This window comes from Sporomusa malonica (assembly GCF_900176355.1).
GTDB classification, from domain to species: Bacteria; Bacillota; Negativicutes; order Sporomusales; family Sporomusaceae; genus Sporomusa; species Sporomusa malonica.
Window position 1 is genome coordinate 1 of sequence record NZ_FWXI01000009.1, and the last position, 115,343, is coordinate 115,343.

At 45.0% G+C, this 115,343-nt stretch carries 100 protein-coding genes and 5 tRNA genes (1 of these 105 running past the window's edge); 14 read left to right on the forward strand and 91 right to left on the reverse strand.

Translation table 11 applies throughout. The annotated features are described in order from the left end of the window. A partial coding sequence (locus B9A22_RS11690) for an IS3 family transposase (RefSeq protein WP_217805942.1) occupies positions 1–311 on the forward strand: 311 nt, incomplete at its 5' end. A gap of 206 nt (positions 312–517) precedes the next feature. Here B9A22_RS11690 and B9A22_RS11695 read toward each other — a convergent pair. From B9A22_RS11695 to B9A22_RS11795, 21 genes are all read right to left on the reverse strand, one after another. Then, positions 518–1,366, reverse strand: a complete 849-nt coding sequence (locus B9A22_RS11695) for a UbiA-like polyprenyltransferase (protein ID WP_084575915.1) — start codon at positions 1,364–1,366, stop codon at positions 518–520. Continuing rightward, a complete protein-coding gene (locus B9A22_RS11700; RefSeq protein ID WP_084575916.1) occupies positions 1,359–2,819 on the reverse strand; it encodes a menaquinone biosynthesis decarboxylase in 1,461 nt (486 codons plus the stop codon). Before B9A22_RS11700 ends, B9A22_RS11695 begins: the two co-directional genes overlap by 8 nt. Positions 2,820–2,850: 31 nt before the next feature. Beyond that, positions 2,851–3,684 carry a twin-arginine translocase subunit TatC gene (gene tatC / locus B9A22_RS11705; RefSeq protein ID WP_084575917.1) on the reverse strand — a complete coding sequence of 278 codons (834 nt, stop codon included), beginning with the start codon at positions 3,682–3,684 and terminating at the stop codon, positions 2,851–2,853. Between the two features lie 9 nt (positions 3,685–3,693). Beyond that, on the reverse strand, positions 3,694–3,903 hold the full coding sequence (locus B9A22_RS11710; protein WP_084575918.1) for a Sec-independent protein translocase subunit TatA/TatB: 210 nt from the start codon (positions 3,901–3,903) through the stop codon (positions 3,694–3,696). A 114-nt stretch (positions 3,904–4,017) separates the two neighbouring features. Further along, entirely contained in the window at positions 4,018–4,803 is a 786-nt protein-coding gene (locus B9A22_RS11715; protein WP_084575919.1) for a FadR/GntR family transcriptional regulator, read from the reverse strand. Positions 4,804–4,823: 20 nt separating this feature from the next. Continuing rightward, positions 4,824–5,798: a polyprenyl synthetase family protein gene (locus tag B9A22_RS11720; RefSeq protein WP_245823965.1), complete on the reverse strand. Its 975-nt coding sequence runs from the start codon at positions 5,796–5,798 to the stop codon at positions 4,824–4,826. Positions 5,799–5,878: 80 nt separating this feature from the next. Beyond that, entirely contained in the window at positions 5,879–6,127 is a 249-nt protein-coding gene (locus tag B9A22_RS11725) for a 4Fe-4S binding protein (RefSeq protein ID WP_084575920.1), read from the reverse strand. Between the two features lie 12 nt (positions 6,128–6,139). Continuing rightward, on the reverse strand, positions 6,140–6,856 hold the full coding sequence (locus B9A22_RS11730; RefSeq protein ID WP_084575921.1) for a 2-oxoacid:ferredoxin oxidoreductase subunit gamma family protein: 717 nt from the start codon (positions 6,854–6,856) through the stop codon (positions 6,140–6,142). A 4-nt stretch (positions 6,857–6,860) separates the two neighbouring features. Next, positions 6,861–7,631 (reverse strand): thiamine pyrophosphate-dependent enzyme, encoded by a 771-nt coding sequence (locus B9A22_RS11735; protein ID WP_084575922.1) that lies wholly within the window; start codon positions 7,629–7,631, stop codon positions 6,861–6,863. A gap of 20 nt (positions 7,632–7,651) precedes the next feature. Beyond that, a complete protein-coding gene (locus B9A22_RS11740; protein ID WP_084575923.1) occupies positions 7,652–8,728 on the reverse strand; it encodes a ferredoxin oxidoreductase in 1,077 nt (358 codons plus the stop codon). Positions 8,729–8,993: 265 nt separating this feature from the next. Then, positions 8,994–10,622 carry an L-lactate permease gene (locus tag B9A22_RS11745; protein WP_084575924.1) on the reverse strand — a complete coding sequence of 543 codons (1,629 nt, stop codon included), beginning with the start codon at positions 10,620–10,622 and terminating at the stop codon, positions 8,994–8,996. Between the two features lie 354 nt (positions 10,623–10,976). Next, entirely contained in the window at positions 10,977–11,885 is a 909-nt protein-coding gene (locus B9A22_RS11750) for a phosphate butyryltransferase (protein ID WP_084575925.1), read from the reverse strand. Beyond that, on the reverse strand, positions 11,882–12,376 hold the full coding sequence (ahbB, locus tag B9A22_RS11755; RefSeq protein WP_084575926.1) for a siroheme decarboxylase subunit beta: 495 nt from the start codon (positions 12,374–12,376) through the stop codon (positions 11,882–11,884). The genes B9A22_RS11750 and ahbB overlap by 4 nt, the downstream gene beginning before the upstream one ends. A gap of 8 nt (positions 12,377–12,384) precedes the next feature. Beyond that, the gene (gene ahbA, locus B9A22_RS11760) at positions 12,385–12,834 is read right to left on the reverse strand and encodes a siroheme decarboxylase subunit alpha (protein WP_084575927.1); all 450 of its coding nucleotides are present in this window, start codon (positions 12,832–12,834) and stop codon (positions 12,385–12,387) included. A 78-nt stretch (positions 12,835–12,912) separates the two neighbouring features. After that, on the reverse strand, positions 12,913–13,551 hold the full coding sequence (gene yihA / locus B9A22_RS11765; protein WP_084575928.1) for a ribosome biogenesis GTP-binding protein YihA/YsxC: 639 nt from the start codon (positions 13,549–13,551) through the stop codon (positions 12,913–12,915). Then, complete coding sequence (gene lon / locus B9A22_RS11770; protein ID WP_084575929.1) at positions 13,551–15,866, reverse strand: endopeptidase La; 2,316 nt, start codon at positions 15,864–15,866, stop codon at positions 13,551–13,553. Before lon ends, yihA begins: the two co-directional genes overlap by 1 nt. Positions 15,867–16,014: 148 nt before the next feature. Then, positions 16,015–17,709: an ATP-dependent protease LonB gene (gene lonB, locus B9A22_RS11775; protein WP_084575930.1), complete on the reverse strand. Its 1,695-nt coding sequence runs from the start codon at positions 17,707–17,709 to the stop codon at positions 16,015–16,017. A gap of 147 nt (positions 17,710–17,856) precedes the next feature. After that, positions 17,857–19,119 (reverse strand): ATP-dependent Clp protease ATP-binding subunit ClpX, encoded by a 1,263-nt coding sequence (gene clpX, locus B9A22_RS11780; protein WP_084575931.1) that lies wholly within the window; start codon positions 19,117–19,119, stop codon positions 17,857–17,859. Positions 19,120–19,131: 12 nt separating this feature from the next. After that, complete coding sequence (gene clpP / locus B9A22_RS11785) at positions 19,132–19,737, reverse strand: ATP-dependent Clp endopeptidase proteolytic subunit ClpP (RefSeq protein WP_084575932.1); 606 nt, start codon at positions 19,735–19,737, stop codon at positions 19,132–19,134. 27 nt (positions 19,738–19,764) lie between these two features. Continuing rightward, on the reverse strand, positions 19,765–21,051 hold the full coding sequence (gene tig, locus B9A22_RS11790; RefSeq protein ID WP_084575933.1) for a trigger factor: 1,287 nt from the start codon (positions 21,049–21,051) through the stop codon (positions 19,765–19,767). 243 nt (positions 21,052–21,294) lie between these two features. After that, positions 21,295–21,369, reverse strand: a tRNA-Gly gene (locus B9A22_RS11795). 155 nt (positions 21,370–21,524) lie between these two features. Between B9A22_RS11795 and B9A22_RS11800 the strand changes: the two genes are divergently transcribed. Then, positions 21,525–22,766, forward strand: coding sequence for a radical SAM protein (locus B9A22_RS11800; RefSeq protein WP_084575934.1), 1,242 nt, complete (start codon positions 21,525–21,527; stop codon positions 22,764–22,766). Between the two features lie 180 nt (positions 22,767–22,946). On the opposite strand, the gene B9A22_RS25415 is transcribed toward B9A22_RS11800, so the two are convergent. Together B9A22_RS25415 and B9A22_RS11810 are read right to left on the reverse strand one after the other, a co-directional pair. Beyond that, positions 22,947–23,180: a hypothetical protein gene (locus B9A22_RS25415; RefSeq protein ID WP_176215494.1), complete on the reverse strand. Its 234-nt coding sequence runs from the start codon at positions 23,178–23,180 to the stop codon at positions 22,947–22,949. Between the two features lie 58 nt (positions 23,181–23,238). After that, the gene (locus B9A22_RS11810) at positions 23,239–23,817 is read right to left on the reverse strand and encodes a DUF2238 domain-containing protein (protein ID WP_084575936.1); all 579 of its coding nucleotides are present in this window, start codon (positions 23,815–23,817) and stop codon (positions 23,239–23,241) included. Positions 23,818–24,016: 199 nt separating this feature from the next. Here B9A22_RS11810 and B9A22_RS11815 point away from each other — a divergent pair, with 199 nt between their 5' ends. Beyond that, a complete protein-coding gene (locus B9A22_RS11815; RefSeq protein ID WP_084575937.1) occupies positions 24,017–24,271 on the forward strand; it encodes a hypothetical protein in 255 nt (84 codons plus the stop codon). Between the two features lie 204 nt (positions 24,272–24,475). Here B9A22_RS11815 and B9A22_RS11820 read toward each other — a convergent pair. From B9A22_RS11820 to citD, 30 genes are all read right to left on the reverse strand, one after another. Continuing rightward, positions 24,476–24,560, reverse strand: a tRNA-Leu gene (locus B9A22_RS11820). A 156-nt stretch (positions 24,561–24,716) separates the two neighbouring features. Continuing rightward, positions 24,717–24,792, reverse strand: a tRNA-Lys gene (locus B9A22_RS11825). 119 nt (positions 24,793–24,911) lie between these two features. Next, positions 24,912–24,987 (reverse strand) — tRNA-Gln (locus tag B9A22_RS11830). Positions 24,988–25,003: 16 nt separating this feature from the next. Further along, positions 25,004–25,079 (reverse strand) — tRNA-His (locus B9A22_RS11835). Positions 25,080–25,273: 194 nt separating this feature from the next. Next, positions 25,274–27,778, reverse strand: coding sequence for an ATP-dependent helicase HrpB (gene hrpB / locus B9A22_RS11840; protein ID WP_084575938.1), 2,505 nt, complete (start codon positions 27,776–27,778; stop codon positions 25,274–25,276). 110 nt (positions 27,779–27,888) lie between these two features. Next, positions 27,889–28,548 carry a hypothetical protein gene (locus tag B9A22_RS11845; protein WP_084575939.1) on the reverse strand — a complete coding sequence of 220 codons (660 nt, stop codon included), beginning with the start codon at positions 28,546–28,548 and terminating at the stop codon, positions 27,889–27,891. Positions 28,549–28,709: 161 nt separating this feature from the next. Then, a complete protein-coding gene (gene mglC / locus B9A22_RS11850; RefSeq protein ID WP_217805943.1) occupies positions 28,710–29,723 on the reverse strand; it encodes a galactose/methyl galactoside ABC transporter permease MglC in 1,014 nt (337 codons plus the stop codon). A gap of 17 nt (positions 29,724–29,740) precedes the next feature. Further along, on the reverse strand, positions 29,741–31,258 hold the full coding sequence (locus B9A22_RS11855) for a sugar ABC transporter ATP-binding protein (RefSeq protein ID WP_084575941.1): 1,518 nt from the start codon (positions 31,256–31,258) through the stop codon (positions 29,741–29,743). An 89-nt stretch (positions 31,259–31,347) separates the two neighbouring features. Further along, positions 31,348–32,382, reverse strand: a complete 1,035-nt coding sequence (locus B9A22_RS11860; protein WP_217805944.1) for a galactose ABC transporter substrate-binding protein — start codon at positions 32,380–32,382, stop codon at positions 31,348–31,350. Between the two features lie 291 nt (positions 32,383–32,673). Further along, the gene (locus tag B9A22_RS11865; protein WP_245823966.1) at positions 32,674–33,858 is read right to left on the reverse strand and encodes an ROK family transcriptional regulator; all 1,185 of its coding nucleotides are present in this window, start codon (positions 33,856–33,858) and stop codon (positions 32,674–32,676) included. 8 nt (positions 33,859–33,866) lie between these two features. Continuing rightward, the gene (gene galE, locus B9A22_RS11870) at positions 33,867–34,853 is read right to left on the reverse strand and encodes a UDP-glucose 4-epimerase GalE (RefSeq protein ID WP_084575943.1); all 987 of its coding nucleotides are present in this window, start codon (positions 34,851–34,853) and stop codon (positions 33,867–33,869) included. After that, complete coding sequence (locus tag B9A22_RS11875) at positions 34,850–35,791, reverse strand: aldose epimerase family protein (protein ID WP_084575944.1); 942 nt, start codon at positions 35,789–35,791, stop codon at positions 34,850–34,852. The genes galE and B9A22_RS11875 overlap by 4 nt, the downstream gene beginning before the upstream one ends. A 2-nt stretch (positions 35,792–35,793) precedes the next feature. Further along, positions 35,794–36,954: a galactokinase gene (locus B9A22_RS11880; protein WP_084576076.1), complete on the reverse strand. Its 1,161-nt coding sequence runs from the start codon at positions 36,952–36,954 to the stop codon at positions 35,794–35,796. A 2-nt stretch (positions 36,955–36,956) separates the two neighbouring features. Next, positions 36,957–37,952, reverse strand: a complete 996-nt coding sequence (galT, locus tag B9A22_RS11885; protein WP_084575945.1) for a galactose-1-phosphate uridylyltransferase — start codon at positions 37,950–37,952, stop codon at positions 36,957–36,959. 154 nt (positions 37,953–38,106) lie between these two features. Next, positions 38,107–39,381 carry an ATP-binding protein gene (locus B9A22_RS11890; protein ID WP_084575946.1) on the reverse strand — a complete coding sequence of 425 codons (1,275 nt, stop codon included), beginning with the start codon at positions 39,379–39,381 and terminating at the stop codon, positions 38,107–38,109. Positions 39,382–39,412: 31 nt separating this feature from the next. Further along, positions 39,413–41,080: a biosynthetic-type acetolactate synthase large subunit gene (gene ilvB / locus B9A22_RS11895; protein ID WP_084575947.1), complete on the reverse strand. Its 1,668-nt coding sequence runs from the start codon at positions 41,078–41,080 to the stop codon at positions 39,413–39,415. 6 nt (positions 41,081–41,086) lie between these two features. Then, the gene (locus tag B9A22_RS11900) at positions 41,087–41,329 is read right to left on the reverse strand and encodes an acetolactate synthase small subunit (RefSeq protein ID WP_084575948.1); all 243 of its coding nucleotides are present in this window, start codon (positions 41,327–41,329) and stop codon (positions 41,087–41,089) included. 415 nt (positions 41,330–41,744) lie between these two features. Then, positions 41,745–42,464, reverse strand: a complete 720-nt coding sequence (locus B9A22_RS11905; RefSeq protein ID WP_084575949.1) for a class II aldolase/adducin family protein — start codon at positions 42,462–42,464, stop codon at positions 41,745–41,747. Between the two features lie 11 nt (positions 42,465–42,475). After that, the gene (locus B9A22_RS11910; RefSeq protein ID WP_084575950.1) at positions 42,476–42,943 is read right to left on the reverse strand and encodes a pyridoxamine 5'-phosphate oxidase family protein; all 468 of its coding nucleotides are present in this window, start codon (positions 42,941–42,943) and stop codon (positions 42,476–42,478) included. A 93-nt stretch (positions 42,944–43,036) separates the two neighbouring features. Beyond that, entirely contained in the window at positions 43,037–43,855 is an 819-nt protein-coding gene (mutM, locus tag B9A22_RS11915; protein ID WP_084575951.1) for a bifunctional DNA-formamidopyrimidine glycosylase/DNA-(apurinic or apyrimidinic site) lyase, read from the reverse strand. A 14-nt stretch (positions 43,856–43,869) separates the two neighbouring features. Then, positions 43,870–44,925 (reverse strand): GNAT family N-acetyltransferase, encoded by a 1,056-nt coding sequence (locus B9A22_RS11920; protein ID WP_084575952.1) that lies wholly within the window; start codon positions 44,923–44,925, stop codon positions 43,870–43,872. Between the two features lie 320 nt (positions 44,926–45,245). Further along, a complete protein-coding gene (locus tag B9A22_RS11925; protein ID WP_084575953.1) occupies positions 45,246–46,106 on the reverse strand; it encodes a YitT family protein in 861 nt (286 codons plus the stop codon). Between the two features lie 50 nt (positions 46,107–46,156). Next, a complete protein-coding gene (locus B9A22_RS11930; protein ID WP_084575954.1) occupies positions 46,157–47,776 on the reverse strand; it encodes an ABC-F family ATP-binding cassette domain-containing protein in 1,620 nt (539 codons plus the stop codon). Positions 47,777–47,867: 91 nt separating this feature from the next. Continuing rightward, positions 47,868–48,668: a zinc transporter ZupT gene (zupT, locus tag B9A22_RS11935; RefSeq protein ID WP_084575955.1), complete on the reverse strand. Its 801-nt coding sequence runs from the start codon at positions 48,666–48,668 to the stop codon at positions 47,868–47,870. Between the two features lie 3 nt (positions 48,669–48,671). Next, positions 48,672–49,589, reverse strand: coding sequence for a sensor domain-containing diguanylate cyclase (locus B9A22_RS11940; protein ID WP_084575956.1), 918 nt, complete (start codon positions 49,587–49,589; stop codon positions 48,672–48,674). A 145-nt stretch (positions 49,590–49,734) separates the two neighbouring features. Next, entirely contained in the window at positions 49,735–51,084 is a 1,350-nt protein-coding gene (locus B9A22_RS11945) for a pyruvate carboxylase subunit B (protein WP_084575957.1), read from the reverse strand. Positions 51,085–51,105: 21 nt separating this feature from the next. Further along, entirely contained in the window at positions 51,106–52,500 is a 1,395-nt protein-coding gene (citX, locus tag B9A22_RS11950) for a citrate lyase holo-[acyl-carrier protein] synthase (protein ID WP_084575958.1), read from the reverse strand. A 74-nt stretch (positions 52,501–52,574) separates the two neighbouring features. Next, positions 52,575–54,113, reverse strand: coding sequence for a citrate lyase subunit alpha (gene citF, locus B9A22_RS11955; protein ID WP_084575959.1), 1,539 nt, complete (start codon positions 54,111–54,113; stop codon positions 52,575–52,577). A gap of 16 nt (positions 54,114–54,129) precedes the next feature. Continuing rightward, a complete protein-coding gene (locus tag B9A22_RS11960) occupies positions 54,130–55,002 on the reverse strand; it encodes an aldolase/citrate lyase family protein (protein WP_084575960.1) in 873 nt (290 codons plus the stop codon). A 12-nt stretch (positions 55,003–55,014) separates the two neighbouring features. Then, the gene (citD, locus tag B9A22_RS11965) at positions 55,015–55,287 is read right to left on the reverse strand and encodes a citrate lyase acyl carrier protein (RefSeq protein WP_084575961.1); all 273 of its coding nucleotides are present in this window, start codon (positions 55,285–55,287) and stop codon (positions 55,015–55,017) included. Positions 55,288–55,483: 196 nt separating this feature from the next. Between citD and B9A22_RS11970 the strand changes: the two genes are divergently transcribed. From B9A22_RS11970 to B9A22_RS11980, 3 genes are all read left to right on the forward strand, one after another. Further along, on the forward strand, positions 55,484–56,362 hold the full coding sequence (locus B9A22_RS11970) for a LysR family transcriptional regulator (protein ID WP_084575962.1): 879 nt from the start codon (positions 55,484–55,486) through the stop codon (positions 56,360–56,362). 258 nt (positions 56,363–56,620) lie between these two features. Further along, on the forward strand, positions 56,621–57,919 hold the full coding sequence (locus tag B9A22_RS11975; protein ID WP_084575963.1) for a CitMHS family transporter: 1,299 nt from the start codon (positions 56,621–56,623) through the stop codon (positions 57,917–57,919). Between the two features lie 152 nt (positions 57,920–58,071). Next, positions 58,072–59,088 (forward strand): AbrB family transcriptional regulator, encoded by a 1,017-nt coding sequence (locus B9A22_RS11980; protein ID WP_245823967.1) that lies wholly within the window; start codon positions 58,072–58,074, stop codon positions 59,086–59,088. 2 nt (positions 59,089–59,090) lie between these two features. Here B9A22_RS11980 and B9A22_RS11985 read toward each other — a convergent pair whose 3' ends face one another. Then, the gene (locus B9A22_RS11985) at positions 59,091–59,306 is read right to left on the reverse strand and encodes a hypothetical protein (RefSeq protein ID WP_084575965.1); all 216 of its coding nucleotides are present in this window, start codon (positions 59,304–59,306) and stop codon (positions 59,091–59,093) included. A 175-nt stretch (positions 59,307–59,481) separates the two neighbouring features. Between B9A22_RS11985 and B9A22_RS11990 the strand changes: the two genes are divergently transcribed. Continuing rightward, complete coding sequence (locus B9A22_RS11990) at positions 59,482–59,760, forward strand: hypothetical protein (RefSeq protein WP_084575966.1); 279 nt, start codon at positions 59,482–59,484, stop codon at positions 59,758–59,760. Between the two features lie 8 nt (positions 59,761–59,768). After that, positions 59,769–60,212 (forward strand): hypothetical protein, encoded by a 444-nt coding sequence (locus B9A22_RS11995; RefSeq protein WP_084575967.1) that lies wholly within the window; start codon positions 59,769–59,771, stop codon positions 60,210–60,212. A gap of 47 nt (positions 60,213–60,259) precedes the next feature. Here the strand turns inward: B9A22_RS11995 and pap are convergent, their stop codons facing one another. Continuing rightward, positions 60,260–61,765 (reverse strand): polyphosphate:AMP phosphotransferase, encoded by a 1,506-nt coding sequence (gene pap / locus B9A22_RS12000; protein WP_084575968.1) that lies wholly within the window; start codon positions 61,763–61,765, stop codon positions 60,260–60,262. A 183-nt stretch (positions 61,766–61,948) separates the two neighbouring features. Continuing rightward, positions 61,949–62,311 (reverse strand): PepSY-associated TM helix domain-containing protein, encoded by a 363-nt coding sequence (locus B9A22_RS12005; RefSeq protein WP_084575969.1) that lies wholly within the window; start codon positions 62,309–62,311, stop codon positions 61,949–61,951. Between the two features lie 239 nt (positions 62,312–62,550). On the opposite strand from B9A22_RS12005, the gene B9A22_RS12010 reads away from it, so the two are divergent. Both B9A22_RS12010 and B9A22_RS24970 read left to right on the forward strand, forming a co-directional pair. After that, the gene (locus B9A22_RS12010; protein ID WP_084575970.1) at positions 62,551–63,225 is read left to right on the forward strand and encodes a response regulator transcription factor; all 675 of its coding nucleotides are present in this window, start codon (positions 62,551–62,553) and stop codon (positions 63,223–63,225) included. After that, positions 63,215–64,510: a sensor histidine kinase gene (locus B9A22_RS24970; protein ID WP_139796233.1), complete on the forward strand. Its 1,296-nt coding sequence runs from the start codon at positions 63,215–63,217 to the stop codon at positions 64,508–64,510. The genes B9A22_RS12010 and B9A22_RS24970 overlap by 11 nt, the downstream gene beginning before the upstream one ends. Positions 64,511–64,582: 72 nt before the next feature. On the opposite strand, the gene B9A22_RS12020 is transcribed toward B9A22_RS24970, so the two are convergent. From B9A22_RS12020 to rarD, 13 genes are all read right to left on the reverse strand, one after another. Further along, a complete protein-coding gene (locus B9A22_RS12020) occupies positions 64,583–67,750 on the reverse strand; it encodes an efflux RND transporter permease subunit (protein ID WP_084575971.1) in 3,168 nt (1,055 codons plus the stop codon). An 11-nt stretch (positions 67,751–67,761) separates the two neighbouring features. Next, the gene (locus B9A22_RS12025; RefSeq protein WP_084575972.1) at positions 67,762–68,901 is read right to left on the reverse strand and encodes an efflux RND transporter periplasmic adaptor subunit; all 1,140 of its coding nucleotides are present in this window, start codon (positions 68,899–68,901) and stop codon (positions 67,762–67,764) included. Continuing rightward, on the reverse strand, positions 68,898–69,506 hold the full coding sequence (locus B9A22_RS12030) for a TetR/AcrR family transcriptional regulator (RefSeq protein WP_084575973.1): 609 nt from the start codon (positions 69,504–69,506) through the stop codon (positions 68,898–68,900). The genes B9A22_RS12025 and B9A22_RS12030 overlap by 4 nt, the downstream gene beginning before the upstream one ends. Positions 69,507–69,657: 151 nt before the next feature. Then, positions 69,658–70,695, reverse strand: coding sequence for a glycosyltransferase family 9 protein (locus B9A22_RS12035; protein WP_084575974.1), 1,038 nt, complete (start codon positions 70,693–70,695; stop codon positions 69,658–69,660). Positions 70,696–70,734: 39 nt separating this feature from the next. Next, positions 70,735–72,921, reverse strand: a complete 2,187-nt coding sequence (locus tag B9A22_RS12040; RefSeq protein ID WP_084575975.1) for a DNA topoisomerase III — start codon at positions 72,919–72,921, stop codon at positions 70,735–70,737. Positions 72,922–73,032: 111 nt separating this feature from the next. Further along, positions 73,033–74,166 (reverse strand): trans-sulfuration enzyme family protein, encoded by a 1,134-nt coding sequence (locus B9A22_RS12045; RefSeq protein ID WP_084575976.1) that lies wholly within the window; start codon positions 74,164–74,166, stop codon positions 73,033–73,035. A gap of 20 nt (positions 74,167–74,186) precedes the next feature. Then, complete coding sequence (locus B9A22_RS12050) at positions 74,187–74,930, reverse strand: ABC transporter ATP-binding protein (RefSeq protein WP_217805945.1); 744 nt, start codon at positions 74,928–74,930, stop codon at positions 74,187–74,189. Then, positions 74,881–75,660 (reverse strand): ABC transporter ATP-binding protein, encoded by a 780-nt coding sequence (locus B9A22_RS12055; RefSeq protein WP_084575978.1) that lies wholly within the window; start codon positions 75,658–75,660, stop codon positions 74,881–74,883. Before B9A22_RS12055 ends, B9A22_RS12050 begins: the two co-directional genes overlap by 50 nt. Continuing rightward, a complete protein-coding gene (locus B9A22_RS12060) occupies positions 75,660–76,520 on the reverse strand; it encodes a branched-chain amino acid ABC transporter permease (protein WP_084575979.1) in 861 nt (286 codons plus the stop codon). Before B9A22_RS12060 ends, B9A22_RS12055 begins: the two co-directional genes overlap by 1 nt. A 6-nt stretch (positions 76,521–76,526) precedes the next feature. Beyond that, entirely contained in the window at positions 76,527–77,399 is an 873-nt protein-coding gene (locus B9A22_RS12065; protein WP_084575980.1) for a branched-chain amino acid ABC transporter permease, read from the reverse strand. Between the two features lie 71 nt (positions 77,400–77,470). Next, positions 77,471–78,628 (reverse strand): ABC transporter substrate-binding protein, encoded by a 1,158-nt coding sequence (locus B9A22_RS12070; RefSeq protein WP_084575981.1) that lies wholly within the window; start codon positions 78,626–78,628, stop codon positions 77,471–77,473. A 224-nt stretch (positions 78,629–78,852) separates the two neighbouring features. Further along, entirely contained in the window at positions 78,853–79,161 is a 309-nt protein-coding gene (locus tag B9A22_RS12075; protein ID WP_084575982.1) for a 2Fe-2S ferredoxin, read from the reverse strand. Between the two features lie 215 nt (positions 79,162–79,376). Beyond that, the gene (rarD, locus tag B9A22_RS12080) at positions 79,377–80,315 is read right to left on the reverse strand and encodes an EamA family transporter RarD (RefSeq protein ID WP_084575983.1); all 939 of its coding nucleotides are present in this window, start codon (positions 80,313–80,315) and stop codon (positions 79,377–79,379) included. Positions 80,316–80,571: 256 nt separating this feature from the next. Between rarD and uxaC the strand changes: the two genes are divergently transcribed. Then, a complete protein-coding gene (uxaC, locus tag B9A22_RS12085; RefSeq protein WP_084575984.1) occupies positions 80,572–81,978 on the forward strand; it encodes a glucuronate isomerase in 1,407 nt (468 codons plus the stop codon). An 88-nt stretch (positions 81,979–82,066) separates the two neighbouring features. On the opposite strand, the gene B9A22_RS12090 is transcribed toward uxaC, so the two are convergent. The 16 genes from B9A22_RS12090 to B9A22_RS12165 form a co-directional block, all read right to left on the reverse strand. Continuing rightward, positions 82,067–82,732, reverse strand: a complete 666-nt coding sequence (locus B9A22_RS12090) for an Mpv17/PMP22 family protein (RefSeq protein WP_084575985.1) — start codon at positions 82,730–82,732, stop codon at positions 82,067–82,069. Positions 82,733–82,743: 11 nt separating this feature from the next. Next, complete coding sequence (locus tag B9A22_RS12095; protein ID WP_084575986.1) at positions 82,744–83,274, reverse strand: 2-oxoacid:ferredoxin oxidoreductase subunit gamma family protein; 531 nt, start codon at positions 83,272–83,274, stop codon at positions 82,744–82,746. Continuing rightward, the gene (locus tag B9A22_RS12100) at positions 83,271–84,023 is read right to left on the reverse strand and encodes a thiamine pyrophosphate-dependent enzyme (RefSeq protein ID WP_084575987.1); all 753 of its coding nucleotides are present in this window, start codon (positions 84,021–84,023) and stop codon (positions 83,271–83,273) included. The genes B9A22_RS12095 and B9A22_RS12100 overlap by 4 nt, the downstream gene beginning before the upstream one ends. A 2-nt stretch (positions 84,024–84,025) precedes the next feature. Beyond that, positions 84,026–85,096: a 3-methyl-2-oxobutanoate dehydrogenase subunit VorB gene (gene vorB, locus B9A22_RS12105; protein WP_084575988.1), complete on the reverse strand. Its 1,071-nt coding sequence runs from the start codon at positions 85,094–85,096 to the stop codon at positions 84,026–84,028. A gap of 17 nt (positions 85,097–85,113) precedes the next feature. Further along, entirely contained in the window at positions 85,114–85,314 is a 201-nt protein-coding gene (locus B9A22_RS12110; protein ID WP_245823972.1) for a 4Fe-4S binding protein, read from the reverse strand. Positions 85,315–85,550: 236 nt separating this feature from the next. Then, positions 85,551–86,177, reverse strand: coding sequence for a cyclodeaminase/cyclohydrolase family protein (locus tag B9A22_RS12115; RefSeq protein WP_084575990.1), 627 nt, complete (start codon positions 86,175–86,177; stop codon positions 85,551–85,553). Between the two features lie 19 nt (positions 86,178–86,196). Next, the gene (gene ftcD, locus B9A22_RS12120; protein WP_084575991.1) at positions 86,197–87,090 is read right to left on the reverse strand and encodes a glutamate formimidoyltransferase; all 894 of its coding nucleotides are present in this window, start codon (positions 87,088–87,090) and stop codon (positions 86,197–86,199) included. A gap of 24 nt (positions 87,091–87,114) precedes the next feature. Next, entirely contained in the window at positions 87,115–88,353 is a 1,239-nt protein-coding gene (gltS, locus tag B9A22_RS12125) for a sodium/glutamate symporter (RefSeq protein WP_084575992.1), read from the reverse strand. 238 nt (positions 88,354–88,591) lie between these two features. Further along, positions 88,592–89,956 carry a sigma-54-dependent transcriptional regulator gene (locus B9A22_RS12130; RefSeq protein ID WP_084575993.1) on the reverse strand — a complete coding sequence of 455 codons (1,365 nt, stop codon included), beginning with the start codon at positions 89,954–89,956 and terminating at the stop codon, positions 88,592–88,594. Then, positions 89,949–91,556 (reverse strand): transporter substrate-binding domain-containing protein, encoded by a 1,608-nt coding sequence (locus tag B9A22_RS12135; protein WP_084575994.1) that lies wholly within the window; start codon positions 91,554–91,556, stop codon positions 89,949–89,951. The genes B9A22_RS12130 and B9A22_RS12135 overlap by 8 nt, the downstream gene beginning before the upstream one ends. Positions 91,557–91,731: 175 nt before the next feature. Then, on the reverse strand, positions 91,732–94,014 hold the full coding sequence (locus B9A22_RS12140) for a xanthine dehydrogenase family protein molybdopterin-binding subunit (RefSeq protein WP_084575995.1): 2,283 nt from the start codon (positions 94,012–94,014) through the stop codon (positions 91,732–91,734). Positions 94,015–94,041: 27 nt separating this feature from the next. Beyond that, positions 94,042–94,890 (reverse strand): FAD binding domain-containing protein, encoded by an 849-nt coding sequence (locus B9A22_RS12145; RefSeq protein ID WP_084575996.1) that lies wholly within the window; start codon positions 94,888–94,890, stop codon positions 94,042–94,044. Next, entirely contained in the window at positions 94,887–95,363 is a 477-nt protein-coding gene (locus B9A22_RS12150) for a (2Fe-2S)-binding protein (RefSeq protein ID WP_084575997.1), read from the reverse strand. Before B9A22_RS12150 ends, B9A22_RS12145 begins: the two co-directional genes overlap by 4 nt. A 153-nt stretch (positions 95,364–95,516) precedes the next feature. Next, positions 95,517–97,121 (reverse strand): BCCT family transporter, encoded by a 1,605-nt coding sequence (locus B9A22_RS12155; RefSeq protein WP_084575998.1) that lies wholly within the window; start codon positions 97,119–97,121, stop codon positions 95,517–95,519. 149 nt (positions 97,122–97,270) lie between these two features. After that, the gene (locus B9A22_RS12160; RefSeq protein ID WP_217805946.1) at positions 97,271–98,788 is read right to left on the reverse strand and encodes an HAL/PAL/TAL family ammonia-lyase; all 1,518 of its coding nucleotides are present in this window, start codon (positions 98,786–98,788) and stop codon (positions 97,271–97,273) included. A gap of 110 nt (positions 98,789–98,898) precedes the next feature. Beyond that, on the reverse strand, positions 98,899–99,735 hold the full coding sequence (locus B9A22_RS12165) for a methyl-accepting chemotaxis protein (protein WP_176215495.1): 837 nt from the start codon (positions 99,733–99,735) through the stop codon (positions 98,899–98,901). Positions 99,736–100,156: 421 nt separating this feature from the next. Here B9A22_RS12165 and B9A22_RS12170 point away from each other — a divergent pair, with 421 nt between their 5' ends. Continuing rightward, positions 100,157–101,542 carry a sigma-54 interaction domain-containing protein gene (locus B9A22_RS12170; protein WP_084576001.1) on the forward strand — a complete coding sequence of 462 codons (1,386 nt, stop codon included), beginning with the start codon at positions 100,157–100,159 and terminating at the stop codon, positions 101,540–101,542. A gap of 84 nt (positions 101,543–101,626) precedes the next feature. On the opposite strand, the gene B9A22_RS12175 is transcribed toward B9A22_RS12170, so the two are convergent. The 5 genes from B9A22_RS12175 to B9A22_RS12195 form a co-directional block, all read right to left on the reverse strand. Beyond that, positions 101,627–102,253, reverse strand: coding sequence for a cyclodeaminase/cyclohydrolase family protein (locus B9A22_RS12175; protein WP_084576002.1), 627 nt, complete (start codon positions 102,251–102,253; stop codon positions 101,627–101,629). A 17-nt stretch (positions 102,254–102,270) separates the two neighbouring features. Beyond that, a complete protein-coding gene (gene ftcD / locus B9A22_RS12180) occupies positions 102,271–103,161 on the reverse strand; it encodes a glutamate formimidoyltransferase (RefSeq protein WP_084576003.1) in 891 nt (296 codons plus the stop codon). Between the two features lie 16 nt (positions 103,162–103,177). Next, entirely contained in the window at positions 103,178–104,443 is a 1,266-nt protein-coding gene (gene hutI, locus B9A22_RS12185) for an imidazolonepropionase (protein ID WP_084576004.1), read from the reverse strand. 112 nt (positions 104,444–104,555) lie between these two features. Beyond that, positions 104,556–106,586 (reverse strand): urocanate hydratase, encoded by a 2,031-nt coding sequence (locus tag B9A22_RS12190; RefSeq protein ID WP_084576005.1) that lies wholly within the window; start codon positions 106,584–106,586, stop codon positions 104,556–104,558. A 162-nt stretch (positions 106,587–106,748) separates the two neighbouring features. Then, a complete protein-coding gene (locus B9A22_RS12195; RefSeq protein WP_176215496.1) occupies positions 106,749–109,841 on the reverse strand; it encodes an ATP-binding protein in 3,093 nt (1,030 codons plus the stop codon). A 159-nt stretch (positions 109,842–110,000) separates the two neighbouring features. On the opposite strand from B9A22_RS12195, the gene B9A22_RS12200 reads away from it, so the two are divergent. After that, positions 110,001–110,621, forward strand: coding sequence for a HutD/Ves family protein (locus tag B9A22_RS12200; RefSeq protein ID WP_084576007.1), 621 nt, complete (start codon positions 110,001–110,003; stop codon positions 110,619–110,621). Positions 110,622–110,696: 75 nt separating this feature from the next. Here B9A22_RS12200 and nifJ read toward each other — a convergent pair whose 3' ends face one another. After that, positions 110,697–114,242, reverse strand: coding sequence for a pyruvate:ferredoxin (flavodoxin) oxidoreductase (nifJ, locus tag B9A22_RS12205; RefSeq protein ID WP_084576008.1), 3,546 nt, complete (start codon positions 114,240–114,242; stop codon positions 110,697–110,699). Positions 114,243–114,982: 740 nt separating this feature from the next. Here nifJ and B9A22_RS12210 point away from each other — a divergent pair. Then, positions 114,983–115,343 carry the 5' portion of a metal-dependent transcriptional regulator gene (locus tag B9A22_RS12210; RefSeq protein ID WP_084576009.1) on the forward strand. It continues 65 nt past the right edge of the window, so 361 of the gene's 426 nt are visible here — the first part of the coding sequence; the start codon lies at positions 114,983–114,985; the stop codon falls past the right edge of the window.

Sequence of the window (115,343 nt, forward strand, 5' to 3'; positions counted from 1 at the left end):
CAATCCCTGGAGCTACACCTATGCTGCATAGCGATCGCGGCTTTCAATATACCTCATTACGCTTTAAAAAGCGGATTACTTCGAACGGGCTAACTCAAAGTATGTCTCGGGTCGGTAAATGCATTGATAATGGACCAATGGAAGGGTTTTGGGGCACATTAAAATGCGAGAAATACTATCTCCATAAATATCATACATTTGAAGACCTAAAAAATGCGATTGAGCAATATATCTATTTTTATAACTACGAACGTCTACAAAAAAAATTAAACAGTCTTAGTCCGATGGAGTTTCGGACCAAGACTGCTTAAACTTTTCTTTTTTGCTCTGTCTACTTGACAGGGGGCACTTCAAAAAGACAGAGAGGTTTATATTGTTTATTAGTCCCTATATCAATGACATAAAGAAAATACGGCTTGCGCCGAGCCTTTGGCGACAGCGGAAGTCGATGTTGCCCTTATCCAGACGGAAAGTTATACTTTCTTACAGGAAAATTAAAAACTGATGGTTACTCCAGCTAAAAAAATAATCCAATAACTGTAAATATAAATAGCAAAAGGCTCACTAAGCCATTACGCATAAAGTAACGCTGGGTTACCTTACTTAGATCAGCGGCGCTGACAATTGAATGCTGATATGTAAGAACAATGGCAGCCAGTGCGACTCCTACATAATAGATGATGTGCAAATTTAAGAGCAAGCCGACAGTGATAAAACCAGTAATGCTGATTACATGCATCAGTTTCGATAATACAAGCGCCTGACTTACACCAAAACGCACAGGCATCGAGTTTAAACCATTAGCCTTATCGAAGCTTACATCCTGGCAGCCATAAATAACATCAAAGGCGGCAATCCACACTCCTACTGATAATCCTAAAATGAGGATAGCAGGCGGCACATCTCCTCTCACACCTACCCAGGCACCGACAGGCGCAACTGATAATGCTAATCCTAAGACCAGATGACAAGTCCAGGAGAAGCGTTTCATATAAGGATATACCACGAGAGGAAGCAAAGCCAGTGGCCAAAGCTTCAAACATAGCGGCTGAAGCTGAGCCGTCGCCAGTAAAAACAACAATAAGCTTATGATAATGAGGATAATAGCTTCCCACGGTTTAACTGCCCCAGTAACCATGGGCCTGTTGGTAAAACGAGGATGCAGCCGATCATACTTTAAGTCGATAAAATTATTAAGCGCCAAAGCAGCGCTGCGTGCTCCAATCATGGCTACGGTAATCCATAAGAGATCATGGCCGCTAGGAAAACCGCCAGCAGCTAAAAACGCACCCATATAGGCAAACGGTAAGGCAAAAACCGAGTGGGACAAAGCAATATTATCAAGGTGGGCTTTTAGCTTACTCAAGTCCTAGATCCTTCCACTTGGCATCAACCATTTGTTTTATATCTTCTGACATAGTGATTTCCTCTGGCCATTCGCGAGTTTGTCCCTCTTCCCGCCATGACTTGGTCGCATCAATCCCCACCTTAGTTCCCCAATTAGGCATTGGCGAGGAATGATCAAGCACATCAAGCGGCCCATCCACCATGACTATATCGCGCCTAGCGTCAATGTTATTGAATACCCGCCACCAAACCTCATTCATATCCTGAACATTAACGTGTGCATCCACAACAATAATCATCTTGGTAAACATCATTTGCCCCATGCCCCATATAGCATGCATTACTTTTTTAGCATGTTGAGGATAGCTTTTTTTAATTGAAACTACCGCACAGTTATGGAATACACCTTCAAGAGGCAGGTTAATGTCCACAATCTCGGGTAGCTGGGTCTGCAGTACCGGTAGAAAAATGCGCTCTGTGGCTTTGGCTAGAAAGCAGTCCTCCATTGGTGGTTTACCGACAATGGTTGCAGGATAAATGGGTTTTTTGCGGTGAGTAATGCAGGTTATATGGAAAACAGGATAGTTATCAGCCAGCGAGTAATAACCGGTATGGTCGCCAAATGGTCCTTCGACCTTAAGCTCATCCATGTTCACATAGCCTTCAAGCACAATTTCAGAACCTGCCGGCACTTCAATATCAACGGTTTCACATTTGACCATTTCTACCGACTTTTTCCGCAAGAAACCGGCAAAAACCATTTCATCAATATCACGTGGCAATGGCGCAGTAGCCGAATAGGTTATCGCAGGATCGCCACCAATAGCGACCGCCACTTCGATCTTATCTTTTCCTAGTTCCCGATGAGCCCGATAATTCTCGGCACCGTTTTTATGAATATGCCAGTGCATACCTGTGGTCTGATTATCAAATACCTGCAGCCGGTACATTCCAACATTGCGCTTGCCATTCTGCGGGTTTTTAGTAAAGACTAGTGGTAGTGTAATAAACCGGCCAGCATCCCCTGGCCAACATTTTAAAATAGGGAACTTGTCCAAAGAAGGCTTATCCTTGATAATTACCTCTTTACAAGGGGCATTTTTAACGTATTTCGGGAAATTAATGGCCCGTTTGGCGGATGGAATAATTTTAAACAACTCTAGCTTATTCTGCAGCGAAATATATGGCAATTTCAGAATTTGTCGTATTTCCTGGGCAATATCATCAATCTGATCTACACCAAGCGCCAAGGCCATTCGTTCCATGCTGCCAAAGGCGTTCATAAGAACAGGCATATCATACCCTTTTACATTCTCAAATAACAGGGCCACATTCTTATCTCCCTGCATTTTCGAAACCCGGTCGGTAATCTCAGTAATTTCAAGTTCACAGTCGACAGGTTGGCTGATGCGTTTAAGCCAGCCGCGCGACTCTAGCGCCGCGATAAATTCCCGCAGGTCGTTATAGGCCAAAGTTTAAATGCTCCTTTCAAGCAAGTGGTCTCTATTTCCTAAGTATGTATTTTACAATTAAAATGCTTATTTCATAAAGAACAATCATAGGTACTGCCACCATAGTCTGGGAAAAAACATCAGGCGTAGGCGAAATCACAGCTCCGATTACAAAAGACAGCACCAAAACCATTTTTCGCTTTGCCGCCAGGAATGACGAACCAATAATTCCAACTTTAGCCATAACTAAAATAAATAGCGGCAATTCAAAAATAAATCCAAAAGGCAACAAAAAGGAGATGACAAAAGATAAGTATTGGCTAATGGAAAACATCGGCTGGAGATTGTCGGTTGCAAATCCCATAAAAAATTTGATCCCTGCTGGCAAAACGAGATAATATGAAAATACCAATCCAACAAAAAATAAAATAATGGAGGCAGGCACTAGAAAAATCCCTGCTGTTCGCTCGTTGTTAGTCATTGCCGGCATAATGAACGACCATAACTGATACATGACTACCGGAAGCGCCAATAGGAACCCGGCAAAAAAAGAAACTTTTAGATAGGTAAAAAAAGCTTCAGCCGGATTCATATAATATAATTTTCCTGCCGGTGCTGTGATCAGTCCAGAAATCTCGGCAGCATAAAAATAACAGATAAGACTCCCAACACCAATAGCAGCAATCATCACGATTATACGTCGGCGAAGCTCCTCAAGATGTCCAATCAAGGACATGGCACCCTGGGGTTGCTGTTCCTCTACAGACTCTTCAGGTTCTTCCGGGGCATCTTCTCGGATGACTTTATCACTATATATTACGCCTGGATTTTCTTGGGTCTCCTGGTCTGCTTGCTTCTTGGTTTCAGCTTGCGTGTATTCTGGCATCTAACAACCTCACTTTTTCTCGTCAGGCTGCTTGCTGTCGGGTTTGGCCTCAACTTTTACCGGCTCGTCCTTGGGATTGACAATATCGGTGCTGGCCCGGCGGAATTCTTGAATTCCTTTGCCAATGGCTTTGCCAACTTCAGGCAGTTTTCCTGGACCAAAAACTACAAGTGCAATGACCAGTATTAAAACTAACTCCGGCATACTGAAACTAAACATAATTACCATCCCCTTTGCATGTTTACACACATATATTATACCTGTCAGACCACAAAAACACAATGCTGTAAAATAATAGCAAAATACGGCTGCCTTAGTATGTCCAAGAGACACTTACGAAGGAAAGCCGTAATCTTCATTTGGGATTTGCAATATGTCTTTGTCTCCCTGCCTCTTGTTAAACGAATGTATTTTGCCTGTTTTAATTTTAATTAGCACATCTTCGACCAAATTCAGGTGTTCTTGCATTTTTCGTTTGGCCAAACGCGGGTTATGGGCAGCTATTGCTTCATATATTTCATAGTGGGATTGATGTAACAGGGTTGGCATATTTTCAATCAAGAATAACTTTTGACGAGATGTACGAAAAGTTTTTGTCAGCAAATCTGAAATGGCATTCATCAACCTAATTAGAACTGGGTTGTTGGCGGCTTTTGCAATTGAAAAATGGAAGGCTGCATCCCCCAGGTCTCCTATACCGCCAGCACGTACTTCTTCTAACATGCTGACAAGTGCCTGTTTTATATTCTCAAGATCTGTAGGTGTCGCCCGCATTGCCGCCAAGGCAGCCGCCTCTATCTCGAGAATTTTCCGTACTTCCAGCAACTGCACAATATCATCAATTTCAATTTGTAAAAAAAATGATAAGGGTTCAATCATACCTTCGTAAGAAACCTGTCTGACAAAACTACCTTCGCCTGGACGAATAGTGATGATTCCCATAATCTCAAGTGCGCTGAAAGCTTCACGAACCGATGCACGGCTAACATTCAGTTTGTCAGCAAGTTCACGCTCAGAAAGCAGCTTATCGCCAGGATGTAACTTACCATCAACGATAAGCTTTTTAATTTGCCCGATAATCTCTTCATAAACCTTTTTGGTTTTAACTGGCTTAAACATGGCGCCTCCGACAGGTAATGCTAGTATTTTCGCAGTCCTACAAAATCGGCTACCGCCAATAATGACTCTCTCACAGTGCTGTTAAGTGCTAACGGTAAAACATTACGAGCATGCTGTAAATAGCTGTTCACCTGCCCATAACTATATTCTACCGCTTCTGTTGCATGGACTATTTCCAGCCCGCGTTTGACGTCATTGTCAGACATAGCCTGTTTTACAACAATGCCTCTGAGTTCATCACGGTAAGGGCTATTTTTCAGTGCGTAGAGAACCGGCAAGGTAACTATCCCTTGCCGCAGATCGTTACCGACTGGTTTGCCTAACTGCTCGGCCGAGGCTGTGAAATCTAAAATATCGTCAGTAATTTGAAATGCCATACCAATCGCATAACCGTATTCCCTGATTTGAGCAACGTCGTGTTCATCCATTTGCCCAGATAATGCACCGAGCTCGCAGCTAGCAGCGATAAAATCAGCTGTCTTCTGCGCCACTCTCAGACGGTAGTCAGCTTCATCCTGGTCTGGATTGAAGGATTCTTTAAGCTGAACTATTTCGCCTTCACACATAGTACAGATCACATCAGTCAAAATTTTCAGCCTGTTTTTCTCAGTCCCCAGGGTTACTGCAGAAAATGCTTTGGCAAACAGGTAGTCACCTGTCAATACTGAGCTGTGATTGCCCCATCGGGCATTGGCTGTTGGCCGGCCGCGCCGAGTTGCGGCATTATCGATAACATCATCATGGACTAATGTGGCCATATGGATAAGTTCAATAGCCACTGCCATCGGCAAAAGCTCAGCCTGGTTAGGGGTCCCCCCCCTGGCACAGAGCAGATATAAGGCGGGCCGTAAGCGTTTACCGCCCGCCTGTACCAGGTGTACGCTAATATCGTTAACCAAATCTACCGGCGATTGTATTATAGAATACAGTTCCTTTTCGATAGCCACTAGGTCTTCTTGAATTATGCCAAATATATTGTTTGGAAATTTGCTCACTCAATAATCACCTACAAGGACAAAGTCTGTTTCTATAATACACCATTATGCCGGCAGTAGTCTACATTATTGGTAGCCTTTTACTTATTTTTTTCCACGCGGATTGCGCAGTCTGGACAGATCATCTGACAAATACCGCATACGATACACTTTTCCATATCAGCTTCGACACGCGGCGTGCCATATACACCCAGATCTTCCGACCAGGTAATACACTTTACCGGACATTTTTCTATACATAACCCACAGCCTTTGCATAAGCTAGGGAAAACAGCCCAGAAGCCTTTTTCGCCATCATATTTTGCAGATTCCCAATTAACTTTAGCCATTTCTTCCCCTCCTTACATTGCGCTCTTAATGAGTTGATAGCCGCGTTCGAGAGCCTTGAAGTTCATATCGCGAAGCTCAGGATTTTGTTTGAACTTGTCACCGAGCTTAGTCTCTAAGGCCTTCTTGATGCTGTCCATGGGCAGGACTTCGGTTGCTGCGATGACTGCCCCGAGAATGATAATATTAAATACACGCGGGTGTAGTTCATTTTTCGCAATATCATTTGCAGGGATGGCAACAACTTTTTTTACCTCGGGAAGATTGGCAGGATCTACGCCTGGGCCAGGTTTAGTAAACGAACAGGTCTTAGGCTCGCCGGCAATCAAGTCCTGAGGCAAATCAGCGTTTGGATGATCTGCGGTTGGGCAAGGTGGAGTTACGTCAAAATACTGCAGCCCAATAATATTGTCCTTTACTTCGCCTTCTTGGATAAGCGAATTATCGTAGATATATACAGTATCTTTCCCAGCATACATTTTAGTCCTGTCAACAGCACGCGGACTTACAGGGATAAGAATGTCGGCTTTTTGAAACTTAGGAGCACCAATTTCGCCATCACTGACTTGTACAAAAGCGATTGAAACGCCACCGCGCTGCTCAACACCGAAGTTAGGAATGTATAATGCGTTTTTACCTTCTTCGTTAGCGGCCTCGGCCAAAATTTCAGCAATTGACTGAACGCCTTGGCCGCCTTCGCCAGCTATAGCTATTTTTACGACTTTTGCCATCGTTTTAGCCCTCCTTCGCTTGCGGCGTGCGGAGCTCGCCGACTTTAAAGTATTGAGCCATATCTTTTTCGATAAATTCCCAGGTTTGTTTGGCGTTAGTACGCCAGTTAGTCGGGCAACCAGCCAAGCACTCTACGAACGAAATGCCCTTGCCATCAATCTGGTTTTGCAGCGCCTTCTTAATAAAGCCTTTAAGCTGACGAGGATTGGCAACAGTACCGCGGGCAACATAAGAACCCTCCGGAGCCACGGCAGCGACCATTTCAGGGCCCTTAGTCGGATAGCCGGCCTGTTCCACATCGCGTCCGTAAGGAGTAGTTTCTGTCTTCATGCCAGGCAGAGTAGTCGGAGCCATTTGACCGCCAGTCATGCCATAATTACAGTTGTTGCACAGGATAATGGTAATCTTCTCACCGCGAACAGCTGCGTTAAACAGATGCTGAGAACCGATAGCATAGCCACCACCATCGCCCATATAGGCAACACCGATAATGTCGGTATTAGCACGTTTCATACCCGTTATTACCGGGGTAGTACGCCCATGGTGGGTCTGTACAGTATCCACGTTAAAGAAATCCCAAGCTAAAAGCGAGCAGCCAATATCACAGCCAAAAACCATTTTATCTTTAATACCCAGCTCGTCAATGGCCTCACCGAGACATTTCAGGATAATACCATGACCGCAGCCGGGACAATACTTATGCGCTTTTGTTTCTTCATTCCAGCAGGCAGGCATAGCTGGTTGAAGAACATTATTTTCCTTTAGTTCTTGCATGTTAGTCTTCCCTCCTATGCTTACAGTTTGTTGTATTCTTCAACAATTTCTTCGGTGGTAATACCAACGCCCGGGCGCAGCATTGGAACAATTTCAATGCTGCTGCCGTAGATTTCAGCTTGAATAAGTCTCAGAAGTTGGCCATAGGCTGATTCAGCTACCAATAACTTTTTAGCACCTTTCATTGCCTCAAGAAGCTGCTTGCCAGGGAAGGGGCGCACTGTAATCGGACGGAAGTAACCTACTTTCTTGCCTTCAGCCCGCAGTTGGTTATAGGCAGTTAGTGCAGCGCGGGATACAATACCGTGAGTCACGAAGATAACTTCGGCATCTTCGCAGCCCTTAGCATCCCACTCAACGACTTCTTCTGCCATCTTCTCCCAGTCACGTTGATGATTCATTACCACTTCATATAATTCGTCTTCTGTATTATAGGTGTTGCGGATATGCTTAATTTCGCGGTCTGGTTTGTCAGTATCCCCAAGTATAGGCTCTGGTTTAACCAGCTTCATACCTTTTTCGTCTGGATCGTAAATAGTTAACGGCTCACGCATTTTTGCTTGATAGCCATCACCCAGCACAAATGCAGGGAAGCGATATGTCCAGGCAGAGTTAAAGGCTTTAATCGTGTAGTCAAACAATTCCTGATGAGTGGCAGTAGAGTATACAATACGATGACCTTCACCGTTGCCGCCAAAAGTTGTTAGGGTAGTTTCTTGCTGAGCATAAATAACTGTCGCTGTTGAGGGACCGCCCCGCTGCTGGATAATGTAAACAATAGGCAGCCTCATCATTTCCGCCATACCAGCCGATTCCTGCATTAAAACATTTCCAGGGCCTGCAGTCGCAGTAAATGCCTTCCTGCCAGAAATTACGCCTCCAAGAGTGGTGAAGCCAGCAGAGATTTCATCTTCAGTCTGAAGGAAGCGTTTGCCGTACTTAGGAGCAAGCCTTGTCCAATAGTGCATAATCTCATTTTGCGGTGTGATAGGATAGCCATACATAATATCGGCTTTAGCTGCTACCGCAGCCCAGGCACACACCTCGTTGCCTGTCATAAATACTCTTTGTTCACCTTTCAGTGAAACTTCGGCCATAAGAGCACCTCCTGAAATATGTAGCCTTGTTTACTATCAGCCGTACAGCTGAGTGTTACTCAGGCTCATAGCCTGACTATTATCCATGCGTCGCGCCCCCATGGATAATAGTCAACCTACGAGCAATATCGTTGGATAAAAATGTAAGGTTTTATATAATGATATGAGGTGGGGATAAATTCCCCACCTTCATATCATACCCAGTATATAGCTTTTCTATATACTGAAAAGCTCTTGCTGTTTTTTAATAAAATACAGCTATTTACTAAGGAATCATCCAAGTTAATACATACGCCTGAGCATATGTCATCAATCCAACGATAACCGCTAAAACCAGTGAGTGCATTACGGTAAAATTGAACAGATCGCCCTCTTTACCAACCAAACCTGTAGCAGCAGTTGCTACAGCAATACTCTGCGGCGAAATCATTTTACCAGTAACACCACCTGATGAGTTAGCAGCAACGGCCAGAACCGGATCCATGCCAACTTGTTGGGCAGTAACGGCTTGCAAGTTACCAAACAATGCGTTTGCCGAAGTATCCGAGCCTGTCAGGAAAACACCCAACCAGCCAAGGAAGGCCGAGAAGAACGGGAAGAAACTACCAGTACCTGCCAAGAACAGGCCCAAAGTAGAGCTCATACCAGAGTAGTTCATAACATAGGCAAGACCAAGTACACAAGGAATAGTGATAAGCGGTTTAGTCAACTGTCCAAAGGTTTTAGTAAAGATGCTGAAGAAGCGACCAGGACCAACACCGAGAATAGCTGCTGAAATAACGCTGGCAATAAACAAGGCAGTACCAGCTGCACTCAGCCAGTTAATCTTGTACAAAGCAGCCATAGCTGTTGATTTTTTAGCAATAGGAGCAACCTGCATAACAACTTTATCCAGACCAGGAACTAAAATCTTGATGGTAACAGTATCAATTACAGCTTGTACCGGCTTTAAGCCCCAGAGAATAACCATTACAGTGAGGATGATAAACGGCGACCAAGCTTTAATGATGGTTCCAAATGAGTACACGGGAAGTTTAGTTGCAGAAGCTGCAGCCTTTTCATCGGCAAACCGCCATATTTTGGCAGGTTTCCAGATTTTCAGGAATACTGTTAATGATACAATGGCCGCTAGTGAAGAAAGAATGTCGGGAAGTTCTGGGCCGAGGAAGTTAGAGGAAAACCATTGTATAGATGCAAATGAAATCCCGGCTACGAGACAGGCAGGCAATACTTCCATAGCAGATTTCCAGCCAGACATAAGCACAACCAGCCAAATTGGGATAATTACCGAGAGAAATGGTAATTGGCGGCCAACCATGGCACTAATTTTCATAGTGTCAAGACCAGTTACCTGACCGGCTACAATAATAGGAATACCAATGCCACCGAACGCAACAGGTGCAGTATTAGCAATTAAGCAAAGTCCTGCAGCATACAGCGGATTGAATCCAAGGCCAACCAGCATACCTGCGGAAATAGCAACAGGTGTACCGAAACCAGCAGCACCTTCGAGGAAAGCGCCGAAAGCGAAAGCGATGAGCAGTGCTTGCAGACGACGGTCGTCTGTAATTGAAGCAATTGAGTTTTTGATTATTTCAAACTGACCGGTCTCAACGGTCATATTGTAAATGAAGATTGCTGTAATAACGATCCAGAAGATGGGGAATATCCCATACAGCGCACCCATACCGGTCGCGGTAAGCGCTGTTGCAACAGGCATTTTATATACCAGTATTGCTACAAGCACTGCCGAAGTTACAGCGGCTGCGCCTGCAATTTGACCAGGTGTCCGGCGTATGGCAAGCAGATAGAAGATGATAATCATCGGAATTGCTGCCATGAATGCCGATAAAGCTAAATTTCCCATTGGGTCATATATTTGCGTCCACGTCATGAATTTACACCCCTTTTTTTTAGCTTTACAGCTTTCTCTTTAATTACTTCTGTTAAATAGTTTGCCGGTTAACTGCGGATCTAATTCACCTCTCTTTCAATATATAGTTTCCAAAAACTACATATTTTTTTGTTTACACCCCCACCACGCGACCATGTCCAGTATATTCTAAATTATCTAAAAAAATTACCGGCCTTATGGACTGGTGGTCTGACCATCTTACCTCTGATCATATTCTACTTGCAATGACAAAATCCTGCTTTATAATGCAAATATTTATAACTTTTTATCAAATTGTTTATTTTCATAATAATTGATGAAGGGCAGCACTTCCAGTGCTGCCCCTTTGTATTACTAACCAAACAATGCTCCTAGACCTATTGACATAATTTTCGCTTCATATGTGTCGGCCCGCGAGGTTACTACCACAGGTTTAGCCGCTCCCAGAACTAAGCCTGCAATTTTTCCCTTGGCGATATAGACTAATGATTTGCCTAACATATTGCCTGCTTCAATATTAGGTGTAACTAAGATATCTGCCATTCCAGCCACCGGACTTATGATGCCTTTGTGTTTAGCAGCCTCCAAATTGATGGCATTATCAAGTGCCAATGGTCCGTCAACAATAGCACCTTTAATCTGACCACGGTCAGTCATTTTGGCCAAAGCAGCCGCTTCAATCGTTGATGGCATATCAGGATTAACCACCTCGACAGCAGCTAAGATAGCTACCTTGGCTGGGCTGATTCCAAGCACGCTGGCCAATTGCACACTGTTTTGAATGATATCGGCTTTTTGTTGTAATGTAGGCGCAATATTCATTCCGCCATCAGTGATCATGATCAGCCGGTTAAAACCAGGGAGTTCATATACGGCTGTGTGACTAAGCACCCTGCCTGTCCTTAACCCCACTTCCTTATCAAGTACTGCTCGCAAAAAATCGGCAGTGTTGATTAGGCCTTTCATGAGCACATCTGCTTCGCCACTTGACACCAAGGATACCGCCCGGTACGCGGCTTTACGGTCATCGGGTTCATGAACCACCTTGACATCATCTAGGGTAATACCAAGTTTATCTGCAGTGGCTTTAATCTTGTCAATATCACCTACCAATGTAAAGTCGGCGATTTTTTGTTCACGCGCTCCCTGAACAGCTTCAAGAACGGCATCATCCTGAGCTGCTGCTACCGCTACCCGTTTAGGAGATTTATCTTTTACCGCATTAAGTATATCATCGAAGCTTTTAAGTAGTCTATCAGTCAAGTCGCTTCCTCTCCTTTAGCATACTCAGGAAAATAACTCATACTGGTTTTTTTCCATTCCCGTGTGCTGAATAACAGTGTGTATTTCTGAAGGCCGGCGGCTTGCGCCAGTTCCGCAGCTATACACCGGCACTCATCCCGTGTGTGTGCATGCAGCATTGTGTAAAAATTATAAGGCCACTCCGGTTGCGGAATACGGGCATAACAGTGAGTAACAGCCTTAAACCCTGACATAAGTTCTCCTACTTTGGCAAGGTGCTGTTCAGGTACTATCCAGGCGCACAAAGCATTAGCTGCATAACCAACTTCCCTGTGCCTGAGTACGGCTCCCATCTTACGCAGTTGTCCAGACTTACGATACTTAGTCAATCTTTCCAGAAGCTCATTCTCGCTGATCCCAATTTGACCGGCTAATTCCTTATAAGGTTCAGCTACTAAGGGAAAATCTCCCTGCATGACAGCGATTATCTTTTTATCCAGGTTATCCAACATAAGACACCTCATAGATTGAATTCCACACTCACCTTATACTTTTCCGTGGCAGGCAGGCTAATAAGGCTATCAACCCCAGGTAGATTACGAATGGCAGTTAGTGCCAGGTCCTGACATGCCTGATCTGGAGTAAGAAGCGTAAACCAAAGGTCATATTCGCCCTCACGCTCATAGTTATGGGTAACACCAGGAAAGGCGTTAATCGCCCCCGCAACAGCTTCAATACAAGTAGGACTCACTTTAACTGCTGCCAGTGTACTAACATAACCTAGGCAAGATGAGTCGAAAAAAGCACCAAACCGTCTTATATAACCATGATCTTTGAGCCAATTCAATCGCGCCAGCACGGTAGCTTCATCAACTTTCAACCACTCAGCCACCTGAGCAAACGGACGCGGCGCGATAGGTAATTTCGTTTGGATAAGATTAAGCAGGTCTTTGTCAAAAGTGGTCAGCATGTACGCCTCCTGACTATAATGTACAATTAAGTAAAGGGAACAGCCGGCCGACTGTCCCCCCCCCTCCGTGCAGTACTATTATTTTAGCAAAATATTCCTAATAACGTCAAGAAGTTCATCCCGCCCAGCGCCATTTACTGCTGAATAAGTGATAATACGTCCGTCCTGACTCAGTTGAGGCATATTAATGCCTTTGGCAATCACCTGTATATGCTGCTGAATGCGTCCTTTGGTAATTTTATCAGCTTTTGTAGTCACCACTTGAACATTAAGGCCATGCTCCACCAGCCATTGATAGACGTTAATATCACTCTCCATTGGCGGATGGCGAATGTCAATCAATTGGCACACCAGCTTAAGCCGCGTTGACTTGAGCCAGTACTCTTCAATAAATTTAGACCAAGTCGAGCGGGCTGTTTGAGCCCTTTTGGCATAACCATAGCCAGGCAGGTCAACCAGCATAAATTCTAACCGCGACTCGTCGGGAAGTTTGCCTGTAAGACGGAAGTAATTAATAGTCTGGGTCTTGCCTGGGGTTCTACTGGTACGAGCCAGACCATTCTGTCGACACAGCGAGTTAATGAGTGATGACTTGCCGACATTCGAGCGGCCAATAAAAGCAATCTCGCTTAAGCCGCCCTCTGGATACTGGCTGGCATTAACAGCAGTAGCTGCATAGCTGGCATTTATAATATTAAATGAAGCATCATCTACCATTACTCGGTCACCAGTGCTGTTTTAAGGACTTCATCCATATGTTCAACAAGGACAAACTCTAAACTGCGTTTAACATTAGCCGGAATTTCGTCAATATCTCGCTTGTTTTCTTTGGGAAGCATAACCTTCTTAATACCTGCCCGGTGAGCGGCAAGTACTTTCTCTTTAACACCGCCAACAGGCAATACCCGGCCACGAAGAGTTATTTCTCCGGTCATGGCTACATCGCTTCTTACCGGTTTACCGGTAAGTGCCGAAGCAACGGCAGTAGCCATAGTAATCCCGGCTGACGGGCCATCTTTGGGAATGGCACCTTCTGGCAGGTGAATGTGAATATCAAGTTTTTCATGAAAATCTTCTTCAATCCCTAACTCTTTGGCCCGTGAGCGGATATAGCTGAATCCCGCCTGGGCCGATTCTTGCATAACATCACCGAGTTGTCCGGTTAAGGTCAACTTACCTTTACCTTTCATGGTAGAGATTTCAACCGCCAGCACGTCGCCACCTACTTCGGTCCAAGCCAATCCGGTAGCCACGCCTACCTGGCTGGTTTCTTCAGCTTGGGCATGACGGTATTTGGGTGCACCAAGGAAGGTATGCAGATTTTGCGCTGTGATTTTGATAGTAGGACCCTGTTCTTGAACGATTTTGCGAGCGGCTTTACGGCAGAGATTAGCAATATTACGTTCAAGGTTTCTTACTCCAGCCTCACGGGTATAGTCACGAATAACCTTTTGAATAGTACCCTCAGAGAAAGAGATTTGCTTAGCCGTTAGGCCATGGTCAGTTGTTTGTTTGGGAACAAGATAGCGTTTAGCTATCTCAACCTTTTCTTCTTCGGTATAACCGGCAATTGTGATAACTTCCATACGATCTAACAATGGCCGCGGGATATTATGCATTACATTGGCTGTTACCACCCAAAGTACCCGGGATAAGTCGTACGGCAATTCAATATAATGATCGCTAAACGAGTTATTTTGTTCAGGATCAAGAACTTCTAGGAGAGCGGCTGATGGGTCGCCTCGGAAGTCGGCGCTCATCTTATCAATTTCATCCAAGAGAAATACTGGATTTTTTGAACCGACAGTACGCATGCCTTGTATAACACGCCCAGGCAATGCTCCAACATAGGTACGGCGGTGCCCCCTAATTTCGGCTTCATCGCGGACGCCACCTAATGAAACGCGTACAAATTTACGTTCCATAGCCCGGGCTATGGAGCGGGCTAATGAGGTTTTACCAACACCAGGGGGTCCCACAAGGCATAGAATAGGGCCCTTCATTTTCTCAGTCAATTTACGGATAGAGAGGTATTCTAAGATACGCTCCTTAACTTTTTCCAAACCATAGTGGTCTTCATCCAATATTCCTTCGGCCACAGTTATATCCAGACGGTCTTCGGTCTCAATATTCCACGGCAATGTCAAGAGCCAGTCTAGATATGTTCGAATTACACCGCTTTCAGCCACCATCGGCGGCATTTTCTCCAGGCGGTCAATCTCTTTATTAATTTTTTCAGCTACTTCTTTAGGCAGATTTTGTTCTTTAACCCGCTGACGATACTCTTCTACTTCGGCTGTGCGCTCATCTTTTTCGCCCAATTCTTTTTGAATAGCCTTGAGTTGCTCACGCAAATAATATTCTTTTTGCGTTTTTTCCATCTGCTTGCGAACCCGAACATGAATCTTTTTTTCAAGTTCGAGAATTTCCATCTCACGGCCCAGAATTTCACATAAGCGCTCCAGTCGATCAGTGACACTGACTGCCTCTAATAGTATTTGTTTATCTTCAATTTTGAGTGATAAATGGCTGGCGATAAGATCAGTCAACCGGCCTGGTTCTTCAACGACAACCACAGATACCAATGTTTCAGGCGGTATTTTTTTACTCAGTTTAACCCATTGTTCAAACTGATTAATGGCTGTTCGAGTAAGTGCTTCAATTTCCGGCGTTTTAGGTTCCACATCGGAAAACTCGCGAATTTCCACCTGATAATAAGGATCAAAGCTGATAAACTCTTCAATTTCCCCTCGATGCAGGCCTTCAACCAGCACTCGGATAGTGCCTCCTGGTAACTTCAATAACTGCTTAATTTCAGCGACAGTGCCCACTGAAAAAATATCTTCAGGCTGAGGTGTGTCGTTTTGAGCGTCTTTTTGTGTGGCCAGCATGATAAGCCTGTCTTGTACCATTGCTTCTTCCAATGCACTAATCGACTTTTCCCTGCCTACATCCAGATGGATAATCATATATGGAAAGACTAATATGCCTCGCAGCGGCAAGAGTGGTATTGTACGCCGTTTTTCCGCCAAAATTGCTTCCTCCCTTCGGTAACCCTACGGTATTTAATGAGTTAATAGTAGTTTCAACACCGCTATTTAAAATATTCTGAGTGCTTATTAAAAAATCCTTTTATTTGCCAACAATAACAGCCGGGTTAATAACCCGGCTAAAATTAATTTACACCTTATCGATGCCGGCAGCCGCCAATACATCGGGCATTGTGGCTGGTCCATCCTGCCGCAGAACTTCATTTGTCTTAACCATTATATGTTTTAATGCTTCTTGAAGGGTTTCAACAGGAATGACCTCAATATCCATCCCCTTATATAACTCCTGCCAATTTTCCTTGGGGATTATAACCCGGCGGGCACCAGCCTGTTTGGCGGCTGCTACCTTGGCACTAACTCCACCAACAGGTTTTACTAGGCCACGAATAGAAATTTCGCCAGTCATCGCAACAGTGTTATCAATAGGTATATTGTGTACAGCTGAGTAAATAGCCGCTGCGACCGTCACACCGGCGGACGGACCGTCCACAGGAACACCGCCAGGAAAGTTTACATGTATGTCATATTTTAGGTATTCAATATTAAATTCTTTGGCTAATACAGTAAGTACATTGTCTAGCGAACCTTTAGCCATGCTTTTGCGACGTACGGTACGCCCCTGGGAAGCAATCTCTTCTTCATCCACGACGCCGGTAACTGTGACTTTTCCCGTGCCGTAATTATTAGGCACCGCTGTTACTTCCAATTCCATCAGCATGCCAATATTTGCTCCATATACAGCCAGACCGTTTACTACGCCAACTTGGGGTTTGAGTGGAATTTTTTTCTCAGGCCGCGGGCTATATTGACCAAAGTTAATAACCCACTCAGCATCAGCTTGCGTAATAGCTCGTTCATTTTTGCCGCAGCTTTGAACAATGCCAGCAGCAATTTGGATGATATTTACCGCTTCTCGTCCGTTGCTCGCGTATCGTTTAATAACTTCCATAGCACCGTCATCAATCCTATAGTCAATTTTCTTTGCGGCATTTAGGGCTACTTTTGCAATTTCATCAGATAAAAGCGGCCGGAAGAATATTTCGACACAGCGGGAACGGATTGCTGGTGGAATGTCCTGAGGCATCCGGGTAGTCGCACCAATAAGCCTAAAATCTGCCGGAAGACCGTTTTGAAATATGTCATGTATATGCTGAGGTATGTTAGTATCTTCACTGTTGTAATATGAACTGTCCAAAAAAACCTTCCGGTCTTCCAGCACCTTTAATAGTTTATTCATTTGAATATGGTGGAGTTCACCAATTTCGTCAATAAAAAGTACGCCACCATGCGCTTTAGTTACGGCTCCAGATTTCGGCTGGGGAATCCCAGCCATTCCCATTTGGCCGGCCCCTTGATAGATCGGATCATGTACTGTACCAATAAGAGGATCTGCAATACCACGTTCATCAAATCTAGCTGTCGTAGCGTCAAGCTCAATGAATTTGGCAGCAATCTTAAATGGCGAATAGCCGTTCCGCCTAGCTTCATTCAGTACTAAACGGGCAGCCGCTGTTTTACCTACGCCAGGCGGTCCGTAAATAAGTACATGCTGAGGATTAGAACCACATAACGCTGCACGGAGCGCTTTCAAGCCTTCTTCCTGACCAACAATTTCGGAAAAATCGGTCGGCCGAGTTTTTTCAGCCAGCGGTTCGGTTAAGGATATTTCCCGCATCTTTTGCAGTTTGTCCATTTCTTTTCTGGATTCGCGCTCTACCGCCATCCTGTTGCCTTGCTGCGATTTAAGTAGGTTCCAGAAATAGAGCCCGATAACCACGGCAAAAAACAACTGAATCACACTGATAATATTTACAGCATAATCCAAAATTCAATGAACCTCCTTCCCCGGGCAAAAAGATTTGAGTGTTTTTGCTTTACTATGTGTCTAGTATAGGCAATGCACATGATTTTATCCTGGCAAAACCCGGCAAGGTGGTCTATAAATAAAAGGAGCCTTTCGGCTCCTTAAAAGTTACGCAGATTCCTCTTTTTTCTTGTTTTTGCGTTCTGCAGTCACCAACATAGGCTCTTCTTTGTTAACTATAACCTCTTTGGTAACAATACATTTGGCAACATCGGTACGTGACGGAATGTCATACATGACATTGCGCATAATGGCTTCGATAATGGCTCTAAGACCTCTCGCCCCCGTATTGCGTTTTAATGCTTCGGCGGCGATAGCCTTAAGCGCATCTTCTTTAAACTCAAGCTGAACATTGTCAATCTCCAAGAACTTTTGGTACTGTTTAACCAGCGCATTCTTGGGTTCAATCAGTATCCGCACCAACGCCTCTTCATCAAGGGCGTCAAGTGTGACAATGACTGGTAGACGCCCGACAAATTCAGGAATAAGCCCAAATTTGAGGAGGTCTTCAGGCAGAATGTGCTTGAGCAGCTCGCCTAATTGCTTCTTTTCTTTGCTGCGAACTTCAGCGCCAAAGCCCATAGACTTTTTGCCGGTTCTAGCACTGATCAGCTTGTCGATACCGTCAAAAGCACCACCGCAAACAAAGAGGATGTTCGTGGTATCAATTTGAATAAACTCCTGGTGCGGGTGTTTGCGCCCGCCCTGAGGTGGTACGCTCGCAACGGTTCCTTCCAAAATTTTAAGAAGGGCCTGTTGCACACCTTCCCCTGAAACATCACGGGTAATTGAGGGATTTTCCGACTTGCGGGCAATTTTATCAATTTCATCAATGTAAACAATACCCTTTTCGGCCTTTTCTACATCATAATCAGCAGCTTGTATGAGTTTTAAGAGAATGTTCTCTACATCCTCACCTACATAGCCTGCCTCAGTTAATGACGTCGCATCAGCTACAGCAAAGGGAACATTGAGAATCTTAGCCAGAGTCTGAGCTAACAGCGTTTTGCCGCTACCAGTTGGACCAAGCATGATGATGTTTGACTTTTGCAATTCAACATCATCCATTTTTGCACCCAAGTTGATCCGCTTATAATGATTGTAAACAGCCACAGCCAGTGATTTCTTGGCTTCCTCCTGGCCAATTACATATTGATCAAGGATATCTTTTATCTCTTTGGGCTTAGGGACATCTCTGAGCTCGACATCCATATCTTCGCTCAGTTCTTCTTCAATGATCTCATTGCAAAGTTCTATACATTCATCACAAATATATACACCTGGCCCAGCGACAAGTTTTTTTACCTGTTCCTGCAGTTTGCCGCAAAAAGAACACTTCAGTTGACCCCTATCATCACCAAATTTCAACATATTACCACCTCTCTACTTGGGAGTCTCCTTGTGTCTGTCACCCCGCACTACGACTGCGTCAATAAGGCCGTAGTCTTTTGCTTGCTCACTGGACATGAAGAAATCCCGTTCGGTATCATTTTGAATTTTTTCCATGGCCTGCCCGGTATGATGAACAAGAATGCCATTTAGGTGTTCCCGCATGCGGAGTATTTCCCTTGCGTGAATTTCAATATCGGTGGCCTGACCTTGTGCACCACCAAGCGGCTGATGAATCATGATCCGTGAATTAGGAAGCGCATATCGTTTACCTTTAGCGCCAGCTGCAAGCAGTAACGCACCTGCGCTGGCAGCCTGACCGATGCAGATAGTGGAAACATCCGGCTTGACATACTGCATGGTATCATACATGGCCAAAGCAGCAGTTACTACTCCACCCGGACTGTTAATATAGATATGAATGTCCTTATCCGGGTCTTCAGATTCTAAGAACAGCAGCTGAGCGATTACCAAGTTAGCCACATTGTCGTCAATTGGTCCACCAATAAATACAATACGGTCTTTTAACAGCCGTGAGTAAATATCATACGCCCGCTCGCCGCGGTTAGACTGCTCTACTACAATTGGCACATAGGCCATGACAAATCACCTCAAACTCCAAATTTATTATGCTACTACACTTTCGATTACAATTTGGGCAGCTTTTTTACGCAGAACTGAGTCCTGAAGCGCCTGGAACCGGCCGGTTTCACGAATGACTTTGACAATTTCCTCAGCCGTGGTCTGATAATTTTGCGCCATAGACTGAATTTCCTGCTGCATTTCTTCAGGCGCAGCAGTAAGCCCTTCGGCTTTAACAATAGCCTCAAGTACCAGGTCAGTTTTAACATTATATAACGCTGAAGCGCGGTAGTTTTCCTTTAAGCCTGCCATATCCATTTTAGTATATTCAAGATATTTCGCAAGTTGCATGCCGCGTTGCTGTAAATTTACGTCAAGATCTTGAATCATGTTGTCAATCTGATTTTCAACCATAACTTCGGGCACATCGATTTCAGCGTTGTCAACTGCCGCTTTAATGGCTGCTGCGCGGAACTCGCGTTCGGCTTTATCTTTGGCAGCCTGTTCTAACTTATTCTTAATGTCAGCTTTTAATTCCGCAAGAGTATCAAATTCGCCAGTTTCTTTGGCAAATTCATCATCAAGTTCAGGCATTTCCTTACGCTTGATGTCATGGATATTTACGGTGAACTTAGCTTCTTTACCAGTTAATTCGGGAACAAAGTAATCTACGGGGAAAGAAACAGTCACTTCCCGCTCCTCACCTGATTTAGCGCCTATTAGTTGGTCCTCAAAACCAGGAATAAAGCTGCCAGAACCGATTTCGAGAGGATAGCTCTTGCCTTCGCCGCCATCAAACGGAACGCCATCAATAAAGCCTTTAAAGTCGATAATGGCTAAGTCGCCTTGCTTAAGCTCAGCATCTTCTACTACCACCATTTTAGCATTACGGCTGCGATTTTTTTCCAATTCTTTGTCTACGTCAGCGTCAGTGATTTCGGCAGCAGCCTTTTCTATTGTAAGACCTTTATATTGGCCTAAAGTAACTTCAGGCTTTTTAACGACAGTGGCTTTAAACACTAATGGCTGATCTTCCGCTAAAGTAACAACCTCAATTTCCGGGCGGCCAACTGGATCAATTGCCTGCTCTTCAAGGGCTTTAGCATACGCCTCCGGGGCCAGGATTTCAAATGCCTCATCAAGCAGCGCTTCTTTGCCAATACGCGTTTCAACTACTTTGCGAGGAGCTTTGCCTTTACGGAAACCGGGAATGTTGACCTGATTAGCCAGCTTGCGGTAAGCCTTTTCTACAGCTTTAGCCACCTCAGTCTGGGGTATTTCAAGATTAAGCACCGTTTTATGATTGTCTATTCTTTCCGCTGTTACCTTCATTTATGTATTTCCTCCTTATTAAATTAACTGCTGACACAGCTTATTCATCGTCAACATAGTCCCTTTAACAGTATTCCCATTATTGACACAAATTTCATGGGGTTCCTGGTTTAACCATTATTTTTTTCCGGCCAGTATCCATAATTTGCAGCGATGTCATGCATAATATCATACCACAACTGAACACCAAAGACAAGATATGAGCAAAAAACCCAGCAGATATATGCTGGGTTATGTGTAATATGGAGCGGAAAACGAGATTCGAACTCGCGACCCTCGCCTTGGCAAGGCGATGCTCTACCGCTGAGCTACTTCCGCGTATTGGCGCTAACAACATAATTGATTATATACCGTAATTTATTGTTTGTCAACTCAGAAATAATTGGCTAATTTTAAGCTAGCACCTGCCATCCAGCCTGCATATTATGTATAAGACACATAAAGTAAACACGGCTGCAAAGGAGGCTGGTCAGTTGTATTATCGGCTGAACAACAAGTGTGTACTAGTAAAGGGCAAGGCACGAGGAGCAATCTATGATCTAACTTCAGGCCGGGTGTATTCGATCAACCAGGGAGCTGTTGACCTTCTACAAGCATGCAGCAATGCTGCACTGGAAGACATAATGGATCTCGACTTACCAGATAATAAGCGTTATCTGTCATTTCTTGATAATTTGACAGCTAAGGGATTGGGCGCCACATACAATGAAGCACCTGGTCAAAAACAAATGCGAGAGCCTCCCATTTACCAGCCCAAGCTCGAATTTCTCTGGTTGGAGATTACCTCTAGCTGCAATAATCGATGCCTTCATTGTTATTCTGCAAGCAGCCCGCAAGCACCAGCAGGCTGTGTGCCACATAACCGCTGGTTGGAAATTATTAGCGAAGCCCGTCAGGAAGGCGCTCACAGTATTCAACTTATTGGCGGTGAACCCCTACTTTATCCCAGATGGCGGGAGCTGGTACTTAAGGCCCGCGAGCAAAACTATGATCTGGTTGAGATTTTTACTAACGCTACGCTTGTTGATGATGATTGTATTGATTTTTTCAAACAGCACGATGTCAGCATTGCAACTACGATTTACGCTAATAATGCTTTAGTCCATGACAAAGTCACTCTTCATGCCGGCAGCTTTGATAAAACAATGTCGGCTATTAACAAGATTTTAGCTAACGGCATTCCCCTTCGAATTGCTTCAATAATTATGAAAGCCAATGAGCATGAAGTAGAAAATATCCTTAATTTATATGCCGAACTTGGAGTTGAGCCAGCACCGCCCGATGTGGTCCGACCTACCGGACGCGGAGATGACCAAGACTTAATTCCCTTAAGGTACACCAAACCGTCAATTAAACCGCCTTTTTTTACCGACCCTGAGTCGTTTGCCAAAGCTCAGCACTTCCACAGTTGCTTAGCTGGCCGGCTGGCTATAACTGCTACCGGCGATATCATACCTTGCATATTTGCCCGCAGTCAGGTATGCGGTAACATACTCAGCACCCCCTTGAGCGCTATACTTTCCGGCCAGCCGCTTACAAAGTGCTGGTGTACAACTAAAGACTGTATAACTAAATGCCAAGATTGCGAGTATCGTTACGCCTGCGCCGACTGCCGACCACTGGCGCAAGGCCAAGACCCCCAAAAGTGCTGGCGCGCTTCCCCCGGCGACTGCTCATATAACCCTTATATAGGAAAATGGGAGGAGGATAAATAATGTCTGATGAAAAGTACAAAAATCCAAAATGGGAAACCCCCAAAATGGATGATTGGGACGGGGACTTTGAAGATGATGAGTTTGACGAGCGAGTGACCAATATAGGCTGTCAGCCATCATGGAGTCCCTGCCGGCCTAGCCAGCCAATAGGCTGCCAGCCATCTTGGAGTCCCTGCCGTCCTAACCAGCCAATAGGCTGCCGCCCCTCGTGGACACCTTGCTGGCCTCGTCAATGCTGGCCTCGTCAGTGTTGGCCTCGAAAGCAGTGCCAGCCGCGTAATTGCATGCCTGGCTCACATCGCCCCTGCAACCCGCTTTAAGATATAAAAAGGCGCTTAGCCGCGCCTTTTTTGTCCTGATAGAAAGAATAACTTTCTCCTGGATAAGAGCAACATCGGCTTCCGCTTTCGCCAAAGGCTCGGCGCAAGCCGTTTTTTCTTTAACTTTATTCAGTTTTAATCCTCAGGGATTCTTACTCCGCTCTGCGTTTACAATTGATTGATAAAATTGTTGTGGCATGAACAGCTGCAATCAGTGATCCAATTACATCTGCAATTAAATCAAGATCTGTGTCAAGCAGGCTTGGTTGGCTGGGAACTTTTGGTTTAACAATTTGATCTCCTATAAATTCACCAATTTCATATAGAGCTCCAACACTTAACCCTAATGAAAGAACAAAGATAAACCTAAAAGTACGGCTTATTGTAGGCTGAGTCAGCTGGCAGATGAGGTTATAAGCAAAGAGAGAATAGGCATAGCTGCCAAAAATATGTTGGATTTTGTCAAAAATCATTGATGTAGCATATAGATCAAGATATAACCCCAAAAAACTATCACTAACAATCACAGTCATTACAAACACTCGTATGTAACGCTTTATTTCAATGCCGTACTTGATTTCAGCAAATGTATAGATTATCCATACGCACGCTTTAACCGCAATATTCTGGGCATAATCATGTCGCCCCTGTTCCACCACTCCGATTATTATTGCTAGTAGAACAGCAAGAAACAGTCCTGTAGAAAAAACAATAATCCTTCTATTTGTCAAATGCACTCCCCTCCACGCCTTCTTATTATTGTCCGTTTTATAAAAAAAATAGTCAAAGGAAAACTATCTTTCCTTCAACAATTAGACACTATTTATCGAAACTTTTATTGCCAATTCAGCAAATATATGGTATTGTGATAATAAATATTATTTACTAAAAAATATCAACGGATAATTACCGGAAGGGAAGGTGTTTTTTATGAGAGCCATTGTGAGTAAGGATTTTTTTCTTGGTCAAACTCTTCCTATCAAAAAAATTGACCGGATAGCGATTTCAGCATATGGCGGCGATTTATCCGGTACCGGTTTAGGGAGTTCGGAAAACTTTCGGATACCAGCACATGTTTTAGAGCCTGGTCAGATCATACTTACACCCACCGAGTGGTGCAGCCTTCTTGCCAAAGTACAAAACTGGCCAGCCAGTATGGGAATTATTAATTTATCCGATGACTAACCCGCTCTAAGACTCCCATGAGTTATACCCAAAGGGCACAGGCGAGCGGCTAAGTCCCTGGATAAGGGCGACTAACCTTCAGATGGAGTTAAAACCCCACCTGAAGCTAAGTCTACTTTATAGTACTTAGGATTATGCCAAGAATAATTGTATTATGCTATTGTACATAAAAAACTTCTAGGATAAAATCCTAGAAGTTTTTTATGGTGCGGGAGACAGGAATTGAACCTGCACGGGTCGCCCCGCTAGATCCTAAGTCTAGTGCGTCTGCCAGTTCCGCCACTCCCGCATATGATATTAACTTGTTGCCGCAGATGTTATATTATCATAGTCAATGTACTATGTCAATATACTAATATATTGTCCCTTACTCTTGTTCGGAACTAAGCGATTCATCCAAGTTCTCATTTCGCCTGACGGCTAGTGAGAACTTGGCTCATTGCTATGGTGACCCACGATGGACTCGAACCATCGACACCCTGATTAAAAGTCAGGTGCTCTACCAACTGAGCTAGTAGGTCATCGTTTAAATAAGATAAGCTGCTATTAAGATGCAAGGCTTGTTGAGGAGTACACCCATTGCATATAGACGCAACAGGAGACAATTCAAAGCTACGGAGTAGCTACCTCATAGAATTAATGGCAGGGGCGGCTGGACTCGAACCAACGCGTGACGGAGTCAAAGTCCGTTGCCTTACCGACTTGGCGACGCCCCTACGATATGGATAAAATTGGGGTGACTAGAGGGTCTCGAACCCTCGAATACCGGAGCCACAATCCGGCGTGTTAACCACTTCACCATAGCCACCATATACACATTGTCGTTTAACGACAGAATTTATTTTATCATACCTGCATCACTTATGTCAAGCGTTCTGTTTCAAACTTTGTGCAAGCATTTTATAAAGCAGCTAACGACATTTGCTAGTATAGCAAAGATTCCTCCAAAAGACAATAGTATTTTTTCACATAACAAAACATCTCTTCAAACTCGATGACTGACTACTTCGTTTTAGGCCGGACACGGTTAGTGGGAATAGCGTTCATAGGATCTTCAGGCCAATAGTGTTTCGGGTAGCGACCCATCAAATCTTTTTTTACTTCAAAATAGGTGGTATCCCAAAAATTAGCTAAATCCCGAGTCACTTGTACTGGCCGCTGCGCCGGGGATAGCAGGTGCAGCGTTAAGCGAACTTTCCCCCAGGCTATGCATGGTGTTTCTTTGAGTCCGAACATCTCCTGCAGCTTCACAGCAAGTACTGGGCTGTCAGGCTTGCTATAATCTATAGGTATTCGCTGACCACTAGGTACAACAACATGGGTAGGCGCATATTCTTCAAGTTTCTGACGCTGTTCCCAGATAAGCAGGCCTTCTAAAATTGCAGCAAGGTTTAGCCGTGCTAGTTCAGCCCGGCTTGTTAAAGCACAAACATACGGACCAAGCCAGCTCGCAAGCGTACCAAGCAATGCCTCATCCGAAACATCCGGCCACCCGTCTTCTTCCCAGCAGCGACAAAACAGCAAACGTTGACGCAATTGACTAGCTGCTCGCGTCCAAGGTAATATTGACAAACCCTCTCTTGCAATCCCGGCAAGTAGTGCTGCGTAAATATCTTCCTGATTGGATTCAGCACAGAAACTTTCCTTTAAAATCAGCGCTCCTAACCGTTCAACCCTTCTAGTTCGTACTGCTTGAGCAGCCGCATCCCAGGCAACAGTAGTTTCCTCAATGATCTGTTGCCCCAGATAGCGCCTTACCTGTTCAAAGCCTACTGGTGCAGCAAGAAAAACACGGCTTTCACTTCCCTGACCATCAAGGTCAGCAGCCACTATATAAGGACTATACGCTAGTGGCTGGGATTCAGCCATAATAACACCACGTCCATTCTCTAGCAAAAATCTGCCGATTCCCCGCTGCTGCCCAATTCTGTCAGGATAGGCCAGAGCTAGCACTAACCCACAGTCTTCAATGTCGTCCTGGGGATTAAGAGGAATGCCGAAATCCTGTTTGAGGCGATCTCCCTCGGCCTTAATCCGCCGGCATGAACCTATATCCACACCTTGAGGCAATAACCATTCCAGCCCACTCCCTCCCGGCTTTAACTTGCGGATAGTTTCAACCCGCAGACGTAAATCATTATCTGGGCCTTTGAAGAAATCCCTCTCGCTGAGAATAGCGGCAAGCTCGCACGCCAGACCGGCGAAGCCTATCTCTACGGCTTTAAGTACCATGTGAGCTAAACGCGGATGCAGCCCTGTCTGGGTCATCTGCCGCCCATGGGCAGTAATAACACCATTCGCTTCTACTGCCCCCAACTTGCCCAACAGGTCACGTGCATTACCAAACGCTGCTTCAGGCGGTGGATCTAACCACCGGAGCTGACTCAGGCTAGTAACTCCCCAGGCGGCCAGCTCCAGTGCAAGCGACGCTAAATCAGCAGCCATAATCTCCGGCATAGTTTCAGGTTCAAGATACATATCATCCAGCTTAGTCCAAAGGCGAAAACAGATACCAGGCCCCAAACGTCCGGCTCGGCCGCGACGCTGGTCGGCAGCCGCCTTAGATACACGCAGAGTCTCCAAGTGGGTCAATCCAGTTCGCGGTGAATAGCGAGGCACACGCATCAGGCCGCTATCAATGACTGTGCGAACACCTTCGACCGTAAGACTTGTCTCGGCAATAGACGTAGCCAACACAACTTTACGTTCCCCGGGCGGACTAGGTAAAATGGCTATATCTTGCGCTGCTGCCGTTAGGTTTCCATAGAGTAGTGCAACTCGCGCATACTGCGCTATGCCAGCTTCAATCAGTCCCGCATGCACTCGGCGGATTTCGCCGGCACCAGGCAAAAATACCAGTATATCACCTTCACTGCCTGTAAGAGCGCTAAAAATGGCTTGCACAACGCCAGCCTCAATACGACCGTCAAGCCGCCGTTCAAGGTAATGCGTAGTAACAGGAAAAACTTGTCCACTACCGCAAATTACGGGAGCATCCCCAAGGATATCTGCCACAGCTTTCGCCTCAAGTGTTGCCGACATGACTAACAGTCGCAAGTCCTCTCGCAAAACGGCCTGCGACTCTAAAGCCAACGCCAAACCAAGGTCCGCGTGCAGGCTTCGCTCATGGAACTCGTCGAAAATTATTAATCCTACACCTTCGAGAGCTTGGTCAGTCTGAAGCATCCGGGTAAGTATGCCTTCCGTAATTACCTCAATGCGTGTTTTAGGGCCAATACGAGTATCTAACCTAACCCTGTACCCCACAGTTTCTCCTACTTGTTCACCTAATAACTGTGCCATGTAACGGGCAGCAGCCCGTGCCGCCAGGCGACGGGGTTCGAGCATCAAGATACGTTGCCCTTTGAGCCAGGCTTCATTCATAAACGCCAAGGGTATACGTGTTGTTTTACCTGAACCAGGCGGCGCTACAAGTACAGCGTTAACACGTGAACTAAGCGCCGCCTTAAGCTCAGGCAATATGTCTTCAATCGGAAGCCTATTCATTTCTCACCTCATAAAGCAGTAGAGTATCATATCATTTGGTATTATTATACCGGAAAAACTACACCGTACAAACCACGCTCGCGGCTGTACGGTGTAAAAAATATTGTTGATTATAGCTTAGATGATACTACACAGCTAATACCTTTAAGTTTATAGTCTTCTTGTGCGCCTACCGGACTACCGATAGGTCTTAGGTCAACATCTCTAAACTCTCGCTCGGCATAAGAAACATTGAAATATGTATCTTGTCCAATTTTATAGCTAATGCCTGCTTCCCAGAATAGACTCTCTTTACCGGCAATATAAGCAGCAAAAAGAGAATACTTGTCATCAAGTTTTTTAGAACCAACTACCCCAAAATGCATACCAGAAACCTTTGCTTCATTAACAAATGTATTATACGATACTTTATTTTGCAGCCAACCAGTAACCACCGAGATTTCAGGGGTTACCCTATACAGGAAATTAATTTCATGCAAGTCGGAAATGCCGTGAACTGTATGCCCCATACCGCTAAATTCTTCTGATACAAAATGTCCACCTTTATACTGAAGCGCAAGATTATCTCCTAATCCAGCAGCCACAGCATATTTGAAGCCGGATTTTCCATCCACTGAATCGTTTATTGCACCTTTTCCATTAAAAGTAGAATTCAAAGTACTGCCAAGCTCAACAGTTACCGCACCTGGCGTATAATCAACAGACGGTGAAGCAAATGCCACTGTTCCTGCGAAAACTAATCCTAAGGTTGCTGCTAATATTCTCTTCAAGTAAAACTTCCCCCTTTTGACTTTAAAAGCTGGATATATCACCTGGTTATTATATCCACTACTATATAATAACACAAAACTATCAGATGTAAATTGGAGACTAGACAGTCAAACGCCTGATTTGCCAAAATGGCAAATCAGGCGTTTCTTTTTTTGCTTATTTACTTCTTCGCCAAATATTTACGGATATCAAACGCTACCGCAGCGACGATGATTAAGCCTTTGATAATAAGCTGCCAATACGGGTTCATACCAATAAAAGTCAATCCATAGTTAATGACCCCGAAGATGAGCACACCTGCCAGAATCCCAGGCACTGTACCTATACCACCAGCAGTTGAGACGCCACCGACAACACAGGCCGCAATGGCATCAAGCTCGTACATGTTGCCGTAGTTATTGGTTGCGCCGCCAGTACGTGCAGCTTCAAGAACACCAGCCAATCCGTATAGAGCACCGGCAATTGAATACAAAATAAGCAAGTTAAGCCCAACATTAATGCCAGATACTACAGCAGCATTCACATTGCCACCGATAGCATACATATTTTTACCCAATCTGGTTTTGTTAAATATAACCCAAACAATAAAAGATATTAAGATAGCTATAATAACAATGTACGGTATAGAGTATGGCCCTGTACCTAAGGCTCCTGAACCAATCTCAGTGAAATCAGGACGAAGTCCGCCAATTGGTTGTGACTCGTTAGGCTTCATATCAAAGTAAATAGAGTTCACTCCATAAACAATAACCATGGTGCCTAATGTAGCGATAAATGGCGGGACACTTAACTTCGCAACGATAAATCCGTTAATTACACCGACAACAAGCCCTGCAAGTACGGCTAGCAAAATAGGCAGCCATAATGGCAGGTCAGGTATATCCGGATAAAACCGGCGTGAATAGTCGGCTACTTGCAGCATAGAGGCGGACAGTACCGCTGTTAAACCAATAACACGGCCTGTTGACAGGTCAACACCGCCGGTAATCAAAACAAACGCTGCACCTAGAGCAATAATTACCCTAGTAGACGATTGGAGCAAAATATCGCGCATGGTAGTGACTGATAGAAAGCGCGGGTCGTACACAGCAATGGCAACCGTCAGGACAAAAAGCACAACATAGATAGCGTTCTGCATAAAAAAGTCTTGTATCTTTTTTGCATCAAAATTCACTGCCATAACCTCCTTGTTTATACCATTCGCAGGGTAGCGAGGCGCATGATTTCTTCTTCTGTCGCATTCTTACTGTCAACAATACCAGTAACCCGGCCTTCACACATAACCATAATACGGTCAGACATTCCTAAGAGCTCAGGCATTTCAGATGTAATCATAATAATGCTTTTTCCCTGCTTTGCAAGCTCAGCAATGATGGTATATATCTCAAACTTTGCCCCAACATCAATACCGCGCGTTGGCTCATCAAGAAGCAATATCTCAGGTTCAGTTAATAGCCATCTGGCTAGCAAAACTTTTTGCTGATTACCGCCTGACAGATTTTTGATCAATGTTTTGACTGACGGAGTTTTTACCCGCAGTTTTTCAATACTTTCTATGGCATCTTTTTTCCGCCAAGCATCGTTCAGCATAAAATATCGTGTTTCATACTTGGCTTGCTTAGCGATAGCCGTATTTTCTAAAACAGATAATACCGGAAATATCCCCGTGGCCCGTCGTTCTTCTGTCAGCAAAGCCATTTTGTACTTCTTGGCATCAGCCGCAGATCTAATCTTTACTTCTTTGCCTTTTATATGGAATCTGCCTGAAGCCAGTGAGCGCAGCCCAAACAGTGCCTCGATCAGTTCAGTGCGCTGGGCACCAACCAATCCACCTACGCCAAGAACTTCTCCTTTTTTTAATTCGAAACTGACATTTTTAAAAGATTTCGGTAACCGCGAAGTAGCATCCTCTACTTTTAGCACTACCTCCCCCGGCACGTTGCTTCGTTCTGGAAAGCGCTGTGTAAGGTCACGGCCTACCATTTTAGAAATAATCATGTCAGTGGTCAATTCTACGGCTGGCCAGGTGCCGATTTTCTTTCCGTCTCGCATAATGGTTACTTCATCCGATATTTCCAGGATTTCCTCCATTTTGTGCGATATATAAATAATCGCTACTCCTCTTTTCTGCAAGTCACGAATGATTTTAAACAACTGCTCTACTTCATTTCCGGTCAGAGACGATGTAGGCTCATCCATTACAATGACTTTCGCGTTAAAGGAGACGGCTTTTGCAATTTCAATTGACTGGATTTTGGAGACAGACATGCTGCCAACAAGTGCTGTCGGCTTTATATCCATTTCAAGTTCTTTGAAGAGTGCCTCAGTATCCTTAAACATCTTAGTTTCATCAATAAACTGGAACGGTCCAAACCCTTTTACAGGAAACCGCCCAAGCCAGATGTTTTCCATGACATTCCGGTGCGGAACCGGATGTAATTCTTGGTGGATCATAGAAATCCCATTATTAAGTGCATCTTTAGAGCTATTAATATCTACTTTTTTACCATTCAGGAATATCTCGCCAGAGTCAGGTTTGTAAATCCCGAATAGGCATTTCATCAATGTCGATTTGCCTGCACCATTTTCCCCCATAAGGGCATGTACCTTACCGGCCTGCACCTTTAGTGTAACATCGTCAAGCGCTTTTACGCCGGGAAATTCTTTCGAGATGTTATTCATTTCGAGTAAAACCGGAGTCTCGGTCATTATAGCGCCTCTCTTCCCATGGCTTGTTTACTTAAATTAATTAAGGGGGCAAGGCAAATACACCTTGCCCCCGTGTTGCAGCAAGACAATTATTTGGCTTCGTTAGCGTTTTCTTTAGTGATTTTCTTATAAGCAACCCAAACATACTTACCATCAACAATATCAAAGCCGGTGTTGTCTTTACTTGGAGTTTGGCCTTGAGCCAATACATGGGCGATATTGAAGGTAGCTTTACCTTGATTGTTGGCATCGTTAAGAACAGTACCCAAGAGTGTGCCGTCTTCAAGAGCTTTAAGGGCTGGGGCAGTAGCGTCTACACCGACAACAGGCATAAATTTGCCATCCTTAAAGTATCCTTTTGCTTTAAGGGCTTCGATAGCGCCTAGGGCCATATCGTCATTGTTAGCAAATACGGCTTCAATTTTGTCGCCATTGGCAGCAAGGAATGCGGCCATTTTTTCCTGACCCTTTACACGATCCCACATACCGGTATCTTCAGCAACTTTTTGAACCTTGATGCCAGCATCTTCAACAGCTTTTACTGAGAACTTAGTGCGAAGTTCAGCATCCTGATGGCCAGGCTCGCCTTTCAACATAACATACTGCAGTACTCCGTCTTTATTTTTGTCCATTTCAGGATGTGCTTTCCAGTAATCAACAATAAGCTTGCCCGAGATAGTACCTGATTCCTCTGCTTTAGCGCCTACATAGTATACTTTGTCCCATTTCTTCATATCTTCCGGCAACGGTTCGCGATTGAAGAAAACAACAGGAGTATTTGCTTTTTTAGCTTTATCAATAATTACGCTGGCAGCTGTACGGTCAACAGGGTTAATGGCAAGCGCATTTACTTTCTTGGTAACGAAAAGGTCTACCTTGTCATTTTGGGTCGGCTGAGAGTTTTGGCTGTCAACAATGTCAACTTGTGCTTTACCTTCTGCCGCTTTGGAAATGGCGTTACGAACACCAGTCATAAAGGTATCGTCAAATTTGTAAATAGCTACGCCAATAACGGATTTAGCCTTGTCCCCCGCCGGAGCAGCTTGCTGCGAGCCGCCGCAGCCAGCTACCATCAGACTTGCAAGCAATGTGGAAACGATGAGCCCTTTCATGTACCTTTTCACTAAAAAACCCCCTTATTTTTTTTGGATCAGATCTATTATAAAGTAGCGATATCAGCCAGTTATCCCTACTCTACAATCGCAGTACTAAAATTCGCCTTATGGAAATTTATAATATTTACCATTTACACCAAATATATGCAATTCCCCAGCATTATAGTATAACTACCAAAAGATTCTGTCAATACATTTCTGACAAGACCTCTAAAGAAAACACGGCTTGCGCCGAGCCTTGGCGAAAGCGGAAGCCGATGTTGCCCTTATCCAGACGGAAAGTTATACTTTCTAACAGGACTAGCTAAGACCGGTGATCTTCCCGACTAGTTCTGAGAATACCATATCGGCTGCACCCTTCATGGTGTTTTCACTTGTTTGGGTAGAATATTTTATTTCAAGCACACTGCTGCAACTCTCAAACGATTTGCAGGCTACAGTGTCCCAAACGGTCTTTTCGATATATTGGCTCGCTTTGGCTAATCCACCGCCAATAACCACAAGCTCGGGATTAAAAACATTGACTAAATTAGCAATGCCAATACCCAGATAACCGGCAACACGACTAAGCATACCTATCGCCAAATCGTCGCCTAAATCAGCGGCAAAGTAGATATTTTCTGGAGTGACCGCATCCAAATCACCGTTCACCATATCTACAATTAGCGATGTCTGCCCGCATCGTATGGCATCTACCACCAGATCTGTCAATGCCGTCTCTGAAGCCATGGCCTCCATGCAGCCAAAATTACCACAACTGCACAGCCGGCCAGCAATATCAATAACAGTATGGCCAACTTCTCCGGCACTGCCATTAACACCCCGGTAGAGGGAACCGTTAAACATAATACCCCCGCCAATACCATGGCCGACTTTGAGCAAAACCATGTTGTTCGCATCTTTAGCTACCCCAAAATAATATTCGCCGTAGGCCAGGACATGAGAATCGTTCTCGATAAAGGCGGGCAGCCGCGTCTTTTCTTCAATAATATATTTTAGTGGTACGTTCTTCCAGCCAATATTGGGCGCAAATACCGAGATACCCTCTTGCGTCCTGACCGGACCACGTATAACAACCCCGACTGCCAATGGGGGAGTAGTGGCTGCCTTGCGGCACTGATCAATCACTTCCAGTATTTGCTCAAGTACAGCCTCATGACTCAGGCCTCTGATACTGACTGTCTGCTCAAAATGCACGTTATAAGCTGTATCAACTACATAACCAATCATTTTAAATGAACGAATATGAATAATGATTACCTGCCCGGCAGCTGGATTAATCTTTAAAAGCAGCGGACGCCGCCCACCTCTTGATGCACCTATCATATAGTCACTGACAAGCCCGGCTTCCAATAGTTTATTGGTAATATTAGTTACGGTAGGAGGAGTCAGCCCTGTTAGTCTGGCAATATCAGCCCTGGATAACGGCCCATTCCGCCTGATTATGTTCAAGATTTGCCCATCATTGGGGCTCTGTACAGACATATTTTTCATCAACCGGCAAATCCGTCAGGATTTTTCTTATGCCAGTGGCAAGCGGTGTCGATTATATTTTTAATGTCAGTGTATTCACTTTGCCAGCCCAAATCCTGACGGATTTTATCCGAACTGGCAACTAGTACAGCAGGATCTCCAGCCCGCCGGGGGGCTATTTCTTTAGGAGCTGTTAAGCCGGTTACCGCTTCTGCTGCCTCGATAATTTCTTTAACAGTGAAGCCGCTGCCATTACCAAGATTATATACGTCAGATTCGTGACCGTTATACAGGGCCTTTAGAGCTAGCACATGGGCTTGACCTAAATCGTTCACGTGGATGTAATCCCGCACGCAGGTACCATCCTTGGTAGGATAATCATCGCCAAAAATCTTAAGTGTATCAGTTTTTCCCAGACAAGCCTTGAGAATCAGCGGGATTAAGTGTGTTTCCGGCTGGTGATCTTCACCAATGTCACCGGCTGCATCAGCGCCGCACGCATTAAAATAGCGCAGAGCAATGTATTTAAGACCATAACTACGTGAATAATCGGCCATAGCGTTTTCCATAATAAGCTTGGTCCGGCCATAAACGTTAGTCGGGTTTTTCAGCACATTTTCTGTGATGGGTGAGGTTTCAGGTTCACCATACACAGCCGCCGTTGACGAAAACACCAGCTTATTAACACCGTTTGCCAACATAACATCTAGGAGATTCAACGTTCCAACGACATTATTATGGTAGTAGTCCTGAGGCTTGATCATCGAAACACCCACCAGGCTATAGGCCGCAAAATGAACAACAGAACTAATATCATAACGCCTAATGGTGTCGGCAAGCAAAGTACTATCAAAAATGTCGCCTTCAACAAATATGCTGCTCTTTACAGCATTCCGGTGACCTGTAACCAGATTGTCGTATACTACTACTTTACCGCCTGTCTTTTCCAATAATCGCACCGTATGCGAGCCTATATAGCCCGCACCGCCAGTTACTAAAATATTCATGGCAAAGCCTCCAAATTAATAGTCAGATACCATTCTAATACATCACCAGGAGCTAGCAGCTCTAGTGTATTCAGTCTATGAGCGACCTCAAGCGAATCGTAATAACCGGTAGCCGGTTCAAGTGCACAGTTATACTCCCCTTTAAAGCCCCCCTGGTTTATCCAAATACCAAGATATGGGACCTTCTCCTTGGGAAAAACCAACATGTAACAAAGCTTGTTATTATTTAGCGTTAAAGCTGCTTGACCTTGCCTTACCCTGCCGTCAACATAGATCTTCTCAGTATCATTAGCAGACTTAGGCTTCACTCGGTCAATACGGCAGCTGCTGCCGTTTGTACTGGTAGTCATTGGGAAGCTATGTTTAGTACCTGCAGCACCTAATAAGGTGCTGTTATGAACATTAATTATACTATCTGTTTCAGGCAAAATAATTTTCGTACGTTCATCACAGGCAACCAGCCCATGAAATGCCCATATACCGTAAAGTGGTTTATCTCCTGTATTTATCACGCGGTAGTCCAGGCGTACACTGCTTTTTTCCAAAGTAATGGTCCTGTTAAATTCGTAAGGCAAGGACCGCCCTTTAACTTGTGATAATAGCCGCTGATCTACCAATGTTACATTCCAGGGTATGCTCCAAAGATCCCCATGGTCAGGTAGCTGCTTACCACTATACCCATCATAGGGATATAGACAGGTATCAATGGTAGGAAACATTTCATCGGCTCCAGCAGTATCATAGTCGGCAAAAGGTTCGCCATGCTTACTTAAGCGAAAAATACCATCAACCGGTTGAAAGAATATCTCAAAATTCTGTGGCTTATATATTAAGGAAGCGATTTTTGCACCCAGCTGAGGCAGGACAATGAGTTTAAGTGCCTCGTTCTCAATGGTTACCGCGTCAAGCCCTTTATAGACTTTAATCTGAATACACATTCTTACCCCTTAAGCAGGCTAACGCCATTGGCAATACCTGCCACGTAAACCGCAGCAGTCCGCCCAGTGCTTGTTTTATACTCGGCAGCTACCACTGAAGTAAACTCTTCCAATTTATCTGTTTGAACCAGGGCAATGGCACAACCACCAAAGCCTGCACCAGTCATTCGCGCGCCGATACACCCTGATGCTCTATGAGCGCTGTCAACCATGGCATCAAGTTCCTGCCCACTCACTTCATAGTCATCTTTCAGCGACATATGCGACGCAGTCATCAATTGAGCAAAACCGTTAATATCACCTTGCTCCAGCAGCTTGACAGCCGTTTGAACCCGAATGTTTTCTGACACAATATGCCTGGCCCGTCTACGCAAAATGTCATCAGTAAGATAGTCTTCCACATTAGCCAGGGTAGCTTGACAGAGATTGGCGGCAGGAGTGTAGCGCCGAATTACAGCCAGAGCCTGTTCGCACTCATTGCGGCGCTCATTATATTTGGATTCAGAGAGTTCACGTTTTTTGTTGGTATTCATAATGACAAGACTATACTCTTTAAGGGCGAACGGGATGTATTTATACTGTAGTGTCTCACAGTCAAGCAGTATGGCACAATCCTTTTGCCCCATAGCAACCGCAAACTGATCCATGATTCCGCAGTTAACCCCGATAAACTGGTTTTCTACCTTTTGAGCGAATTTAGCCAGTTCAACCTTGTCAATGGCAGTGTCACTGTTCACGGTACGAAGCATAAAGGCTGTCAGCACCAGTAAGGCGGCTGATGAAGATAGTCCAGTACCATCTGGCAGATTGCCCAAAAACAGGATATCGCAACCTTTAAGTGAATAACCACTGTCTAAAAGATACTTGATAACACCTTTGGGATAGTTAGCCCAGCCGTCTGCAGACTGGTTTTCAATTGGCTTATTTAAGTCAACAGTTACTACCGGCATGGCATTTAGCGACTTGAGAACAATCAGATTATCCTGCCGCAGCCTAATAGCACCATAAATGCCGAGCGTCAGCGCTGCCGGAAAAACATAACCGCCATTATAATCAATATGTTCACCAATCAGATTAACCCGGCCTGGTGAAAAAAAGTACTGCACCGGCTGCCCCTCAGCCCCATAGGCCTGCGCAAATTCTATTTTTAGGGTATTAATCATCTTCACTCACCGGGCTCCTCCTTTGTGCTCACAAAGCGGGAATAGGCTTCCTTAAGGGTTACTGCCGTCTGCTCTACCGCCATGGGATTACAAGCCGCCCACGCTCCCATTTCTGACGAAGCATAAAACTTAATTTTGTTGGCCTCCCTGAGCGGAGGGTAGAACTCGATATGGAAGTGATAATAGTCATCAGCTTCAGCATATTCCTCAGAATTTACCGGTGTCTGATGAAAACACATCATGTACGGGAATAGTTTGTTAAACAAAGCGTCAAAAGCGCCAGTAATGTTTTTTAGCATTTCGGCTAAATCCCGTTTTTCCTGGCTGTCAAATTGAGTAATATTGCCTTTATGCTGTTTGCTGACAATGAATATACCATAAGGATAGTCGGTAAAAAAGGGTAAATAGGCTAAAAAGCTACTGTTTTCGGCAATAATACGCTGCTTAAAATCGTCTTCTTCCTTATTCATGTCGCAAAGTAAACAACTACCCTTACTCTCGTAATATTTCTGGCAGCTGTCAAGCTCGACCTGGATTTTTTGCGGTATAAACGGATAAGCGTAGATTTGGCCATGGGGATGTGGCATGGTAACCCCCACTTCTTCCCCGCGGTTTTCAAACTGAAAAATATACTTTACCCTTGGATCGTTCGCCAAGTCAGCATATCGCTGTGCTAACAAATCAACTAATTTTTCTATATGATCAACAGACAAGGCCGGAAGTGTTGCATGATGCTCTGGCGAGTATAAGATAACCTCGCATTTGCCGTAGTTTTGCGCAACCTGATACGGTCCGCTGCTTAGCAAATCTGGTTCTTCCGGGGTCAAGGCTAGGGCAGGAAAATCATTATTATATTTATATACTTCATAGCTGTCAGGTACTTTGCCTGAGCCGGGGCAAAACGGACACCAGTCTTTCGGCAGGTGGGGCCTAGCTTGTCTGTTTGATGCAACCATTGTCCAGGTTGAAAGTAAAGGGTTCCATCTAAGCTCTGCCATAGTTGCTCCTCCAAAAGTTTATGAAAATACTTTATTAAATACTTTATTAAGTCCTTGCCTAGATAATTCATCATAAACCTAGAAATTCCTGCTTTATTCTGAAAATATTCAAAAAAAGAAAGGACTGGCTTATATCCCGCCAAGTCCTACAAATCTAATTAGCAATATCTCCAGCCAGATAGTCGATAAATTGTTTAGCAATCCGGCCAGAACGCCCTGAATGCGACATCTCCCAGCGCAGCGCTGCTGACCTAAGTTCGACATTTGTCAGGCAGATGCTGTTTTTCCGCGCAATTTCTTCGACAATTTTGAAGTACTCTTCCTGATTGGGCAAAGTATAAAACAATGTTATACCAAAACGATCGGCAAGCGAGATTTTTTCGTTAACAGTATCTTGCCGGTGCAATTCACTACCTTCCCGGTCATCCCATGTCTCTTTTATTAGATTGCGCCGGTTGGAAGTAGCATATATCAAGACATTATCAGGGCGTACTTCCACCCCGCCGTCAATAAGTGACTTTAGAATTTTATATTCGGCTTCATGCTCTTCAAAAGATAAATCATCGATAAACAAGATAAACTTTTTACTCCATTGCCGAAGTGCTGTCATAATTTCCGGCAGCTGTTTACAGTCACTTTTGGCTATCTCGATAATTCTTAGGCCTTTATCAGAATAACGATTGGCTACAGCCTTCACCGATGAGGATTTGCCTGTACCTCTAGCTCCGACCAGCAGTACATTATTGGCAGGCTTGCCACTAATAAACGCCTCAGTGTTACGGACAAGTTCATTTTTTTGGTATTCATAGCCTACAATATCACTTAACTGTACCGGATCGGAATGCTCAATGCCAACAAGTTCCCGCCGCTCTGAGTCCCATTTAAACGCATCATAACCAGCCAACTTACCGCAGCCGTGACGATCATAATAAGAGGTAAGTGCGGTGACAACCTCGCCGGGTGTATGGTTTGTCGTTATATCCAAAAATAAGTCCCTAAGCGAGGCTAGGTTTCGGCATATATTTGAGATCTTGTCTTGGCTCTCACAGGCCGGATGATAATCCACAACAACGGCTTTAACCTCATCACAAAACCCTGCTGCTACCCCGTTTTTTAGCCATTTTTTTAAAATCACGACATCACTTTCTGCTATTTTTACCAGGCTACGCCCTGGCTGGGTGCTGGTTTTTCCGGCAGAATTACTAAATACATTTTCGTCATATCTGAGCAAAGAAAGCAAGTAGTTTTCCGGAATATTGCCTGCCATACCATTCTCTTCAGCCCATCTAATCAGCTCAGCGGCAATAGTATATTCATCACATGCTCCCGGTGTTGCTGATTGCAGAGATTGTAATCCTTTAACCAAACGGTCATTTAACAAGTTGCGATAAATTAGTAGTTTATTCAGGTCCTGACAAGTATCTGACACAACAAAACCTCCTGCAAAACGTCAAAGTATATTACTCAAGAAACTGATTGATAGGCTGACCTGGTGCTGTCATTGGCGTGACTATAAGATCAGGATCCACATCGGCAATAATAACTGCCGGTATATTTGCAACAAGCGCCTCGGCAAACGCGGTTTCAAATTCATGCGGCGTTGCGGCAGGCAGAGCCATCGCTCCACAGGCTCGCACAAATCCTACAAAATCGAACTCTGGAAGGCTTGTTGCAGAATAACGCTCATCGAAGAACAGACACTGCCATTGCCGTACCATTCCCAGTGATCTATTATTAATAATAACACAAATAAGCGGAAGCCGGTTGCTAACAATAGTATATAATTCCATTCCAGTCATTTTAAACCCACCGTCACCGGCAATAACTACAACCTTTCTCTCCGGACACCCAGCTTGTGCACCTAGGGCAGCCGGTACACCAAAGCCCATAGTTCCCAGTCCGCCTGATGTGAGCCAACTGCGGGACCTGTTAATTTTCAAGTGTTGCGCTGCCCACATCTGGTGCTGGCCAACGTCAGTTACCCAGGTTACAGGTAATTCGCGTGTTGCATCTGACATATGGCGCATAATCCAGGGCGGAGTCAGTTGATCTTCTTGATAGATGATAGGAAACTCTCTACGCCACCTTTCTATTTGATCCCACCATGCCGTTAAGCCATGCTCAGCCTTATGGGGCAAACAATTAGCAATATGGGTAAGAGCCAAAGATAAGTCGCCTAAAATACTAATATCAGCTGCTATATTTTTATCGAACTCAGCTATATCTACGTCAAGGTGGATAATGGTCTTGCCTGTTGCGTAACGTTTAGGATCACCTGTGACCCTGTCGCTAAACCGTGTACCCACAGCTATGATGACATCAGCCTCGCTGACAGCTAAGTTAGCTGCTTTATGCCCATGCATGCCTGTTAGCCCCAAAAACTGGTGGTGTTCAGCGTCAAAAGCACCAAGCCCCATGAGCGTACTAGCAACCGGCATACCGCTAACCTCGGCTAATTTCAGCACAGACTGTTCAGCCTTCCCTGCTTTAACCCCCCCACCGATGACCATGACTGGACGTTTAGCAGCAGCCAACACATCTGCTGCAGCTTGAGTCTCTTTGCCTGGCAGATATTCTTCTGGCTGCGGTACGCAATTAGGTTCTATCATTTCCAGGCAATAATCAACAGTGCTAATAAGTATATCCCTAGGCACATCCACAAGTACAGGCCCTGGACGCCCGCTTGAAGCGATTGCAAACGCTTGCCTGATAGTGTCAGCCAAATCAGTTACATCCCTGACAAGAAAATTGTGCTTGGTAACAGCCATAGTTATGCCAGTAATATCAATTTCCTGAAAAGAATCCCGCCCCAATAAGGCTGTTGGTACCTGCCCGGTGATAGCCACAACCGGTGATGAGTCCATAAAGGCTGTTGCCAGACCAGTGACAAGATTGGTCGCGCCAGGACCTGAGGTGGCAATACATACCCCCACGCGGCCTGTTGCGCGCGCATATCCATCAGCCGCATGGGCAGCGCCTTGTTCGTGAACGGTTAAAATATGCTTAAGCGGCGCATCATACAAAGCATCATACAATGGCATAATCTGTCCGCCAGGGTAGCCAAATACGGTATCCACCCCTAACTCCAGTAAACAATTGATGATAACATTACTTCCCGTCAATTTCATCAGCGGCTAGCCTCCCAAGTAACAGTCCTCGACCTTTACCACACCCACAAGTTTAGAAACATGACTATACAATTGCCGGTGTGCCGCCTGACTGTTGGTTACAACCGCATTAACCTGAACATGCCCTTGACAAGAGTCAGGCCCAACCGACAGACTCTCAACAATATACCCCTTTCGATACAGCAGCCCTGTCAGCCTCACAAGCGAATCCCCCTGGGTGCGAAGTGTAATTGAAATCCCTTGTTTCATTCTTAGCGCCCCTTTCGAAAATAATAAAACCGCCCCTGTTGCATAGGTAAACCTACACAACAGGGGCGGAAAATTCCGCGGTACCACCCTGCTTTTGCACTCATCCGCCGGCTATCACCAGCTGCTCTGTTAACGTAGAGCCTACGCCCCAGCTTACGGTGTTCCGAAAAATAGCTTTCGCGAACGACTTTGGGCAGGGAGTTCGTGGGTGATTTAGAATAGGCACACCGCACCGGTTCGCACCAACCACCGGCTCTCTGTAACGGGTTACGTGAATATTCCGCTCCCAGTCATCACTGTTTTGAGTACAATATAAAATTATGATCTTACCAAAAATACACCGGCACATCTAAGCTATACTTTGTATACATTATCCCTAAAAACCATACTCTTGTCAAGAGCAAATATTACAACATTACCAGGATTTTTTATTATTTCGACTACACTGTAAAGCGCAGTCTACCCCGCATAGATCTCCGGGATGACGGCCAGGTAATCCTTGTTTTTTTCGAATTTCGTATAGCTTTTCAATTTGATCTATTGATAATTCATGCGCACTCCCTAATTGTGCAGATAGTAACGTTAGTTTTGCGTAAAACTCAACTGATTCAAGTTTATGATACGCAGTAATCAAATCATCACCCCAGGCTAATGCACCATGATTTGCCAACAGAACTGCATCAAAGTGCTCCACATAAACTGCCACTGCATCCGGAACCTCATTCGTAGAGGGTGTGCCATACTCGGCTACCGGCACACAACCAAGTGTAACAATTGCTTCAGCAATAAGCGGCTTATTCAGTGGAATACGAGCAATAGCAAAGGTAGTTGCATGAGGCGGATGGGCATGGACGACCGCCCTGACGTCGGGACGGTCTTTATATACTCTAAGGTGCATTTTGAGTTCTGATGACGGCCGCCAGTTACCGCCTCCCTCAAGCACGTTGCCTTCCATATCAACCTTGATCAGCATCTCTGGTGTCATAAATCCTTTGCTTACTCCAGTCGGAGTGGTAATAATCTCACCCTCACTCAACTTAACCGTGATGTTGCCGTCATTAGCCGCAACAAAACCACTATCATACATGCGCTTGCCGATGTGGCATATTTGCTGTTTATACTCATATTCTATCATCTTCTGCCTCCCTACTGTGGCCGCACTTTTCCGGTCATATGCCTGATAGCAATTTTGATTACGGTTGTTTTATCCCCGCTGTTTTGAACATATTTTTTTCCGCTCTCCATATGATCAGGCGCATATTTGGCGACTAAGGCCAGCAGCGCTTCCCTTTTTTCCTGCCCCTCAACTTGGCTGGCTTGCCCAAAGACAATTACGCTTTCATAACATGTCGTAAATTTTTCCGGTACTGACTGTTTCCTGCCGACTACACAAAAGGACACATTACTGTTAGCAGCAATACTATCTAATTTGTACCCCTCCTCGGCGCAGTGAAAATAAATACTACCGTCTTTATACACATAACTAAGTGGCACACCGTAGGGATAGCTCTCCTGATTCACCACTGATAAAACACCGTACTCACATTTCTCCAAGATTTCGATTGTCGCATCAGTGCTAACTTGTCTATCAATCCGCCTCATTGCTTTAAACATCTTGTCACTCTCCCACCATTTATTGGTATAATATATCAAATAATCGCCCAAAGGTAAATAGCTCAGGGTCAGGCGTGCTGCCTGACCCTGTTTTTATTGCTGACATACAGGACAATAAAATGCATTCCTGCCGCCTACGCGTTTGGTCTCAATCGGGTGGCTGCAGCCGTAACACGGCTGTCCTGTCCGATAAGCTACCTGCAAATACGATTCAAAACCGCCTGTAAGCTTATCATCTGAAGCAAACTTTTCTTCGTACACGCCACCCAGTTTTGTTGCTTGACTTAAAATATCCCTAATACAATGATATAGCTTACTTCGCTCAACCTCATTAAGATGCGATGTTTTTCGGTCAGGCATAATCCGGCTGCAGAATAACGTTTCATTAGAATAAACATTGCCAAGTCCAGCAATAAACTCCTGATCCATCAAGAGCGGCTTAATCATTCCTTTGCGCTTTGCTAACAGTCCCAAAAATTTTCCGAGTGTGAAATCCGCTGCAAGTGGTTCAGGGCCTAGCTTGGCCAATTCAGGCATAGCTTCAAGATTAACAGTGGGGACAAGATGAAGATACCCCAAATTAAGTTTAAAGAAAGCTAATTGATCACCTGAATTCAGGGTAAATATAATTGTCGGATTCCCAGTTACTTCTTCGCCAGAATAAAACAGGCGCACAAACCCCTCAAGCATAAAATGTACAACAAGTGAGTGCGAATTTGACAGACTTATGATGATTTGCTTGGCACGTCTTCTGACATCAACTAGCTGTTGCCCGGTCACAATGCCTGCAAATTCATCAACAGGCACATTAAGCGCTTTTGCCCGGCCGACAGTCACCTTCTCAATAATTTTACCTTTAGTTTTATGTTCAATGTGCATCCTGACAGTTTCAATTTCAGGAATTTCGGGCATAGAGTGACCCCTTCCTAATTTTGCTTTTTTAGCGGTTTGGCGACACCAGGTACGGGCCGATATACAGATATCGCTTCGCTTTTTCCTTTTAATTTGATAGCTGAAGGCCGGAACATCAGGTAATAGACTAAGTCTTTTTTGAACCCAAGCTGTTCCAACGCTGCTTGTTTGGAATAGTCATCACTATAGATCGTTGTGCTGATAATGCCGTGTTTGTAATTCGCGGTTATCATGCTGACAGCTTTGCTAATGATGGCTTGGCGCAAAGCTTCATGTGACGGATGGAGGATAAGGTTAAACACATGACTTTCTACCTTTAGATAGCTGTTAATTGTCAGCAACGCTACTAATTTTCCTTCCTGCTCTATCACGTAGTCCTTTTTCCGCTTCCGCATGAGATAGTTTTTCAGCCACTCCAAGTTTCTGACCATCATACTAGGGCTAAACTCTGCATAGGCTCGCTTAACTACCCGCCGCAACAGCAATGGCACTGATTCAAGATATAATTGGTAAAGCTTAGACCGGTCCTGTCCCTTAAGTTCCCGGAATCCAGTCAGTTCTTCACCCGGCATCGCAGTCAAAGAATAACCTGACGCCAAAGACCTTTCATAGTGCAATATTTCGGTTATTTGCCTAAACCCCAGCCGCCGGTAAAATTTATAGGCCGGATTATCGACCCGGACTTCGAGCACAACATCATAATCATTGGTATCAACGGCTTCATCGAGCAGCTTGGTTAAAACCCAGGTACCTAGTCCCTGACCGCGGTATTGTTTGCTAAAAGCTATATAGTCAACATGCAGCTGGGTAGGGTTAAGGTATGATACTTGAATAAATCCAACTACCTGCCCCTTTATTTTAATGACATAAATATTAAAGTGGTTTTTAACCCATACTGAAAACCTGCTTAAAGGGTGTAAAAAATAATAAAACTGCCTGGCACGATGGATGCGGCGTTTAATTTGCTCCATATCAACCTCATCACCGAAAGCGCTGGCAAACAACTTTTCCAATTGGTTCAAATCAGGGCGCTGTACCTTTTCAATTGTCAAATGCTCGAACATGTTCATGACTTTCTCCTATAATAGTCTTATTCAACTATTATAGGTAATAAATACTTATTTTACACCTACCCGCTAAAGCCGGCTGGTATAACTCATCAGGAAAATAAAGTAGACTTAGCTTCAGATGGGGTTTTAACCCCACCTGAAGGTTAGTCGCCCTTATCCAGGGACTTAGCCGCTCTTAACTCCCACTTGTAGAAGAGGGAGTCTTAGAGCGGGTTAGTCATCGGATAAACAAGAGATTGCTTCACTATTGTTTGCAATGACAGTTGGTTTACTTTCCATCATTTGCGAGCAATAGCGTAGCAATCTCTTTTATATCAGTATTAATGTATGGCCTTTTTCTTAAATCTGCCACCCAGTACGTCATGGACTTCATGAATAGTGACAAACGCACCCTCATCTTTTTCATAAATTATGGCCTTGAGCTTTGCAATTTCCAGGCGGGTTATGACCGAATACAATACCTTCTTGGGTTCACCGGTAAAACCGCCAGCACCGTGGAGCACAGTAACGCCCCGCCCTAGACGGGCCATGAGCGCTTCGGCGATTTCATCCGGGTTATCTGAAACAATCATAACCCCTTTTGATTCGTCCAAGCCTTCAATTGTGACGTCAATGATTTTGAAAGCAACAAAGTAGGCTACCAGTGAATACATGGCCTTTTCCCAGCCAAAAACCAGCCCGGCTGCACTTAAGATAAACAGGTTAAAAAACATGATAATCTCACCGACAGAAAAGCCAGTGCGCTTATCTAAGAGGATGGCCATAATCTCTGTACCGTCAAGTGAACCGCCGTTTCTAATAATCAAACCTACACCAATACCTAAAATTATGCCGCCAAATATAGCTGCCAAAAATAGGTCATTCGTCAACTCTGGCACAGGATGAAATACATATAACCAGCACGCTAGTGAGATAATGGAAAACAATGTTGACAGGGCAAACGTTTTGCCGATATGGTTATAGCCGACATAGAGAAACGGTAGGTTCAGTAATACCAAGAAAAAACTTATATCAATACCTGTAAGATGGCTTGACATAATAGCAATTCCAACAATACCACCATCTATAATCTGGTTAGGTACAAGAAAAATTTCAAGCCCTACCGCTGCAAGGATAGATCCTACGAATAAAATTATATATTTCTTCACATTAGCCAATACAGGATTTCTTGTATGTGGCATTATTATCTCCTCCTTAGATTCGACCCATGCCAATTATTTTTTACAGTATGCTATTTTCCATACAATGTTGCTAATTGTTTCTTTACATCAGCATTCTCGAGATATTCATCATAGCTCATGCGGCGATCAATTATGCCATTTGGCGTAATCTCAATAATCCGGTTAGCCACTGTCTGAATAAACTGATGGTCATGGGACACAAACAAAAGCGTACCCTCATAATTGATCAGTCCGTTATTCAGCGAGGTAATTGACTCTAGGTCCAGGTGATTTGTCGGCTCATCCAATAAAAGGACATTAGCGCCACTTAACATCATTCGGGACAGCATGCAGCGGACTTTTTCGCCACCGGATAGGACATTGGCCTCTTTTAAACTCTCTTCGCCGGAAAATAACATTCTTCCCAGAAAACCTCGAATAAAGGATTCTTCCTGATCCCGGGAAAATTGACGCAGCCAATCAACAAGGTTAAGTTCTACGCCGTCAAAATACTCAGAGTTATCTTTAGGAAAGTAAGCTTGGCTTGTGGTTACACCCCACTTGAAGGAGCCGCTATCAGGCTCAGTTTCCCCAATCAAAATTTTAAAGAGCGCTGTTTTGGCCGCTCCTTCAGGGCCGACAAAGGCAATTTTATCGCCCTTGGTTACGGTAAAACTAATATCACTCAGGATCTGGTCGTCCTCGATTTTTTTACTAATATTCTCCACCGTCAGCAGTTGTGCCCCGGCTTCGCGATCAGGCTTAAAAGCAATATATGGATACTTGCGGGAGGAAGGTCTAATGTCATCAATAGTAATTTTTTCAAGCAGTTTTTTACGAGAGGTGGCCTGTTTAGACTTAGAGGCATTGGCACTAAACCGCTGGATAAAGCTCTGCAGGTCTTTGATCTTCTCTTCTTTTTTCTTATTGGCCTCTTTAGCAAGTTGCAACGCAAGCTGGCTTGATTCCAACCAAAAATCGTAGTTACCAACATACAGTTGGATATTCTGAAAGTCGATATCTGCAATATGAGTACATACCTGATTTAAGAAATGCCTGTCATGGGACACAACAATAACTGTATTGGGGAAATCTGCCAGGAAATCCTCCAACCAGGTAATAGAGTCAATATCTAAATGGTTCGTCGGCTCATCTAAGAGCAGGATATCAGGATTTCCGAAAAGAGCTTGGGCTAAAAGCACCCTTACTTTCTCATTACTGCTGATTTCTCCCATCTTTAGCTGATGGAGTTCTTCCTTAATTCCCAAGCCATTTAAGAGTTTGGCTGCTTCGGTTTCTGCATCCCAGCCGTTTAATTCAGCAAAATCACACTCAAGCTCTGATACCCGTATACCGTCTGCATCAGAAAAATCCGGTTTAGCATACAGGGCATCCTTCTCTTCCATAATGGCATATAAACGGGCATGACCCATAATAACTGTTTTTAACACTTCAAATTCATCAAATTCATAGTGATTTTGTTTAAGTACTGCCAGTCGCTCACCCGGGGTAATAACAACCTCTCCTGAACTCGGTTCAACTTCGCCAGACAAAACCTTTATAAAAGTTGATTTGCCGGTACCATTGGCCCCAATAAGTCCATAACAGTTGCCTGGAGTAAATTTTATATTGACATCTTTAAAGAGAATACGTTTGCCAAATTGTAATGTTAAATTACTTGTACTAATCATTGTTTATACCTATCTTTCCTAAATATTTCTTACAAAAAATAATTGTAACATATTTTCGATCAAAAATAAAGCTTACCAACCGGTAAGCTTGTTAAAACAGTAGCAGACTAACAGCCATAACCAGCATACCCACTACCAGTCCAAACATTTCACTGTGACCTGTTCCTGATTCGCGCGCCATCGGTAATAATTCATCAAGTGAGATGTACACCATAATACCGGCAACCGCGGCAAAAGCAATCCCAAATACCATTTCATTTAAAAATGATTTTAAAATTACATAGCCAACTATACCGCCGATCGGTTCGGCTAAGCCTGATAACAGTGCATATCCGACCGCTTGAACGGTATTGCCTGTGGCATAATAAATCGGCAGCGCCACAGACATGCCTTCCGGGATATTATGAATGGCAATAGCCGCTGCCAATGATACACCAAGTGCCGGGTTTTCAAGTGCGCCCACAAAAGTGGCCAAACCCTCGGGGAAGTTATGAAGCGCAATGGCAAACGCTGTAAACATCCCCATCCGGTTTAGCTTCTCTACTGAAGCCTGGCGACTGGCCTGGTCAGCGTTAACATCCACCTCATGGTAACTCATATTCTCAGGCACTAATTTATCCAGTAACACCGATACCAACATGCCGGCAAAAAAACTACCGATTGTTATCCACTTGCCCATTGGATCACCCATATGGCCAACAAGAGAAATCTCAGCCTGGCGAAAAAGCTCGACAAAAGATACATAAATCATAACGCCAGCAGAAAAACCTAGACCGATGGACAAAAGTTTCGTATTATTACGTTTTACGAGAAAAGCTAACAATCCCCCCACGCCTGTAGATAGGCCAGCCAGGAGTGTTAATGAAAATGCGATAAATACATTGTCACTCATTTATTAATCCTCAATATCTATATGCATTCCAGAATTCGTCTGTTCACTGTGCCGGAGCTGTTCGTCCAGGCGGTACGAAAGGCTGGAAAAAGAGTCATTATGGGTGGCAATTGTACCAGCGACACAAATTTTAGCAGTAAGTTCGGGCCAGCTAGCACTAATGCTCATTTGCTCAAGCTGTTGTTTAAGTTTACTGGCAAACGGTAGAATGAACCCTTTTCGAGTATTGTGGATAGTTACAAAGAAAGCAGCACTCTGCCAACGGCTAACCATATTGGGTGGCAAAACTTCGCCGGACAGGACTTCGGCTAACAATCTAAGCGTTTGATCACCCAACATTGTGCCAAAGTTATTATTAATTTCTTTAAGATTAGCGACCTGAAAAATCAATGCCCCAAACGGCACCATGCTACGGCGAAGGCTTTCCAGTAAAGTTGTCAACTTTAACTCCGTATACTGACGGCTGTAGAGATCAGTAATCGTATCTCTGAACGCTAAGTTTGATAATGCTTGGATTTTTTCCAGACTGGAGGTATCAGCTATGGTATTAAATATCTCAACAACAGCTACTACCTTTCCTGCATCGCTTCTCACAGGAATAGCCTTAACTTTTATCTCCATCTGATTTCCAGATTTATGCTGAAGTTCTATCTGGGCTTCATAACCTTCATTGTTGGCAGTGGCCAGCTTTAGTGGACAAGCCTGTTCACACAGTCTACTGGCAACGTCACCGCTGTGCCTCAACAAATGATAACATGGCTTCCCCTGCATTTCAGCTGCTGAATAGCCGGTAATTAGCCTGGCTGCGTCATTCCAATACAAGGTATTCTGATGGGTATCTACGAGACGGATACCATCAGCCACATTGGTCAGTAAGGCCTCAAGTATGGAAGAGCTCGCTAGGTGCTTAATCGCAGACATGGACCAGCCTCCTGATTTTTAAGGATAATTTCGTAATACCCTTTATGAATTCTAGAGGCAAAAGCAAAATCCCTTTTTCTACAATATTTCTATATTGATGTAAAAAAAGCACTATTTGTTTCTTAATACAAATAGTGCTTTTTAACTACCGGTGCTTGCTAAAGAAGCTTAAGGCAACGTCAGGGAACACAGCATAGGACAATACATCCTCAGTTGAAGCGTTAGGATAACCTTTTTCAGCCAATTCCTGACGCAGTGAGTCCATTTGTGGCGCAATGTCGTCAGCCGGACGATGGGTAATAACTGGCTCATTACCGACAACCATCTCTCTGAATTCAGGGTCGATGGGGGCAGGAGTACGACCATATTTACCACGTACAAGGTCTTTAATCTCCCGGGGAATTATTTTGTAACGCCCTAACATAACATTGAAGGCAGCCATCGAACCAGTAATCTGGCTGGTCGGGGTAACAAGCGGCGGATAGCCAAGTTCAGCCCGTACCCGTGGCATTTCTTCTAACAGCTCAGGGTATTTGTCAGCCATCCCTTGCTCCTTCATTTGATTCAGTAGGTTGGACAGCATGCCACCCGGAATTTGGAAGGAGAGTACCTTGGTATCAATGTCAATGGCTGTATTAAGATTAAAATCTCCGGCTAGTTGTTTCTTGACAGCACGGAAATGGTCAGCAATCGGATACAGCTCTTCTTTCTTGATACCAGTATCGCGCGGCGTGCCTTCAAGAGTGGCAATAATTGCCTCAGTTGCCGGCTGCGAAGTTCCGAGTGCAAACGGCGACAGCGCACAGTCAACAATATCAACACCAGCTTCAATCGCCTTGAGGTAAGTCATGGAAGCCATGCCACTGGTGTAGTGGGTGTGCAACTGTATTGGAATACTAATTTCAGCTTTAAGTGCCTTGACCAGGTCATATGCGGCATATGGCGCCAGAAGACCAGACATATCCTTAATACAGATAGAATCAGCACCAAGCTCAACCAAATCTTTAGCCACTTTGAGGAAACTTTCCTGATTATGGTAGGGGCTGATAGTATAAACAAATGCACCCTGGACATGCGCCCCAGCTGCTTTAGACGCCTTCATAGCCACTTCAAGATTACGCACATCATTTAAAGCATCAAAAATCCTGATGTTGCTTACACCGTTGTCAACAGCCCTGTTGACAAATTCGCGCACAACATCGTCAGCATAATGATTGTAGCCAAGAACATTCTGACCACGCAACAGCATCTGAATTGGAGTCTTTTTAAGATATTTTTTCAGTGTACGGAGGCGTTCCCATGGGTCCTCATCCAAAAACCGCAGACAGCTGTCGAAAGTAGCGCCGCCCCAAGCTTCAAGAGCGTGGAACCCTACCCCGTCAAGCTGCTCCAACATAGGAATCATGTCGGTAATCCGCATACGAGTAGCGGCAAGTGACTGATGGCCGTCTCGGAGTACTGTCTCCATAATTTTTACAGGTTTATTATTAGTCATCAATGTAAGCTCCTTCCCAAGTCAATTTATTTTATTGTTATTTTCAACCAAGTATAGGAAATATGTGGCTGCTAATAAATCGGCAACACCACCGGGGCTAATATTATGTTTAATAAAAGTATGATCAAGTGCAATAATTTGCGCTTTGCCAGTATCCGAGAGCATTCCCCCATTTTCCATGACCGACTTGGCGTGGTTTTGCACGTCAAGCAGAATCTCCATACCATGGCGGTTTAGAATGGTGGTATCTTGAACAACCGTCATCAAACTCATCAGTGTGTGTACCAAAGCATCATTGAGAGAAAGATCCTGACCTAGTGCCGCCTTCAATGCCGGCAGACCATACACTCTTATGCTGGGGATACCTGCTTCAACTTCGCCTCTGATGCCGGTAATACCATATTTTACATATAGTTTTTCTCCTGCAGTCAGTTTGACTGGTGCTTGTGCTGACAGGAGCGGCGTAAGTTCTCGCGCTACAATGCCGCTCGTCATGGCTGCTGCCGTATCAAGAATGTGATCAGCGGTGGCAGTCGACGATCGCTGCGTATATGCGGCTGCTGCTGCAAGAATACCAAGTAAAAATAGCAGGCCTTTTTGCGTGTTAACCCCGCCGGTGGCCGCCAACATCTGCTGTTCACCGTCTTTGCCGATATAACGAAGCACTGCCAGTAAATCCTGCGGCAGCCCCTCATGACTATACCCAGCAGCGGCACAGCGGAACATGCTGCCGGCAAGAGCGCTGCTGCTCATAAGAAAAGTGAAAAAATCCATGTCTTGGTGGGCACCGGCATTATCGCGGTCTACCAGCCCTGGGGCTGGCGTACATGCCGCTTCCATCAGCATGGCCTCAACTGCCCATGAACCAATGTTCCAAACAGGTCCAGGCCACAGAATGGTACTCGCAGCGGTAAATTCTTGCTGACGAGCAGCAACATTCCGGGCAATTTCTTCACTGCTATGTTTGCCTAACCGCCGGCACAATACCGCAGGTTGACTACACAAAAAACAGGTTCGCTCAGAACGCCCCAAGCTGGTGCGAGAGAGCTGCCGTCCGGCAGCATCAAATACATCAATATCAAACAGCCGAGCATGAAAGCTTGACTCTTCAATTAATATACACGCCTGCTTTAGCTTATCCGGTTCACCGGCGACAGCAACCACGGCCGCAGGGCCGGTTGAGGGATAAATAAATCGTTCCTCAACAATGGAAAAGTTATTGTCCCGGGATATGGCTCTGAAGCTTTCGACTGCTGTCTGTAACAGCTTTTGTATACCCGGGCTGTCTTTGGCAGGGCCAGGGATATTAGTAGTAAAGCTAACTACAGGCAGCTCATAGTTATTTCTAAGTTCAGCTTGAAGGGAAGCCAGCCGTTCTTTAGCAGCCAAAACGGCTTCTAAGGTTATTTGTTTCAATTACCCTGCTCCCTCCATAATTCTTTATCCATTCTACCATACTTTTCCCAAAATGGAAATTGGCTATGCCAATTCTATAATGGTTTACGTACAACGTCAATAATAGTACCATCCCGATATTCAATAACAGCCACAACTTCGTCACTCACAGCAATGGTCTCAGGTTTGCCAGCCATATCATAGGCTAACTTCTGCAGGTCATGGATGCTCATAACCGGCAATCCAGTACCTTTCAGATTATCAATAAGATCAGTACGTCGCGGGTTAACAGCTATGCCGCGTTCGGTGACAATAACGTCAACTGTTTCCCCAGGCGTCACAATGGTATTCACTTTATCCAGTACCATCGGCAGTCGGCCGCGCAGCAGCGGGGCAACGACAATGGCCAGGTTAGCACCTGCTGCCGTGTCTGAGTGACCGCCTGATGCGCCCATAATAATACCATTAGAATCGGTAATAACATTAACATTAAAGTCAACATCTACTTCGGTCGCGCTCAAAATGACGACATCAAGGTTATTGACAACTGGTCCGCCATTATGCGGATTGGCGTAGTAGGAAGCTGACATCTCCAGGTGATTAGGATTGTTTTTCAAAGATTCTATTGAAGGGATATCAAAATCCTGAACATCAAATATAGTTTTGATCAACCCTTGTTCCAGCATATCAACAAACGGTGCAGTAATGCCGCCAACACCAAAGCTGGCAGTAATGCCTTGGGCGATCATTTTTTCCTTTATAAACTTAGCCGCTGCCAGTGAAGCGCCGCCGCTGCCTAGTTGTAATGACCAACCGTCTTTAAAATAACCTGAGTTCTCAATAACGCCGGTGGCATACTCGGCAATCAGGAGTTCACGCGGGTCACGGCTTATCCTGAGTGCGCCGGAAGCAATGCCCTTAGGATCGCCAATGCTGTCAAGCACAACAATGAAATCAACTTGGGTTTGGGGGATACTAATAGGGTACACTGGATGGGGCACAAGATTGTCGGTAATGGCCACCACTTTATCGGCATAGGCGGCGTCCACCATGGCATACCCCATTGAGCCGCAAGCCGAACGGCCATTAATCCCATTCATGTTACCGTAACGGTCACAACAGGGAGCACCGATAAAAGTCACATCAATCTTAAGATCGCCAGCTTCGATAGCGCGGGCCCGTCCACCATGAGACCGGATTATCGTCGGTTTAGCTAGCTGCCCGGAAGTCATAAGCTTACCTAGTTTTGCACGCCCGCCGCTTGTCTCAATTGCGGTAATTACGCCTTGCTCAATGAAGGGAATGATTGCTTCATTAATATCGTTAAGTGAGCTTGGCGCAAGCGTCAAACCTTTGATCCCCTTCTTGGCAATGGCTTCAATCACCTGATTTAATACATAATCACCATTGCGAAAATGGTGGTGAAAAGAAATTGTCATGCCGTCTTTTAACCCAGTGGCCTCGATGACATGGTCAATTGATTTAATAAGTTTCTCTGATTTAGGCATGTTGACACGAAGTTTAGGCCCAGTCATCTGGCCTGTGGGAATCGTGGCAAACGGGCCGGCATAAGGACGAACTTGCGCTAGCCCAGCTATTTGATCCGGAATCATTCTTCCAGCTGTATTTATCATGATTTAAACCTCCCTGTTACTTTTTCACCGACTTGGCGTAGGCCAATACTCTCTCAGCCCGAAGCACCATGGGTGTATCAATCATCTTGCCATCAAGGTTGATTACCCCGGAATTGCGCTCAATCGCTGCTTTGTAGGCAGCAATAACCCGCTCTGCATGAGCAATCTCTTTTTCAGTGGGTGCAAAAATCTGATGGACAATGCGAACTTGGCGCGGATTAATAACCGATTTGCCATCAAAACCAAGCTGCTTGATCAGGTTGACTTCATTAACAAATGTCTCTTCATCATTGATGTCTGAAAACACAGTGTCAATCGCATCAATACCAGCAGCGCGGGCTGCCAATAACAGTTGTGATCTGGCAACAAACAGCTCCTTGCCATCTTTGCTGCGCGTAGTTTTAAGGTCCGCAATAAAATCCTCGCCGCCAATGGCAAGGGCTACCATCCGTGGGCTGGCAGTCGCAATCTCGTAGGCACTACGCAGTCCTTTGGCGGTCTCAATTGCAGCCATCATACTAATCGATCCTGGCGCAAAACCATAACGTTCTTCAGCTTGGCTGATAATGGCGTCAACCTCTTCGATGTCGCTGGGCGATTCAGCTTTTGGCAGACGGATTAAATCTGGTTTAGCAGCAAGCACCACTTTTAAATCATCCACACCATAAGGTGTCTGAATATGATTAATGCGGATGGCCACTTCACACGGATAGTTAAAAGTTTTAATGGCATTATGCACAAGATGTCTGGCTGCATCTTTTTCACTGATGGCAACAGCATCTTCAAGGTCAAAGATTACCGTGTCAGCGCCGTAAATACCAGCGTTTTGCAGCATGGCCGGGTTATTACCTGGCATAAACATCATAGCGCGGCGTAATTTCTTCTCCATAGTGTCTCCCTCCTAGCTAAGCGCCCGGCTGATTGCTGTTGTTACCCGTGCTTCAATGGCAAAGTTCAATGCGCCTTTATCATTGGCATGTACGACAGCATCCTCAATACCGTGGCTTCTAAGTGTATTGATAATTACGGTCTTAATTTGCTCTCCATATTGCTGCATGGTAGGACTAACCAGTTCAACCTTTATTCCAGCCCCAGTCTCAGCTGGTGCCACCATTATCAAGATATCAGTGGATTCTACGCTGCCGGCTTGCGCCGCTTTCAGCAGTTTAGTCATAATAAATCCTCCCCCCATTATTGACAATCAACTATCGCATATTATAACTAATATTCTGACAGAACAACAATACATATACACGATTGAAAGCCATAACATATTTGTATATCAGGACTAACAAGTTCTCATGCTAAACAGGAGACTGGGACGCTAACGGCGTACATAGTAAGTATCGCTAATTGCAGGAGGATTACTTATGGAAGACCGAGACTGGCTCATATTACAGGTTCTTTATGAGCAGAAAAATATTACTAAAACCGCCCAAGCACTATTCATATCACAACCAGCATTGACAGCACGACTACGGAATATTGAAGAAGAATTCGGCATTAAGATTGTCTATCGTACCAGCAAAGGTGTACATTTCACCCCACAAGGCGAGTATTTGGCTAAATCATCCGCCGATATGCTCTTTACCCTACGTAAAATCAAAGAACATGTAACAGATATGAACAGCAGCGTAGCCGGAACACTACGGTTAGGTGCCTCCAGCTATTTTACTATGTACATGCTGCCCAAGCTGTTAAAAGGCTTTAAACAGGAATATCCCCATGTTGAGTTTAAATTGACGACAACATGGAGTCGCGACATCTTTAACCTAGTACATAATCAGGACATTCATATTGGGTTTGTCAGCTCAGACTATGGCTGGCAGAGTCAGCGACATTTATTGTTTGAAGAGCCTATCTGTATTGCCTCAGCCAGCGAAATAAACCTAAAAAATTTACCCAAGTTACCGCGAATTAACTATCAAACTGATTCGTTAATTAAAGCCCAGATTGATAAATGGTGGCGGGAAAACTTTTCTGAACCACCCTCCATCAGCATGGAGGTAGATAAGCTCTCCACCTGCAAAGAAATGGTGGTGAATGGTTTGGGCTATGGCATTATGCCCTCGATGATTGTAAATAATATTGAGAATCTGCACAAAATCATCATCACCGATAAAGAGGGCAACCCCATACTGCGCCGAACATGGATGTTGTATCACGAAGATTTACTGGAGATGAACATTGTCAGCGCGTTTGTTCATTTTGTTAAAAATATGGACTTTCCTAAGCTCTTTCTATCTTGAAAAATAGCATATTTTCATTCTTTGCTGGTGCTATTATAACGGCATAACTGTCTATCGAGTAACAAAGTGGCTATGCCTATGCGAACTCCTTCGCAGGGACGTAGCCACTTTCTTTGATAAAAACTATTAATACATAAATAACTTTGATAACCAGCCATAAGGAGTTTGAATTTTACTTATAGACTACTGTACTCTATACTCAAATTCGTACACGACGCAAATTGTCGTAATTTTTAGTCAGAAAGGGGACTCTTTACAATGCTCGCATTAATAGGATTTTTAATGGTTATCGTCTTTATGTACCTAATCATGTCCAAGCGGCTTTCAGCAATGACTGCCCTGACACTGGTTCCGCTCGTATTTGCTATTGCCCTTGGTTTTGGCCCCAAACTTGGCGTAATGTCGCTTGATGGTATCAAAAAGGTAGCCCCTACTGGAATCATGATTTTGTTTGCCATACTGTATTTCGGTGTAATGATTGACGCTGGCCTGTTTGATCCGCTTATCAACCGGATTTTAAAAGCCGTTAAGGGTGACCCGATGAAGGTTGTTGTCGGTACAGCTGTTTTAGCTGGTATTGTTTCACTTGATGGCGATGGCTCAACAACCTATATGATTACCTGCTCAGCAATGCTGGCTGTTCACCGCCGCATTGGCATTCATCCAATGGTTTTGCCTGCTATGGCCATCATGCAGAACGGTGTTATGAACATCCTGCCTTGGGGCGGTCCTACCGGCCGGGTTATGAGTGCCTTAAGCCTTGAGGCATCTGATGTTTTTGTTCCCTTGATTCCTGCCATGATTGCCGGTACCATCTGGGTGCTCTTCGTAGCTTACCGTATTGGTTTAAAAGAACGTGCACGTCTCGGAACACTGCATATGAATAATGGAATGTCCGAAGCAGCTACTAATGCGGTTGACGCTGAAGCTGAAAAACTCAAGCGGCCCCACCTGTTCTGGGTTAACCTTGGAATAACTGTTATACTCATGGCTGCTTTAGTAAAAGAAATTCTGCCTCTAAACGTCCTGTTTATGATTGGCACATCGCTTGCCTTAATTATCAATTACCCCAAAATTAAAGACCAGCAGGCTCGTATCGCAAACCATGCTGCCAATGCGCTACCGGTTATTGCCATGGTTTTCGCAGCTGGTATTTTTATGGGTATCATGTCTGGCACCAAGATGGTTGACGCCATGGCTGCCTCCCTTATATCGGTCATTCCTCCGTCCATGGGTCCGCACCTGGCGCTTATTACCGCCTTGGCTAGTTTACCGTTTACCTTCTTCCTGACTAACGACGCCTTTTACTTCGGTGTTGTGCCAATTCTGGTTAAAACTGCGGCAACCTATGGTATTACCCCTGCTGAGATTGCCCGCGCTTCCTTGATTGGACAAGGCGCCCATCTTCTAAGCCCGCTTGTTGCTTCAACCTATCTCCTGGTTGGCCTCAATGGTGTTGAATTCGGCGATTTCCAAAAGTACACTCTGCTCTGGGCCATTGGTACTTCATTAGTTATGTTGGTCTTGTCGCTAGCTATCGGGATCATTCCTTTCTAAAACGCCGATTTCTTTTGTTATACGGTTTAAAAATACGACAGAACCTGCTTCCTGAGGTTCTGTCGTATTTTCACTTTCAGAGATAAAGTGGTAATATATACTCATTACGTTATAAAAGGTGAATCATGTACACACAATCGTTCTTACTATTCGTGCTTGCTATTCTAGGCGGCTACTTATTCAGTATTGTCCATATCCCTTTGCCTTGGACGTTAGGACCGTTGGTTATGGGAGTTATTTGGAAAACAGGTACAAACAAGCCAGTTTACTGGCCGAAAAAGATTCGTAATATTGGCATGGTTATTCTCGGCTTTATGATGGGTAGTCCATTTACCCCAGCCGTCGCTCACCAGGTACTGTATCAATTACCAGCAATGCTGACAATCACACTAGTCCTCATTAGCCTGTGTCTTGCCACAGGCTATATCGTTGGCCGTTACACTGGTGTTGGCTTAGCCAACAGCATCATTGGCAGCATACCTGGCGGCCTATCCCAAATGTCTATTATCTGTGAAGAAACCAAAGGCACTGATGTATCAGTAGTAACCCTCATGCAAACAGTCCGCGTGATTACTGTTGTATTCACTGTACCGCTGCTGGCACTACACGGCATTGCTGACAAAGTTTCCCCTGCCAGTCGGCTACTATCAACCATGAGTTTTAGCGAACTTCCAATGCTGATTCTGTTCGCAGTGGCTATCCTGTCACTAATCAAATTAGCTAAGCGTTTACATATATCCAATGTATATGTAATTTCCCCTGTTTTGGGTACGGCGCTCCTTGTCCTATCCGGCTTCGAGGCTCCTGCTTTGCCTAACTCGGTGATTGCCTTAGCCCAGATTTTTGTAGGCATCCGGATGGGGATAGATGTTGATTTTGGCAGTCTTAGTAATTGGAAAACTATCGCACTGTCAAGTTTGCTCAGTGTATCGGCGGTCATCGGAATTTTGTTTGGAATCGCCTTTATCTTTTCCCAACTCTACTCAATGTCGTTGGTAACAGCTTTTATTAGTATGTCTCCTGGCGGGATGTCCGAGATGGGCCTCACAGCCATAACAGCCAATGCTGACTTGCCTACTGTGGTGTCCTATCAATTATTCCGGCTGCTATTTGTCCTCGTTGTCTGCGTACCAGCTGTCAGGTGGTGGCTACGCAAAAACTGCTCCTAGGTTTAACCCCGCTTATGCTCAATGTCACGTAACCGTTCAAAAAACCTTTCGACTTTTCCTACTTCTCCGGTTGCTTCATATTCATAAAGCCAACCGCCAATTTCACTGCGGCTCTCGACAAACCGAAGATCAATCAAACATTCTTCTCCCAATACATTAGCCCGTCTCGGTTCAAGCGGAGTGATAACAGGTTCAGTAATTTTAACAAATTTGCGCAATTTATTGACCTCACTTAAAAATTAAACTAATCTTTGGTTCTATTATAGCAAGAATAACTACTGCCAGTCATCTTTAAACTATTATCTTGACTTTTTTTCACTTTCATATTACATTGATGGTGTCGAGCCCTCTTGTTTAAGAGGACAAAATATGACAAGGTGAGTGATTAAATTAATGTCAGAAAGAATGAGCCTGCAAGATGTTCTACGGGAGCATGGCATCCCACTCGCAACCCTCAATGTTACAGCATCACAGCAAGATTGCTCAGCTCTCCGTGAACGTCTCATTGCTATCAGAGACCTCAGCCAAGCTAAAGAACAAGGCTATCTAGAGGTAGCCTGCACATTTTATATCGATGTCCATGATATTGACCGGTATTTATCCGGAGAATTGCCAACTCTATCTGAAATATACACTTTCCCGGAAGATGTTAAGACATATAAGGAGGAATAACTACTAACATGAAAAAATTATTATTGCTGACTTTTGTATGCATGTTTGCATTTAATACTGTGAGTTTTGCTGCCGTAAGTGGTTCCAAATCCAAAATCTCGTCTCCTTCTGCGAAACCCCCAACAACCCAGACAGCACCTGGTTCTAGCAACTATAAGCCCTCGGCTCCAGCTCAAAGCTACAGTGACAAAGCACCTGCGGCAGCTGCTAAACCTAATTCCCAGCCAATACAGCAGCAAAATAGTGGTGGTTTTTTGCGTAGCGCCGGTCTTTTCGGCGGCGGCATGCTCTTAGGCAGTATGCTTGGCGGTATGTTTGGTTTTGGCAACTCTGGTATGTTTGCCAACATTATGGGCATGTTATTCAACGTTATGTTGCTAGCTGGCGTATTTATGGCCGGACGCTTTTTGTGGGATAAATTCAAAAACCGAGATAAAAAACAACAACGGTAAATTGTTAAACGGGATGCAGGCTGCATCCCGTTTTTTCTTTTATACTCTCAATCGTCTAGTTTGCGCTCTATCGCCTCTACCACTGTCTGAATCACCTTTTTCCTGGCATATTCTTTTGAATTGGCTTCCACCAAAGTCCATGGTGCATAGGTAGTACTTGTGCGGAAAAACATCTCGTCAACTGCCTTCTCATATAATTCCCATTTTTCCCGGTTGCGCCAATCCTCGCCAGTTATTTTCCACTGCTTGCCTGGGTTCGCCATTCGCTCTTCAAAACGGCGTTTTTGTTCCTCTTTATCAATATGCAGCCAAAATTTTATGAGCACTGCACCGAAGTTTGCCCATTGTTCTTCCATTTCATTGATTTCTTTATAGGCTTGCCGCCAATGGCTTTCCCGGCAAAAGCCTTCGACCCGCTCAACCAGCACCCGGCCATACCAGCTGCGGTCAAATATTGCAATATGTCCGGCTTTGGGAACATTACGCCAAAAGCGCCACAGATAGTGATGCGCTTTTTCTTCCTCTGTCGGCGCGCTGATAGGAATAACGGTATAGCCGCGCGGGTCCATATGTTGGGTGAGCCGGCGAATGGCCCCGCCTTTGCCAGCTGCATCCCAGCCTTCAAACGCAATGATTACCGGTATGCGTTTGTTATAGATAATATGTTCTAGTTCTCTTACTCTGCTCTGGTAGAGTTTCATGGAGCTTTCATATTCAGCATCCTTGATATTTTTTGTCAAATCAACTCCGGCAAGAATTGATGAAGTAAAAATCTTGGACAAACCCGAACCAGCCAGTGGCTTATCGACAGATATAGTGTTCTTTGCTTCTAGTTCAGCCTGTGCAACGGCAATCCGCTTCTCCATGGCTTCGATAACAGTAGCAATGATTTTTAAGGCGGCGTACCGCCGATCATGGGCTTCAATTATTGTCCAGGCAGCACATTCGGCATCTGTCTGCTGCAGCATATCTTCTATGGCGAGAAGATATTTGTTATATTGACGATGGTGTTCCCAGTCAGCCTCTGTTACCCGCCAGGCAGTAGCCGGATCCTGTTCCAGTTTCTCCAGCCGCTTGCGTTGTTCTTTTTCACTAATATGCAGAAAAAATTTGATGATTAGTGTCCCATCATCTGACAACTGTCTTTCAAAAGAAAGACTGTTATGAAATACTTTCTGTATTTCCTGGGGGCTGGCACTCTTGTCCACTCTGTCATTTAGGATCTTGGTATACCAACTTCTGTCCAGTATTACCATCCGTCCACACCGAGGAGTTTTGTTCCAGAACCGCCAGAAGTAAGGCCGCATAACGGCTTCTTCATTGGGTTCTCCGATGGAGTAGACGTTAAAACCGCGCGGATCGAGCGTAAGAATAAGTTCGTTAATCAAGGTTCCTTTACCAGCTGCATCCCAGCCTTCAAAGAGAATTAAGACCGGAATCCCCAAATCCCGGGCCTGGCGTTGCAGCTCTCCCAGCCGTTCGCTTAGCCTGTCAATCATCTCTTTGTATTCGGCCTTACTAATCTTCTTTTTTAAGTCTACCTTTTCCAACATAATGGCTGCCCCCTTCGTTATATCTCGGAGTATTTTGTCTCATTGATCATCTTTTGTAATTACCATTATTTTAACAAAATTACGACTTTTATTATAGTTTTTAAGTTAGATAATTCTCCAGTCTTTATCACCTTATATAAAAAACATTCGGATTGCCGCTAGCGCATTCCGAATGTTTTGCTTTCACCTTCTGTTTCTTCTTACCTTTAGGATTGGGATTGAGAGGTACACACCGGTTACTGTAAGGATTATCAACCCAATTGCCGAGAAATCAACAATCCACTTCAATTCAAACCCACCAACCTTGCCCTGATGCAGTCCCTTGGCAAACCCAAAAGCATTGAACTCATTTGAGGCTGGTTTAAATGGTGGCTCCACCCCTCTTGTAGTAGGAGCTGTACCCTGCTCAATATTTGACTGGGGACTTGCTTGCGGCATTTGTGGTTTCCCTTGTTGGCCAACAATCCAGGGTTCTGCTAGTATTAGGCCTGTAACTGCTTCGATAAGTAGGACAATTGCTAAGATAAGGCCTATCCACATATGCATTTTTCGTGCTGCCTGATAGATTATAACCACCTCCTAATTTTACTATTATCATTTTGATTCACATTTATTCTCCACGAAACAACGCTCCTTTTATTTCTATTCCTATCATTTTACCCAAAAATTATTAGATTTTCCTTTGAAAACAAATGATTTTCCAAGATTATTCAGTTACAATCATACATAGCAATTATAAACACACAACATTTATTTATGGTAAATTGTCCAAAGGAGCCCTATTTATGAGACTACTCTTAGTTGAAGATGAATACCGCCTCTCAGAAGCATTATCCCATATCCTCAAAAAACATGGATACGCAGTTGATTCTGCCTTTGATGGAGAAACAGGTTTGGATATGGCAGCCACAGGCGTCTACGACATCCTCATCTTAGACCGCATGCTACCTGTACGAGATGGTATTTCTGTTTTAAAAGAATTCCGTGTTCTGGGCTTTGAGACCCCAGTGATCTTTTTAACAGCCAAAGATTCTACCAAAGACCGAGTAGAAGGTTTAGATTCTGGTGCTGACGATTATCTAGTTAAGCCCTTTTCGTCAGAAGAGTTGCTAGCCCGCCTCCGTGCCTTATCCCGCCGGCAAACTAAACATTTAACTAACGATAAGCTGGAGGCTGCAGGCTGGATGTTAGACCCCCTGCGCTGTGAAGTAACTAAAGATAACGAGATTGTTAAACTAACAGCAAAAGAAGCACTTTTGCTTGAATTATTAATGCGTAACTACGGACTGGTTGTCAGCAAAGAGCGCATCTGGGAAAAAGTTTGGGGCTTCCAGACTAATATTGAAATAGCCAATGTTGATCTTTACATTCATTATTTGCGCCGAAAACTTAACACGTCCTATATTAAAACCGTTAGAGGTATCGGCTATTACTTAAAGGAGGAAAGCCATGTTTCGTAAACTGCGCCTCCAACTGACGCTGGTAAATATGTGCATAATGGCTCTCTTATTCCTGCTTTTAACAGCAGGCAGTTACCTTTTCGTACAAGAAAGGCTAACTACGGGAGCATTCTACTTTTTAACAAGACTGTCTAGTGACTTAATAAATGGTAAGTTTAGCGATTTACCGCCTTTCCCCAGTCACGAGCCCAGCCCAGGGCCAGGAGGACCAGGGCCAGGACCTGGTTTTGGTCCCACTCCTGGACATTTTGCTTTTTTTGTACGAGTCAACAGTTATGGCCAAATAGTCGCTCATTCATCAAATCAGCCCTTTTCGTCAGAACCGCTCACTGCCTTAACGAAGCAGGCATTGGCTTTGAATGGTGAGCAAAGCACTATTCAGTTTGAACAAATTGACTACGTCTTTTTAAAAGCCCCTATTCCTGGACAAACAGAACTTTATCTTCTTTTTCAAGATTTTTCCCGCGAAAAAAATGCCATGCATATTGTTATTACTGCTTTAATTCTAATAGGACTTATATGCATTTTTCTCTCGTATTTTGGTAGTCTGTACATGGCTAACAAAGCCATGGTTCCCATCCAACAGGCTTGGCAGCAGCAAAAAGACTTTCTTGCCGATGCGTCTCATGAGCTTAGAACACCACTGGCTGTCATCCAGACTAATTTGGAGATTGTCCGTTCATCTCCACAGGATACTATCAGGGAACACGAACGCTGGCTTGACAATATTTATACCGAAACTTTGTGCATGACTAAACTAGTGGATTCACTTTTGTTTCTTGCTCGCGCCGACTCACATCAACAGTTTTTACAAAAAGATTGCTTTGATCTCGGCCAGGCGGTCCAGCTTGCTGGCGAGCTCTTTCGCCCATTAGCAGAACGTAAGAACATCAAGTTGCTCATTCAAACAGAGAATCTAGTATATCTTGGTGATGAGAGCAAGTTATGTCAGGTAGTCAGTATTTTAACCGACAACGCCATCCGCCACACCTTTGCAGGTGGTTCGGTAACTATCTCATTAAGCCGTAATAAAAATTCCGGGATACTTACAGTGCACGATACTGGAGAAGGCATTGGTACAGAACATCTGGATAAGATTTTTAACCGCTTCTATCAAGCTGACCCGTCACGTACTGACGACGGCTCAGGCTTAGGCCTATCAATTGCGAAATTGATTGTCGAGAGTCACGGCGGTACGGTTTCGGTGAGCAGTTCTCCTGGGGCGGGGGCAACTTTTACCGTTCACTTACCCATACCCGAAAGCGCTATAGAAACCTTTCGCTAGCTGTATGCTATATAACCCTAAAGATATTAAAGGCGGCGCTGCTTTAATGAGCAGCACCGCCTTCGTCTTTTCTTAGGCTATATCTGATATTTTGCTAGGCTCCTGTTTTTTTGTTCCTTGTCGAAGTCTACGTAGCTTCTGAGTAAGCTTCACGACAACAACATAAAGGACAGGAATCATGAATATCCCCATTGTTGTCGCCATGACCATACCACCGACTACCGCTGTCCCCATGGCATTACGGGCACCAGCACCAGCACCAGTGGCAACGACGAGCGGCACGCAACCGATAATAAAGGCCAGCGAGGTCATGATAATGGCTCTGAGCCGCAGCTTGGCAGCCTCAACGGCTGCATGAACTGGGTCCATACCTCGCTCTACCCTGACCTTGGCAAATTCTACGATCAGAATGGCATTCTTGGCTGCCAGACCAATGAGCATAACCAAACCGATTTGCATATACACACTATTTTCTAGATTGCGGGCATATTGGAACAGAAAAGCACCAAACACACCGGTAGGCACGCAGAGTAGTACGGCGAATGGAACACTCCAGCTTTCATATAACGCAGCCAAACACAAAAATACAAACAGCAAGGCAAGACCAAACACCATAGGCGCTTTGCCGCCTGATACTTTTTCTTCCCGGCTCTGATCAATCCATTCGTAGCCAAAACCAGTAGGAAGTGTTTGGGCAGCCACCTCTTCTAAAGCAGTCAACGCCTGACCTGAGCTATAGCCAGGGGCTGGACTGCCATTTATTTGAATAGCCCGTGCTCCGTTAAACCGTTTTATTGTTGGTGGCCCATTAACCGGTTCAGGCTTGACCAGAGTATTGAGCGGCACCATAGTTCCGCTTGAACTACGCAAGAAAAAGAAACGGGTCGCATCAACATCATTACGAAACTGCGGTTCTGCCTGCATAACGACTTTATAGGTACGACCGAATTGATTAAAGTCATTAACCTGCATTCCACCGAGAAAAGTCTGCAATGCATTGAACACATCATTTACAGGAATCCCTAGTTTCTCAGCTTTCTCCCGATCCACATCAAAGCGGTACCCTGGGGTGTCGCTCCGGAAGGTAGTATAAATCATGCCAATCTCAGGACGCTTACGAGCAGCGCCGATAAATTGCTTAGCTACGCCATCCATCTCTTCAATTGACTTACCACCCTTATCTTGCAGCATCATGGTAAAGCCGCCGACCATACCAAGTCCAGGCAAAGAAGGAGGATTAAGCGAAATTACTGTTGCCTCAGGTAGATGACTACTGTTTCTCATAACATTCATGATTTGAGCACCTACCTGCAGCGCAGGGGTTTCCCGTTCTGACCACGGCGTTAACCCAGTAAATACGACTGCCGCGTTAGGTTTGTTGCCGCCTCCGCCCAGGAGGTCAAAGCCAGTTACGACAAAGGTATTTGCTACACCCGGCTGGCTTCGAATCTCGTCTGCCAATTTATTGGCCACAGCACGGGTACGATTCATGCTGGCTGCTTCAGGCAGATTAATTGCAGTGATATAGTAGCCCTGATCTTCAGCAGGCACAAAGGACGATGGTACAACCCGGTACAGAGCACCGGCCAGAATAATGACAACAGCTAAAAGCGCCACAGCTAAAGGGGCTTTCCTAATGAGTTTACCAACCCTGCCGCCATATCCTTCCACGGTTTTTTCAAACCAGATATTGAACTTATCAAAGAATCTGCCAAGCCAGCCGCCATGAGCATCAGGATCATAAGGCTTAAGCAGTAAACGGCAGAGCGCCGGAGTGAGTGACAGAGCCACAATGGCTGAAAGGCCAACCGACACAGCGACAGTCAAAGCAAATTGCTTATACAGAACCCCCATTGTTCCGCCGAAAAAGGCTACAGGCAGGAACACGGAAGCCAAAACAAAGGCAATGGCAATAACTGGGCCTGATACCTCGCTCATAGCTTTTTTGGTAGCGTCCAGTGGGCTGAGACGCCCATATCGCATATGGTGCTCTACTGCCTCAATAACAACGATAGCATCGTCAACGACCAGACCAATGGCCAATACCATGGCAAAGAGTGTTAGGGTATTGATCGAGAACCCCAAAATTAAAAATGCACCAAATGTCCCGATAAGCGATACCGGAATAGCCAGCATAGGGATAAGGGTCGCACGCCAGCTCTGCAAGAATATAAATACAACCAAGGTAACCAGAGCCAAGGCCTCCGCAAAGGTTTTAGCCACCTCGCTCATTGACTCTCGCACAAAACGTGTATTATCAACAATGGTTCGATACTCTAAATCAGGTGGAAAGCGTTTAGATGCGTCTTCAATTACTTTTTGGGCTGCTGTAATTGTCTCCAAAGCATTGGCGTCACTACTTAGCTGAATGGCAAAACCTACTGCCTGATGACCATTCATATCTGTGCTAAATGAGTAATCCCTACTGCCAAGTTCAACCTTGGCCACATCTTTTAGGCGGACAAACGAACCATCAGAATGAGCGCGAATAATGATTTTTTCAAATTCTTCCGGCTCTACCAAACGACCTTTTACTCTGGCAGAATACTGAAATTCCTGTTCACTTGTTGAGGGTTGCTGGCCGATTGTTCCGGCTGGAGCCTGAATGTTTTGCTTACTAATAGCGCTAGAAATATCAGTGGTCGTAATCCCTAGCTGCGCCATTTTATCAGGTTGCAACCAAATTCGCATACCGTAATCGGAACCAAATTCCCGAATGCTACCTATGCCCTTGACGCGCTTTAATTCTTCGACAAGATAGATACTGCCATAATTTTTTAGAAAAGCGTTGTCATAGGTTCCCTTAGGCGACCATAATGCAAAAATCAGAGCCATATCCTGGGCTGACTTAAGGGTCGTCACTCCTGACTCTTGTACTTCCTGGGGTAATGACGGGTTAGCCTGAGCCACCCTATTTTGAGATTGCACAGATGCCAGGTCAGCATCTTTACCTAACTCAAACTGAATATTTAATGAATATGCACCCGAATCTGAGCTAGTCGACTGCATGGATACCATGTTTTCCACACCGTTGATCTGCTGTTCAATAACTTGGGCGATAGACTGCTCAACAACATCGGCATTGGCCCCGCGGTAATTAGTGCTTACACTAATTTGTGGCGGTGTAATTTGCGGATATTGAGCAATCGGCAGGTTAAAGGCCGAGATTAAGCCGCCCACTGTAATTAGGATCGATAGTACGATCGCAAAAATAGGCCTATCAATAAAAAACTTAGCCACCGGAACACCTCCTATTGCTTAGCTTGCGTTTGTAAATCATTAAGTCCGATCATTACTACTTTTAAGGACGTTCCTGGCTGAAGTTTAAGTGAGCCCTCAACGACAATACGGTCATTGGCGTTGAGCCCTTCTTCTACCATCCACAGGCTGCCAATTCTGACTCCTAGTTTAACTGGCCGTGTTTCAGCTTTATCGCCTTCTGCCACTACAGTAACAAAGGTCTTATCCAAGAGCTGCTGCACAGCCCTCTGAGGAATTAAGAGTGCCCCCTTACGCATCTCACCTTGGGCAACTATCCGGGCAAACATACCAGGAACAAGAAGCTTATTCGGGTTATTAAAAGTCGCCTTCAATGTAAGCGTACCTGTATTTTGCGCCAATCCTCTATCAACTTGCTCTACCTCACCTGACAGCGGGTACTCAGAGCCATCGCTTAGGGTGAGCTTAAGGTTCTTTCCCCAATCGGCAGGGGTGGCCCCCAGCTTGCTGAATTTTAGGTATTCGGTTTCACTCATGTTAAATTGAACAAATACGGGATCAACCGAAGAGATTGTAGCTAGTACTGTTGATCCAGACTGAACAAAACCACCAACGCTCAACTCATTGACATCAATCCGACCACTAAACGGCGCTACTATGAGCGTATCTGCAAGGTCATCCTCGGCTTGCTTCACTCTGGCGCGATTGACATCCACAGCAGCAGCATTTTGCTGTTCAACGGCCAATTGGGTATCTAGATTCTGCTGGGCGATAGCCTGTTGACTTGCAAGTGTTCTATACCTGTTGCTGTCTAGGCGCGAATTGCTTAGGACAGCCTCTGATTGTGCGAGCTGCGCCTTTGCTGTCAAGAGCACCGACTCATACTGGCGCCGGTCAATCTGAAATAAGGGCTGCCCCTCCGTAACCGTAGCACCGCCTGCGACCATTTTGGCAACAATATTACCGGCTACTCGTGCTCTGATCTGAACCTCATTTTTTGCCTGGACTTGCCCGACAAATTCATGAGTAACCGGGGTATCTTTCTGGATAACTTGCATTGCTTTAACTTCTACCGTTTGCGGCCCCTGCTGCATAGCTGGCTTATTGCCACAGCCAGCTGCCAATACTGCCAGAGCTGCAGCAATTATAACAAAGTAACTTATTCTCCTCATTTGATTACTCCTTTTAAATAAATTTCCAGTGATTGAGCTACATAAAATTCCGCCAAATCCTCTCTGTCAGGTAACATCCCCTGACAAAGATGTTTGGAGATAAACGATAGATTTAATATCCGGATTAGCGAAATGGCCGCAAAATCCGGGTCAATATCTGACCGGAATTGCCCCGCGGCTATTGCCTCTCTAATACAATCTCGTAAAAATTGCTGCAGACCGGAGGCTGCTTTTTTCACAACAGTATCAAAGCATTTTGTTGGCTTTATGACTTCGCTATAAAGTAGCCGATCAATATAAGGATTGGCTTTATGTACGATAACCATGGTATCGGCAAGCCGCCTAATCTTCATTACCGGCGAAATCTCTTCCCTGCGAATGATCTCAATGGCATCCCCTAGAACGGCCAATTGGCTTTCCAATACAAAAGCATATAGGTTTTCTTTGCCGCCAAAATAATAAGAGATTAGAGCAACGTTTACGCCAGCCGCTTCAGCCAGTTCTTTTACCGAAACAGCGTCAATCCCCTTAGTGGCAAATAAAGGAATCGACGCTTCGATAATTTTATTTACCGTAGGTTTTTCTGTGGCTACTTTTACTTTCAATCTATCCCCCCTGTAATCTAAATAGCCATAATTAAATCCGCATTTTAAATGCTCATTTAATTATATTGCATAGCAGCTTTATTTGTCTACCACAAAAATCCAAAAAAAATGCTCTGTAACCATTCAGTTATTGAGAGCATTGGCCAAATATTCATCTCACTAAATTATAAACCTGCTCAACAACTGCCTCTGGCTTAATACTATTCATGCACTCGTTTGTCCCATACCGGCATTTGGTCTTATGACAAAACCCGCAATCACGTTTAGTAACCACTATAGCATGCTGTTTTCCCGGAGGCGCATAGGTCTCAGGATTAGTCGGACCAAATAGGGTAACTGTTGGGGTTGCCAAGGCAGCGGCCATATAGAGCGGCCCTGTGTCCCCTGCAACTACAACCGCGGCCTTGCTAAGAATACCAGCCATCTCCAAAAGACTGGTTTGCCCTATAGCATTGTTCACTGATACGCCTGCCTTTGCCTCTATCTCGCACCCCATCGGCAATTCAGCCTTTCCACCGCACAGAATGATCTTAAAGTCTTTGGCTAACAGCTCTGCCGTTCTGGCAAAAAGCTCAGGCGGCCAATTCTTGGCCGGCCACGTTGTTCCTGGAACTAAAACTGCTATTTTATCTGGCGGGGTAATAATGCCTTGTGCCTTGATATAGTTCTCAGCAAACTGTTCAGCCTCTGCCGGGATGACAAGCGTCATGTGCTGATCAGCCGGCGTAATGCCAAGAGGCTTTAATACACTAAGATACCGCTGAGTAATATGCGGCCCAAGTGGTTTGGCCGTCTGGCTCATAAACAGCGGATTTAACTCCCTGGCCTCACTCATGCCGATACGCTGCCCGGTTCTTACTTGGCGAGTAATCATCCCAGTAAGGAAGAGTCCATGAATATCTAGTGCCGCATAAAACTCTCTTGCTGCTAAATCATTTTGTAAACTGCGCCACAAGGCTAAGGCTTGCTTAAATTCATAGGCTCGCAAATGTTTGTCAAAGCGTTCGCGCGGCCAGATCATAGTCTCATCAACAGAGGGATTATATTTTATGAGGTCAGCACAAACCTCTCCGACAAGCCAGGTAATTCTACAATCCGGCCAAGCGGCCTTAAGGGCCCCAGCTACAGGTGTACAGTGAATGACATCACCAATAGAACTCAGCCTGATAATTAGTATCTCTTTACTCACGAAACCACCTGCCTTTGGCCTGTTAGGGATTTATACGGTTTACTTCAGCTTAAGCTTGGCCAGCGCTTCAGCGAGCGCGTTATTTATTGGTTTATCCTCTTGCTGCTCTTTGAGATAGCGTGACACATCTTTCTTGGAAATCTTGGTGTCACCCTCTTTCTTTTTCCGTTCGTTAAAGACAGCAAGCTTTTCCCTGTAGCCACAGCCGCAGGCAAACGCTCGTGCGTCCCCCTCACCGCGCAGTTCTAGCTTCTTGTGGCAGTTGGGACATCTGGCATTGGTTACCTGGGCAACGTTTTTCCGGTAGCCGCATTCGCGATCTTGACAAACAAGCGACTTGCCTCTTTTGCCGTTAACCTCAAGCAAATATTTACCACATTCCGGGCAACGGGTGCGAGTCATATTGTCGTGTTTAAATTGTTCCTGACTGTTTTTTATTTCGGCAATAATTGTTTTGGCATACTCTTTGATTTCAGCGATAAAGGCCTGCTTTTTTAGCTGTCCTTTGGCAATAGCACTCAGCTTCTGTTCCCATTCAGCGGTTAAAGCCGGCGACTTCAGATCAGAGGGTGCTAGTTCTAACAGTTGCTTGCCTTTGGAAGTGATAAAGATATCTTTACCCTTTTTTTCAATAACAAAACTACTAAACAGCTTTTCGATAATATCAGCCCTGGTGGCTACTGTACCCAAACCGCCTGTTTGGCCGATAATTTGTTTAAGCGCCTGGCTCTCGCCTGACATATATTTTGCTGGGTTCTCCATGGCTGATAATAAGCTTGCTTCATTAAGGGGAGCAGGCGGCTTAGTCTCACCTTTGGTCATCGAAATAGCCATTACCGGTAAGACGTCGCCTTTATTTAGGATGGGAAGCGTCTGTTCAGCAATGCCATCAGCTGCTTCCTCGTCATCCGAATAGTTATTATATAGTTCTTTCCAACCAAGGGCAATCACGGTCTTGCCTTTAGCAACAAAGAGTTCATTGCCTATTTGTGCCTTGACTGAGGTCTCTTCATATTCAAAAGGCGGAGAAAGGACAGCCAAGAACCGCTTAATGACTAAATCGTATATTTTCTTTTCTTTATCTGTTAACGAATTCAGTACAACAGGCTGCTCGGTAGGGATAATGGCATGGTGATCAGACACCTTACTATTATCAACAAAATGGCTATTAGCCTTTATCGGGCCTTTTAGTATTCTAAGAATTTGCTTGGGATAGAAACCGGTATCGCAAGCCTTCACCCTGTCTTTGAGTGTCTCAACGATATCGGTAGAGATAAACCGCGAATCAGTGCGCGGATACGTCAGGGCTTTATGAGTTTCATATAGCTTCTGCATGATTGACAATGTCTCTTTGGCCGAAAATCCAAAAATCTTATTGGCATCACGCTGCAGCTCGGTTAGATCGTATAGGGCAGGAGCGAAGCTTTTTTTGCTGACCTTATGCACGTCAATCACTTCAGCCTTTTTTCCAGTTACAGTAGCGATTATTTTATCACAGACAGCTTTGTCAAAGGTCTTATTCTCTTTGGTTTTGCTGTCCTGCCAGGTTAATTTCAGGCGATCGGCTGCTGCCGTAATGCCATAGTAGGTCCGGGGTTGAAAGTTTCTTATTTCATCTTCCCGAGCAGCAATGATGGCCAGCGTCGGGGTCTGCACGCGTCCACAGGAGAGTTGGGCATTATACTTGGTAGTCAACGCCCTGGTAGCATTAATGCCGACAAGCCAGTCAGATTCTGAACGGGCCACTGCCGAGGCGTATAGGTTTTCATACTCCCTTCCAGGTCTTAAGCTGCTAAAACCGTCTCGAATAGCTTTATCGGTGACTGAGGAAATCCAGAGACGTTTTACAGGCTTGTTGATATGCGCTTTTTCCAGTATCCAGCGGGCAACCAGTTCGCCTTCACGCCCGGCATCTGTCGCAATAACGACCTCACTGACATCTTTGCGGCTAAGCTGCTCTTTAACTGCGGCAAACTGTTTGCCTGTTTGCTTAATTACAACAAGTTTAAGCTCTTGCGGCAGCATGGGCAGGTCTTCCAGACGCCATGCTTTATATTTTTCGTCATAGGCTTCAGGGTCGGCCAGTGTCACCAAATGCCCCAGCGCCCAGGTAACGATGTATTTTTGCCCTTCAAGATAGCCATTGCCTTTGACATTGCACTGGAGTACCCGGGCTAAGTCACGCCCAACAGAAGGCTTTTCGGCTAGTACCAATGTTTTGCTCATTATGAAACCTCGCTAAAAAATAATATAGCTACTATTATACCCGTTATCTGGCAAATTTCAAATACATAGAAAAACTGCCAGGGGAAATCTCCCACTGGCAGTTCGATCAACTTACCGGCTCATAGCCTGCTCTAAATCAGCGATAATATCAGCCGGGTCTTCAATACCTACTGACAGGCGAATGAGGCTGGGCGTAACACCCATGCGCAGCTTCCGCTCTGCCGGCACCGAGCCATGTGACATGATATCAGGCAGGTTAACCATGGACTCAACCCCGCCAAGACTATCGGCTAACATACACAATTCGAGTTTGCTCAAAATACTGCGAGCCAAGTCGGCGTCACCAACGTCAAAGGAAACGACGTTGCCTGTACCCCGGGCCTGGCTTTTGTGCAGCTCATAGCCAGGGTGGTCCTCAAAACCAAGATAATATACTTTTTGAACCTCAGGCCGGTCACGCAGCCAGGAGGCTAACACGCCAGCATTATGGGACTGCCGATCCATGCGCAGTCCTAAGGTCTTTAAACCACGGAGCAGCAACCAGGAGTCAAACGGCCCCAGTACACCGCCGGTAGAGTTTTGCACAAAGTGAAGTTCTTCTGCCAATTTACCATCTTTTACTACCACGACCCCAGCTAACACATCACTGTGTCCCCCAATAAACTTAGTGGCGCTATGCACAACGATATCTACCCCAAGGTCAAGTGGCCGCTGTAGATAAGGCGACATAAAGGTATTATCAGCAATAGTCAGCAATCCGCGCTCCTGGGCCAAAGCTGCTACACCTTTGATATCGGTTACCATCAGGGTAGGGTTGGAAGGTGTTTCAATAACCAAGGCTTTAGTAGCCGGAGTAATAGCGGCAGCAATATCCGTGATGCTGCCAAAGTCAACATAAGTGACGGCAAGCCCAAACCGGCTAAAAATCTTGTCAAGTACCCGTGAAGTACCGCCGTATAGATTCCGGCTGGCTACGATATGATCACCGGTTTTGAATAGATTAAAAACTGCCGTAGTTGCCGCCATGCCTGAACCAAAAGCAAAACCGCGGCAGCCGCCTTCCAGGAGAGCCATTTGTTTTTCCAAGGCGTGCCTGGTAGGATTATTTCCCCGGGAATATTGATAGCCGCCTTCCTGACCGACAGTATGCTGTCTAAAGGTTGAAGCCTGGTATATAGGTGTGCTGGCCGAGCCAGTAGTACGATCCCCTTCATCCCCATGAATAAGTAATGTATCAATATGCATGCTGCTGCCTCCCATACTCATTAATGATTAATTCCCAAATATGCTTTTTTCACCAACGGATCGTCAATCAAGTCTTTGCCAGAGCCTGACAGGATGACCCGGCCTGTCTCAAGAACAAAAGCATCATCAGCCATCTCCAGCGCCTCAAATGCATTTTGCTCTGCCAGCAATATCGTGGTTCCCTGGGCACGAATATCCCGGATGACCTGAAACATATTAGCTACCATCAGCGGCGCCAATCCCAGCGACGGCTCATCTAAGAGCAGCAGCCGAGGCCGGGACATCAGCCCTCTGGCAATAGCCACTATCTGCTGCTCACCGCCGCTTAATGTACCAGCATATTGTTTGAGGCGCTCCTTCATTATCGGGAAGAGTTGATACATCTTTTCCAGATCAGCCAGTATACCGTCTTTGTCCTTTCTGAGAAAAGCACCCATCAACAGATTCTCTTTTACAGTAAGGTTGGCATATAGTCGCCGTCTCTCTGGCACTAGACATACACCTTGCCCCACAACTTCATATGCTTTATTAGATAGGGGCTGGCCTTCGTAAGCTATTTTGCCGCTGGCTGGCTCAAGTAGTCCTGCCAAGGTCATCATCAGCGTAGATTTACCGGCACCGTTCGCACCAATAACAGCTACAATCCGGCCAGCAGCTACAGACAGGCTTACATCGCGGAGAGCATGGATTTGACCATATTTCACATTAAGGCTGCTAACTTCTAACACGTTTATACCCCTCCCCAAGATAAGCCCTAAGCACATCGGGATTACTTTGAATGTCCTGTGCTGTTCCCTCTGCCAGTTTCAAGCCAAAATTGAGGACAAAGATGGTATCACAGAGTTCCATAACCACATCCATATGGTGTTCGATCAGTAGAATTGTCAGGTTATATCGCTGATGAATGCGACGGATTAGCTTAGCTAAATCGAGCGACTCCTCAGGGTTCATGCCTGCTGCCGGCTCGTCTAACAATAACAGCTTAGGCTTCAATGCCAGTGCCCGGGCAATCTCCAGTTTACGCTGCAGCCCGTAAGGCAGGCTGTCAGCCCTGACGTTTGCCTTATCAGCAAGACCTACCTCTGTCAGATATTCTAATGCCAGATCACGAATTTCCTGCTCGCGTTTAAGGATACTGGGCAGCCTTAGCAAAGCTGCCGCAAATGAATAATCCACATGCTTATCAACGGCTATACAAACATTGTCTAGTACAGATAGATTACGAAACAGACGGATGTTTTGAAAAGTACGGGCAACCCCCTGAGCCACAATGCCGTCTGGTCCCCTACCGACAAGCTCCTGCCCCTCAAAGAGGATACTGCCGCTGGTAGGCGCATACACGCCGGTAATCAGATTGAACATGGTTGTTTTACCCGCACCGTTAGGCCCAATCAGTCCCATGATTTGTCCTTGCTTAGTGGCAAAACTAACATCCCTGCAGGCCATGATTCCGCCAAATGCCTTGGTTACAGACTTTAATTCCAAAAGATTCATTAGGCCACCTCTTTTCTAAACAAGCGGCGAATACTGTTCAGTGAAATTTCTTTATAACCAAACAGCCCTTGCGGTCTAAATACCATAATAGCTACAAGTAAGAAGCCGTAGGCTACAAGACGCCACATGCTGGCTACTCTAAGCGCCTCTGGGATAGCAACAAACAATACTGCTGCGATAACCGGCCCAGTAATACTGCCCATGCCACCCGCAACAACACTTGCTGTTAACTGGGTAGACAAATAAGCGGTGAACATGCCTGGCTGTATAAAGGTAACATAATGAGCAAATAGACCTCCGGCCAAACCTGAGGTCATAGCACTAAACACCAATGAGAGCATCCGGACTTGAAACAGGTTAATCCCCATCATTTCAGCAGCAACAAAGTCCTCCCTCACAGCAATGGCAGCCCGCCCGTACCGTGAGTAGACAAAATTCCGGGCCACCCAGATAACAAGAATGGTAGCAACCACAACGACAGTTAACGTCGTCTCATTGGCAATACCAGGCAGTCCACGCGCTCCTTGGGTAATCTCAAGGTTTTCCAAGAGTACGCGTATGGCTTCGCCAAATCCCAGTGTGGCAATGGCGAAGTAATCACTCCGCAGCTTGGCCCGGAGTGTAGGATAGCCGATGATGACACCAACCACTGCCGCCATGGCTGTCCCTGCCACTAACGCCAGATAATAGTTTACATCATAAAAATAAGTCAGGATACTTGCGGTGTACGCGCCAACAGCAAAAAAAGCGGCATGCCCCAGTGAAAATAAGCCGGTAAAGCCAGTAAAGATAGCCAGACCAACGGTGGCAATGACATAAATTAAACTAAAAGTAATAACTCCGCTAATATATTCTGCCATCGTCTGCTATACCTTTTCCTCAAGAAATTTGCCAAAAAGGCCTGTCGGCAAAACTAACAGCAGAATAACCAGTAGAGAAAAGCTGAATACATCACGGACAACAGAGGATACATAGGCCGAGACAAAAGTCTCTAAAACCCCAAGGAGCAGTCCGCCGACTACCGCCCCTGGCAAGCTACCCAGTCCGCCGATAACGGCGGCAATATAGGCTTTATTAGTAATCCACCCCATAGTGGGGTAGACCATATATTTCATGCCTAAAAACATACCCGAGATACCGGCCAGCGCCCCAGCCAAAAGAAATACCCAGCCAATGGTTTTAGCGATATTAACACCATTTAACTGGCTAACCTGCATGTCATAAGAGGCTGCCCTGATCGCAATGCCTGTTCTGCTGTTTTGCAAAAAATAATGCAAGGCATATATTGCCGTAAAGGAAAATACAATAGCAAATACATCCAGCATCCCTATTGATACCCCGCCAAAGCTAATATTCTGCTGAGTAAGCACTTCAGGAAATGCATAAAATCTTGAGCCAATAGTAGCATAAACAAAATTTTCCAAAAAGATAGATGTTCCCATAGCGCTTATCATGAAATAGAGTGAAGGTGCATTACGCTTGCGCAGCGTACTATAAGCCAACCGTTCATTCGCTAAACATAAAAAGGCAGCACCGACAATAGAACCAAAAATCGCTAAATATATCGGCATGCCCATTTCCATTAAGAGATAATAGCCAATATAGGCCCCAAGCATAATAATCGAACCATAGGCAAAGTTACTAAAATTTAAAATACTGAATACCAGGGAGTAGCCGACTGCCATAAGTGCATAGATACCGCCGATAGCGAGGCCTGTGACCAGTGTTTGAACTAACATTATGCGCCATCTCCTTAAGTATTTAAGGACGGCGGAGGATATAAAAATCCCGCGCCGTCCTACACGCAAAGTTACTGGGTGACAAATTTGGATTTAAAGACAAACTTGCCGTCTTTTACTTCCTGAATAATGGCCGGCTTATTTAATGGATCATGAGTAGTAGGATCAATTGTCAGTTTACCACTTAGCACCTGGAGGTCTTTGGTTTTCTCCAGTTGTTCAGCGATCTTAGCTGGATCTGTGCTGTTGGTTTTATTCATAGCATCAATCAAAGCATACAAAGCATCAATAGCCATAACCGGATTAGGCATAATGGGGTCGGCCTTGAATTTTGTCTGGTATTCTTTGATGAAGTTTTGGATATCAGGGTCATCCATACTGGCTAGGTTTACAAAGTAGGATCCGTTTACCGCCGAGCCGCCTAGTGTAATTAAGTCAGGACTGCCCCAACCATCGCCGCCGACAAACTTAGTCTGGATACCAAGGTCAGCCGCCTGCTTCATAACCAGCGCAGCTTCTTTTTGCATTGTAGGAATAAAGATAACTTCAGGATTAGTTCCCTTGATCTTGCCTAAAATGGCGCGGTAGTCAAGCTCGCCTGAACGGAAAGCCTCATTTGCAACGATTTTACCACCTTGTTTCTCAAATTCAGCAGTAAAATACTTACCCAACCAAGCCGAATAATCAGAGCCTACATCATACACAATGGCTGCTGTCTTGGCCTTCAGGTCTTTAGCAGCAAACTGAGCTGCTACCGTCCCCTGGAACGGGTCAATGAAACATGTACGGAAAGCGTACTTTCTGACCTTATTAGTCTTGTCATCAACAGTAACTTTAGGGTTGGTCGCAGAGGTTGCAATGAATGGTACTTTGGCCGGTTCAAGAACCGAGCTCATGGCAATAGCCACTCCACTCTGGCCTGGTCCGATGATTCCCACAACTTTGTCACTGACCAGTCTTTTGGTTACGTTCACGCCTTCGGTAGCATCTGCACGGGTATCATAAGCCACCAGCTGCAGCTTTTTACCTAATACGCCGCCTTTGGCATTAATCTTTTCGATTTCCATCTCTAAAGCGTTTTTCTCAGCTTGCCCCCAAGTTGAGTTATCGCCAGTTAAAGCTACAGCATTACCGATCTTGATTACATTGGCGTCACCAGCCCCGCCGCAGCCAGTAACCACTATTGTAAAAACCGCCAACATAACTAGGGCTAACCATCTCATCCTCATGTAAACTCCCCCTCATAGTATTATATACCTTTTATTATGTATTACAGTGATTATGTCCTCCTTTCGCCGCAACCTCTCCTTTAATAAAGCCTATTTAGAATCAAATCTAAATAGGCTTCCTTTTTTAAGAATTTACAATATTACATGTGTTTTTTAAATTTTACATAATTTTCTTATCAATGTCAACAATAACCAGAGTTTTGCATAGTAAAGTCTTTACTTTTTTAAATCTCTAACCTTTTTACCGGCGTTCCACCTTCAATATGTTCTTCCATGATCTCTTCAACATCATTTACTGATACAGAACCGTACCAGATATTATCAGGATAGACAACAACAATAGGTCCTTTTTCACAAATACCAAAACATCCGGTATTTGTTACGAATACTTCACCGCCTAATTCTCTTTCTTCAATCTCTTCTACAAACTTCATCATAATTTCCACACCATTTTTCGTGTGGCAATGGCCCTTTTGCTGGCCATTAGGCCGGGAACTGGTACAGACAAAGATATGAGTTTTTGGTTTATTCATACTGATCTCCTCCTCTTTTTTAAGAAAAGACTTGGCTTGTGCCAAGTCCCTCAGGACGCGGGCAGAAGCCTTAGTCGTTCTTATGTCAACAGAATTTAATATAAATTCTGGTAGACTAAAAAAATAAGGCGCCTTCCATATTTGATGGAAAGCGACCTCTGCGTCACAATTTAAATATATTATTATCCTAATTATAGGTAACGATGTCCATAATGTCAAGATGATGCTTTAGCAATCCACTCTTCGGCACTAACAAAGATCCTGGTTCGGGCCAAGGAAAATACCCCTAATGCCAGCCAGATAAGACTAAAGGATATAAGATGCACGGTTGTAAAAGGCTCATGATATAGTAAGACACCTATTGCCAAGGCAATTGTGGGCGAAACATATTGGATAAAACCCATTAGACTGAGCGGAAGACGATTTGCACCACTGGCAAATAGGAGCAGCGGAGTTGCCGTCATTGCGCCAGCTCCCATCAATAGCCCAGATGTAGGCAAAGCGCTCAGACTAAAAGTGCCAACGCCCTGTCCTGCCAGGTATAACAAATACGCTACAGCCACAGGAGATACAATTAAAGTCTCCAGTGTGGTAGCCGTTACGGCACCAATACCTAGTATCTTTTTACACATGCCATAGAATGCAAAACTAATTGCCAGTGACAAGGACACCCACGGAATGGTGCCAAAGCTTACCGTCATGGTAATAACGCCGATGGCAGCAAGCGCAAAAGATACACTTTGCCACATGGAAAACCTTTCTTTGAGAACAACGATGCCCAATAAGACACTAACTAGCGGATTGATATAGTATCCGAGACTTGTTTCAACAACCCGGTTTTCGTTAACTGCCCAGATATAGATCAGCCAATTGACGCTAATAAGCAGCGAGGCAATGACAAGCCCTAACAGTTTTTTGCGGTTCCGGCAAATGTCCAGCATTTCCTTAAAAAACTGCCGTAAACCTCTTGTTGCGAGCAAAATACAAAACATAAATAAGCACGACCAAACAACGCGGTGTGCTAAAATCTCGTAGGCCGGAACCTGGGATAATTGCTTCCAGTAAATCGGTAATACTCCCCAGAGCAAATAAGCCCCAGCAGCAAATAACACTCCTGCCAACCGTTCATTCCCTTGATCTGATCTTAGATTCAACTACTCCCCCGCCTTACTCTATAGTGTCGCTAACTGCTCTAGTATATCTGTTAAGCATATCACAACACCGATATTTTTTACAGGTATAAATGGATCATTATTATAATAAGCTTTCACCCTAATGCAAGCATCAACTGCTGCTATTGATATTCTAAAAAAAACACAACAACTTCTATAAAAATACAATAACACATGAAAGAAATTTCAGATTATGATTAAGATAATATTGTATGATACGCAAAATAGGAGGCCGGTTATGAAACCATTTATGGATGAAAACTTTTTGTTAACCAACAAAACAGCAGAAACTCTTTATCATAATTATGCCAAAGATATGCCAATTTTTGACTACCATTGCCATCTAAACCCCCAAGAAATTGCTGAAAACAAGAGATATAGAAATATTACCGAGGTCTGGTTAGGCGGCGACCATTACAAATGGCGGGCCCTGCGCAGTAACGGTGTAGACGAGCGCTACATAACAGGTGACGCCCCTGATAAGGACAAGTTTATGAAATGGGCTGAAACTATGCCGCAGTGCCTCGGCAACCCCCTTTTCCACTGGACCCATCTTGAATTAAAAGCCTACTTTGGTATTGATAAGGTGCTCTGCCCGGCAACTGCTGAGGAAATTTGGGAAAAGTGCAATGCCCTGCTACAGCAGGATGACTTCACAGCCCGTGGTCTAATTGAGCGTTCTAATGTTAAGGTTATTTGTACAACAGATGACCCGGCAGATTCGTTAGAGCATCATACTACGCTGGCGAAGGACAACTCCTTTACCGTAAAGGTGCTGCCTACCTTTCGCCCTGATAAAAGCTTTAACATCGAAAAATCCGGGTTTGCTGAATGGCTTGCAAAATTAGGTCAAGTAACTGGCACCGAGATTACAACTGTAAAAGCTATTAAGACTGCGCTAGCGCAGCGTGTGGAATTTTTCCACCAGGTAGGCTGCCGGGTTTCTGACCATGCACTAGACCCTATTGTATTTGCAGCTGGAACTGAAGATCAGGCTGACGAAATCCTAAAAAAAGCCCTCAATGGCCAAGCTCTGTCTGACCATGAAATCGCTGTATATAAAACTACCATCCTGGTATTCCTAGGCAAACAATATGCTCGTTTAGGCTGGACTATGCAGCTCCACATGGGAACAATCAGAAATAACAACTCCCGCCTGCTGAAACTGCTTGGCCCTGACACTGGTTTTGATGCCATCGGTGACTTCACCATAGCTGAGCCACTGGCAAAATTTCTTGACGCACTGGAAAGCACTGATGAACTGCCCAAAACCATTCTCTATTGCTTAAACCCTCGCGACAATGACGTATTAGGGACCATCATTGGCTGTTTTCAGGGCGGTGGTATTCCTGGCAAAATACAATTTGGGTCAGGATGGTGGTTTAATGACCAAAAAGACGGCATGATCAGGCAAATGGTAGCCTTAGCCAATCTGGGCCTTTTGAGCCGGTTTGTTGGCATGCTAACTGATTCGCGCAGCTTCCTCTCCTACACCAGACACGAATATTTCCGCCGGATTCTCTGCAATCTAATTGGTGAATGGGTTGAAGCAGGTGAGTTCCCTAACGATACCGAATTGCTAGGTTCTATTGTGCAGAATATCTCCTTTAATAACGCCAAAAACTACTTTGGCATTGAAGTTTAATAATTACCCCTCCTTTGAATAGTTAAAAAGGACTGAACTCGCCCCCTTGAGTTCAGTCCTTTTTGCTATTCAATTAGCTAATTTAGTTTTACTTATTGGATGTCTTCTTGGCAAAAGCCAATATGGCACCTAGGGCAATTGACAGGAACGACGCCGAAAGTACACGGTACTCAGGCGGTAATAAAAAGGTTATAGTATGAGCAGGTATCCAAAACAGGGGAATTGTTTTTACAATGACAAAGCCGACAAAGTTTTGCCAGTCAATCTTACTGACAACTGCCTGCAGGGTGACCTTGTTCAGGTTGCCTAGCTCGCCATGTGCAAGGTCGATGTAAGTATCGGTAACCCGATGAAATGCCATCATGGTCGGGGCAAAGATAATATTCATAGCGGCGCTGGTAAACAAAGCAGGCAGTACATTTGCAAATATCCCTCCGCCCATAGGCAAAAGACCTTTCTTGACAGCTACCGCTGTACCACTCGCAAAGATCTCAAACACTAAGACAAAGCTAATACCTAACAGACCCCAAATAAACGCACGGTAGGATAACCCAAACGGCTTTCGCCACTCACCGGCGATAATTCTTAGAGCTAAGAGTTCACCCAAAGTAGCCAGTATAGCTACTTTAATAAAGCCCATGATATAAGGGTACCCTTTGGTCAACCGGACAAATATCTCATGAGTTGATGGATATAGCAGAAAGAGTACAATACCTAGCAACCCGGCTAACCAGATGAGGTCTCCTTTGCGCACATTAGCCTCCGTTATCTATTCATTCCTTTATTAATTGCAGCGACATTTAGATCATACAATTCAGGTTTTTTCTTGCCAACTACTTCATCCATGGCTTTTTTAACACTATCCATGTTAACTAGCGATAATGCCGGCAATAAAGCACCTAAGCATACCATGTTAGCCAGACTGGAGTTGCCGATTTCATTGGCTAGCTCGGTGGCCGGGACAGCAACAATGGTAATATCGTCCCGGTGGTTAGTTAAAGCTACTATCGAGCTGTTCACTACCAGGGTTCCGCCTGGTTTAATCCGTGCCAAAAACCGGTCATACGACGGCTGATTCAGCACAATACCGGCATCGGCCTGGCTGATTACCGGTGAGTTGATTTCTTCATCAGAAACCAGCACTGAGCAGTTGGCTGTTCCACCCCGCATTTCCGGGCCATATGACGGAATCCAACAGACCTCTCGTCCACCCAGCATACCCGAGTATGCCAACACCTTGCCGATAAACATAACTCCCTGGCCGCCAAAGCCAGCAAGTAGTACTTTATCCATCATAGCGCCTTAACCTCCTCCGGTACTTTTAGCTCGCCCATCTCATAGATAGGCAGCATGTTTTCCTGGAGCCATGTTAGGCTGTCAACAGGTGACAAGCCCCAGTTGGTCGGGCAGGTGGACAGTACGCTGACAAAGGCAAAACCTAAGCCTAACTGCTGTACCTGGAAAGCCCGTTTAATTGCCTTCTTGGCTTTAATAATGTTTTTAGGAGAATCGACCGAAACGGCGGCAACATACACTGCGCCATTCAAGGTGGCAATTGTTTTGGGAAGGTCAATTGGCGCACCGACCAAGCTTGCATCACGGCCATAAGGGCTTGTTGTCGTTACTTGACCTGTTAAAGTTGTAGGCGCCATTTGTCCGCCAGTCATACCAAATACGGCATTATTAACCATGATCGAGGTGATTTTTTCGCCTCTGGCAGCTACATGAATAGCATGAGCAGTACCAATGGCTGCAATGTCGCCATCACCCTGATAAGTGAACACCATCTTATCAGGCAGCGCCCGTTTGATGCCTGTGCCTACTGCCTGCGCCCGCCCGTGGGCAGCGCCGACAAAATCACAGCTGAAAAAGTCGAGTGAAAACCCAGCACAGCCTACTGGAGCTACGCCAATGGTTTTTTCAATAATATCAAGCTCTTCCATGACCTCACCGATAAGGCGGTGAATAATGCCATGGGTACAGCCTGGGCAATAATGAAACGGCAAATCAGTCAAACCTTTGGTTTTACCAAATATCTTCTCCATAGCTACACCTCCCGATCCACGGGGATATTAAATTCTTTAATAAGGTCAGCGAGGATCTCATCCTCATGCGGCAGCATACCGCCTATGCGCCGGTGCAGACTGACAGGGACACTGCACTCAAGCGCCAGTTTAACATCTTCAATCATTTGTCCGGTATTTAACTCGACAGTTAGTACGCCCTTGACCTTCTTCTTGTAGGGTATAAATGCTTTTTCAGGGAACGGCCACAGGGTAATTGGCCTGATGAGACCTACCTTAATGCCTCTTTTACGTGCATTCAGTACAACAGTTTTAGCAATTCTAGCGCATGTGCCATAACCGGCAATCAGATATTCGGCATCTTCGGTATGGAATTCTTCCCACCGCTGCTCTTGCTCTCTGATTGATTTATATTTAGCTTCCCAATATAGGTTGTTGGTTTCACCAATTTCATTAGTCAATGAATAGCTGGCAATCTTGCGCTTGGCTCGGCCTGAGCAGCCGTCAGTTACCCAGTCTTTTGCCGGCAGTTCGGTAGCTGGCCGGTCTTTCATTTCAATAGGCTCCATCATTTGCCCTAAAAATCCATCAGCTAAGATTAGCACAGGATTTCTGTACTTATCAGCAAGGTCAAAGGCCTCCATTGTATAGTCGTACATTTCCTGCCCTTTGGACGGAGCCAGCACAATCAAGCGATAATCGCCATGTCCGCCGCCCTTGGTGCACTGAAAATAGTCAGATTGGCTTGGCCCAAGACCCCCAAGGCCAGGGCCTGTCCTGTTAATGTTTACTACAACGACAGGCAGCTCAGCTGCTGCAAGATAGGATAAACCCTCCTGTTTCAGACTATAGCCTGGGCTGGAGGAAGCAGTCATAACCCGCGCGCCGGTACAGGCCGCGCCGTAGCACATGTTAATTGAGGCAATCTCGTCTTCACCTTGCAGCAGAGTTCCCCCAGCTTTTGGCAAATGCTTAGACAAGTATTCTACAACCTCGGTTGACGGTGTAATTGGGTAGCCAAAAAACAGCTTACAGCCGGCCTTTATGGCCGCTTCGGCAATGGCTTCATTCCCTTTTATCAATTTTTTATTCACACAAGTCTCTCCTTTCCTTAGGACTCTTTGTACACTTCTAGGGCAACATCAGGACATACCAACCCACAAAGGGCACAGCCCACACAGCTTTCTTCATCAGTAACAACGATGGTATAGTAGCCCTTGGAATTGGCTTTGTCACCTACTGCCAGCACCTTCCGAGGACATACTGCTATACATAAACCACAGCTTTTGCATTTTTCACTAAGCACTTGCACTTTAGCCAACGTATTCACCCCCCGACCTCTTTTGTTCTTCTCAAAAAATCATACGTTCTGCTGATGTAACAGAACGTTAATAAATCACTATGATAAATATCTTTAGAGTAAATTCGACGCGAGGAAATATTGTCCTGCAAACTCAGGCCAAAAAACTAACCTAGGAAAGCGTCGCACTATACTTTCTTACAGGGCAAAAAGAGCCTCAGCCATAAGCTGAAGGCTCTACAATGCTATTACCCAATCACCCTGCTGGCAGCAGCCAACAACTGTTCATGGAGCTCTCTATCCTGCCCGACGATTGTTTCAATTTTAGCTTGAGTAGTTATTACGAAGGTCTCATCTTTAATACTGCCTAGATTGATTTTTACATTATACAGCGCGCCGTGAAGACCGGCATGAGCCATGAGGCCGGCCACTGCCGCATCACTGGCAGCATTAGCATTGCCAATTGTCAGTACCCGCCCTGCCATTGCTAAGATCTTTAAACAGCACTCGGCTACATCGAGCGGCAGATTGGCAGCATGCTGCATGGATTTTTGAATAGCTTCACTTCTAGCAGCCTTTTCTACCTCAGTTGCTTTCGGCAGTTTATAGGCGGCCATCACTTTGTTAAAAGCCTCAGTATCAGCATCTACACAGCGGGCAAGTACCTTTGTTAGCTTGTCAACTTCAGCAAGCATGACTTCTATCTCGTTTTCAACCTCGGCATACTTGCTATTGCCAGATGTCAGGCGGCATACCATAGCCGTCAACGCCCCGCCGAGCGCCCCCGATAACGCCGAAATGCTGCCGCCGCCTGGAGCAGGTGAATTTGAACTCAGTTCTTCGAGAAAATCAGTAATTTTCATTTGAATCAGCATTTTTATCCGGCCCCTTTTTCTATCTGAGGTTCTCTTCCAATACTTGCTTGCGCTCAAAGCCTTCCAACCTAAGATAAAACTCGGCTGTGTCAACAAGTGCCTGGAGCGGAACCATACCGACAATTTCGCTACCGATTACACTAACCCCATAACGATCAGCCTCAGACTTGACAGTCTCAAATACCCGATGCAACGGTGTCCCAGTATAGTCTACCATATTAATGGTTACTTGTGCCATATTCCGGTCTTCAATCATGACTCCCATGGCACGGCAATATTTATAACCACCCTTAACCTCACGAATACTGTTAGCAATCTTCTTGGCAATGTTAACATCGCTGGTGCTAAGGTTAATATTATACGCGATTAAAAATTGACGTGCCCCAACTACAGTAGCGCCGGCAGTGGGGTGCATCTGGGCAGGACCATAGTCAGGATGCCGTTCTGGACTGCTGATGGCTTTCTTCAGACCTTCATATTCGCCTTTGCGAACATCAGGCAGTTTAACTCTAGCAGGCGTTTTAGCGGCTGCCTCATATAAGTATACCGGAATATTAAGCTTTTCAGCAATTTCCTGACCTAGCTCATTGGCAAGCTGCACACATTCTTCCATGGTAATATCGCTCACCGGAATGAATGGAATTACATCAGTAGCACCTACCCGCGGATGTTCACCCTGATGTTGTTCCATATCAATAAGTTCTGCTGCTTTAGCGCAGGCGTTGAAAGCGGCAAGTTTTGCAGCCTGCGGCTCGCCAATAAAAGTGACTACAGTACGGTTATGGCTGGCGTCTGAGTTAACATTGAGCAGGCTAACACCTGCGACCTTCTTTACTTCCTCAGTAATGGCCGCAATCACCTCAGGGCGGCAGCCTTCACTGAAATTAGGTACACATTCCACAAGTTTACTCATCAAAAATTCTCCTTTAGAGTTCTTTTATTTTGCGAAATAGTTGATAAACCATACAATATTAGGTATAGCAACCATATCGATGAGAACAGCGCCACAGAGCGGCACAATCAATAATGCTTTACGGGAAACGACACCATATCTTTCGGTGACAGCGCCCATATTAGCAATCGCGTTAGGGGTAGCACCCAACCCATGGCCAATCATGCCGGCGCACATAATAGCTGCATCGTAATTGCGTCCCAAGAGCGGGAACAGGAAGTAAATACAGAAGATAAACATAAAGATTGTTTGAACAGCCAAGATGATTAGCAGCGGGCCTGCCAAATTAGAAATTTCCCAGATCTTCAGCGACATCATTGCCATGGTCAGGAATATGCCCAGGCTGACGTCAGCAATTAAATCAATAGCCTTTTCATTCATCCTAAACATGGGTTTAACATCATTAAAATTCCTTATTATTACAGCAACAAACATAGCTCCTACATATCCTGGCAACACAAATCCGGTAATCTCTTTAATCTTGGCTGAACCCATAGCTCCCAACACCATAGCCACAAGAATAACAGCCAGCATGGACATCACGCTATCGCTTGTAATACCTGTATTTTTCTCGGCAGCTGCTGTTACCTCATCTAGTTCATCGAAATTTTCCTGACTGGTTTCGATTGGTAAATTGTAACGTTCAATAAGCCATTTTGCCAGAGGACCACCAACTAGCCCACCACTTATTAACCCATAAGTAGCAGAAGCTACAGCAACAACGAATGCTCCCTGAACCCCCAGTTGTTCTGCCGTAGGCCCGAACGCCGAAGCTGCACCCATGCCGCCTTCAAGGGAAACGGCGCCAGCCATTACACCTAGCACTGGGTGAATACCGGTTAGCATAGCAGTTCCAGCTCCAACAACGTTCTGCATAATCGCCAAAGTCCAACATCCTACAAGATATACAACGAGCGATCTGCCGCCTTTTTTAATAAGTCCAAAACTGCCGCCTAAACCAACAGTAGTAAAAAATGCAATCATAAAGGGCATTTGCAAAGTTGTATCCATTTTGAAAGTGAGCATGTTGGCTTCTTTAAGCATCCAAGCCAAAATTGAAAAGGTAAATCCACCGATAACTGCTGAAGGAATGCAAAACCGGGCAATAACCGGAAAAACGCGCCGAATCCAGGCTCCAAACATTAAAAGTAATACTGCAATAGCTACAGTAGCGACAATATCCAGTTTCATAACCATAACCTTATTAACTAGTTCAAAACTCACATTTTCCCCTCCTATTATTTTTGCTTGGTATAACCTTTGTTCTGATTAAAGTAAATTCTGTGAGTTTACTCCCCCTCTGCAGCCTAAAGTCCTTATCAGTTCACTTATATTTATTGCAAGTACTATGCCAACTTCAAATCGCCTTAAAAAGCGCAAAAACTTAGGCTGTAGTGACATGGATAAAAAAATTCCTGCAAATTTTGCATGCAAAATTTGCAGGAATGTAAAAATTGCACAATTAGCGCAATTCATATTCTTTTATTTTGTACCACAGTTTACGTTCACTAATCTTAAGTATGTGAGCCGTTTTGGCTTTATCGCCATGATAGTGATGAAGTGTTTTGGTTATCACCTTTCGTTCGATTAAATCCAAATCCTCACCAATATAGATAGGTATCAGCCTGGTAGTATCAGTCTGGTTTAGCTCATCCATCCCGGAAGCTTGTACTTCGACAGGTAAGTTAATGACCTGTAACATACCCTCTTCAGCAAATACCATGGCGCGCTCAATGATGTTTTCTAACTCTCGTACATTGCCTTTAAACTCATATCGGCTCAGCACCTCCAGGAAGCCTGTTTCAATACCTTTAATCTGTTTGGCCATTTTTTTATTATATTTATTGACAAAATGCTCTGTCAGCAGCGGAATATCTTCACGCCGCTGCCGCAGCGGCGGTAAATGGATCGTAACTACATTGAGGCGAAAGTATAAATCTTCCCGAAATTTTCCGTCTGCTACCATCTTCTTTAAATCACGATTAGTAGCACATATAATTCGTACATCAATTTTCCGCCTATAACCCGAACCTATCGGCGTTACCTCTTTCTCTTGAACAACACGCAGCAGCTTGGCTTGCAACTTTATATCCATCTCACCAATCTCATCCAGAAACAGCGTGCCTTTGTCTGCCAGCTCAAAAATCCCCTTTTTCCGTTGCACAGCACCAGTAAATGCGCCCTTTTCATGGCCAAAGAGTTCACTTTCTAATAGTTCTGCCGGAATAGCGGCACAGTTGAGCACCTCAAATGCCTCATGTTTACGCACACTTAAATAGTGCAGGGCTTTGGCAACAAGCTCTTTGCCTGTACCGCTTTCCCCAGATATCAGCACATTGGAGTCAACATCTTTTACTCTGTCAATATCATGGAGGATTTGGCGCATGGGCGCCGAAGTACCGACCATACCTGCTATTTCATGGCGTTCGGTCAGTTTATCATTTAAATACTCCACTTTGGATCTCATGCCAATATAATCTGAGGCATTAGTCAGCAGCATATCCAACTCGTCCATATTTATCGGCTTAGTCAGATAATAAAAAGCCCCTGCCTTAATGGCGGCTACTGATGATTTTATACTGCCGTAAGCCGTCATGATAATAACAATAATACTGCTGTCAAATTCTTTAATCTGCGTTAATACTTCCATACCGTCGGCGCTGCCCAGCTTCAGGTCAAGCAGGACTATATTAAACTCCTGTTTGGCAATAGCAGCAAGCGCTTCTTGAGCAGAGCCTGCCGTCGACACCAGATATTTATCTTCCAAAGCAAATGTCAAAGAGGTACATATTGCTGGCTCATCATCAACAAGTAGTAGCTTATGCATTGGGGTTCTCCTCTGAACTAAACTTTAAGGTTACTTCAGTGCCAATTTTTTCCTGGCTGTCAATCATTATATCTACTCCATTTTGTTTTGCCAGCTGATAACTGACAAATAAACCCAACCCTGTACCTCCTGTCTTTGTGGAAAAGAATGGTTCAAAAATGAATTTTAGGTTTTCCTGGGTTATCCCACTGCCATTATCTGAAATAATCATACACGGCTGACCATCTCTTCGCTCGCTGACAATGGCCAGAACAGGATTGTCACGCCCCTCTAAGGCTTGAAAGGCATTGAGTAAAATATTGATCATGACCTGCTTCATTTGCTGGACATCGACAGCTATAGAAATTTCTTCTCTCATATCAACCCGAAGGTTAATGCCTTGTTTAGCGATATTATCAGCAAAAAATACCATACTATTGTCAAGCAGCCGTTTGAGCGGAATCTGTTCCCGCTCCACCTTTCGCGGATTTGCGTAAGCAAGTAATTCATTAACAATTCCGTTAAGCCGTTCAATTTCCTGTGGTACGAACTGGCTTATCTTTTCCCGGAACAAAGGATTATCGTACTTAACTGGCAGTAATTCAACAAATGTCTTAATTGAGGTTAGTGGCGTACGGATTTCATGGGCTATACAGGCAACAAGTTTACCTAAAGCTTCCAGTTTATCTTTACGTTGAAGTTCTTCATTGATTTTTTCGATTTCTTTAGTACGTTTCTTAACTTCCCGCTGTAGATAAAGGTTGATCTGTATAATGATTCCCCCTAAAACAACCAATATAATAACAGCAACCATAGCAATACTCAAATTGCGTTTATAATACTGAATCGGATAATCAATCTGCTCACCAAACCACTTGGCATATATTCTATCGTATGTTCCGTTTTGCCTAATTTCTTTTAAGCCTTTATTAAAGACGGTAAGAATTGTGGCGCCATTCTTTACCGCCACGCAATAGCCTTCAGAATCTATGGCGCCACCTACGATTTTTATATAATCCTGCTTTTTAGTCCGCTGAAGGATATACTGCCCTGTTAGATTATTCCCAAAGGCGGCATCTACTTTTCCACTAAGCAGCAGTGCCATTGCCTCTTCTTGATTAGCAGTCAACACCAAATCTATCGGCTGATCTTTGAGTTGATAATAGCCAATAGCGTCTTTCTGTACGGCAACCTTATGGCCTGCGAGATCATTGATTGAAGCAATGGCCTGCATGTCCTTACGAACAAAGATGGCCAGTGAATTTATCATGTACGCTTCGGAAAAGTCATATATCTTATCCCGCTCAGCATTATACTTCATTCCCCCCACAGCGTGAACCTCACCGCGTTCGAGGGCCTTAAGTGCATCAGCCCAGGGCATAGGGCGAAATTGAATTTCGTAGCCTGTACTAAGAGCCACCGCTTTTAACAAATCAACGTTAAACCCCCGGTACACCTGAATACCATCAATAACATCAGTAAATTCATAAGGAGGAAAGTTCTCGTCACCTGCTACTATCAGAACCCGGCTTTCTGAGTTTTCTTCAGCAGTCGACGGCTGCACTCCCCCAAATATGAGGCTGCACAGCACAAAAACGGTTAACCATAGCTTGTAAATCATACGTCCTCCTGGTAAAAAGAGATGCGATTGCTATTGCATTCGACAAACATAGTGTCGAATCCTGTACCTGTGTTCAGTAACCAGATTAACTTACAATTCCGATTGAAAAAACAAGATGTACTATGTCAGCAGATGGCTACATAGTACATCTTCCTTGATTTGATTGTTGTTTCTGTTACAGCTGATTAGCTTGCCGCGCGGTAAGCATTGCCATAATTTTGTCCGGGGTAACCGGCAATATTGTAAGATTAGCATCAAGAGCATGGTTAATTGCATTTACTGTAGCTGCCGTAATTGGAATAGTCGCAATCTCACCTACGCTTTTGGCTCCATAAGGACCATAATCTTCGCCCTCTTCAATTAAGATAACTCTGACAGGCGGCATATCCGGTGCATTAACAAGATGATACTTGCTAAAACTGCTGCCGCGGGCGACACCAGACTTGTTGTCGTAAGCAAGATCTTCAGTGATTGCCATCCCTAATCCCATTTGAACACCGCCATGAATCTGCCCTTCAACAAATCCCCGGTTAATGGCTTGACCGATATCATGCACTGCTACAACGTCCAACACTTTGACAAACCCAGTATAAGTATCTACAGCCACTTCTACAAAATTCACAGCATATGAACCGGGATTGGCCGGCGATTGATAGGTGATGGTACGAATAAGTTCGACCTGATTTTTTTGTTGAATCGCGGCCGCCATTTGACCATAGCTCATTTTTTTACCAGGCTCAAGGTTATTCCAGACTAGACCATCTTCGAGTAATAATTCCTCCACATTGCACTGAAGAACCTTAGCCGCTTCTCTGATAAACATGCTGCGCAGCTCCTCGGCAGCCTGCATAGCGTTTGCACCACAAACGTGAATTACCCGGCTAGCCTGGCAACCGATATCATACGGGCTGACATCGGTATCAGCTTCAGGAGCCTCAATCATATCAAGCGGAATATCCAGAACCTCGGCTACAATCTGCTTCATGGCTGTTACCGTGCCATTACCCAAATCATGCAATCCGCCGTTGAGCATAACACTGCCGTCTTCCAGCATTCTAATCGTCATTGTACCAAATTCCTGGTATGCGCCGTAGTAGCCGTTTCCATGGGTGGCACAAGCCATCCCAACCCCTGTTTGCCATCGCCCCGTGCGTTTGGGCTGATTCCATTTTTCACTCCAGCCAAAAGCCTTGGCACCTTTAAGCACGCAATCGATAATCCTGGCGTTTCCCAGGTTGGGTCCACCGGCCGGGTCGGCATCGTAGGGGTGAACTAAGTTTTTCAGACGAAATTCGACCGGATCGATTTTTAAACGCCTCGCCGCGTTTTCTAAATTGATTTCCGCAATTGTTTGGACTTGCGGAGAACCGTAGCCCCGCGCTGCGCCCGCTATGGCAGTATTGGTATGAACAGCTATGGCTCGATAGTGCTGAGCGGGAATGCGGTATAGCCTGAACAGCTTTTTGCCCATAGCGTAGCAAATGACGCGGCCATTTGAGGTATAAGCCCCTGTATCTACAATGTGTTTCATATCCCGCGCCAAGATCTTGCCCTCAGGGCTTACCACCGTTTTTACATAACCAATAGTCTTTGTTCTGGTCCGGGTTGCAACAATACTTGCCGAACGGCCAAACTCTATTTTTACCGGCCTGTTTAACTCTTTGGCAAAATAGGCGCAGTACGTTTCAAGTATGATCTCTTGCTTGCCGCCAAAAGACCCGCCGATGGAAGTTTTGATAATCCTAACCTTATGATACGGCAGTCCTAATACCTTGGCCACAATAAGGCGTACAGAATATACAATCTGACAGGGACTGTACACTGTCATTCTTCCCTTATGATCCGGCACCGCGATACAAACATGGTTTTCCATGGCCGCATGGTGAATTTTAGGCGTTTCCACCCGGTCTTCAATGACTAACCCCTCACCTTTTGCCAAAACTGCTGCAACATCACCGTAGCTAGCTTCCATTGTCAAAAACGGATTGCCGCTGTCATGGATAACCACATTTCCGCTGAGCGCCGCTTCCGGATCAATCACTACCGGCAAAATATCATATTCTGCCTTGATCAGGTCTGCCGCTGCCTTAGCAGCCTCCTTGCTCTCTGCTACCACCGCCGCTACGGTATCACCAATATAGCGCACTACCTCAGGAAAAAGCTCCTGATCTTCAATAGCATTCTGCCCGGCAAACCACATTTGAGAGTTAAATTTTGTTTTTGGCGCATTGTCATGCGTATATATCTTTACAACGCCAGGCACAGCCATGGCCTCAGAAATGTCAATGTTCTTAATTCGACCGTGCGGAACTTCGCTAAATACCAGTTGAGCATAAAGCATCTCATCCAAAATCATGTCACCAGTATACTTGATCTGTCCGTTTGCTTTAGCCGCGCCATCATCGATGGGTATTGACCTGCCAACATATTTAAAATCACGCGCAGGTTTAGTGTCCATCTGGTCCCCTCCTGACAATATAAATAGTTAATGATTTTCGCAAGCGTCAAACAACAGTCCGGTTAAGTCATCGGCCAAGCCCCTCACTGCTGCTTTTTTATAAGGATGTGAGGCCCGGCCCATTATGGCCTCATCCACAGTTTCAGCCAACAGCTGCGCCAAATCAGAGGCAAAGCACTCATCAACTACTCGTTGACTAAAAAAATCCTGAACTTTGGCCGGACATACTGGCACTTTGCCCAGCGCTCCTAGAGCTGCCTTACCAGCAATAATCAGCCTTTTCTTCCTATCATAGCTAACTATGGCAGCCAAACTGATCTTAGCAATAGTCACCTGTGATCGGCTGCCTATTTTCACAAAACCACTGCTCGTCAAGTCCGGGGTCGGAATAACAATCTCCGTTATTAATTCTTTATCCTGAAGCCTGTTCAAGGCTTCTTCCAGTGTTAAAACGCGGGCGCCGTTCGGTCCGGCTGTATATATGAGGGCATTAAAGGCAGCAAGTACAGGCAGGCTGTCACCGGCAGGTGATGCGCTTGCAATATTGCCGCCAATTGTGGCCCGATTTCTTATCTGGACAGAGCCAACCCTGCTGGCCGCCTGGGCCAAGGCGCAAACTTTTGTTTTAATAACCGGGCTGGCCGCAATAGAGGCAAAGGTGGTTCCGCTGCCAATCCTTATTTCCGTGCCAAGATCTTTAATGTATTTAAGATCGGCAACCTGCGAAAGATCGATCACCAATCCGGCATTTCTGCCGGTACCGTTATTGATAAAATCAGTACCGCCGCTGATAAATACAGTTTGGGCCGAAGTATGCGCCAGCGCCTGTAAAACATCTTCCAGCCGCGAAAACCCCGCAATTTTATTGCCGGTCATCTGTTTTGACCTCCATTCAACGTGTCCGCAGCCATTTTAACGGCCTTGATAATATTGACATAGCCGGTACAACGGCACAGGTTGCCGGCAAGCGCTTCCCTAATTTCAGTTTCGGCCGGATTAGCATTTTTTAATAATAATGCCTTGGTACTCATAATCATTCCCGGCGTACAGTAGCCGCATTGTACGGCGCCGTTGTCGACAAAAGCCTGTTGCACAATATCAAGCTCGCCGTGAGGCGCCAGGCCTTCAATTGTCAGGATTTCGGCATTTCTGGCCTGATACGCCAGCACCATACAGGCATTAACAGCCTCTCCATTCATAATAACTGTACAAGCACCGCATTCGCCTTCGCCGCAGCCTTCTTTGGCACCGGCCAGTTTCAGCTTTAGCCGCAGCAGGTCAAGCAGCCTTTCTTGCGGTTCTATCTCTAACGTATGGTGCTTTCCGTTTACTGTAAGGTTAATTAGCATTTCTTCCCTCCTATCAGATTATCGGGCATTTCTTTGCCGGAAATTTGCCGCCTTATCCGACAAGCGAAGTGCGCAGTTGGCTTATGCTATGTTTTACATAACATAAGGAGGGGAAGACTGTAGATATACAGGCTTCCCCGGGATACCGCCTGCTTAGTCTTCTTCTGTCACATCGTCACTGGATGCCTTTTGGGTAAAGAACACTTTGCATGCTGCGATAATTTGGAACAGGAATACAAAGAGCACCAAAAATCCGCCTGCCGTTGCCAGCGCCTTAACGCCGTCAACACCCTGAGCGCCGCCGCCGAAGGCTGCCATGACCACAGCCACGGTACCGATGATAATACCCCAAATGATCTTGATGAAGCCAGGAGGCTCGGTACCGATAGGAACGTCCTTCATGCACATGGAACCTACGTTTGTCAGGGTAGCGTCAGCCGCCGTAACAAAAGAAATGAAGATGATAATGATATTCACAGGAATAACGATGGCCCCAAGGCCGAAGGGCAGATGCTTGAGGAACTCCCACAGCGCCATAACCGCGCCGCCCTCTTTGATAGCGCCCACCAGGTCGGCCGCGCCGGTCATCTGCATGTGCAGTGCGCTGTTGCCCCAGATACCGAACCATACCAGGCCGAACACCGAGGGAAGAATCCAGTTAACGACGAGAAATTCCCGGATGGTTCGCCCCCTGGCCATCATGGCCAGGAAGATGCCGGTTACTGGTGCATAAGCAATCCAGCAGGCCCAGTCAAACAAGGTCCAGGAACGTGTGAGGGCTGCGCCGCCGATATCGATGGGATCCAAGCCCCACAGCCAAAAGTATTGCAGCCACTCGGCCAGGCCGGCGGTGCTGTTGCGCAATATGAACAGCAGGGGGCCGGTGAACAGCAGCAGGGCTAAAATGCCGTAGTAGAACCAGGCGTTGAGATTACCCAGCACCTTCAGGCCCTTATCCATGCCGATGTAAGATGAAAAGGTAAAGCTGGCAATTAACACCACGCCAATCATCACAAACAGCGCCAGGCTTTCCTGTATGCCGTAGGTGCGCAGGCCGGTAACTACTAAAGTGATGCACATGGCAAGGCCGCCGCAGATGCCCACGCCCAGAGCCAGCATGGAAAGACAATCTACACATGAGGACAAAGCACCCTTGGTGATCCGCTGGCCGAAAACAGGCTGAAGGGTGGCGGTAACATTAAGCTTTTGCTTTTTGTTAAAATACAGGTAGGCTACCAGTACGCCGCACAGGGCATAAATCGAATAGGGCATAAAAGTCCAGTTATAAAAGCTGCGCCCCATGGCAAATCGCGCCGCTTCGGCGGTAAAGGGCTTGATGCCCAGCCCGTCCAGTTCGCCCCAGACATTGCCGTAATAGATCAGTGGCTCATTGACGCCCCAGGTGACAATGCCTGTGGCAACGCCACCGGTAAGGGTCATGGCAAACCAGGTCCAGAAGGGGTATTTGGGTTGGGCCTCCGCCCCGCCCAGCTTGATGTTGCCTACTTTTGAAAACGTGATAATGGCCACCAGAATGGTACTGCTCATTAGCACATACTGGTATAACCAGCCAAAGCTCTCCAAAGACCAGACAAAGAACGCCTGGGAGCTTTGGGTCAGCGCCTTGTTGTTCACAATTCCGATGATTGCCGCCATGCCGAAGAGAATGATGCCTGGAATAAAAACGTCCTTGCGGACACCGTCCAAAAGGCCCTTACCGGAGTTTTTCTCTACCGGAGTATGGATTTGTGTACTCATAAGTTCTGCCTTCCTTTCGTGCGCACATTGTGCGATTCATATAGTTTCGATTAACCTCCTCATTTGATTTAGAAACATTAGCACAGACTTTGCGGGAGTTGTAGCTGCGTGTCCCTCCTTCCATGTTATCAGTCCCTATCCGGCAGTATTTAATTATTAATTGCGTCTAAAAGGACGCCGGATTTTAGTAACTCATACGCCTTGGCAATGTCGACTGTAAGATTGCGGTCTTGTGCCAGAAATGGAATGACCTCGCGGATCTTTTGGTGCACAACGCGCCCGGCGATACCAAATCTGAACTGTTCTTCTTGCCGCAAATCACAGGCCTGCGCAGCATGGATGGCCTCAATTCCGAGTATATAATAGAGATTATCAACAATCTTCCGGGTCTTTTGCACCACATAAGGCGTATTGCTGCAATGGTCTTCAATATCACCAGCAACAGCATAAAAGTCCATACTTACCGGATTAGCCAGATGCCTGATTTCGGCGTCCAGTGCAGTAAATGGTTTTTGAATTGTGCCAAAAGCAATTACATGCTCCGGATCAGGCGTCAAAAACCGTGGCAGACCGGTAAAGTGCCCGGTACTTAACTTGATGGTGCGGAAGCAGGCTGCCCGCGAAAGATGGCTGAGCGCTATCCCAAGCATCTCAAAAGCTACCGCCCAGTTAACGACTTCAAAATTGCCGCAGGACATGATGGCATTTTGGTTCATTAGAACACAAGGATTATCATCAGAAGAGTTCATCTGGATGTCCATAAGTTCTTCAAGATAGTACAGTGAGTCGCGGACAGCACCGTGGATATGGCAGGCGCAGCGGAAGCATAGCGGATCTTGCAGGGCATTGGCAATATTCGGCAGCCAAAGATAACTGTCCTTAAGAAGTTTCCTCACATTGGCCGCACTTTCGTTCTGTCCTCTGAAGCGGCGTACCCGGTTGATTTCTCCGTTAAGGGGACTGACATTCCCCTTAAAAGCTTCCAGGCTAAAACTGTATATTACGTCTGCAAGTTTAATGAGTTTTTTGAGTTCATATAAAACCAAGGCCCCCTGACCAGCGGCCAGCGCGTTAGAGCTAACCAGTGCCAACCCATCTTTCGGCCCTAAAATAAGCGGTTCAAGGCCAACTTTAGCCAAAGCGTCTTGGGCTGGCAGTTTCTCGCCGTGATAGTAGGCGTCTCCCTCGCCAATCATCGTCAACGCAATATGTGACAGGCAAGCGATATCCGCCTCCCCGATTGAACCTCGTTCCGGCACAACTGGCGTAATATTGTTGTTGAGAAGGTCGCGATACATGTAGGCGATCGCCGGACTCATGCCGGTGTAGCCAAGCAGCAGCGTATTGAGCCTTATTACCATCATAGCCCGCACTTCTGCCAGTGATGCCTCCGGACCGATGGCTACGCAATGCGACCTAACCATATTGACGTTGAACTGATTATAGTGCTCAGTCTCTACTTTTGTATCCTTATTAGCACCAACCCCTGTGTTAAACCCATAAACCGGAACATTGCTGTTAGCAAGCTTGTAGACAAATTCCCTGGATTCTACCAGCTTTTCTTGCCCCGCCGGAGCAATTACCACTTGCGCACCATGAATGGCTACTTGTGCCACCTCTTCAATCGTGAGGCTCTCGCCTGTAAGCATAACTGCATTATTGTTCAAAATATCCGCTCCTCCCATTGTTCTTGTCTTCTCATTGGCAAGCTATTATAAAAATTAATATTTCTTAGTTATTATAATCGTTGCATCGTCAATATAACGTCAAAACATATTTAATGCTTATCACGCCCTATTTTTGCAGCAAGTTGCTCCAACATACTAGCAATTTCATCTGTTTCATTTACTGCTCCAGCAATCTTGACAGTTGCCTCTGCTATCTCGTTTATCGCTGCCTCGACCTGGCTAATCTGGCAGTATCCTTGCTCACTGTCAGCTTTAATCGCACCGATAATCAACTCAATTTTGCTTATAGATTCAGCGCTCCTTGTAGCTAGCTTACGTATTTCCTCAGCGACTACACCAAAACCACGCCCATGCTCACCCACCCGCGCAGATTCGATGGCCGCATTAAGTCCAAGTAAGTTACTTTGGGCAGCTACAGATTTGATAAGGCTAAGCACTGCATCAGTCTCCCGCATACGGTTTTTAGCTGCTATTGAAGACTCCGCCATTTGCCGGGTCATAGCTGCCAGATCTTGCGTCTGTCCGGATATACTTTCAGTAGCGCCAACAAGTATGCTAAGACCTTTTGACATTTTTTCGGCAAGCTCGCGCAGTGCCTCCTCCTTATCAATAGGTTCTGACAGGCTAACCGCTCCCACCACTTTTCCATATTCGTCCACAATAGGCGCAGCGAGGGCTACAATAGCTACACCATACGCACCTTTATCAAGTTTAGCGATAACAGTGCGTTTCTCATGAATTGCCTGATAGATTGCATATCCAGGTTTAATCGGCGTTCCTACTGGGATTTGGGGACCAAATTCCTTGCCAGGTTTAGAAAAAATGAACTTTTCGCAATCAGTTACACTAACACCTATTTTTCCAAAAGACAACTCCCATATATAGGGCATAACATATATAAAATAATCCAATACATTATTATACATAAATTCTCCCATCTTCATTTCAATCAATTTTTGCTCTTACAACCGCTCTGCTTAAAAACGGTCCGTAATTTATCACTACAGCTACGAGTAAGTTTCCAAAAAACAACACAATACCGTTAGGAAATCGCTCTAACCATGGTTTTGACTTGTCTTTCCTTTTATTCCTCCTACGAATGCTTATAAATTTTCATATATATAACATGTTTTGCAAAAATTGTGCCAATAGAAGTACATTTGTCAATAGATCCATTTTTTCTTTAATTCTTGCATTTTACACTAAAACGTTTTTTGTTATACCGCATTATAAATATCAACCGCATCGAAATTTTGCGCAACATTTTATTGCATGTATATCTTTACATCCAACCAATTATTGGTTAAAATATTGTTAACAATTAGCAGATAGTGAGTTGAAAAAATATTGGATTCTATCGATAAATCATTATATTTAGAGACTATTACAAACTTCATTCAAGATGCGGTATATGTAATCAATAAGCACGGCGAGGAATTGTTTTATAATAACAAGATTGAACGGTTTGAGCCTTCCCAACGAAACTATATGCTTGAGGAGCTTCGTGGTGTATTTTTTACCGGCAAACCCTCCTTTGACAAATATAATAAGTATCGCACAGTAGATCACCGTGAAGTACACATGCTTTCTACCATAGTACCGATTGAAAACGAAGGCGAGATTGTCGCAGTTTGTTCAATTAATAAAAACATTACCGAAATGACCAATTTACTTAACAAAGTATACAAACTGCAAGAGCAGTTGCAAAATTACTGTCATAGCAGCAATAAATTGCAGAATGGCACCAGTTATAATTTTGAATGTCTAATTGGTAAAAGTCCTCAAATTGCGACAGTGATTGATAAAGCAAAAAAAGCTGCACTTAGCTTTGCCCCCATATTATTAACCGGCGAAACTGGTACAGGAAAAGAGATTTTTGCCCAAAGCATCCATAACTACGGCCCTACTTCTTCCCATCCGTTTGTTGCCTTGAATTGTGCAGCGATACCTGAAACTTTACTGGAAAGTATGATTTTTGGCACAACCAAGGGAGCTTTTACCGGAGCTGAAAACACACCGGGGTTATTGGAACAGGCCGGAAAAGGCACATTGTTCTTAGATGAAATAAATAGCATGAGTCTAGTTCTGCAAGCAAAGCTTCTACGAATTCTTGAGGAGAAAAAATTCCGCCGTCTTGGCGGTACTAATGAAGCACCCGTTAATTGCCGGATAATCAGTTCTACCAACGTCGATTGCCACAAGCTGCTGGCAGAAAACAAGATGCGCGAAGACTTCTACTATCGCGTGGCTGTTGTTAATCTAAATATTCCACCGCTGCGGGAAAGGCAAGAAGATATTTTGCTGCTTGCCGAATACTTTATCAGTAGATTTAACAAAGTGTATGGCAAACAAATAACTAAGCTTTCGGCTGATCTCGAAAACATATTTCTTAATCATAAATGGCCGGGCAATGTTCGTGAGTTATGCCATGTGTTGGAAAATGCCATTAGTTTTTCTGAAAATGAAGCAATCCTGACTTCAAGCTACCTGCCCGATTATTTTCATAAACAATATTTACTCACTAAACGCCCTACATTGTTAGACAACCTAAAACCCCAATCATTGCCCCAAACACTTGATGAAGTTGAACGCAAACTGATCATAGATGCCCTTACATCAAATAACGGCAATATTACGAGAGCAGCCTCGTCACTTGGAATACACCGTCAGAACCTTCAGGTCCGTATAAAAAAATTAAATATTACCAAAAACGTACATTTTGCTGCCGAATAATAAAGAGCGACTGCAGCTCTAGTGCAATACATAATAAAAAGGACTGATACTCGTCTCGAGATCAGTCCTTTTTTCTTAAAATAATTAGCCAATAACCTTGCCGGCAACTGCTACAAGCTCATTATGAAGACGCTCGTCCTCTTTTATAATGAGTGCCATTTTAGCTTGAATATCATTTTGATAACCTTGTTCTTTTATACTGCTCAGATTAATTTTTACATTATACAGCGCACCATGCAAACCTGCATGAGCCATGAGTCCTGCTACAGCAGCATCACTTGCGGCGTTAGTGTTGCCAATGGCTAATACCCGCACTGCCATTGATAATACCTTTAAGCAGCATGAGGCAACATCCAGCGGCAGATTGGTGGCATATACCATTGCTTGCTGAATGGCTTCACTGCGTGCCAATTTCTCATCCTCTGCTACCTTGGGGAGTTTATATGCTGCCATTACTTTGTTAAAAGCCTCCGTATCGGCATCAACACATCTGGCAAGCACATTTGATAATTGATCAACTTCCACAAGAATTGCCTCTACCTCACTCTGTACTTCAGCATATTTGCTGCTACCTACTGTAAGACGGCAGACCATTGCCGTCAAGGCCCCTCCAAGCGCGCCGGCCAAAGCCGAGATACTACCGCCGCCCGGAGCAGGTGAGTTTGATCCCAATTCTTCAAGAAACTCGTTAATCTTCATTTGAATTAACATGTTATCCAGCCCCTTTATCAAAGGTTTTCTTCTAATACTTGCTTTCGGTCAAAACCCTCTAGACGCAGGTAGAAATCTGCAGTATCAATCAGCGCCTGCAGCGGCACCATACCGACAATCTCACTGCCGATGACGTTTACGCCATAACGCGCTGCTTCCGATTTAACAGTCTCAAATACCCTGTGCAGCGGCGTGCCGGTATAATCGACCATATTGATAGTTACTTGTGCCATATTCCGCTCTTCAATCATAACCCCCATAGCGCGGCAAAATTTATAACCGCCCTTGGCTTCACGTATGCTTCCGGCAATTTTTTTAGCGATATTGACATCACTGGTACTCAAATTTATGTTATAGGCTATTAGAAATTGCCTTGCGCCAACGACCGTCGCACCTGCAGCCGGATGCATGCGGGCAGGGCCATAGTCGGGCTGGCGTTCAGGGGTGGTGATTGCTGTTTTCAGTCCTTCATACTCACCTTTCCGGACATCAGGCAGTTTGACCCGCGCCGGCGTTTTGGCTGCTGCTTCATATAAATACACTGGGATGTTAAGCTTTTCACCAATTTCCCGGCCTAGTTCATTCGCCAGCTGAATGCATTCTTCCATAGTGATCTCACTTACAGGAATAAACGGAATAACATCAGTTGCACCAACTCTGGGATGCTCTCCCTGATGCTGTTCCATATCAATAAGTTCGGCGGCTTTAGTGCAGGCGTTAAAAGCAGCCAGTTTAGCAGCCTGAGGATCGCCGACAAATGTAACTACAGTACGATTATGACTGCCATCTGAGTTGACATTAAGCAGTGTAACACCTTCAACATTTTTTACTTCATTAACAATAGCCGCAATAACCTCCGGCCGCCGTCCCTCACTAAAATTTGGTACACATTCTACAAGTTTTGCCACAATTATAACTTCCTTTCTAGTTGTATTGGACAGCTTTATTCCAAATAAGCTGTCCATGTTTTATCACTTTGTCCACAATGTTCATACCGGCATGATACACCAAAAACAGGTGTGATGGATATTCCAGAATTACAACATCGGCTTGTTTACCGATCTCCAGACTGCCAACCCGATCTGCCCGGCTTACTGCTGCCGCACCATTAATGGTCAGTGCCGTCACAATCTCGGCCGGTTTCATCCCTAACTGAATTGCAGCAAGAGATGCCACCAGCGGGATAGAATGGCTAAAGCAACTGCCAGGATTGTAGTCTGTCGCCAGCGCCACAGCAGCCCCGCCGTCAATCATTGCCCGGGCGCGTGCATATGGCTCGCGCAAGCAAAATGCGGTCATTGGCAGCAGGGTAGCTACCGTGCTTTTTCTTCCCAAAGCTTCAATGCCAGCATCTGATGCCTGCAGCAGATGGTCAGCAGAACAAGCATCCAGCTCTGCAGCCAGCTCTGCCCCACCTAAAGGGACAATCTCATCCGCATGCAACTTGGCTTTTAAGCCCAGATTTTTTGCAGCTTCCAGCAGTCGCCGGGACTGGGCTAGCGAGAATACACCCTGCTCGCAGAATACATCACAGAACTCGGCAATCCCCTGCTCAGCCACGGCAGGCAAAACATCTTTAATAATGTACTCAACGTACTCATCTGTACGTCCTTTATATTCGGGCGGCACTGCATGTGCCCCCATAAAGGTTGGTACTATTTCTACAGGCTGTTCCCGGTTGAGTTCAGACATAACGGCCAGTTGCCGTAATTCAGTTTCTTTATCCAGGCCATAGCCACTCTTGCCCTCCACCGTAGTTACACCCATAGCCAGCATACCAGCCAGCCGCCGCCCGGCCAGTTCCTTCAATTCCTCTAAACCAGCCGCCCGGGTTGCCTGCACAGTGTTCAAGATTCCGCCGCCACGCTCTAATATTTCCAGGTAGGGTGTACCTCCCAAACGCCAGAAAAACTCCTCTGCCCGATAGCCGCCAAATACCATGTGCGTGTGAGAATCAACAAACCCTGGCATAACACACTGCCCGGCTGCGTCAATTACCTCCCACTGGCTTTCGTCAAGCGCAGGCAGTTCTGCTGTAGGCCCCACCCAGATAATCTTGCCATCCTCAGCAAGCAGTGCACCGTCCGGAATAATCCCGATATCGCTCATAGCCTGCCCCTGCTTTGGGGCTGATCCGACACAAGTAACTAGTTCTGCCGCATGTTTAATCAGCAATTTTTTACCTGACATCTTTCTGCTCCTTCTTACATATACAACGCATTAAGATTTTGCAGGCAATGCACCGACTGCATGCGCCTGCAAAATCCTTTACTGCGGAATATATAAATATGATGTTCGGCGCCTACTTTGCAAACACTTTGTCAACAATGCTGTCAATTAGGCTTTCCGCCGGAATATAAGGCAGTGTTGCATGGCCTTTACCAGCATACTGCTGGTTGAATTCTACAATGGTTTCAATTGAATGTTCGTTTCTGGCCCACGCCCGGCGGGCCACACCGCCAATAACATCCCACAGCATTGCCTGGCGCAAAATCTCATCAACCCGCTCGCTGCCGTCTAGCACCATGCCAAAACCACCATTGATAGATTTACCAATCCCAACACCGCCACCATTATGCAAAGCAACAAGGCTCATGCCCCTTGCCGCATTACCGGCAAAACACTGTACTGCCATATCTGCCATAATATTGCTGCCATCCTTGATGTTGGCAGTCTCCCTGAATGGTGAGTCTGTACCGCTGACATCATGATGGTCGCGTCCCAGCATAACAGTCCCGATTTCTTTATTGCGAACCATATCATTAAATTTCAGAGCAATCTTGAGACGCCCTTCAGCGTCCTGATACAAGATCCGCGCTTGAGTCCCTACTACCAGTTTATTTTGTTCAGCATCACGAATCCAAATGTAGTTATCACGGTCTTGGCCGCGCCTGTTTGGGTCAATGCACTCCATCGCAGCCCTGTCAGTCTTACGCAAATCCTCCGGATCACCGCTCAGGCAAACCCAGCGGAAAGGTCCATAACCGTAATCAAACAGTTCCGGGCCCATGATATCTTCGACATATGACGGGAAAATAAAGCCATCCCGCTCGTCGTAGCCATTCTTGGCAACCTCTTTAACACCAGCATCATACACAGCTTTTAAGAAGGCGTTGCCGTAATCAAAGAAATAGGTTCCCCGTTCTGCCAGTATCTTAATAAGTTCAAAATGGCGCTGCAAGCTCCTATCAACCAATTCACGGAACTGCTTCCGGTCTGCTGCCAGGAGATTGGTCCGTTCTTCAAAACTCAATCCTTGCGGACAATAGCCGCCATCATAGGCTACATGACAGGAAGTCTGGTCAGAAAGCAGCGGAATCTGTTTATTGTGTTTGACTGCATACTCCAATAAATCCACAACATTGCCGTGGTAGGCAATAGATATCGGCTCTTTTTTTGTTTGGTACTCTTCTGCCAGGTTAAAAACTTCATCTAAATCTGAGGAAATTTTGCTGACCCACCCTTGATCATAGCGCGTTTTGATCCTTGAATAGTCCACCTCGGCAACAATACCCACACCGCCCGCAATCTCAATGGCTTTAGGCTGGGCGCCGCTCATGCCGCCTAGTCCTGAAGAAACAAACAAATGACCGCGAAGATCTCCGTCCGCCGGTACGCCCAAACGTTTTCGGCCTGCGGTAAGAAGGGTATTAAAAGTGCCGTGCACAATTCCTTGCGGTCCAATATACATCCAGCCGCCTGCAGTCATCTGGCCATAATTAGCCACACCCATTTGTTCGGCAATTTCCCAGTCATCCTGGTTATCAAACATACCAATCATTAGCGCATTAGTTATAATTACCCTGGGGGCTTCCGGGCGTGAGGGGAATAACCCTAGCGGATGACCGGATTCAACAACAAGCGTCTGATGGTTAGTCATGACTTCGAGATATTTTTTGATAAGCTGGTACTGCAGCCAGTTTTGGCATACGCTCCCTGTTTCACCATAGGTAACAAGCTCATACGGATAAAGAGCAACTGCTGGGTCTAAGTTGTTCTCTATCATTACCTGGAAAGCCTTGCCCTCTACGCAATTGCCTTTATATTCATTAATTGGTTTACCGCAAATTTTTTCCTTTGGCATATACCGATAAGCATAAATCCTGCCGAGTGTACGCAGTTCCACCATAAACTCAGGAGCCAATACATTATGCAACTCTTCTGGCACATAGCGCAGTGCATTTTTCAAGGCCACTTTTGTCTGTGCCTGAGTCAAACGAAACCCTCTATTGGGTGCACGTCGAATTCCAGCTTCAAATACCGGCATTTCTGGCAGCACATTATCCAGCTTGATTTGCATAGCATTACTAATCCCATTATTACTAATAGACATAATTACCCCTCCAAACATGGCTTTATAAGTATCTTACTTTTAAAAACAATATAGCATACGGTGCGTCAACAAAACGTCAAAACAAGTTTATGAACCTATATAGTTTTAAGGAAGACCAAAACCAACACTGCGGTCTTGATCTTCCCAAGTATTCCTTACGCTTTATTTGACCTCCGCATACACCTTGTCCAGCATTATTTGCTCAAACTTATTCCCTATTTTATTAAAAGTAGTCTTACCTTGCCGGTAGTATTCCTCAATTGGGAATGGTAAATAGTCTGCAAAAACTGCTTTTACCCGAGTATCTTGCTGCATCCTGATACCAATCTCCAACTTTGCTCTTGCTGTAAGCCCAGCTTGATAATTGTCATGGTAACGCTGGAGGAAACCATCTGCTTTTTCCAGGTAACTGCGCCCTTTATGCAAACAGTTATCTCTAACAGCTAGTAAGGCAAGTAGGGTGTGCAACGTACAAAAGCTTCTAAGGCACCAAAAGCCCTGATACTCGCCAAACTGTTCTTCAAGGGTCAGTGCATCTTCCAAATACGCAAAAGCCTTTCCGTATTCCCCCAAGTCATAGGCCGTATGTCCTGCATTGATCAGAAAGATGGCAACACCGGCACTTATATTGCTTCGCCCGGCAACCCTTATTGCTTGTTCATAATAATAAAGCGCCTCGGCCAACTCAGCCTCCATTCGCCTTAAATCTCCGATATAGTTATAGCTGGCGGCAATATGTAAGTTAAACTCACCCCGTCTTTCTCCCAGGCGCTTGTAGTGAGAAATTGATTGACGGTAACACTGCTCTGCCAAGCCTTTATCCTGGCGTAAAGCATAAGAAATACCAAGAAACCTCTGTGTCGCAGCCCTTTTTTCTTCTAAATTGGCGTCCTTTGCCGTTTGTAACAGCTTATTGGCAAAAAGTTCAATAAGTTTAGGGTTGCGAATTTGAATCGCACAATATACGACTTGTTGATAACCTTTTATTAAATAGTCAGTGAACCCTTTCTTTGACGAAAGGCGCAGCATCTGATGGATGGCTTTTAAGCCGCTCAGATGATCCCCGCGCCATATATGAAAGCGGCCCAACATCTCAAGATACGCTGCCCTAAACCGGCTTAAGCTCTCCTGGGATACCTGCCCCTCTCCTAAAGCAGCAAGCAGCACTTGGATCTTATCCAGATAGCCCATGATCTGCAGTTTGTTTTCAAAAATAAAACCATTACCACTATACGTTTCACTAAATTCAGGAAATAATTCATACTGTGGACAACAATATCTTTCTGCAATCTTAATTGTATATTCAAGTACCTTTATTTTTTCATCAATCTGAGAATAGTGGTATAGGATTTCAGAGCATAAATCCCGTCCGCATGAATCTTTATTCATCAGGTCTTCTAAATAGCTGCCTGCCCGCTTGTGGATCATCCTTTTCCTGGAAGATGATAGTTCAGCATATACGTAGCTTCTGATGCGAATATGATTATATTTATATACCGGCCCTCTTAGCCCTGGGCTTGCACCATCAATTTCCTGGATTAAGCGCTTGTGCTGCAGTTCCTCGATTGCTTCCACTATTTCAAACTCGTTCATCCCGCACACAGCTAAGAGCTCATTATAACCGACATTGTTGAAGAAAGCTGAAATAACATCAAGCACCTTTCTGGCGTTATCAGACAGAGCATTAACCTGCTCATGCAAGACACTCCGCAGGCGTGGTGACAGCCGGTTCACATTTTGTCCCATCTTAATCAGCTTAAAGCTCTCAACTAAGAACAAGGCGTTTCCGTCAGTATACTCATACAGTTTTTGCTGAAGGCTGGCAGTTATTTTATCTGCCGGGAGCATCTGCTCAGAAAATCTGGCTACTTCCTCCAGGCTAAAATTTTCTATTATCAGGTGCTCAACCAAGCCGTTCCGGCTAAAATCCCGGATAAACAGCTCGACCTGTTCCTGATATTCGCTCCGGCAAGTTGTAATACACAAAATTTGCTGCTTCGGTGCCCGCAGCAGTTGGCGTAATACTGACAGGCCTTGAGTATCCAGCCATTGAACATCATCGACAATCAGTAAGACTTTTCTATGGGCGGCAATCTTCCCCAATATACTGCACATAACCTCTTCAATCATACCTGAGTGAATATTATACCCATTGGGCGTCTGGCTCTGACAGGCAATCGCATTATTACTGAGAACTGCCGGAAAAACATAGGAAATAACCTGATACCAGACAGCAGGTAACACTACACCTTGCTGTGTCAACAAATCCATTGCCTGGCAGAAGATGTTATTCCAGGCCTTATATGGATAATCTTGCTCAGCTTGATAACACTGGGTTCTTAAAACCGTTATGCTGTCGGCAGCTATATTTTCCTGCAGTCGCTGGACAATTGCTGTTTTCCCGACTCCTTGCTCCCCACTTAAAATAGTAAGTACACTCTGAGAGCAGCCTGCACAAAAATCAGCTACAATACTTTTCAGCCATTGAAATTCCCGTTCACGCCCAAAAAAACTCTCTGCAGTTTGTTCAGCAGGCTCAGCAAGATGGTTGAGTATTTTCGACCTAACGCGTTCATACGCTTCTTTTGTCTTGTCTTGTGGGCTAATTCCCAATTCACTGCTAAGCTTTCTCTTTAGAGAGTCATAGAGTTCAATTGACTTATTAAAAACGCCGGCTCGCTCGTAAACCTTCATCAGTGTTCTGTAAGCACTCTCATTATACTCATCCAGCACAATGAGCTGCTTAAGATAGCGCTCAGTTGCGCTATAATCTTTATTGTTTAGCTGGCTTACAATGACCTTGGTAAGCCGCGCAATCATGTCCTCTTTGCAACTCTCCCGCTGTCTGCTTACCCAAGCTTCAAAGTCCTCTGCGTCTTTACAGGTAAAGCCTGCTAAAAATTCCCCTCTATATAATACCAGCGACTCTTCTGGTGAGACTGCGTAAAATTCTTGAATATCTGTAGTAATACTGACTGCCCCGGTATTTAATAAAATATTCGTCCGTGAAGGTGTTAATACTAAATCTTCTGTTGTCAGCTTCTTTAGCAGATATAGTGTGTTGCGTAGATTCTGTTTAGCAGCCTTTTCCTCCATATCTTGCCACAACAATGCTGCTAATTCTTCCCTTGAAGAATTTTTTTTAACTAATAGGTAATACAACAATGCTTCCATCTTAGCAAAAGGAAAAAACAGCCGTTTTCCATTCCAATATATTTCGGGACTCCCCAATAAAACCGCAGCTAACTCATTCATATCATCAATCCTCGTACCCATGCTTTATATTATGTACGCTTTGCACAGACTTTTCGACACGTACTGGTACAAATCCTGTCATTACAATTTATAGATAGCCAAATTATTCAAATATTGATACAATCAATCTGTATTTGTGCTTATTGAGAGGAGAAAACTATGATAGTCGAGTTAATAAAACAAAATGAGCAAACCACTAGTAATTGGTCTGGCGGTACAACAACGCAAATCGCCATTTATCCCAAAGATGCCATCTATAGCGAGAAGAACTTTATGTGGCGTCTTAGTTCAGCCCGCGTAGATTTGGAAGAATCGACTTTCACCTCTTTACCCGGGATTTGGCGGCTGATCATGGTACTTGAAGGTGAAATGAAACTCGAGCATACAGGCCACCACAGTGTATATCTAAAACCATTTGAACAGGACAGCTTCAGCGGCGACTGGACAACGACAAGTTTGGGTAAAGTACGTGATTTCAATCTGATGATGGCAGAAGGTTGTTCCGGGGAATTAATGGCTATCGAAATTAAAGAAAAAACTAGCAGCAAAATGACCATACATAATCCAAACCCTGACCGTTATTCCAAAATGACTTCTGCCTTCTATTGTGTCGTTGGTAAGTTAAGTATTACTATTGACGATACAGACATATATGAGCTAACCCAAGGAGACTTGCTGCTGCTAAGCCCTAACAAATACCCTGAGAACCTCTCGATTACTATCGCTAATACTGGAAATAGTCAAGCCTATATAATTAAAGCAGACATAAAATATTATTAAATTAAGAAAGCACTATTTGCCCTGAACGGGCAAATAGTGCTTTCTTTTCTTACAATTTTTTAGACTTTAACTGTTTTATTCTTTGGCAGCAGCTGCTTCTGCTATAGCCTCGTTATACATTTTTGCTAAGCGCTTATATGAGTCGCGTCTTTCAGCTGCGTCTTTAGCTGTTTTGTCAAACAATTCGTCGGCCTGTTCAGGGAACAGCTTTTTGAGCGAGGAATACCGCACTTCGCCCATGAGGAACTCTTTGAAGTCGGCTGTAGGTTCTTTAGAATCAAGGCTGAACGGATTCTTGCCAAGCTCTTTGAGGGCTGGATTGTAGCGATACATGGACCAGTAACCGGCTTCGACAGCGCGTTTGCACTCAAGCTGGCTGTTACCCATACCTACTTTCAAGCCATGGTTGATACATGGGGAGTAAGCGATGATGAGGGATGGTCCTGGATATGCTTCCGCTTCAGCAATTGCTTTAAGAGTCTGTGCTTTGTCAGAACCCATGCAGACTTGAGCTACATAAACATAACCATAGCTCATGGCCATCATGCCAAGGTCTTTTTTCTTAGTCCGCTTACCACTGGCCGCAAACTGGGCAATAGCAGCAGTTGGCGTAGATTTTGAGGACTGACCGCCGGTATTGGAATAAACCTCGGTGTCAAACACAAACACGTTGACATCTTCACCAGAAGCCAGGACATGGTCCAGACCGCCGTATCCGATATCATACGCCCAGCCGTCGCCACCAAAAATCCACTGGGAACGTTTAACAAAGAAGTCTTGGTAACCATCAATTTCGTCAAGGAGTGCGTTGGAGCCTTTAGCGTTCTTCAGAGCTGCGCTGAGTTTATCAGCTCTTTCACGGGAACCGGCGCCAATATCTTTCTTGGCCAGCCATTCCTCAAGCGCTACTTTTACATCACCGCTAGCACTAGTCAGTGCCTCGCTTACCTTGGCTGCCAGCCGCTGGCGAATTTGATTCACACCGACTTGCATGCCCAAGCCAAATTCGGCATTGTCTTCGAACAGGGAGTTCGCCCAAGCTGGGCCGTGGCCACATTTATCAGTGCAGTACGGAGTTGCTGGCGCAGAAGCACCCCAGATGGAGGAGCAACCGGTCGCATTGGCAATCATCATGCGGTCACCGAACAGTTGGGTTACAAGCTTAGCATAGGCAGTTTCCAGACAGCCTGCGCAAGCACCAGAGAACTCAAGGTACGGAGTTTCGAATTGGCTACCCTTTACGGTTTCTTTATTTACCGGGTTAGGCTTCTTGGAGAGCGTCATGGCATAATCCCAAAGATCTGCCTGAGCCATTTGGCTTCCAATCGGCTCCATAGTTATAGCTTTTTCTTTGGCTGGACAAACTTGAACGCAGTTACCGCAACCAGTGCAGTCTAACGGCGATACAGCGATACGGAATTGGAGATCAGCGGCACCGGTAGCTTTCTTGGTATTGAAGCCGGCAGGAGCGTTTTTGACTTCCTCTTCATTTGCAAGCACCGGCCTGATACAAGCGTGCGGACAAACAAAAGAACACTGGTTACACTGGATGCACTTTTCAGCATCCCATGCAGGAACCTCTACGGCAATGCCACGTTTTTCATAGGCAGCAGTTCCCATCGGGAAAGTTCCGTCTGTAATACCCATTTCCTTAAGAACACTAACAGGCAGTTTGTCGCCTTCGGTGCGGTTCATCGGGATAACAACCTTCTTAATGAACTCAGGCACTTCTTTGGTAGCAACTTCTGCGTCTTTCGCATCCTTCCAGGATTCGGGAACAGTTATTTTTACCATAGCGTTTACGCCTTTGTCGATAGCAGCAAAGTTCATATTGACAATTTTTTCGCCCTTTAGGCCATACTCATCGACAACTGAATTTTTAAGATGTTTTATAGCCTCTTCAACAGGAATGATGTCAGCTAATTTGAAGAACGCCGATTGCATAATCATGTTGATACGGCCACCGAGTCCGATTTCTCTGGCTATTTGCACCGCGTTAATGGTGTAGAAGTTGATATTGTTGTTAGCGATAAATCTCTTTACACTTGCAGGCAGATTTTCTTCCAGTTCCTTCTCATCCCAAATGCAGTTGAGCAAGAAAGCACCATTTGCTTTTAAGCCATCCAGAACATCATATTTTGAAACATAGGATTGGTTGTGGCAGGCAATAAAATCAGCTTTATTAATGAGATAAGGGGATTTAATAGGCTTTTTGCCGAAACGCAGGTGGGAAACAGTTATGCCGCCTGACTTCTTGGAGTCATAAGCGAAATAGCCTTGCGCATACAAGTCAGTTTTGTCACCGATGATTTTAATAGCCATCTTGTTGGCGCCAACGGTACCGTCAGAACCCAGACCCCAGAATTTACATGCCCGAGTTCCTGCCGGTGTGGCATCGATATCTGCGCCCAGAGGCAGGGAAGTATTGGTGACATCATCGATAATACCAATAGTAAAGCCATCCTTTGGTTCGTTGGCTTTAAGGTTTTCATAAACGGCAGCAATGTGGGACGGAACAACATCTTTTGAACCCAGACCGTAGCGGCCGCCAACAATAACCGGCTGCCAGTCTTTGCGATAAAACGCATTTTTAACATCAAGGTATAACGGTTCGCCAGCACAGCCTGGTTCTTTGGTACGGTCAAGAACAGCGATTTTTGTAACAGTCTTAGGAATGTATTTCATGAAGTGCGCAATGGAAAAAGGACGATAGAGGTGAACGGTAAGTAGACCTACTTTTTCACCATTGGCATTCAAATAATCAATGGTTTCCTCAATAGTTTCACAAACAGAACCCATGGCAACAATCAAACGATCAGCATCAGGCGCACCATAGTAGTCAAACAGGTGATATTCCCTGCCGGTAACTTCTTTGACTTTTTCCATATACTTTTCGACAATTTCCGGTAGTGCCTCGTAATATTCGTTAGAAACTTCGCGGCCCTGGAAGTAGATATCCGGGTTTTGGGCGGTACCCCTGGTGACCGGATGGTTAGGATTGAGAGCCCGTTTCCGGAAATCTGCCAAAGCGTCTTTATTAACAAGTTTAGCTAAGTCATCATAATCCCAGGTTTCGATCTTTTGAATCTCATGAGAATTCCGGAATCCATCGAAAAAGTTCAGGAATGGAATACGGCCTTCGATAGCGGCCAAATGGGCAACGGCTGCCAGGTCCATTACCTGTTGTACACTGCTTTCAGCAAGCAAGGCGAAACCGGTCTGACGGGTCGCCATTACATCCTGGTGATCGCCAAAAATATTGAGTGCTGAAGCGGCCACGGCACGAGCACTTACATGTAATACGCCGGGCAACAGTTCCCCTGCAATTTTGTACATGTTAGGAATCATTAAGAGTAGACCTTGAGAAGCAGTAAAAGTAGTAGTCAGAGCGCCGGCTTGCAGTGAACCATGTACAGCGCCAGCTGCACCAGCCTCAGATTGCATTTCAACAACCCGTACTGTTTGCCCAAAGATATTCTTGCGCCCTTCTGATGCCCAAGTGTCAACGTTCTCTGCCATGTTGGATGACGGTGTGATTGGATAAATTGCTGCAACTTCTGTAAACGCATAGGCTACGTGAGCTGCTGCGGCGTTGCCATCCATAGTTTTCATTTTTGCCATCGGGGATCCCTTCCTTCTTTTAATATTAGAATAGCGTCTATCCGAAGTTACCTGACGAAGAGACACTAATAACTAGCCAAGAACAAAGAGTATAATTCATTTGCAACAAAAAAAAAGCTTCTGTTGCTAAGCATGCTTTGGTATATTCTATACTTTCTTTCAACATGCTTCTAAATCCTGCTAGAATATGAAATTTTTACGAAAAAATAGCAGATTTTCGATCTTTTTTTGTGAAAACTATAACATTTCATTTGATTTTTCTCTATATATTTGTTATAATATTTTCTGATTTTTTAAAATAGATTTAAAAATCTTCATATTTGGTTTATTTAGACCTTAATAAAGTTTGGTATAATAACAAAACTTTGAGCAACCTATCTCCTAGGTGACGGCTATGGATCATTGTATTATGGTCTGGTGGTCTGACCACTCTCTTATAATGTCATTCGACTCCTGCCAACAAAATCCTGCAGATAAATGCTAATATTTATACTTTTGCATTAATTATTTTTTTCACTAGATCCATAGCCAAACACCTGATTGACTAGCAGCAAAAAAGTCTCTTCCTCAGACTTTTTTTGCATTTTATTGATTGTACTTTTCTTTTTTCACCGCAAACGGTTCAATATTCTGTAGTTCATCATAGTATATATTAAGTTACCAAAACAACCCACTGAGAATTTTTTTCAATTGCTAATTATTTGATCTAACACTGTATAACGGTTCGCGGAGGGGTGAGTATGCTTTCGCCAAGCCTGGAAGACTATCTGGAAGAAATTTACCGTTTTCACACCAGTCTCGGTGTTGTACGGGTTACCGATATCAGTCATAAACTGAACGTTTCTTTACCCTCTGTTACCAAAGCAATGCGTAAACTCAAAGCGCTCAACTACATCACCTACCAAAAATATGGCCATATCGGCCTGACTGCGACAGGCATCGAAACCGGCAAATTCCTCGTCCGCCGCAACCAAATTATTCAAGAATTTTTAATAATGCTTCGCGCTAACTGCAACATTGCTGCCGAAGCCGAAGCAATCGAGCACTACCTGTCTAAATCCACCATTGGGTCAATTCAAGCATTGGTAGCCTTCATGCGAA

Bases quoted from the DNA above. Each gene is read 5' to 3' on its own strand.
- B9A22_RS11990 (WP_084575966.1), top strand. From the start codon at position 59,482: ATGTCAGAAAGAATGAGCCTGCAAGATGTTCTACGGGAGCATGGCATC.
- B9A22_RS12115 (WP_084575990.1), bottom strand. From the start codon at position 86,177: ATGCTGATTCAAATGAAAATTACTGATTTTCTCGAAGAACTGAGTTCA.
- B9A22_RS12135 (WP_084575994.1), bottom strand. From the start codon at position 91,556: ATGATTTACAAGCTATGGTTAACCGTTTTTGTGCTGTGCAGCCTCATA.
- citD (WP_084575961.1), bottom strand. From the start codon at position 55,287: ATGACTAAACTGCTGAAAGCGGCGCAAGCCGGCAGCGTAGAATCCACT.
- galT (WP_084575945.1), bottom strand. From the start codon at position 37,952: ATGGCAGAGCTTAGATGGAACCCTTTACTTTCAACCTGGACAATGGTT.
- B9A22_RS12100 (WP_084575987.1), bottom strand. From the start codon at position 84,023: ATGGAGAAGATATTTGGTAAAACCAAAGGTTTGACTGATTTGCCGTTT.
- B9A22_RS12055 (WP_084575978.1), bottom strand. From the start codon at position 75,660: ATGAATCTTTTGGAATTAAAGTCTGTAACCAAGGCATTTGGCGGAATC.
- B9A22_RS12130 (WP_084575993.1), bottom strand. From the start codon at position 89,956: ATGCATAAGCTACTACTTGTTGATGATGAGCCAGCAATATGTACCTCT.
- B9A22_RS11880 (WP_084576076.1), bottom strand. From the start codon at position 36,954: ATGATTAATACCCTAAAAATAGAATTTGCGCAGGCCTATGGGGCTGAG.
- B9A22_RS11925 (WP_084575953.1), bottom strand. From the start codon at position 46,106: ATGCCACATACAAGAAATCCTGTATTGGCTAATGTGAAGAAATATATA.
- clpX (WP_084575931.1), bottom strand. From the start codon at position 19,119: ATGTTGAAATTTGGTGATGATAGGGGTCAACTGAAGTGTTCTTTTTGC.
- B9A22_RS12045 (WP_084575976.1), bottom strand. From the start codon at position 74,166: ATGCATATTGATACATTACTTATTCATGGGGATGAAGGGGATCGTACT.
- B9A22_RS12070 (WP_084575981.1), bottom strand. From the start codon at position 78,628: ATGAGGATGAGATGGTTAGCCCTAGTTATGTTGGCGGTTTTTACAATA.
- ilvB (WP_084575947.1), bottom strand. From the start codon at position 41,080: ATGAAATTGACGGGAAGTAATGTTATCATCAATTGTTTACTGGAGTTA.
- B9A22_RS11865 (WP_245823966.1), bottom strand. From the start codon at position 33,858: ATGTCTGTACAGAGCCCCAATGATGGGCAAATCTTGAACATAATCAGG.
- B9A22_RS12005 (WP_084575969.1), bottom strand. From the start codon at position 62,311: ATGCATATGTGGATAGGCCTTATCTTAGCAATTGTCCTACTTATCGAA.
- hutI (WP_084576004.1), bottom strand. From the start codon at position 104,443: ATGTCAGGTAAAAAATTGCTGATTAAACATGCGGCAGAACTAGTTACT.
- B9A22_RS12175 (WP_084576002.1), bottom strand. From the start codon at position 102,253: ATGTTAATTCAAATGAAGATTAACGAGTTTCTTGAAGAATTGGGATCA.
- B9A22_RS12075 (WP_084575982.1), bottom strand. From the start codon at position 79,161: ATGAATAAACCAAAAACTCATATCTTTGTCTGTACCAGTTCCCGGCCT.
- B9A22_RS12060 (WP_084575979.1), bottom strand. From the start codon at position 76,520: ATGGCAGAATATATTAGCGGAGTTATTACTTTTAGTTTAATTTATGTC.
- B9A22_RS11905 (WP_084575949.1), bottom strand. From the start codon at position 42,464: ATGATAGAATATGAGTATAAACAGCAAATATGCCACATCGGCAAGCGC.
- pap (WP_084575968.1), bottom strand. From the start codon at position 61,765: ATGTTGGAAAAGGTAGACTTAAAAAAGAAGATTAGTAAGGCCGAATAC.
- B9A22_RS11930 (WP_084575954.1), bottom strand. From the start codon at position 47,776: ATGATTAGTACAAGTAATTTAACATTACAATTTGGCAAACGTATTCTC.
- B9A22_RS12040 (WP_084575975.1), bottom strand. From the start codon at position 72,921: ATGAGCAAAACATTGGTACTAGCCGAAAAGCCTTCTGTTGGGCGTGAC.
- B9A22_RS12165 (WP_176215495.1), bottom strand. From the start codon at position 99,735: ATGTATAATAATGTATTGGATTATTTTATATATGTTATGCCCTATATA.
- B9A22_RS12065 (WP_084575980.1), bottom strand. From the start codon at position 77,399: ATGTTAGTTCAAACACTGGTCACAGGCCTCGCTATCGGCGGTATCTAT.
- nifJ (WP_084576008.1), bottom strand. From the start codon at position 114,242: ATGGCAAAAATGAAAACTATGGATGGCAACGCCGCAGCAGCTCACGTA.
- B9A22_RS11725 (WP_084575920.1), bottom strand. From the start codon at position 6,127: ATGGCTAAAGTTAATTGGGAATCTGCAAAATATGATGGCGAAAAAGGC.
- B9A22_RS11735 (WP_084575922.1), bottom strand. From the start codon at position 7,631: ATGCAAGAACTAAAGGAAAATAATGTTCTTCAACCAGCTATGCCTGCC.
- uxaC (WP_084575984.1), top strand. From the start codon at position 80,572: ATGAAACCATTTATGGATGAAAACTTTTTGTTAACCAACAAAACAGCA.
- B9A22_RS12025 (WP_084575972.1), bottom strand. From the start codon at position 68,901: ATGAGGAGAATAAGTTACTTTGTTATAATTGCTGCAGCTCTGGCAGTA.
- B9A22_RS24970 (WP_139796233.1), top strand. From the start codon at position 63,215: ATGTTTCGTAAACTGCGCCTCCAACTGACGCTGGTAAATATGTGCATA.
- B9A22_RS11730 (WP_084575921.1), bottom strand. From the start codon at position 6,856: ATGGCAAAAGTCGTAAAAATAGCTATAGCTGGCGAAGGCGGCCAAGGC.
- B9A22_RS11975 (WP_084575963.1), top strand. From the start codon at position 56,621: ATGCTCGCATTAATAGGATTTTTAATGGTTATCGTCTTTATGTACCTA.
- B9A22_RS12155 (WP_084575998.1), bottom strand. From the start codon at position 97,121: ATGAGTACACAAATCCATACTCCGGTAGAGAAAAACTCCGGTAAGGGC.
- ahbA (WP_084575927.1), bottom strand. From the start codon at position 12,834: ATGCTGACCACTTTTGACAAAGACCTGCTTAATCTTATCCAAACGAAA.
- hrpB (WP_084575938.1), bottom strand. From the start codon at position 27,778: ATGAATAGGCTTCCGATTGAAGACATATTGCCTGAGCTTAAGGCGGCG.
- B9A22_RS11995 (WP_084575967.1), top strand. From the start codon at position 59,769: ATGAAAAAATTATTATTGCTGACTTTTGTATGCATGTTTGCATTTAAT.
- mutM (WP_084575951.1), bottom strand. From the start codon at position 43,855: ATGCCCGAAATTCCTGAAATTGAAACTGTCAGGATGCACATTGAACAT.
- B9A22_RS12145 (WP_084575996.1), bottom strand. From the start codon at position 94,890: ATGACCGGCAATAAAATTGCGGGGTTTTCGCGGCTGGAAGATGTTTTA.
- B9A22_RS12140 (WP_084575995.1), bottom strand. From the start codon at position 94,014: ATGGACACTAAACCTGCGCGTGATTTTAAATATGTTGGCAGGTCAATA.
- yihA (WP_084575928.1), bottom strand. From the start codon at position 13,551: ATGGTAGATGATGCTTCATTTAATATTATAAATGCCAGCTATGCAGCT.
- B9A22_RS11960 (WP_084575960.1), bottom strand. From the start codon at position 55,002: ATGGAGAAGAAATTACGCCGCGCTATGATGTTTATGCCAGGTAATAAC.
- B9A22_RS11815 (WP_084575937.1), top strand. From the start codon at position 24,017: ATGAGAGCCATTGTGAGTAAGGATTTTTTTCTTGGTCAAACTCTTCCT.
- B9A22_RS11745 (WP_084575924.1), bottom strand. From the start codon at position 10,622: ATGACGTGGACGCAAATATATGACCCAATGGGAAATTTAGCTTTATCG.
- B9A22_RS12095 (WP_084575986.1), bottom strand. From the start codon at position 83,274: ATGATGGATAAAGTACTACTTGCTGGCTTTGGCGGCCAGGGAGTTATG.
- B9A22_RS11910 (WP_084575950.1), bottom strand. From the start codon at position 42,943: ATGTTTAAAGCAATGAGGCGGATTGATAGACAAGTTAGCACTGATGCG.
- galE (WP_084575943.1), bottom strand. From the start codon at position 34,853: ATGAATATTTTAGTAACTGGCGGTGCGGGCTATATAGGCTCGCATACG.
- ahbB (WP_084575926.1), bottom strand. From the start codon at position 12,376: ATGTTGGATAACCTGGATAAAAAGATAATCGCTGTCATGCAGGGAGAT.
- B9A22_RS11710 (WP_084575918.1), bottom strand. From the start codon at position 3,903: ATGTTTAGTTTCAGTATGCCGGAGTTAGTTTTAATACTGGTCATTGCA.
- B9A22_RS11875 (WP_084575944.1), bottom strand. From the start codon at position 35,791: ATGTGTATTCAGATTAAAGTCTATAAAGGGCTTGACGCGGTAACCATT.
- tig (WP_084575933.1), bottom strand. From the start codon at position 21,051: ATGAAGGTAACAGCGGAAAGAATAGACAATCATAAAACGGTGCTTAAT.
- clpP (WP_084575932.1), bottom strand. From the start codon at position 19,737: ATGGCCTATGTGCCAATTGTAGTAGAGCAGTCTAACCGCGGCGAGCGG.
- B9A22_RS12050 (WP_217805945.1), bottom strand. From the start codon at position 74,930: ATGTGCTTAGGGCTTATCTTGGGGAGGGGTATAAACGTGTTAGAAGTT.
- B9A22_RS11900 (WP_084575948.1), bottom strand. From the start codon at position 41,329: ATGAAACAAGGGATTTCAATTACACTTCGCACCCAGGGGGATTCGCTT.
- B9A22_RS12190 (WP_084576005.1), bottom strand. From the start codon at position 106,586: ATGTCTATTAGTAATAATGGGATTAGTAATGCTATGCAAATCAAGCTG.
- B9A22_RS12010 (WP_084575970.1), top strand. From the start codon at position 62,551: ATGAGACTACTCTTAGTTGAAGATGAATACCGCCTCTCAGAAGCATTA.
- B9A22_RS11740 (WP_084575923.1), bottom strand. From the start codon at position 8,728: ATGGCCGAAGTTTCACTGAAAGGTGAACAAAGAGTATTTATGACAGGC.
- B9A22_RS12195 (WP_176215496.1), bottom strand. From the start codon at position 109,841: ATGAATGAGTTAGCTGCGGTTTTATTGGGGAGTCCCGAAATATATTGG.
- B9A22_RS11940 (WP_084575956.1), bottom strand. From the start codon at position 49,589: ATGTCTGCGATTAAGCACCTAGCGAGCTCTTCCATACTTGAGGCCTTA.
- B9A22_RS12200 (WP_084576007.1), top strand. From the start codon at position 110,001: ATGATAGTCGAGTTAATAAAACAAAATGAGCAAACCACTAGTAATTGG.
- ftcD (WP_084575991.1), bottom strand. From the start codon at position 87,090: ATGAGTAAACTTGTGGAATGTGTACCTAATTTCAGTGAAGGCTGCCGC.
- B9A22_RS11920 (WP_084575952.1), bottom strand. From the start codon at position 44,925: ATGAACATGTTCGAGCATTTGACAATTGAAAAGGTACAGCGCCCTGAT.
- zupT (WP_084575955.1), bottom strand. From the start codon at position 48,668: ATGAGTGACAATGTATTTATCGCATTTTCATTAACACTCCTGGCTGGC.
- tatC (WP_084575917.1), bottom strand. From the start codon at position 3,684: ATGCCAGAATACACGCAAGCTGAAACCAAGAAGCAAGCAGACCAGGAG.
- B9A22_RS12150 (WP_084575997.1), bottom strand. From the start codon at position 95,363: ATGCTAATTAACCTTACAGTAAACGGAAAGCACCATACGTTAGAGATA.
- citF (WP_084575959.1), bottom strand. From the start codon at position 54,113: ATGATAAATACAGCTGGAAGAATGATTCCGGATCAAATAGCTGGGCTA.
- B9A22_RS11970 (WP_084575962.1), top strand. From the start codon at position 55,484: ATGGAAGACCGAGACTGGCTCATATTACAGGTTCTTTATGAGCAGAAA.
- B9A22_RS11715 (WP_084575919.1), bottom strand. From the start codon at position 4,803: ATGTTTAAGCCAGTTAAAACCAAAAAGGTTTATGAAGAGATTATCGGG.
- B9A22_RS11945 (WP_084575957.1), bottom strand. From the start codon at position 51,084: ATGACTAATAATAAACCTGTAAAAATTATGGAGACAGTACTCCGAGAC.
- B9A22_RS11855 (WP_084575941.1), bottom strand. From the start codon at position 31,258: ATGACCGAGACTCCGGTTTTACTCGAAATGAATAACATCTCGAAAGAA.